Raw genomic sequence first — 115,343 nt, 5'->3', positions numbered from 1 at the left:
TCCATATAAAACCAAAACAAGTTCCAAGGTGTGACTTTTAACACATCAAAGTATAAAAATTAATAGAGATATCAACATGCATAAAAAACGTAGTAATAGTAGGTGGAGTTGCTGAAGAAGCAACAACTGCCGCAAGATTGAGAAGGCTGGATGAAACATCAACGATTGTTTTATTTGAAAAAGGGATACACATTTCATTTGCCAACTGTGGATTGCCTAACTATATTGGGGAAACGATTAAGGGACTGAGCAAGATGTTGGTTCAAACGGTTGAGAGTATGAGTAAAAAGTTTAATTTAGATATTTGAAATCTTAGTGAAGTGTTTAAATTAAATCAAGAAGAGAACAGTAAAATATGTACTGCCACTAGAATTTTAATTAATTTAGGATATAAAGCCCTCAATTTAGATCGTGGTTGGAAAACGTATTCTTCGGTATATAAAAACCCTGTATTGCTACGGGGTTTTTAACTCTTCAACTTTTGACTTACCTACATACTCCTCAACTTTTTTCTGGAACCAATAAATGATAAGTGAAAATGAAATAAATGTTAGAAAGATTTGATGTTGTCTAAACCGAATTAATTTGAATACATTAAGTTTTTGAAACAAGGTGGTAAAAGGATATGAAAATAACCAATCCAAAATAATGTTTGCTCCTAGATACTTAAAAAAATTCCCATATGAATATTTAAATACCCATAACGTTCCTACAAAAAAGGAGCTCAATACAAAGGAAACATTAGTGGTTAGATCAGGTATTAAATTGATTTTCACCTTCCACCATCTTCTAGATTGCGCTATTTCACTCATTAGCGCTAAAAGCAAAGAAACAAAAGTCGCTGATGGTAAAAATCGAAAAAAATGTTTCTTTCCTATTAGTGGTATCGTTAACAATGGGAAAATTAATAACCCCCACATTATGTAAGTATATCTTTTCATTACCATACCTCTTTCTTAAATAATAAAGGGAACAGAATAATTAGTTATCCTCTTCCCTTATTATCCTTCTATATACTTTTATTAATACAACCAATTAAACGATCTTCAATATCTTGTGCAAGCTTCTTCACTTGTCTCATTGTTTACAAATATATGTTATATAGTCTGTTTAACTTTTTAGGAACGAGGAAGAAGTTAGATAAAAAAAATTTTTTGTGGCACTCTTTAGATTTTCGAAGAGTTAATGGTTGTTTTTATTTATAAAAACACACCGCAAAATTGCGTTGGAATATTAAAAAATGGATAACTGTTTATCTCTTTTTATTTCTGCTTTCTTTCTTGCACAAACCTAATCCGTTCAGTTTTAGGTACATTCACCACAATTGCATCTAAAAATGATGATAATTATTGCGTAGTAAGAGTCTACTACGCAATAATAGTGTAAATCTATCGTGAGAGTAACATTAATTACACAAAAATATTCAGTGGTAAGTGTATGTCATTTACTGGTACAATCTTTTTTACTTAATTGTAAAAAGTATGGCAACGGTGGTTAAATACAATGACCATAATCAAAATGATTGCAAACGTTTTTCAGTTCCTTTTACAAATAGTTGTTAAATAATTGTTTAGTTGTTCAAAATAGCCCACATTACTCCAATGTTGAATGTCATTAAACTTGTCCACTCTAGTATTGTCTCAATTTTTTTTGCCATTTGTTCTGGTAAATTATCATTTATCCTATTATTAATGAAAAACTTAATTAAAGTGATTACAAAAAAGATTGCTACTGCAATAATACAGCCATTTGCAATGCGATCAATACTATCTACTAATACTTCTAATTCTTTTGTCATTTAGAAAACCCCTCTCTATCATAAAAGTTTTTTTCATACCTGTTCTTTATATTTCTTTTCAAAAAAACCTTTATTTTAAGAGTGATTAGTCATTTAAAATTCAAAAAAAATGTTCATTGAGGAACCGAAAATTTACATTCCCATTATAATTATAAATCCCTAAAAACAGCCGAAAGCTGTTGAATATAGCCTAAAACAGTCAAACTTAATAAATGTTAATGTAATGCAAATTTGTTCGTTTTCTTTCATTTTCCTTGATAGTAAACATTTAATATTATCCTATTGTATGGATTTTTTTCGTACATTGAATTTATTTTTTTCGTTAATAAATTTTTACTAAATTTTAATTACAAGAAAGCAAAAATTTTTCTTCTAAAAATAAGAAAAGATCAAATAGTTAACAAAACCATTTGATCTTTTGTGTATTATTATTACAATCAAAAAAGAAGTAAACACAAGAAAGCGGCAAAAGAATTAGAGGACATTGTCAGAAGATTCTAAGGGGAATGATTTATCCTGACACTATTTATTTCAACATTTACAGATAATTACCTTCTTTTATATTAAAAATATTATCAGCTATTCCCTCTGTACCCTCTAAAAATAATCATTATTATTGATTCTTATCGGCTAATTTTCATTATTATTTTGTAACTAGCATGACACATTTTTAAACTTTGAAATAGAGACGTTTATTCCCATTCTCGTCTATAAAGACAGTATTATATTTCCTTTCCCTTTTTTCTTTAAGTTCCTTTCTAAAATAATTTAGAGGGATGTACCAACTTAAAGAACCGTACAAATAAACCAAAATTGTAATCCCTCCATATACGGGGCTATTGGTAAACAAGTAAATTAGGAATCCAGCAAATGCTCCTGTTAAGTTAAATATATTAATAGCAATCGTATTCCAAAATTTTTCATTTTGATTTTTTGCTAAGATTACAACATGATCATACATATATAAATAAAATCGGTGAAATAGAACGCCACTACTAATGAATACTGCAGCAAAGGATAAAAAATAGTAGGTTGGGTCAAGTTTTAATGTTAAATAATTAATAGGGTATAGCATAACTGAAGAAATTGAACAAAAAATTATAGACCAAACAAATAGTACAGAAATAATCCTTAAATTAGTATTAATATCCTTTTCGTTTATATTATGCAACTTGGCTCACCTCTCTCTTAATGATGCCAAGACAGAATAGATTACTAAGTTCCAGCAGAATGCCCCCATAAAGAAAAAAAATGGCATAAAAAAAGTAGAAAATACTCTATTCCCTTGAAAGAAAAGTATCACCCCGGACACTAATGAGACAAACAATATGAGCGTAAGCATAATCCAAGAAAATATTGGTGGCATTCCATTATTATTATATTTCTCATTGACCAAGTATTGATATGTTAGAACGTACATTCGCTTATAAATAAATCCACCTATCTGCATAGTCAAGTATGCAATGATAAAATATGCCATAGCACTGTTTTCCCAGAATTGTAAGGTCAAAGGAGCAAACAAAGTTATAACAAACAATCTACATAAGAAATGAAATAAATGAGTATTCAGCCTCGTCTTTTTACTTGGTATAAGTAGTTCTATATCAAACGCCCCCTAATCTTAGAAATTTATTGGTATTCTATTATTATACGTCGATCTAAGAATACAGTCAGGGCCAAATGAATAGTATAAAAAGACACAAACCTTTATATTTTGACATTTGAAAAAGAGCGGGATTATTGCTCCTTTTTCTTAAATGCCATTGCTGGCAAATTTGGAACTAACTTTGCCGAATGGAAACTAATAAACCATATAAAGCCTCCAACAACTGCAAACCATGTAAAATTTAATGTATCCACTATTTTGTGCTGCATTGCAAACCAGTTTCCCAATAAGACTAAAGAACAATTTATTGCAAAAACAGGAAGAATAAATAGATATCGAACAAAGATAGCAAGGAATCCCTTTTCCTTAATTGATTCATGTAATCCGATATATATTTCACTAAAACAAAATGAACCAATTATAGAAAAAATTAAAGCATTCATGTAAGTGAACTGGTCAATTTGAAAAGATATCGGAACAAATGGTATAAGAATAAATATCGTTATCATAAAGAAAAATAAATAAGTAAATCCTTTATGTATATCGTGTTTATACAAGATAATCACTCCTTAATTGGTATTATTTACAAAAAGAAAAAAGAGCAAACGCAATGTCTACTCTTTATATGACTATTTTATATTTTAATTTTTTTATATCGCTTCAACCTTTTTTATAAAATAACAATGAATGATTCCCAATGCATCGCGAACATGCTCATTTGTTTTTAAATCCCCGAATATTTTATGTATGGCAATTTTTATCTCTTTCTTGCTTGCTCTTCCATTCCCTGTAACAGCCTTTTTAATAGAAGCAGGAGCGTAAGTCACTACATTAATTCCTCTCATTGCAGCAATTAAATAGATTATTCCTATAATCCAATTTACTTCCTTACTTCCTCCAGTATAGTTACTTTCCATTAAAATAACTTTAACCTTGTAGTCTTCAATAATTTTGTCTAAATTTATATATACAAAGAGAATCCTTTGATGAATAGGCATATTAGCAGTAGTCTTAATTGTATGGAGCATGACAATTTCTTTGTTGAATTTTGTAATAGCAATACCGGAGGATGTTAATGAGGCGTCTATTGCCATAATTGTAGGGGACTTCACGGCTATTATTGTTTGCATATGCAGCACCTCCTAACATAGACACCAACACATTAAATTATTTAGCTTGTTGGTGCAGGCCCTGTCATTTGTGAGCAAAATTCTATCTAAGTATTACTTCACCTTCATATCTTCTACCTAATGCCTGATCTTTGCTTTTTCAATGAGTTATAAATAAAACCCAATTCCTTAAAATTACAAAAGTACCTTTCATGAATTTCATTTTGATAAGTAAATATTATTTCAACTGGAAAATTTTCAACACTCGGATTTAATTTAACACTCATGATTAACTCATCGTCTAAGCCATCTACAATAATATCGTTAAGTACACAAATAAAAAAGTCAGTCTGAACTGCCTTAAAGTCTCTTTTAGTCAGAGTAAAACAATTCTTTTCACCCTCACTATCAATGATTTCAATGTAAACAAATTTATTTAAATTATGGAACATAACACTTGCCGCATGATTATATAATTCATTAATACTTATTAAATCTTGAACACTATATTCAAACTTATCCATTCTTCTCCTCTCCTTTCCTTACTCTCCATTGGTTTCCCATACTTGCTACTTCTTTCTAGGGCAAGAAAAACCTTTATTATTTTTTTATCCAAATAAATATTTATAGTCATAATTAAAAATAAACAAAAAAAAGAGCAAGGAGACAATCCTTGCTGAGATATCATTCTCCACTTGCTTTTTTATGGAGTGGATCTTCGTTAGGTTCTATAAGTTCCTCACATAACATCGCTATTTGAAATAACTTCTTGTTATCCAGTATATATTCACTCAATACTGGTTCAATAACATTCATGAGATTCTCATATGAAGAAAAGAAATTTTGAAAACATAAAATATTGTATTCACCGACATTAGCTGTGCGGTTGTCTACAAATCTCTTCTGTGAGCGGGTAATATACAAAAAATATATATACTCCTCTTCGCTATGGTGCATCCATCCGTAACGGGGATGCTTGGCAATAATAAAAGTATAATCATCGTGAATTGCCTTCACAAAATCCAATTTCTTTTGTTTTCCCTTGCTAGCCATTATATTCAATCCTTTCTTTTGTAAAGTCTTTACATATATTCATTTACACGCATATACGTTCTAACCTTTATTTTTTTAAAAAAGAATTGTAACTGTATTCGAAACAGATTAATCATAAGCAATGAACCAGCTTAGAACCAATTACATATTTTAGTGAGTTATAAAGGAACAAAAAAGAAGTAAGGAAAAATTTATCCTTACTTGCTCATTAGAGATAATTAAATATTTTTTTCTTGACCCTTTTGTGTTTCTTTCATTTCCCTTTTGTAAATGTTAAAGAGAGTGATTGCAACCTTAAGTTTCATAAAAAAATTTAAATCATTATTCTCTTTCCTAAACAGTGTCCTTTGATGTTTCGTAGGGCTATTTTTAGGAATCACTATGGCATACTTAGTCTGATTTCCCCTTGAAGGTTTAATCTTGATAACTGCAACAAAATTATCATCTTGTTGTGCCACAACCATGTCTTTATTTACTTGTACTATTTCCGTTTCATTTCTTACGTTCATATCTCTACCCTCTTTCGTAAACTTCATTATTGTCATGATGTTCTATATAGAGAGTGTGTTACCTTCTTTTCTTACATAAATAAAACCTAGCTGATATATCAGCTAGGTTTTATTTATTATGTCTTACTTGTTTAACACTTATTTGATTTGTTTCTTTGATTCTAGTCTGTCTTTAATACTTACTATATTATCCTTTAAAGGAACAGACTCTGTTTTAAGATAACCTTCCTCTAATCCAAGCAATTCCTCAACTTCTTCCCTATATAAACTTAGGCCATAATGTTGGGATAGTTTCTGCATAAATTCATCACCAGTAATGTAGTTATTTTCAATAAGTAGTTCTATTGCTTGTTTCATTGATACTGGTTCTCTAATGTCTTTTATATCATCTAGTGGTTCTTTGGTTCTCCAACCTTTTTGACTTATAGACCTTTGCATGTATTGGTACGTTCCTTCTGTAATTGCACCTAATTTATAAGCGCGCATAACCATTGCGCCAATAGATACACACCATTTCTTCTTTAGAAGTTTATAATACATTAAATCGTTCGGATGAATTGAGACGTCTCTCAAGAAACTTTCTTTAGGTAAAAGAAATGCTGCTGCAAAATCATTGGCTTCTTGCTCAATTTGTTTGAACTCATCCTTACTCAAGTCATCTAAATTTAAATAAGGATCATGTAAGACTTTATGCCCCAATTCATGAGCCACATCAAACTGGCGTCTGTAAAAAGAACCTTTATCGTTTCCTAAAACAATTGAATAATATTGTTTTCCATTGACTTCATGTTGCGATCCAAAAGCATCAATTGTTCTCTTATCCAAATTTAAAGAAGAAATGACAAATCCCTTTGTCTCCAATAAAAAGACAATATCCTTAATAGGTTTATCTTCTAAGCCCCATTCTACTCTTAATCGATTCGCAATCTCTTCAACATTCTCAGAATCCCTTTCAGAAAAGTCTGGGACATGCAATTCTGGAAAATCAACATACTCTTCAAGTAATGCTCGAATAATTGTTAAATATTTAACACGGTCGTACTGCATTTCTCTTTCTTTTTTACCAGTTGTTAACAGAGAACGAAAGTAAGTGTTACCAGTTTTGACTTCTATCGAATTCTCATAAAAGTATTCTTTTGGAAATTTTAATAAATTGCTTATTTGTATTAGGGATTCAAAAGTAGGAACTGCTTTGTTATTTTCATACTTTGAAATCATTTGTTTACTTACTTCTAGTTCGTTTGCAAGGTCGGTAATAGTATATCCTCGATATATTCTTCCTTCTCTTAGTCTTGAACCGTTAAATTGGCGTTCTAACACCCTGATACCTCCTTATGAGAACAGGACCATTTAACTGTTTCCTTCCTCTTTTATATTTCTTTTATGCTGCTTTTTACTTGGAATTTCTTTTTCAAAATGATTTTTTCTGTTTTTAACCTCTAGTTTCACCTTAGGAATAATACCAATATTTTCAGTATTGTCAATGGTTTCATCATCTATAACTAGAATGCTTCCGTATTCATCGTCAGGAACGTGCGAAGACCAATCTTGAACATCAATTAACTCAAAATATCGATTAAATAGTTTCGCTTCAACCCCAACTATCTTTCTTTCTTCTTCCTTAGCAACTACAAAAATCACTTGGTTTACTAACGGATATTCTTCCCCTAGTATTTTCTGAGCCTCTCTGATTCTACGCATCTCGTAATCTTCAGGAAAAACAGAAAATAATGACATTTGCTGATTGTCCATATCAACTGGGTCACTATTTAGGGATACAAAGGCTTGGAAGTAATGAATATTTTTCCTTCCGAGTTTTTTAATAACCCCTTCTAAATTCTTGTCTTTTGAAAAGACATATAAAGTGCCAGAATCAAGATTTAGAACACAAATAAATGACCATATTCCTCTTTTTCTAGTTAGAACCAATAATTCATTCTGTAATGCAACTTGTTTGATTCTATTGAACCTAGTATCCCATGATCCTCCATTTTTAAAGTTCCCTGTGTCCCAGCCGTACTCTTGCCTAACTTCATTTACAACTTCATTTGTTGTTCCTGTAAATGCTTTAACGAGATTCCCAATAACCGATTGACCCATGTCTGAACTAATACTCATTTACTATCTCCTCTCATTTTTGGACTATGTATTATTTGATTTAATCTTACTACATTTTTTTATAAAAAGTAAACCATTTATTAATATTTTTTATTTTTAATATACCCAAAAGACGAATCGATATATTTATCAACTAGAAAATATTTTAAATTAAATATGACCATAGATTGAATGCTTATATTTTATAAGTTAGGAAGTGGTAACATAAAAGTACCTTCTTCCCTAAATCCCTCCGTAATGATAGAATCTAATTATTCATCGTAATAACGCCTTAAATAAGTGTTTATTTATTGAAAACATATAGGCTGGTATCATAAAAATACCTCCTACTCAATATCACTCCGGAGTGATACAATCTACTAAACTAATTAAAAAGGGGGATGGTCGAATGCCACAATACAAACACAAGGATAGAAGTAAAAAGGAAGATTTGTTATGGTACTTTGAGTATCAATATAAGGGAATAAGAAGGAAACAAAGTGGGTTTAAAGATAGAGATGATGCTAGAGATGCAGAAACTGCAGATAGAGAAAAACTTAAAAGACAATTAAGTGGGGATTATGAAATTGAAGACAATATGGCTGAACATATACAAGTTTGGCTAAATGGTAGAAGAAACCTATCTGATAACACAAGAAGTGTTTATCAAATGCAACTTGATACCCACATTAAGCCCTTCTTTAACAAAAAAGCCGTTAATCAAATTAAGGCCACTGATGTCCAATTATTTTTAAACAGTTTATATGATAAGAACTTAAGCAGTGCTACGGTAAAAAAAGCATATAACATTGTGAACAAGTATTATAACGACCTATTAAAAAGACAAGAAATCAAGTATAACCCATGTAATGGGGTTGAAAAACCAAAAGAGACGAACAAAAAAATTGAAGTACTTGATGAAAAGGAACTCAAAGAACTTTTAGAGTTTGCTGAGGGCTACACTCGTTATGCTTTTGCATTTAGATTGGCTTCACACACCGGGCTTAGACGTGGGGAATTATTGGCCTTACAGTGGCGTGATATTGATTTAGATAGAAAAACAATAAATGTCAGAAAAAGATTAGTTAGAGCGGCTATGGGTACAGATCGATATATGCAAGAAGGTACCAAGACCTCAATTGGAAGATTTGTTGCCTTCTCGGAACAAATGAAACAAGACATTATTAAACATAAAGAAATGCAAAAGATTGAACAAGAAACGAATAAGTATGAAGACAATGACTTAGTTATTGCTACTCAAAACGGTAAGTTCTTATCTGTTGATAACTTTTCACGTATTTTCCGTCATACACTAAAATCAAGCCCCGTAAATAAAACTTTATCTTTCCATGCAATACGCCATACACATGCTACTCTAATGTTAAAAGCAGGTGTTCAAATGAAAGTAGTTTCAGAAAGGCTTGGTCATAGTTCAATTAAAATAACAATGGACACTTATGCACATTTACTACCTTCAATGGAGACTGAAGCAATTGAGAAATTTGAACGATTATTTGAATAAAGTGAGGGATTAAAAACTCCCCCGCCAAAATCCCACCGTGAAATAAATAATACAGAAAATCGATTAAATGTTATAACATTCTCGACAAATAAAAAGGCACTCTCTAATTTCTTAGAAAGTGCCTTAAACCTATGAGCGATGAGGGATTCGAACCCCCGACCCTCACCCTGTCAAGGTGATGTTCTCCCACTGAACTAATCGCTCGTAATATAAAGGATAGTTTCCCTGTCAAGGATGTATTCTCCCACTGAACTATCGGATCGTATGTATTAAACTGGACACTTAATAATATACAATGAACTTGGCTATCAGTCAATGTCTTTTTCTGGATTCCTCAATAATCCTATTAGATTCTTTAATAATTAAATGCATAGATCTGATTATTTCCATAACTCTTGCTGCCTGTCTTATTTAGCATTCGTAATTAAAGAAGAAGTAACAGACTACAAAACAGCAATGGGCAATTAGGTAAAACAACTACCTATAATTTCTGGTGGCCGTTTATAAACAAAAAAGTTTACGGTCACGATAAGAGGTCATCGTGACCGTAAGAGGTATCCTAATTAACATTAGCACATTTATGCCAATTTATACTTACCCTTATTTTTCGTCATGATTTGGCTGGCCAGTAATAATACAAATAATATCATACCAATTGTATCGCTTAGCCCTTCTGGGTACATGAGCATTAACCCTGCGATTACTGCAATAATCCTTTCAAACCAATACAATTTTCTATACCAGAATCCGATTATCCCTGCACCAATCCCGATCATACCCGTAAAAGCTGTAAATACAACCCAAATTAGATACCATATCGTCGTGTCAATCATTAATAATTCAGGCGATAGAACAAACATATACGGTATGACGAAAGCTGCAATTGCTAGTTTCGAAGCATTTACACCGGTCCTAATCGGTTCTCCTCCTGCTACTCCGGCAGCAGCAAATGCAGCAAGCGCGACTGGAGGGGTAATGTCAGCAACAATCCCGAAGTAGAATACAAAAAGGTGTGCAGAAAGGGCAGGTACACCAAGTAAAATGATGGCTGGAGCCGCGATTGTGGATGTAATAACATAGTTTGCTGTTGTCGGAGATCCCATTCCCAATATTAAGGAAGTGATCATTGTAAAAAACAACGTTAATAATAATTGTTCGTTCGCAAGTCCAACTAATCCATTTGCCAGTTTTAATCCAAGCCCCGTTTTCGTTACGACCCCTACTATAATTCCCGCAGCAGCAGTCGCGGCGGCAACTGATAATGCTGTTCGTGCTCCATCGACTAATGCTTCAATAATTTTCTTTAATCCAATTCGTGTTTCTTTACGAATCGCACTTACTACAATAGTACCCACAATAGACCAAAGAGCAGCCCTCATAACACTTACTCCGCTCATTAAAAGAATAATAACCATTAAGATTGGAATAAGTAAATAAATTTTTGATAAAACCTCTTTACGATTCGGCATTTGTTCTTTTGTAAGTCCTTTAAGCCCGACTCTCTTTGCTTCGAAGTGAGTCATGATCCAAATACCTGTAAAATAAAGAATAGCAGGAATGGCTGCAGCTTTTGCGATATCCCAATAACTAATTCCACCAATAAACTCTACCATCAAAAACGCTGCTGCTCCCATAACCGGAGGCATGATTTGTCCTCCAGTCGATGCCGCTGCTTCTACAGCTCCAGCAAATTCTTTCCGATACCCTAGTCTTTTCATCATTGGGATCGTAAAGGAGCCTGATGTTACAACGTTCGCAACAGAGCTTCCGCTGATTGTTCCTTGTAAAGCACTTGAAAAAATAGCAACTTTTGCCGGACCACCTATTCTTCTGCCGGCAATGGCTAAAGCTAGATCGTTAAAATATTGTCCAACACCTGTCTTAACAAGGAATGCTCCAAATAGCAAAAACAGGAAAATAAACGTAGCAGATACATATAATGGCGTCCCTAAAATTCCTTGCGACGTAAAAAACAAAGTATTTACAAGTCCTTCAAAATTCAACCCACGATGGGCTAAAAATCCAGGCATCGACTGGCCAAAATAGGCATAGGCGATAAATAATGTAGCAATAATTGTAATGGGAAGACCGACAGCTCTTCTAGTTGCTTCTAATGTTAATAAAATTCCTATTGTACCAACAGTTAAATCAAGAGGTGTTAAAACCCCTACCCTGTTTACGATTGTATCTAACATTAATGGCCAATAAGCACCTACTCCAACGGCAAGTATAGAAAGTATGTAATCATACCAGGCAACAGAGTCTTTTTTCCTCGTTTTCCTACTAGCCGGAAATAAAATGAAAATGAGGGATAAAGCAAACCCTAAATGGACTGACAGCAATATTTGTCTAGGTACTGTTTGGGCAATAGATGCGTAAAGTTGGAAAATAGAAAAAGCAAGCAAGCCCACAAAAACGATGATGCCCATCGATCCTTTCAACTTTCTTGTAGCCGATTCCGGATCGTATTTTTCTAAAATTTCTTGCTGTTTTTCCGCTGATAATGTTTCATGTTCATTTACCAACAATATTCACTCCTCTCCATAACTGCAACAACGATAAACGCTTAACTGTTAACTTTACTAATGAACCAGGCTCCACCATTTGAGAAAACTTCATTTTGTGTCCATTTACTGTTAATATATGATCGCCTACTACTTGGGCCACCCTCATATTAATAGATTGAAAATCCCTTTTCATATTGCGAATTACATATTTCCCATCTATCATTTCAAATGTTTCACCTTCCTCCGCATTAGAAGGCATACCAATTGCCGTATCTTCATACATAATTTCAATGAGTCGTATTTTGTCATTCTTTAAAATATTATATGTCTCTTTCACTTCGGATTTATGAATGGAATGAGTATAAAGAATGTGAAAGGTTTTGTTTGATTGTTGTATTGGAAAATAAGCGAGGACCTTCCCAGAGTTTCCTTTTTCTATAATAAATGACTTTTGGAAGGGTATACAAAAAAACAAAAAAATAATACATGGTAAAAGAGCAAGTTTTACGATTTTCACAATGTAGTCTCCAAATTTTCCACTTTTCTTATGATCGTTTTAAAAATTGAAAGTAGAAAGAATAGACCGGATAGTTCAAACGGTCTATTCCTATATTCCACGTATTTATTTTGCTGAAACTCCTTTTTCATCAAAATATTTTTTCGCACCTGGATGGATTTCAATCCCCATCCCATTTAGTGCATTTTCAGTTTTAATCAGCTTACCTTTTGCGTGGCCAATCTTATCTGTATTTTCAAAAATGGCTTTTGTCATATCGTACACGAGATCATCTGTCAAATCGCTTTGGACAACGAGCATAGCTTGAACTGCAACTGTATCAATATCATTTTTAACTGAAGCATAAGTCCCAGTTGGAATTGTTTCCTTTGCATAATAAGGATATTTATCAATCAAAGCATCAATCTTATCAGCATCAAGCGGAACAATAACTACATCTTCCGTTGCAGCTAACCCTTCTACCGCACCAGTCGGAGTTCCAGCTGTTATGAATGCGGCATCAATTGTTCCATCTTGGATCCCTGTAGTGGAATCATCAAAAGAAAGGTTACGTGCTTTTACATCATCTACTGTCATTCCATACATCTCTAAAATTTGTTCGGCGTTTGCTCTCGTTCCAGAACCTGCTTCGCCGACTGAAACCGATTTTCCTTTTAAATCTTCAACTGATTTAATTCCGCTCTTAGAAGTAGTAACGATTTGAATGGTTTCAGGGTACAATGTCCCAAGCCCTCTTACATTATCAACTTTTTCACCATTGAACATCATCGTTCCTTCACTAGCGTAAGTAGCTATATCTGTTTGTGTAAAAGCAACTTCTACCTCTTTTTTCTTAATAAGTGCCATATTTTCCGCGGATGCGTTAGATGTTACCGCATTCGATTCGATGCCTGTAGCATCCTGGATCATGCTGGCGAAATTTCCACCAAGTGGATAATACGTTCCTCCTGTACCGCCAGTCGCAATACTTAAGAATTTAATTCCATAATCTTTTTTTCCGTTATCTGCATTTTCTGTTCCTTTATTACCATTTTTATTTTCGCTTTCCTTATTACTGCCTCCACAAGCGGTTAAAAAGATGGACAACATGATGATAAGTGCCGCACCTAAAAAAAGACTTTTTCTTTTCACGTATTTTCCTCCTTTTAGGATAATTATGTCACAATTCTATCATATATTTCTTATAAAAGAACAATGAAAAGCTATTTATAGACTTTATACCTATATGGAGAACGTTCTATGCATTTGATACAATATTTATAAGATTTCTGTGGTAAAATATTCTCCAATAAGTTTTAGGGAGGACTGACAATGCCATTCCCGCAAGGAACCATAACGGATATTGATTTTAAAAGTAAGGAGCTTGGTGAAACGTTATCGTTGTTGGTATATGTACCTGCAACATTTTCACCACTTTATAAATATTCTTTATTGATTGTCCAAGATGGAAAGGATTATTTTCAAATGGGTCGTTTGGCCCGTTATGCAGATGAACTAATTGATCAAAACGAAATTGAAAATATTATCATTGTTGGGGCACATTATAAAAATGTCACTGACCGAAGAAATAAGTACCATCCAGAAGGAGATCAAAACGAAGCGTATATTCGTTTTCTTGCCCATGAGCTTGTACCTTGGATTGATAAGGAGTATCCTACTACCGGAATGGGTAAAGGTAGAACACTAATGGGAGATAGTTTAGCAGGGACAGTATCCCTGATGACAGCATTAAAATATCCTAACACATTTGGCCAGGTGATCTTACATTCACCGTATGTAGATGACTCAGTTCTTGAAACTGTTAAAAACCATCAAAATTCATCTCTTGTTGACGTTTATCATGTTATCGGAAAAGAAGAGACAGTTGTAAAAGTATCTAATAATCGCGATTTCCTAACTCCAAACAGAAAACTTCATCAACTATTCTTAGAAAAAGGCTTTAATACATTTTATGATGAGTTTGAAGGGGGACATTCGTGGAAGTATTGGCAATCCGATGTAAAGAGAGCTTTGCAGAAAATGTTTTCTTAATCAGTTTTTTCGTCAAAATAAGCTACATCATTCCTATATAAAGTATTTTAAATATTTGATATAGTAATATTGAATGTTATAATTGCCAAAACATAACATTAGTTTATTTAGAAGGAGGAAAAGAAAATGAAATACGGCATCGTTATTTTTCCATCCAAGAAATTACAAGATTTAGCAAACTCCTATAGGAAGCGGTATGATCCTCACTATGCCCTGATCCCTCCGCATTTAACTTTAAAAGATGCTTTTAATACTGATTTAGAACCTGAAAAATTGACAGAAAAGCTCGAGGAAATTGCCCAAAAGTATGAACCTTTCAACTTAAAAATCAATAAAGTAAGCTCATTCCAGCCTATAACAAATACGATTTATTTTAAAGCAGAGAGTAATGATGAATTAAAAGGATTGCACGATGATTGTTACAATCAACTTCCTGGCGGAGAACCTCAACATCCTTTTGTTCCCCACGTAACAATTGGTCAAAAGTTATCCAATGATGAGCATTCTGATGTGTACGGTTCTTTACGTATGCTTGGAATCGAACACGAGGAAATGATTGACCGTTTTCATCTAGTGTATCAATTAGAAAACAACTCTTGGACAGTTTACGAAACATTTCGATTAGGAAGGGATCCTCAGTAAATGAAAGTAGTTAATGCAAAGACTGAAGCTCAGCTTCAAGAAGCTTTCTATATTAGAAAGACAGTATTTGTTGAAGAACAAAAAGTACCATATGAACTTGAAATCGATGAATTCGAAAACGTTTCTGACCATTTTGTTCTATACTCTGGAAGTACCCCAATAGGTGCCGGCAGATTTAGACTATTGGATGGAAAAGGAAAAATAGAGCGCATATGTGTTTTATTGGCTAATCGGGGCTCCGGTTCAGGTAAAATCTTAATGGATGCTATAGAGAATCATGCGAAAGAAAAAGGGATTGGCATTCTAAAACTCAATGCTCAAACATATGCCATTCCATTTTATGAGAAATTAGGTTATAGTGTCGTATCCGATGAATTTTTAGATGCAGGTATTCCACATAAAACAATGGAAAAGAATATTACTTAAAATAGAGCCTTGGTCATTAAATTAAGAAGACCGAGGCTCTATAATTTTAGTATTTTGTAACCATAGCTTGTAGTCTTTAATTGAAATAGAAACAAGCCCTTTTTCTATCAGTGTTGAGATATACGAAGTAAAGGAAGTCCTATACAATAGCCATGAACCGATGTTGGCAGGGCTTAACTCATATTGTTGGAAAAATATAGTTTGTAAATCCTCCATGTACACACCATTTTCTTCCTTTTCAATACTGGAAAGTAAAAAGGCAAGGATATTTTCGTGGCATTTTTTATTCGCTTGTATTGTTGATTTAAATTTAGCTTCAAAATCACCATGACCAGGTAAAGCTCCCAGACAATCTAGATCATTTATTTTTTCTAGTGTTTCTATCGTTGCTTTCGCATCGACGATAAAGGGCACTTTATGTTTATTTAAAACATCGACTCCGAAATATGAATCTGCCGCAAATAATACGTCATCAATCAGTATCCCTATTTGACCATAACTATGGCCAGGAAAAGGCATTACTTCAAATGTAAAAGGTCCTATCTTTTGAATCCCTTCATTTAAAAAACCAAATATATCCGTTTCTTCCCCTTCCAAAAATTTATTCCGTAATTCTTTAATAGGCATAGCCCCATTCCATAAATAGATCGGTTCAAGGACTGGGTTCTGTACAAATGACGACTCAATTTTTGTTGAAAAAAATTCTATCTCCATTTCGTTTTTCAAATATTTAGCTCCACCATAATGGTCTACATGTCCATGTGTTATGATGCAGTAGTGAAGAGGAAGCTGATTTTCTTTTAATATTTTTATTATTCTTTTGGCAGCTCCTTTATCCAAACCGCTGTCGATTAATAAACCCTTTCCGTTTTTTGTAATGTATCCAATGTTTACATGACCTTTCATATAGAAACAAGAATCGGTTATTTGCGTTAACATAAAAAAGACATCCCTTCGAATATGCTTTTATACATATTCGCTGAAATGTCTCCCTTTTCCTGTTATTTTTTCTATTGTCAATGGATTGTTTTTTATACCGAGACTATTGTAGTCATGATTTGAGTTTAAGCTTATTTTTTGGACAGAATTAATTGGATAGGGGTCTAATTTCTTCCCTTTTGCTCTTACTCTCTCATGATATTGCATATATTGGTATTGTGTGATTGGTGCAATATAGCCCATTTTTCTCACCCCAAAAAAGTTTTTTCATTTCTCTCTACCCATTTTAATTAATTGTAAACATTTTTTATAAAAAAATAACTGCCCATTGTATGAGCAGCTATTTTTTCAAATTATTTTTTATTCATCATTTGGCTGATGGCACCTAAATCAAGTTTACTTCCATCTTGGATGATTGTTTGGACCATTTTGTCTTCCAGCTCTTTTGGTACTGGTTTATTAGCCAATTCAGATACTCTTTTAATGATTCCGCGTACTGTTTTTTCATCTTTAAAATTAGCGTTTTGCAACGAATTAGCTAATTCAAAGATATCATTCATATTTACTCCAGTCTTCTTTTCAATGTTTTTAAAAAATTGATTTTCCATTACTTGCCGCTCCCTCCCTTTCATCTGTATATGATATGAAGGTACATATTAATAAGTGAAATGAGAGGAAAAAAAGGACGGAATACCCAGATAAGATGTACTCCGTCCCTTACGTTTTAGAAGCAAAAGCTGGCTCCTACAATGATTAGCAAGATGAACAATACAACAATCAAAACAAACGCATTCCCGCCATAGAAGCCTCCACCGTAGCCACCATAACCGCAGCAGCCACCGAAACCTCCGAAACCGCCATATCCTCCATAACCAAACATAGACTTTCACCTCACTTATGTTATATCCCTAATAAATTATGTGAGGTAATTGAAATCTGTATGGGCATTTACATTGTAATGCAAAACTTTCCCAACTTTATCCTTTCGGCTTAAATAAAAGAGCTCCGATAAAACCGAAAACGATTGCGGCAGATATTCCAGAAGAAGTAACTTCAAACATTCCTGTCATAACTCCTACTATCCCATGTTTTTCAGCTTCCACCATCGCTCCATTAACAAGGGAGTTTCCAAAACTTGTGATGGGAATTGTTGCCCCTGCTCCAGCAAAATCAATAAGGGGTTCATAGAGGCCGAGCCCTGCCAAAATAGCCCCTGCACTTACTAAAATGCTTAAAGTATGAGCTGGCGTTAATTTAGCTGCATCAAACATTAATTGACCAATCACACAGATTAAACCACCAATCACAAATGCCCAAAAGAACATAGCAAGCATATTCTTCACTCCTTCTTTATATATGTCTAATTAAACTCAATCGCTACTGCGTGAGCTATACATGGTATAGTTTCTTTTTGCTGGAAAGATAATGGCGACAGTAGTGCTCCCGTTGCTACTACTAAAATTCGTTTGTATACACCTTTTGCCATTTGGTTAAGTAAGTGTCCGTACATGACGGTTGCGGAGCATCCTGGACCGCTCGCACCGGCAAAAACTTCTTGCTCGGGGGTGTAAAGAAGTAATCCACAATCTTGGAATTTTTGTTCCTGAATAGCTACACCTTTTTCTCTAAACAGCTCCAAAGCTGTATTTCTTCCAATTTCTGCAAGATCTCCAGTGATGATTAAATCATAATAAGAAGGATCCACTTTTAAATCAAATAAATGACGCTGAATGGTATCAACTGCCGCTGGTGCCATTGCTCCACCCATATTAAAAGGGTCCGACAATCCTAAATCAATCACTTTCCCGATAGTCGCTGCAATAATCCTTGGATGAGGATTTTCCAGATTTTCATCTGTTCCTACTAGACCAACACCAGCACCTGTTGCTGTCCACTGTGCGGTTGGAGGTTTTTGACCTCCGTATTCAGTAGGATAACGAAATTGCTTTTCAGCTGAAGCATTATGACTTGCCGCTCCAGTAAGAATGCGCTTAGCTCCCCCATTATTTATGATCATGGCTGCAAGGGCAAGTCCTTGCGTGGACACAGCACATGCGCTGAATAAACCTAAATGTGGAATTTGATTTGTTCTTGCTGCAAAACTAGTAGGAGTGATCTGATTGATTAAATCCCCTGCAAGAAAAAATTGAATTGCATCTTCCTTAAACGCTTTTTTTCTTAATGCAATCTGTACGGCGTCCTCCAATAAAACTCGTTGGGCTTTTTCATATGAGTCTTGTCCCATCCACAAATCATCATGGAATTTATCGAAATCACTTGCAAGTCGGCTATCCTTTTCAAAAGGGCCGCCTACAACTCCTGTAGAGAGGATGACTGGCTTGTTTTGAAATATCCATGTTTGTGAACCGGTTAGCATTAGAATCCCCCCCACTGGGAAATGAAGGTTTTAATGAGAGCTACTACGAATGCGGAAAAAACACCAAAAACAATAACGGAACCAGCAAGTTTAAAAATATTTCCTCCCACACCGAGGACAAATCCTTCTGTACGATGTTCAATCGCTGAAGAAATTACTGCATTTCCGAATCCTGTAACTGGTACAGCACTTCCTGCTCCTCCAAATTGTCCGAGCCTATCGTATAAACCGAATCCTGTCAAAAGCATTGCAATAAAAACCATTGTAGCAACAGTCGGATTACCCGCTGTCTTTTCTGTAAAATCAAAGTAATAAATATAGAAATAAGTAATGGCTTGGCCAATTAAACAAATTGTCCCGCCAACAAAAAAAGCACGAATACAATTTTTTAATATTGGTCTCTTAAGCTCATGCTTTTTTTGCATTTGATCATATTTAATTTGTTCAGGAGTTTTTGTTTTATTTTTTTTAGCCATTTTTATGTCATTTCCTTCTTTAATTTAATAATTTTATTCAAACGCTTTTTTGCTTCTTTATTTGATAAATTATCGTATTCTAATTCTTCTTTTAATCGAATAGCTTCAAGAAAAATTTTATAGTCACTAGACACGATGAATGAATGATCAGGAAATTTCTTTTTTAATGACTTTGTTAAATCTTTTTCGATTTTTTTCATTCGAAATCGTTGAAGATGTTTTACTTTGTAGCTTACAAGGATATTATGATCCCCTTCTAAAACGGCAACATCGTAAATTGAATCCTTCTTTTTGACTTCTTCTCTTACTTGGAACGCTATGGAATCATCCTTCCGCTTATAGTTGATTTCAATCGGTGCAGGCTGTGTTTTCTTTATTAATGATAATTTGCTTTTTTGTTCATCAGGTTGATTAGAACATGCGCCAGTGAAAAAAATAGCACATATAATAGTGGAAATCATTATTTTTTTGATCATGGACTCCTCCCAGTTTATAAGCCTAAGGAGTGTACAGATCACACTCCAGTGCAAAAAATAAAGTAAGGTTATCAATATTTTTCACTACATTTGATAAATTATGAATGATTATGTTAAGAAAAGCGCAAGCACCACCTTGCCCATCGACGTACAGGCCCACAGAATGTGGGTCCGTCGACGTTGCCACAGGAAGTGGCGGTTTTAGTCGACGTTCCTATTAGGGCCTTCGACTGAATAAAGGAAACACGGCGAGGTTGGGAAAGCGTAGGGCGCTCGAATAAAGAAGGAAGGCTAATTACGCACCATCCTGTTGCAACACCTTCCTGACCCGCATCCTACGTGCCTCCGACAAGCAAATGCTCTGAGGCAAAAAAGTCTGATCTTTGACTTTTATTGACTCAGGTTATTTGATCTCGAGGGCCTGGCGCCTGATGCTAGACAAGACGAGCCGATGTTGACTTACGCAAAAGAGAAGGACAAGAAGTTTGCTAGTCGATAGGTGCTGGAGCTAGACACTAATAGTCTTACCTAAAAATATAGACCTATAAAAAAGTTATATTTTTTTACTGTTTAAAAAGAATAAGGATGACTCTATAGAGTCAATCCTTATTCCATTCATATTCACTTAATAACCTCTAGGCTTTTTTATCGGTTTTCCGCATCCACAACCGGATTTTCTTGGACGGGTTGGTCCTATTGGTCTTGGCCTTCTAGGTGGTCTTTGCATGTAAATCACTTCCTGAATTTTTTTAAATCCAACCTTCTACATTTTATGAAATGTTTGGCGCATGTGTTTTTAAAAAGGGCTAAATTAATCTTTTATGAGAATTTGGATAATCGATTCAAATATTGCTGCCATTCCTGCTAGAGCAAAAATTATGAGGATTGGATCCACAATGAATGAAAAAAACCATTGAAAAATGAACACTGCTGTTGCTACCCATATTCCTGTACACCAATAGCAGCTAATCAGCTTTCCGATCCAACCACGCAATCCCTTTTCACGTGGCACCAAATACGTTTCTTTTTCACCTAAAAGATTAGTTTCTTCATATTCCATTAAAAATGGGGCTCTAATGAAAGCTGTTATTTTGTCAAACACAATTAGTCTCGTAACCCGAAATATAGCTAGACTCATTAATACAAATTTGATCCATGAAATATCCATTTTCTCAGCTCCTAACCTGCCTATTTTCCCAAAATGGGGCGTCTGTCCGTAACTCATTTGGCTACTACCTAATATGTTAGTAGTGTAAATGAATCATTTTAAAGATAAGGAGGATATAATCCATGAGTTTTGAAGAGATGGAATCAAGTGAAGTGCTTGAAACCAGTTCCAATTCGGGGTGCGGATGCCGGCTTAACTGTGTGTGTCAAGTAGTCCGTGCCATTAAGGATATTCAAGATGAAGCAGTGGAAGAAGAGTGCCTTCCTTGCACATCCAACTGTTTTGTTGAACCTCTAGGTGAATTAGCACTTCCAGCCCGCCAACGTTCTGATACTCGTGTTTTTACTTTAACTAATAAAAACGGAGAATTATTTAAAGCATTATTTAAAGGTACCGCTGGAAAATGTGTATCAGTATTTTTTAGAGTCGAAGACATTTTCGATAATTGCTGCGCCACATTACGCGTGTTAATTCCTTTAAATGGCCAAACAGTTGTAAATTTATTTCCTAATGGAACACTTAGCTACGAAGCACTTTGTTCAGTAAATAACTGGGCTTCAAGCAATAGCTGTATAACAGTTGATCTACATTGCTTCTGTGCAGTTCAATGTATTTCCGATGTTAATCTTGGCATTTGTGAGGTCTAATAAGAAATGGGGCAAAATATGCCCCATTTCTTATTACGTTTTATATAAAATTTTTATTGTTTGTAGTTCTTTTACATCAATCTCGTCCATGTCACCTTGTAGGTTTTTAATAAATATTCGATTATTTTCATACTTACTTAATGTACCTTTATATTGTTGTTTTTCCGTAATGAATTCACATGGGAAGGGTTGCTGACTGCTTGGAAATCCTGATAAGTATTCTAGTTTTTCCTTAATTGACATATCTCTAAAGGGTGTTACCAAGTTCAAATTCCAAGTCTTTCTTGAAGGCGTATTTCTACGAAAATAGTCTGCAGCATTTATAGGTTTTTTAATTTCTTCTTGCTTTTCTTTGGGTATATCTTGCACTACTTCTATTTCCTTTTCACTGTCTATAGGAGGAAGAGTAAAACTTTGCTTTTTTTCCACCTCCTTTGGAAATATTTTTTCCAAGTCTATTGTATCCGTTATCTCCTCTGATAAAAAAGAGTCTTGCATCTTTCTTTCAGGCTGTTTGAATTTTGGCTGATGGATGTATAATAAAGGCTCCTCTTTAGTTCCTTCCTTATTATTCTCCATGAAGGAGCACCTCCGTTCTTCTTACTTCGTTTTATATGTATGCATAAAAGAGCCTAAGGTTTCCAAAAAAGGAACAAAAGCGCAAGCGCCTGTTCAGCTACGTACAGGCGCACAGGAAGTGGGTCCGTCGATCCGTCGATGTTGACTTATAGTAGAAAGAAACCTAAATTGGCTAGTCGCTGGCTACTTGCTAGGCTGGAACTATCTTCTTAATTTTTCCACAAGTCCCCAATTTTTCAATTTCCTAAAGCATAAGAAAAGCAGCTGACACTCATTCGTGACAGCTGCTTACATTTTATATAGCTAAAATGTGGAACCCTGAATCTACATGTATACTCTCACCCGTAATACCGCGTGATAGATCACTAAATAAGAATAACGCCGTGTCACCAACTTCTTCAGGTGTTGTCGTTCTACGAAGCGGTGCCCTTTCCTCAATGTCTTTTAATATGCTATTGAAGTCACTGATTCCTTTTGCAGATAGCGTTCTAATTGGACCTGCAGAAATGGAATTGACTCTTATTCCGTGTTTTCCAAGATCACTCGCTAAATACATGACACTTGCATCAAGGGAAGCTTTTGCTACACCCATTACGTTATAGTTCGTAACAACTCGCTCCCCACCTAGATACGTTAATGTTACAATACTGCCGCCATCAGGCATAATATCAAGATTTTGCACTGCTTTCGCTACGGCAGTTAGTGAATATGCGCTAATATTTTGAGCTAATAAGAATCCATCTCTCGTTACATTTAAATAATCTCCACTTAACTCTTCCTTATTTGCAAATGCGATACAGTGTGCGATACCGTGGATAGGACCGACAGCTTCTTTTATTTGAGTGAAGCATTGTTCGATATCTTCATCTTTAGTAATATCACAAGGAAGTACAAGTGATTTTTCTCCTTCTAATGAATCAGCAAGTTCACGGACACTTTTTTCAAGACGCTCGCCTGCATATGTAAATATTAACTTCGCACCGGCATTATGAAGCGAACGAGCAATCCCCCAAGCAATGCTGCGTTTATTGGCTACTCCCATTACGACAAACGTTTTTCCATTTAAAGAAAGATTCATTTAATCATCCCCTTATTATCAGTCTAAAAAGTTTTTACAAGTTATTAGTACCTAGTCCTAATCATACATGATAACTTTCAAAATTGTAAAGTATGATTGATAAAGGATTACCTCTCTAAATGTTATACTGGAGTTCTTTCATTAAATGATCCACATATTCTTTTGATCCAGTCACAATTAATCGATCTTCCATTTGCAATTCGGTATCTCCGTGAGGAACTAAAGAATCATTTCCCCTAAATATTCTTACGACTATGACATCACCCATAAACGGAAATTCTCTTAATGTCATATGTGCATAATGACTATTCAGCATCATTATTTCATATAATGCTGTTTCACCATTCGTCATGATTTGTGCCACTTTTGGCGATTCTATTAATGCTTTTAGTAAAGCTGTGGTAGACAAAATAGTTGAAAATACTTCGATTTCATATTCCTTTAACTGCTTTGCCAATTCAGGGCTTTCGATTCTCGCAATCACTCTTTCAATCCCACTTTTCTTTGCTTCAATAGCTAAAGCTGCATTTTGCTTTTCATCGCCAGTTGACATAAACATAATATCTGAATCAAATACACCTGCTTTTTTTAACTCGAGGTTTTCATAATCTTGGATGTACACAATATTAAAGATTGAGTCTGAACTTTGCGTTTCTACCTTCTCCAATTTTTTATGATAAACGGTTGAGTCAAATTGTGTATCATTTAGTTCTTTAGATACTGGTAGAGTCAATTGATTTGCTCCTATTAAAGCTAATTTAAGTTTTCGTTCATACCCATTTTCTTTCGGAAACCATTTTTTAAAGAAAATCGGAGTAATGATACATGAGATTACTGCAACTAATATAAATGTTCCACTCATTTCAGGTGTAATTACATCGATCCGCTCTGCAATTTTCGCTGCAGCAATGACAAGGGACAATGTAGACGTAAGCAAGAAAGCGGAGGCTACAACCGTTTTTGTATCATACCATTTTCTTAATATGAATACTGGAAAGATTTTTGAAGCTAGAAGTGCTACTAATAATAACGGAATTAAAAGCAATAAATTTTTATCACTTAAAAGTGACCATAAATCAAGTTCAACACCAACCATTACAAAGAAAATGGGAATTAAAAATCCATACCCAAATGAATCGAGCTGCTGCACCAATTCTTGTCTCGGATTTAATAAAGACACTAATGTTCCGGCCAAAAAAGCGCCTAAAATATTTTCAGCACCTACAGATTCTGATAACGCCACGAGGACGATAATTAATGTAAAAATAGCTCTCGTTCCTATTTGCACGGTTCCAGTTGATAATCTCTCAATAATTGGACGATTTTTAAGTCGACTGCCAATCACATATAGTATCAGCCCTGTTGCAAATAAAATAAGTAATAGCCACATATTCCCTTCACTTTCGCTGGAAACAGATACAAAAATGGCAAGTAATATCATCGTGACAAGATCCGCAATAACAGCAACGAGTAAAATAATTTGGCCAATTCCCGTTTTTAACACATTTGCTTCCTTCAAAGTAGGAACAACGACACCTAATGATATAGTTGAGATAATTAAGGTCATTAAGAAAACATTTTCAATCAATCCAATTTTTACAAATAAAAAAGACAATCCAATTGATAAGATAAAAATACCGAAGAAAATAATCAATGAAACAGCTAATCGATTAGGTTCCAATTTTCCACTTGGCAGTACTTTTTTCTTTTTATTCGTTTTAAAAGCGGAGAAGTCAATTTCCAACCCGCTTAAAAACATTAAAAAGATAAATCCTAGAGTCGAGAGCGTATTTAACCATGAACCGTCGTGTACTAAATTCAGTCCACTTTTACCAATAATTAAGCCCATAATGATTTCAGCAATGACAACTGGCAAAAATGTAAGACGGAATCGGTGCAATAAGAATGGAGTTATAAATGCCACAACTAATACAATAACGAGTGATAGCAGAGAAGAATCCTGTTCCATAAGGTGTACCAACTTTCAATAAGGTTGTTTCAGTTTACTAGTGAATTAAATAATTCATAAACATCGTTGCCAAACCAAAATATATGAGAATGGAAGTCATATCATTCATCGTCGTAATGAATGGACCCGAAGCGACGGCGGGATCAATTTTAAATTTATGCATCGCCAATGGAACTAGTGAACCCGCTAAAGTAGCTACAAACAAAGATGCAAGTATAGCGATCCCTACAAGAAAGCCTAGTAATAGTTCCCCTTTCCATACGTATACAATAACAGATACTAAAACTCCGCAAATCGTTCCTGTGATTAATCCTGTACCTGATTCTCTCATAATGAGTTTAAATTTACTTGCTTCTTCCAGTTCTCCAGTTGCAATTCCCCGGACTGCAACGGCCAATGCCTGTGTCCCTGTATTCCCCGCCATACCAGCAATAAGAGGAATAAAGACTGCCACAATGGGTACTTTACTTAAAGTATCTTCAAATTTTCCGATAAGACTTGCAGTGAACATCCCTAAAAAAAGCAAAATGATTAGCCATGGAAGTCTCTTTTTTGCAGCAGCAAAGGGATTTTTATCAATAGTGTCCATGTCGGAAACACCGGCAAGTTTAGAATAGTCATCCGATGCTTCCTCATCAATAACGTCGATAATATCATCGACTGTAATGATTCCAAGTAAATGATTTTGAAAATCAACTACTGGTAGAGCAAGTAAATCATAGTCTCTCATCTGTTTAGCGGCTTCTTCCTGGTCAGCACTTACAGAAATGGAGACAATCCGATCAAACATTATGTCTGAAATCATCGTATCATCACTGCTAATAATTAAATCGCGCAGAGAAATGACTCCGACAAGCCTGCCATCCTCATCTATTACATAAACATAGTAAATGGTTTCAGCTTTAGGTGCTTCCTTTTTTAAAATATACATAGCTGAACGGACCGTTTGATTTGCTGAAATAGCAATAAATTCCGTCGTCATAATACTTCCTGCTGTATATTCCTCATAATGAAGCAAGCCTTTTATTTCTTGAGCTGCCGTATGGTCCATGATAGATAAATAACTGGCAGTTTGATCCTTATCCAAGTTATTTAAAACGTCAACGGCATTATCGGTGAACATATTTGCAAGCATATCTGCCGCATATTTTGGATCCATTTCCGCTAAAATATCTTTATATTCATGATCCTCTATTTCGAGCATTTCGAAAAAGTCGGCAAGCTCTTTTGGAGATAAAAAATTATAAATTTTTATTCGATCATCTGGGGATAATTTGAAAAAAAATTGTGCTTGGTCATATGGGTGAAGAGTCAGGAACTCCTCTCGAAATCCAAGAATATCATCTTTATTTATTGTGGTATTAAGAAGTTCTTCATTGATTTGGCTATTTATATCGTATTTGTTATCCAATTTGACTCCTCCTCCCCTTTTGTCTACACTATCCTAACAAATCTATATACTTTTGTCGCTACAAAATTGAAAGAAAATATACATCATTCGATATTATTTTTATATTGTGAGGTGAATGGTTTGAATATCGATATTATTGGAGATGTACATGGATGCTATGATGAGTTTGTCACGCTTACAAAAAAGATGGATTACTCGTGGGCAAGCGGTATTCCTACCCATGCAAAGCGGAGAAAAATAGCTTTTGTTGGTGATATAACAGATCGTGGACCCGATTCTTTAAAAATGATTAAAGTCGTTTGGGAACTATGGAAATACCATGGGGCCTATTACGTTCCTGGGAACCATTGCAATAAATTATATCGCTATTTTCTTGGAAGGAACATACAGATCACACATGGATTAGAAACAACTGTTGCAGAACTTAATGCACAATCACAAAAAGAATGGAATCATTATAGGAAAATGTTTACAGATCTTTATGAAGCCTCTCCACTTTATTATGTCCTTGACGATGAAAAACTCGTTATTGCACACGCTGGGATTAGAGCAGATTATATCGGTAAAAACAATAAAAGTGTAAAATCATTTGTTTTATATGGAGATGTGACGGGAGAAACCCTTCCTAATGGAATGCCTGTTCGCCGTGACTGGGCAAAACATTACAAAGGGAAGCCCTTCATCGTATATGGACACACTCCAGTACGCGAGCCCAGACTTATAGGAAAAACGATAAATATAGATACTGGAGCCGTCTTTGGTGGAAAACTGACAGCTTTCAGATATCCCGAAATGAAAACAATCTCTGTTCCTTCAAGTATGCCGATTGTCCCTGAAAAATTCACAAATTTCCCTTCGTAAGAAGTGTTTCCATATCCATTGGAAGCGGGGAGGAAAAAGAAAGTTTTAATTGTTTTATAGGTTGTATAAAATGTAATTCTTTGCAGTGCAAGGCTTGGCGATTAATGAAGGCTTGATTGCCGCCGTATAAATCATCGCCAAGCAAAGGATGCCCGATATAAGCCATATGCACTCTTATTTGATGTGTCCTGCCCGTTTCAAGTTCTAATCTTATATGGGAAAATTGAGGATAATTCTGAACTACTTTATAATGAGTAACTGCCCTTTGCCCGTCCATCCTTACTTCCCTTTCAATTATACTGGATGGATTTCTTCCAATCGGAGCATTGATACAGCCTTCCTGTTTATGAAATCCATTTTCCGCAAATGCCTCATAATATCTTTTAATCTTTCCTTTTTGCTGCTGTAAACTTAGTAAATGATGGGCATGGCGATGTTTTGCAATAAGCACTAAACCAGATGTATTGCGGTCCAATCTTGTTACAATATGTACTGCTGAAACATTACCTGTTCGTTCATAATGATGTACAAGTGCATTGGCGATACTTCCTGACGGATGATCTCGGGATGGAATTGTACTCATAAAAGCTGGCTTTTCTAAGACAATAATATCTTCGTCTTCATAACAGATTGAAAGAGGAATGTCTTCCCCTCTCATCTTTTCATTTAAATCTTCTGTTGGAAATTCGACAACCAATTCATCGGATTCTTTAAGAAGATGAAGAACATTTTGTTCTTGCCCATTTACTTTTATCGAACCGCCAGAAAATTTAATGTCAGTTAATGCCCGCTTCGATATGCCTTTAGATTTCAAAAATTCTTTGATGATTTGACCAGCACCACTTTTATCAATGGTCCATTTTAATGAATACGGACTCATATATTAATCTCCATCTGAAATAAATGAGTCATGAACCCTTTTCCAAAATGGGAAAGGACGGAATCTCGCAAATCGTATTTTTTCTTCTGCCACTCGAAATTGAATAGACTTTACGTCACGGTGCATAACGGTTAAATGATCGACGGTTACATGAAAATCAAATGTTTTAACCGGTTTTAAAACAAGAGTATGATGTTCTGGTAATATAAGCGGTGAGCCAACTGTCCGGAATACTTTATTATTAATAGATGCCATTTCTGCAAGCTGTATGGAATGAAGAGATGGATGAATAATTGCACCACCTAATGCTTTATTATATGCTGTACTTCCTGATGGAGTAGAGACACATAATCCATCGCCTCGAAAACGTTCAAAATGATCACCACGAATTTCCACGTCCATAACAAGTGTTCCAACAAGACTTTTAACTGTAGATTCATTTAATCCTAAATATCGTGTTTCTTTCCCGCCATGACGATAACGAATCAAAACTTCTAGCAGTGGGTATTCAACGATTTGATATGGAGTTTTCGCAATCGCTATTACAAGTTTTTCAATCTCGCTAGGCACCCAATCGGCATAAAAGCCAAGATGACCAGTATGTACACCAACAAAAGCTGTTTTATCCAGTCTTGAACTATAACGGTGAAACGCATAAAGTAACGTACCATCCCCACCAACGGAAATAACGATATCCGGTTGATCTTCGTCATAGACCATCTCAAAATCCTGCAAATACGTTCTCATCTTATGCATTAACGCATTGGATGTTGGATTTCCTTTCGATGTGATCGCAAATTTCACTGTTCTCATCCTTTCTTACTAAGTTAGTGATTATCAGTTTTTTTCCTCCAACTTTTTAACGGCTTCTTTATTTTTCGTAAAATAAACTTGCGCTTCTTGAATTTCCTCTTTAATTTGCGACATTTCCTCATCTAGACGAAAGGCTGCCTCCGCCGCGCTTTGCAGCCTTTTATTAATCTCTTCAGGGAATTGACCTTTATATTTATAGTTAAGCGAGTGCTCAATTGTAGCCCAAAAGTTCATCGCAAGTGTCCGGATTTGAATTTCCGCCAATATTTTCTTCTCGCCGCGTATTGTTTGGACAGGATATTCTATCACAACGTGGTAAGAACGATATCCACTTTGTTTTTTATTAGAGATATAATTGCGTTCCTCTACAATTCGGAAATCATTTCGCTGTCTGAGCAACTTAACAACTGTTTCAATATCGTCCACAAATTGACACATCATTCTTAGACCTGCTATATCCTGCATTTCAGACTCTATTTTATCAAGTGGTATATTTTTTTGTTGTGCCTTATCCAATATGCTTGCAATTGGCTTTACCCGCCCAGTTACAAATTCAATCGGCGAATGTATATGTTCAAGCTCAAATTGGCTTCTCATTCCTTTTAATTTAATTTTCAATTCGTCTATCGCTTGTTTATATGGAGCTAAAAATTGATCCCAGTGGTTCACCAAAAAGTCACCTCAATTAGAAAGAATTACCTCTTTTATTTTAGCATAAACAATTATTTCTTAAAGATTGACTATCAACAATTATTGAAATCAATCCTAATTACGGTAATAATAAGATTAGACATATGTGGAAGGATGGCTAAAATTGTCTAGAAATATTGAAATCGAATTTAAAAATATAGTTACGGAGGCAGAATTCCAGCTTCTGTTGAAAGCCTTTCATATTTCAAAAGAAATGTTTTTCTCTCAGACAAATCACTATTTTGATACAAAGGATTTTGCTTTAAAGAAATTAAATGCGGCTTTACGTATACGATCCTTGCCTGAAAAATATGAGATAACATTAAAAAAGCCCTTAGAGGATGGACTTTTGGAAATCAATGACTATATTACTGAAGCAGAAGCAAAAGCATTTATAAACGATGCTCTTCTGCCAAACGGGGAAGTTAAAGACGAAATACAAAAAATGAATATTCCTATAGATAAATTTATACTTTTTGGGACACTCCGGACAGATCGTTCGGAAGTGGAATACGAAAAAGGTCTTCTCGTATTTGACCACAGCTTCTATCTTGGCAAAGAAGACTTCGAAATAGAATATGAAACTCAAAATCGCGAAAAAGGCGAGAAGATATTTTATCATTTACTAAAAAAATTTAACATTGAGATTCGAAATGCCGATAATAAAATAAGCAGGCTATATCATGCATTATAAGAAAAGCGCAAGCGCATTGCTCATCGACGTACAGTCCCACAGGATGTGGGTCCGTCGACGTTCATTTTCGACCTTCGACTGAGATAAAGGAAACACGATGAGTCCACGAAAAGCGAATGGCGCCTGTATAATGAAGGAAGGCTAAGGGCGCAACGTCCTGTTGCAACGCCTTCCTGACCCGCGTCCTGCTGGCCTCCGACAAGCAAATGTTCTGAGGCAAAAAAGTCGCTCTTTGACTTTTTATGACTCAGGTTATTTGACCTCGAGGGGCTGGCGCGAGTAGCTGGACAAATAGGACGAATCGATGTTGACTTACGTAAAAGAGAAGGACAAGAAGTTTGCTAGTCGATAGACGCTGGAGCTGGACAGCAAAAATCTAAATTCAAAAAGACTATAAAAAACTTATACTTTCTTAGCTTACCGAGAAAGAAGGATGTTATGACATGAATACACTTGGCCAATTAAAAACGATACTTGATATTCAGCTAATAAAAGGATTTTCGGGTGCAAGATCTAATTCACTACTTAATGAAGAAAGTAATTCTTTTGCAGAATTGTTACAGCAAACCGTGATGAACTCTGTTAACGCTCCTGCTTCGCAAACTTTCAATACGAATACGTTGGGTGCCGTTTATCAAATGCAAATAGGCAGTCTTCCCGTGTTTGCTAATTCAAGTGCTTTTCCAATTTCGTCAGGCTCAAATGCAACTAATACTACTATCCCAGAAAATTTAGAGGCAATCATCCAGAAAGCATCTGAGGTGTATAATCTCCCTGCTAAGCTCATAAAATCTATCGTTAAGCATGAATCAAATTTCAACTCTGCAGCTGTTAGCCACGCTGGAGCATCAGGATTAATGCAGCTCATGCCACAAACAGCAAAAGGTCTTGGCGTTAATGATATCTTTGATCCATTGGAAAATATTATGGGCGGAAGTAAGTATTTACGGAATATGCTCGACAAATATGACGGGAACCTTGTCCTAGCACTTGCGGCCTATAATGCTGGACCAGGAAATGTTGATAAATATGGAGGCATTCCTCCATTTAAAGAAACACAAAACTACGTTAGGAAAGTTACCGAAACATTTTATAGCTAAATAATATACACACTGCCCAGTAATATTGGGCAGTTTTTTATTTTACTTCTACATTCAGTGCTATTTGTTTGAGTTATTCTGTACTGGTTGCTACAATAAATATACAATTTTAGATAAAGGAGCGATTCATATGGTTGAGAAACGTATGAAGCCGTATGACGCATTTGGTGCTAATAAAATACTAAATACTAAAGTCCTAGCTAAAAGAGACCATGACATACTACCTGTAACAAAAGGTGAATGGTCTTGAATAAACAACGGTCAGCAAATAAACAAACGCATTACATGGACAATAAGCCTATGGAAATTTATTTGTTTATCGACCCTTTTTGTGCGGAATGCTGGTCACTTTCTCCAATCATCAACAAGCTTCAAATTGAATACGGAGATTATTTCACACTTAAGTACGTTTTATGTGGAAATCTAGCAGTATGGAATAAAAGAAGTGGAAATCTGGGGAAAAAGAATAATACGTACCAATCCCAAAACGAACAGCGCTCCTATACACCTCATTTAGCAGCCATAAGCATTAAAGCGGCTGAACTACAAGGAAAAAAAGCTGGGATTCGATTTATTCGAAGACTGCAAGAGTTGCTCTTTGTAGAAAATGCCGATATTACAGATATAAATGTCATTCAACAGTGTGCCAAACATGTCGGGTTAGATTTAGAAGAATTCATACGTGATGTGTACTCACAAAGTTCAGCAAAAGCATTTCAATGTGACTTGAAAATTTCCTCAGAGATGGAAGTAAATGAAATGCCTGCTATGGTTTTTTTCAACGAGAATATTGAAGATGAAGGGTTAAAAATTACTGGCCTTTATTCATACGATATTTATGTTCAACTTTTAACTGAAATGCTGGAGAGATTTCCAAAACCCGCTGAGAAACCTCCGCTTGAATTGTTCTTAACCAATCATCCTATAATGGCATCAAAGGATCTCGCCTTAATCTATGATGTACCAGTACAGCAAATAGAAAAGCAAATGAAGAAATTACAATTGCAACAAAAGGTACAAAAAATCCATGCGAAAAACGGAAGCTTTTGGAAGTACAACATGAATTGTCTTTAATTATATCGATACCAGGTTATTCAGCCTGGTATCTTTTTATTTGACCGTGCATTGAAAATTCAGTATTACCGAATATTTTTAGGCATATAAATTATTAAATACTATAAGAAAGGAGACGGAGACCTGCGAAAAGTAGTCATTTGTTTGATGGTCGCTTTTATCTTTGTCTGCTTTTTCATTAATATCCTTGGTTTGATGAATTTAATTCCGATTTATATTACATCTCCCCTACTTTTTATTGCGTTGCTTATCTTATTGACTTTCATTAACAGCAGAAATAAGTTTCGCGGCTTTCATAAGTAAAAGCTGCTCCCTAAAAAAGAGAGCAGCTTAATATTTGTATTTTATTCTCCTAATAATTGCTCCATTTCGGCAAGCTTTTCTTCAAATACTTTGCAAGCTGCTTCAATTGGTGCAGCAGTCGTCATATCGACTCCTGCTTTTTTCAATACTTCAATAGGGTAATCAGAGCTTCCAGCTTTTAAGAACTCGATATAACGAGTAACCGCAGATTCCCCTTCTTCAAGAATTTGGCTTGATAATGCAGCAGCAGCACTGAAGCCTGTTGCATATTGATAAACGTAGTAATTATAGTAGAAATGAGGGATTCTTGACCATTCCAATCCAATTTCTTCATCAATATGAATATCATCTTCGCCAAAATATTTCTTATTTAATTCATAATATTCCCTTGTCAACATATCTGCTGTCAAAGCTTCTCCATTTTGAGCTTTTTGGTGGATAATATGTTCAAATTCTGCAAACATTGTTTGACGGAAAACAGTTCCACGGAATCCTTCTAAATAATGGTTAAGCAAATAAAGTTGCTCTTTCTTGTCGTTAGTACGTTTTAACATAAAGTCACCTAGCAGTGCCTCATTACATGTAGAAGCAACTTCCGCAACAAAGATGGAATAATCCCCATATGGATAAGGCTGTGACTTTCTTGTATAGTAACTATGGACACTGTGGCCAAACTCATGTGCAAGCGTAAATAAATTGTTTACATTGTCCTGCCAGTTCATAAGAATATAAGGATTTGTCCCATAGGCACCAGATGAATATGCTCCACTCCGCTTGCCTTTATTTTCAAATACGTCAACCCAGCGATTTTCAAATCCTTCTTTAAGAATATTTGTATATTCTTCTCCAAGTGGAGCCAGACCTTCAATAACTAAATTTTTGGCTTCCTCATAAGGGATGTTCATTTTCACATCTTTTACTAAAGGCGTATAGAGATCGTACATATGCAATTGATCAACACCGAGTACTTTTTTACGAAGCTTTACATAGCGATGCAATAAATGCAGGTTCTTATTAATTGTCTCAACTAAATTGTCGTATACACTTTCTGGTATATTATTTGCAGAAAGTGCAGCTTGTCTTGCAGACTTATAATTTCTAGCTTTTGCATAGAAATTATCCTTCTTAACAGCTCCACTCAATGTACTGGAAAATGTATTACTGAACTTGCCATACGTTTCATACACTTTCTTAAAAGCTTCCTCACGTACTCTTCGATCAGAGCTTTCTAAAAAACGAATATAATTACCGTGAGAGATTTGAACATCTTTCCCATCCTCATCTTTTATAACAGGAAACTCTAAGTCCGCGTTGTTCAACATTCCGAAGGTTGTACTGGATGCACCTAAAACTTCAGATGCTTGTGCAAGAAGGGCCTCTTGTTCAGCTGATAACACATGGCCTCTTTGCAAATTAATTTCTTCCAATGCCTTTTTATATAACTGAAGATCTTTATTTTCCTCTAAGAACTGAGAAATCCTGCTTTCTTCCATATCCAAAACTTCAGGTACAATATAAGAAAACTCACTCGCTAAAATAGAATATAAGCTTTCAGCTCGCGCATTGAAACCTTGGTAGTGAGAATTCCCTGTATCTTGATCGTAACGCATATGTGCATATGTATAAAGCCTTCCCATTCGCTCTGATACTTTTGATTGGAAATCAAGGGCTTCAAATAAATTATCCGCACTTTCATTTAGTTTTCCTTTAAATTGACCTGCATCTTTTAACTGTTCTTTTATATCATCATATTCTTTTTCCCAAGCTTCATCTGATGAAAAAATATCTTCTAGTCTCCACGTCATATCCTCCGCTATTTCGGAACGTGAAGGAAGTGTTTTTACTTCTGTTTCGTCGGCCATTGCCATCCTCCATTCATTATCACTCTATCTCTTTCGTCAATCGAAAGGTATTAGCACTTATTACATATTCTACCTAATTTTACTGAATCCTGCCACTGAACCGAAAAAGAAACAATATTCATCTATTTTTGAACCATTCCGAGATCTTCCATTGTCTAATTTTCGGAAGATTTCTTCCTCCCATTTCATAGCTTCATCTATTGAGTTTGGAACTTTTATTTCTTTCACCATCTCAAATAAGTCTTCGCCTATTTTCTTGAAATATTCCCTTTCTGTTAAAAGAGAGCAATAATTTTCCACAGCATTTTTCCAAGTCAACTTATGTGCCAAAGGAAAATATCTAGGTGATATGAATCCTGATTTAATTAAGCTTTGAACTTTTTGAATAACATATTTCATAGATATCCGCTTACCAACTTGTATTTTACTTAAACACTCTTGGTAAATGAAAAACTGCCATTCAATTGGATGGGAATAGAAACATTCCATATATGGTACGGGAAGCCCACATATAGGTGGTAATAAAAATGGATTGTGACCAGAAGAATAGATAGATTTTAGAAAGTAATCGTGTACAAGATTACCATATAGTACTTTATTTTGAAGCCATTTTCTTTTGCTTTGCAGCCATAATGGATAATTTATTTCATTTTTTTCATCTTGTTTGAAACGTAATGGGAGTGTCGCTGTACTAAATGAGGTTGATAACAAGCTGGAGGAAACTTTTCTGGAGGATATTGGGGTAATGTTTGAAAGAAGAAAAAATCTTAAACTTTCTGAATCGAAACTTAATAAATATTGTCCTATCCCTTCCTTATGCCTAATCATTGACCAATGAAAATCAGATAATGTAAAGAATCCTTTTTGATATTTTTGGTAAGGCTTTCCGCCAATAATCCAAATTGGGGTAATACCGCCACTATTATACCCTTCCGTTCGCTTTTCCAATATACTTCTAACTATCGGCGAACATTGATATTCGATGGCAAAAGTACGAGAGGGAGTTTGGACCAACAAATCAGCACGCTGTTTAATATCTGGCAAATAATGCTCTAAAGAAACATTTAATCCTTGGTTAAGGAAAAAATCAAACAAAACTTTTTTTCCTTTAAGATGTTGGGGACTTTCGGGCTCCGTTTCAAATATGGAGCAAGCAGTGTTTCGCTTATGCGAAAAATGGGGAATGCGGATATTTCCCGCTTTAAGAATAAGAGACTCCTGGCATACTGGACAAAAATAAACATCGCTGCGTAATCTTTCTATTAAATCTTTTCTCTTAATAGATTGAACAAGGGTAATTAGTTTTCCGTCTTGATTTAATGCTGTTAACAATACACCACATCCTTTCATCTACAATATTTCTACATCTCCTGCTAAAATCCCTTTATTCATAGAATAAACGTATGGTACCCACTTATCGGATAAAAGCAAATAAGACACCAAAAATCTGTTTTCCCAACTTTTAGTCACGGGTTTCTGACCTTGAGCCGATCGCACTTCAAGTTAGAAAATAAACACTTTTGAATAAATTTCAATTTTTAACAATTTTTTTACATTCTTAGCTACAAAAAAAGACCGATCTCAACTAAATGAAATCGGTCATTTTATTGAAAATATTGTCGAAGCGTACCAAAAACATCATGATCAATAATGTTTTTGCCATACTCAGCAATACGATAAATGGTATAATTACTTTCAGTACTATATTCAAGGAGAACACTCAGTGCATCTTCAATCTGGTCTTCATCAAAAAGCTCTTCATCGAACTTAACATATAAATAATATTTGTTTTCATAAGAAAATAGTTTCGTTTCTATTTCGGATGTATCCTGCACTTTGGAAAGTGCCAATAAGTCCTCAAAATCTTTAAACAATAAAACAAATTCTAGTTCAGTATCTTCTTCAACTTTTTCGTCATAATGTTTTATCTGAAAATGCTGATCTAAAAATTCTTCTATTTTTTCGTCGACGTGCACGTTGCCCTTATCTGTTGGAATGGGTAGTTCTAATTTCTGTCCATCTTTTGATAATTGGGCTTTTGTTACGATGACCTCTAGTCCTTTATCCAATGCTTGTATTTGGATCCAAAGAGGACCGTCTGGAACAAAATCATCTTCTTGATGAATTTCGTCCATCATTTCCCAAAATAACTCTTCGCCTCTTTCGCGATTGTACCAAATTTCTTCCCGATCGAAGCCTCGCTCTTCTATGTCAACATATGAAATGTAAAACTTTACTGTGTGTTCGTTTATACGTTCGATTTCCATGCGTTAACTCTCCCTTCTATAATTGGGTGGTGAAGGGATCATCATCCCGTACTCAAAGTACTTAGTGCTTTTCTCCTTGTACTTACATTTTATGATAAGTGACGCAAAATTGGAAACAAAAGATATTCCCAATTATAAAATAGTTAAAAGCCCAAATTGCTTTTACTTATGTTTCGATTATTTTAACTAACAAACACAGTAAAATCAAGCCAATTTTCTAAATTTTTATTAGAAAAGCGTAGGTGCCTCGCCCATCGACGTACAAACTTCAGTGCCTTCGACTGAGATAAAGGAAACACGATGAGTCCGGAAGGACGAATCGATGTTGACTTATCGTAGGGAGAAGGACAAGAAGTTTGATAGTCGATAGGCACCGGAGCTAGACAAAGAAAAGCGTAGGTGCCTCGCCCATCGACGAACGGGCCCACAGGAAGTGGCGTTTTTAGTCGACGTTCTTTTTCGGCCTTCGACTGAGATAAAGGAAACACGAAGCAGAGGGTGCCTTATAAGCACCAACAAGCAATGTTCAGAGTCAAAAAATTCGCTCTATTACTTTACTCACTCAGGTTATTTGACCGCGAAGTGCTCGCGCCTGCAGCTGCATAGAATCGATGTTGACTTATCATAGGGAGAAGGACTAGAAATTTGATAATCGATAGGCGCTAGAGTTGGACATTAATAAAGCAGTTAGTAATAAAACTCTATAAAGAAAGAGGCCTGCCCCTTATCGGCTTATAGGAACAGCCCCCTTTACCATATTTCTTAATTTACCATTTTCTGTGCTTCACGCAACTGATATGTTCTTACCTTCCTAGGAAGGAAGCGTCTGATTTCATCCTCGTTATATCCGACTTGGAGTCGTTTTTCATCCAATATGATAGGTCTTCTTAATAATCCAGGATTTTTTTGGATTAGATCATACAATTGTTGAAGTGGCAACGAATCTAAATCTATGTTAAGCTTTTGAAAAATCTTTGAACGTGTTGAGATGATTTCGTCTGTTCCATCTTCAGTCATCCTTAAGATTTCCTTTATTTCTTCCAAGCTAAGTGGTTCAGAGAAAATATTTCTTTCTTTATATGGAATGCTTTGTTCCTCAAGCCAAAGTCTTGCTTTTCTACATGATGTGCAACTTGGTGATGTGTACAATGTTACCATAATACAAATCACACTCCTTTTTTAAGAATTAAATTCTTTATAAAGTGTCCTTATATAACAGAATTTAGAATTAATGTTTCAATATTTAACGATTTTTGTCGGTTATATTCAAAAAAATTGCTTAATATAGAAACACCCCTCTTAACGTATTATACACTATTCCACGTTGAATGAATAGGTTTTTTAAGGATTTTAATAATCTGTTACTATGAAATATGTAATGCTGTTATAGTCCTATCACATTGTATTTTTGTTTACCACCACCGAACTTATTTTAAACAAATAATATGAATTTTTTATTACCATTTCTTTAAATTATCGTTTCCAATTAAAGAAAAAAAAACCGAAAATCATTTCGGCACTATTTTTTTTCCATTGTATAATCAACGTTCGGCGAGTATTTATTCCCAGCATTCCAAAGTAAATATTCGTTAATACCTTCGTCATGAAGAGCTTTTATCTGAGACTCTACCTGCTCTTTACCGTATACTTGATAATTGCCTGCACCTAAATAGGATGCTGTAAAATCTTGAAGCCAAGGACGAGAAATAGGAGGATTTTTCAATTCGTTTAGCTTAGACTTCTCCAATTTTGCATATTCCCTTACTAAGTTATAAGGTTCTAAATCTGGTTTGGCAATACCAAAATATGATGTCCAATGACTCGGATAGATCATGGATGAAATAACATCAACATGTTCAGAGATTTTGGAAAAGTTTTGTCCAATTCCGGGAGCTTCTGGCAAGGTGGCGGTGTACCCAAAAATATCAACAGATACTTTTACCCCATACTGTTCAAGCCTTTCTTTAGCATATGCCACAAAGTCTGTAACGGCATGAACCCTTTTTTGAACATTGTCTTCCTTTGAATCTTTATAGTCTCCATGTCCATATTTCAATTGATTATCTCTCTTTTCAAACCCTTCTGGAAAACGGACGTAATCGAATTGAATTTCTTGGAACCCTAACTTTGCAGCTTCAATAGCGATATCGACATTGTAATCCCACACTTCTTTTAAAAAGGGGTTGACAAACGATTCGCCTCTACCGTTTACCCATATTTTTTTCCCATCCATAAACGAAAGGTCAGGTCTTGTTTTAGGTAATGTTGAATCCTTAAATACTACTATTCTAGCGATTGGATAGATTTGCTTTTCTTCCAAAACGTCGAGCATTTTTTTCGGATCATTAATATAATTTTGTGCTAAATGAGCAAATGGAGAATCCTTTGGAAGTTTATATGTAATTTGTCCCCAGTCATCCTTCACATCAATGACCATAGCATTCAGTTCTGTATTATCTACTAATTTGACTAAATCATTAAATCGGCTTCCTCCGGCTGAATGGCCTGTTACATATATCCCTCTAACTGCATCGGGATATTCAAAATGGCGTCCCGAATTAAATACAAACCGAGGAAGATCGTCGTGTAATATCTTATTCTGTACAGATAGCTTTCTAATTTCATGAGTTTTTACCTTTACAACTTCTTCGGCCTTAGTAGCTGTAATTGGAATTTGCCATAATAACGAAGCTGCAAGTCCAGCAACTGTTATTACCTTTAAGTATTTCAACGAATCTCTCTCCCTTTTGCGGTTCTTGTCATTATATATGATTTTTTGTCCTATTCCATTTTAACAAGGATTATAATGAATTGATATTGTTTTAATGGCTGATTATAGATAAATTATGAAGTTGATTCTTTTGGCCTGGCTTGATTGTCATATTTGGTGGGGGTATAATAAATTCATGGATTTTTCGTATTAATTATGCTAAGAATCAGCATTCATCCTATTTAAGGACGGATGGTTTTTTATATCAAGGAGGCTTTTATTTATGAAAACGATATTTTCGGGTATCCAGCCAAGTGGTGTCATCACTCTTGGAAACTATATAGGTGCCATTAAGCAGTTTATTGAACTGCAGCATGATTATGATTGTTATTTCTGTGTTGTTGACCAACATGCGATAACAGTTCCACAAGATCGTCTTGAATTAAGAAAAAATATTAAGAGATTATCTGCCCTTTATGTAGCTGCTGGGTTAGATCCTGAAAAAGCCACTCTATTTGTTCAATCAGAAGTTCCTGCACACTCTCAAGCTGCTTGGATGCTTCAATGTATTGCATATATTGGAGAATTAGAAAGAATGACACAGTTTAAAGATAAATCTTCTGGAAAAGATGCTGTGTCTGCTGGACTTCTAACTTATCCGCCATTGATGGCTGCTGATATCTTGTTATACGGAGCTGACCTCGTTCCTGTTGGAGAAGATCAAAAACAACATTTGGAGCTAACGAGGGATTTGGCAGAACGTTTTAACAATCGTTATAACGATATTTTCACTATTCCTGAGGTGAGAATTCCAAAAGTTGGAGCAAGGATCATGTCGTTGCAGGAACCAACGAAAAAAATGAGCAAATCTGATGCAAATCAAAGAGCTTTTATTACATTATTGGACGAACCTAACCAAATTGAGAAGAAGATTAAAAGTGCTGTGACGGATTCTGACGGTATTGTAAAATACGATAAAGAAAATAAACCTGGAGTATCAAATTTGCTTTCAATTTATTCTATTTTAGAAAATAAACCGATCTCTGAGATTGAACAAAATTATGAAGGAAAAGGCTATGGGGAATTTAAAGCAGATCTAGCAAATGTTGTTATAAATGCACTCGCACCTATCCAGGAACGCTATAAGGAATTACTTGATTCAAAGGAACTTGATGACATTCTTGACGCTGGTGCTGAAAAAGCAGCCAAAAAAGCAAATAAGATGTTAAAGAAAATGGAAAATGCAATGGGTTTAGGAAGAAAAAGAAGGTAAAGTACAAAAGCGTAAGCGCCTGTTTATCGAAGTAAAGGCCCACAGGATGTGGATCCGTCGACGTCGCCACAGGACGTGGCGATTTTAGTCGACGTTCCTCCTTTGGCCTTCGACTGAGATAAACTAAACACGGTGAGCCACGAAAAGCGGAAGGCGCCTGTAGCTAGACAATTGGCGAGCCGATGTTGACTTACGCAAAAGAGAAGGACAAGAAGTTTGCTAGTCGATAGGCGCTGGAGCTGAACGGAACTATTTCCTAGAAAGATAACCACAAAGTTTTCAATTTATAATTTCCTTAAAAATAACGTAAAAGAGCCTATCTCAAAGGGAGTTGGCTCTTTTCTTTTTCCAAAACTAGTTCACTTTTGAATCACATTCCATATCCCAGAGCTTTTCAAAGAATGGTTGACCTTTTATAAGGTTTTCACAAAGCATTAGGTGTTTTTCGGACCAACCTACTTTCATTTCTTCATAAAGACAATTCCAAACCTCATCAAAATCCATCGATTGGATTTCATTGTATTTATTAGGAGCCCATTCAGTATACCAATAACGAATTTCTGGGGTATTTTTAGAAGAATAGAGTTGATCTAACGCCATAAACAATAAGTGCTTCAATTGTCGTTCCTTCCGTGTTAAACCATACATCAATTCTGGCTCAGGTGATAAAATATGGTGTTCCTTGTTACTAATTTCTTTATTAAATTTATAAGGAAACGGTTCATTCTTCATCGTCATTTCATATACAAGCTGTTCTTGACGAGGAATCAATCTACTTTTACGGAGTGGAATCGAATAACCAATCGTATCCACTGCCAATATTCCTTTTCCATCTGTGACGACAAAACAATATTCTAGTTGAATGCGTTCATGATTTTTTCTTAAATATGCTTTTTTATAAACATCATTTAATAATGTTTGAGGCAATTCCGCCATGTTATTTTCTATGTAGTAGAAGAGGACCGGCTCTATCAACAATAATGGTACTTGATCAAGGAGTTCGATGACATCTTCTCCCCTGCGCCATTCATGAAAATGGCAAACATTATAGCCGTTTTCCTCCCCTTCAAACCAATTTACCCAAACATCATGAAGATATAGCATCCTTATCCCTCACTTCATAACCTTTTGTCAATCAGTATAGGCAGGGTGAAGTTAAATTATTCCTCTTAAATCTGGTCATTGCTTTTTTTCTCATCGCTATAAAATATGGAACTGGTAATCATTATGATCCCGATAGGCAATAAATAACACTCTGGCCTCTTGGCAATAAAAACGAGATAGTCAATTAAGGTGTTGCCCATCGTAATTAAATTTAAATAGCCAATTAGGCTGACACCACCCGATACAGCAAAGCCAAAGCCTATTAACAACATTAATCCTCGAAACAACATAGCTTTGCACATCCTTATTATTCCATGGCCATCTTATTTTGAATATATGTACAACCCTAATTGGACATGCAAGAAAAAGAAAAGCCCTCCTCGTTAGGAAGGCTATTAGCTGGGGGATTCATAAAATTCATTATTGGTTAGGACCTTTTTAGAAGGAATCATAAATGTATCATGAATAGTAATTTTGTTTCGCCTCACGTAGCCTTTAGCCAATTCAAACCCAACCGCGTAACCTAGCATTAATGGGATGCCTCTTCTTCCAAATAATAGTTCATCATGTTCAGGATCTTTTCGGGTTATATAAAAATTTGGTTTGTACATATGTTCCAAATCATTTTTAAGTCTTGCTTTTGTATATAGTTTCGTCCATGGCGCCAAATATTGGGTCCCACAACTGTTTAGAACTGCTAATTCTGCAAATCCTTCAAATAAAATTGAATCCAATAACGTATACTCGCTACTTCTCTTATTTAGCCTGCTCAACCTCGCGGAATGATGATACTCATGAACAAAGAGAGCTTCTAGCTCTTTTTCATCAAGTCCATCAGAAATGAATAAAAATAATTTATCATGAAAAGCCAGTCCGGAACGACCGTTATTGCGCCTTCGAAATAATGAAGTTTGCTGATTGATGGGGAAAATATAAATATCTACAGCAGGGCCATTCCATTTTTTACGATACTTCAAGTATATTTTATTAATTTTCTCCCATACATTTTCTTCTTTTAATTTATTTAAAATATAAAATGCATTACGTGATGGTCTGTACATGCCAAACTTTGTTAAGTATTCATAAAAATCTTCAGCATCCTTGACATCTGGTTTAGCTAGCCTTCCCATTTCCCAAGGCTGATTAAAGTAATCCTCAAGCCATTTATCAGTTTCGATTACTCCCATGTTACCATCGCCTCCTTTTGTTATGTTATTAAACAATTAAGAGGGAGGTACATGGTTTTAGCTAAGTAGATGCAAAAAAACACGACCATTTTGATCGTGTTTTTTCGTTAGGACATTTATTAATTGGAAACTTTTCAATTCTTTTTGGATAAGTTCCTGCGCTTTAGTTGCTTATTCATATTTTTTAAAGGCAATGGTTGCGTTATGTCCGCCAAATCCTAGTGAATTACTTATGACTGCTTTAACCTCAGCTTTTCTTGCCTCATTTGTAACATAATCGAGGTCACATTCTGGATCTGGTGTTTCATAATTCATCGTTGGTGGTAGAATGCCTTCTTTTATAGCCAACACTGAGAAAATGGCTTCAACACCACCCGCTGCTCCTAGAAGGTGTCCTGTCATCGATTTTGTTGAACTCACCGCTAGTTTATATGCATGCTCACCAAAAACTTCTTTTATCGCCATCGTTTCGTATTTATCGTTATACTCAGTGCTAGTACCATGGGCATTGATGTAATCAATATCCTCAGGTGTAAGACCACCATCTTGGAGAGCTATCCTCATTGCGCGTACTCCACCTTCTCCACCTGGAGCTGGTGCTGTAATATGATGAGCATCTCCTGTTGAACCGTAACCAACGATTTCTGCATAAATCGTGGCGCCGCGACTTAATGCATGTTCCAATTCTTCTAGAACAACAATTCCAGCTCCTTCACCAATTACAAAACCGTCACGGTTCAAATCGAATGGTCTGCTTGCTGTTTGAGGATCAGGATTTGTTGATAATGCCGTATTTGCACAAAATCCAGCTACAGACATTTGGGTAATCGGTGCTTCAGCTCCTCCAGCAATCATGGCAACAGCGTCACCACGTTGGATAACTTTAAAAGCATCACCAATTGAATTTGTACCTGTTGCACAAGCCGTAACCGTACAAGAGTTGACTCCTTTTGCTCCAAGATAGATGGAAACTTGCCCTGTAGCCATATCCGGTATCATCATTGGTACAAAGAATGGACTTACACGACGATATCCTCTTTTCTGGAATGTTTCAAATTGGTTTTCAAATGTTTCCATTCCACCAATTCCGGACCCAATCCAAACTCCTATGCGATCAGCATTACTCTCATCAATTGTTAAGTTAGCATCCTCAACAGCCATAAGTGCAGCCGCTAACGCATAATGGGTAAAACGGTCCATTTTGCGGGCTTCTTTTCTTTCAACATACTTTTCAATATCAAAATCTTTTACTTCTGCTGCAACTTTTGCAGAAAATTGTTCAGGATCTAATCTTGTTAATGGACCAATTCCAGACTTTCCTGCGATAACATTATGCCATGATGACATTGCATCATTTCCTACAGGTGAAACTGCTCCTATTCCTGTTACGACAACTCTTTTCTTCATCCTTTATCAGCTCCTATAAATAAACAAAGAAGATTTTAATAAATTTAACGTCCCCATTTTATGGCAACTGCGCCCCATGTTAGACCGCCGCCAAAACCGACCATCACAATTATATCATCATCTTTAATTTTTCCTGCTTCCAACTCATCCGCAAGCGCCATCGGAATGGATGCGGAGGAAGTGTTACCGTATTTATGAATTGTTTTGGACATTTTTTCTTCCGGAAGATCTAATCGCTGTCTTGCAGCTTCCATAATTCTAATATTAGCTTGATGCGGAATTAAAAAGTCCACATCATCTTTTGATAGACCAGCTTTCTCAATAACATTTACGGATGATTCTCCCATTTGCCTTACCGCAAACTTAAAAACTTCTCTGCCATTCATCATAATAAATTCTTCTTGATAGAGGTAATTTCCGCCTGTACCATCTGCTCCCAATTCAAACGATAGAACTCCTCTACCATCTGAAACTGGCCCCATTACAACCGCGCCGGCACCATCTCCAAACAAAACAGCAGTGTTGCGATCATTCCAATCCGTTATTTTTGAAAGTTTTTCAGCACCAATGATTAATATATGTTTAAACGCACCATTTTCGATAAACTGTTTTGCTGTAGCGATACCGTACATAAAGCCTGCACAAGCAGCGCTAAGATCCATTGCCGAAGCCTTCGCACACCCCAATTTCGCTTGCAGCATACACGAAACGGTAGGAAATGGCCGATCAGGCGTGACTGTTGCAACTAAAATCATGTCAATATCTTCAGGAGATAATCCGGCATTTTTTATTGCTTCTTGCGCAGCTATATAAGCCATATCAGATGTATCTATATCATCGGTGGCGATTCTTCTTTCTTCGATGCCTGTTCTTGTCCTGATCCATTCGTCTGAAGTATCCACCATCTTTTCCAAGTCAGTATTCGTTAAGACCTTTTCAGGAACATATTTTCCAATCCCGATTATCCCAGCATTCATGTAGCTGATCCCTACCTTCATTAAACATAAAATTAATATCATATATTAAGACTTGGTACTAATTATATCATCGGAGATAATTCTTGTAAATCAGGTCGGGTTCATATTTATTAGGTTGATTCTCATTTTATGTATTAGTGCAACACTTGTCCAATGATCAATCCTTTCTTATTTTCACTTACATTCTTAGCGTACCACTTTATGACTGAAAAGAATAATAACTATAACGATTATTTTTTTGTATATATGCTGTTTTCTACATGACAAATGATTTCATTTGCGATTGAAGATGTTAAATCCAATGTGCTCCATTTTTCATTCAATTTAGATGTAAATAAAAGAAAAGTATCTTGTTCGTCTACAGGGACATAATATTCCATAACCATAGTTCCTCTCTCGTGTATTTCCGATTTAACCTTTTCTATTTCATTATAAAAATATGAATTTCTATAATGAATCGCTGATGGTTGTATAATAATGAAATTTGATTGAGAAATTGCTTCATCTTTAGTGATGTTTTTTAATAAATCGATGAATTGTTTTTGAATTTGTGGAAAATCTCTAGAGTAAAAATCAGGAAGCGGAATAAACACATAGTCAATATACTTATTTTGTTTAGCACTTAATAAATCATCCAATTGATTATATTGTAGATTGGCATTTCTACCAATAAAAAGCCATTTTTCTTCATGATCCTCATTTTGCCACTCCATAAAATCTTCAGCAAAAACTGTATATCCTTTCTCAAGTAATTGAACGCAAAATTCATATCCAAGAAGTTGTCTAGCAGAAAATACCACCGCGGACTTCATACGATCCATCTCCTTTCAAATTACCCTTATTTACATCCTATGCAAGTGGATGGGAGGATTACCTAGATCACAGAATTATCACTTTTACATTACTGTTATGTATGGTATGATTTTATAGGTATATCCATGAAGTAAAAATAACTTTTACATATATGCTATGTTGAATTGGGGTGAATCTTATGAAATATCTTTGGGGTTTTATATGGACTTTTATTCTTGTCCATATGTTAACTTACGTAGCAGGATCAATGTTATCCGCTGAGTATGATTTTAAAATGGCATCCATATATGGAATTGGTGCTTATATATTAGTACTTATTATTTCATCCATTCTTCCAGCTCCTGCATCTGCAGAGGAACATTAAAAATGGGAAAGGAGTATATTACTCCTTCCCCATTTTTTATTTTTGAACATTCACTGTAAGTACTTCATTTTCTACATCAATTATTATCGAATCATACGGACGGACATGTCCAGCAATAATTTCCTTTGCCAGCCTTGTTTCGATTTGGCTTTGTAGATACCTCTTTAATGGACGTGCACCATATACTGGGTCGTATGCTGCATGAGCGACAAACTCTTTTGCTCTTTCGGATATTTTTAATTGAATACTTTGTTCACGTAAACGAAGTTGCAATTCCTCTGCTAACTTTCCTACAATACCTTTGATGTTTTCCAGAGTAAGTGGCTTAAACAGAATAATATCATCCACTCTATTTAGAAACTCCGGTTTAAAGGCAGCTCTCAGCTGGCTCATGACGAGGTCTTTCGTATGTTCGTCGATATGCTCCTCATTTTTTTCACGCTCTAATAAAAAGGCTGAGCCAATATTCGATGTCATAATAATGACTGTGTTTTTAAAATCAATTCGTCTTCCTTGGGAATCTGTTATTCGGCCATCATCAAGCACTTGCAGCAAAATATTAAATACTTCAGGGTGGGCCTTTTCTATTTCATCAAGCAAAATAACAGAATACGGTTTTCTTCTGACAGCTTCGGTAAGCTGCCCTCCTTCTTCATATCCTACATATCCGGGAGGAGCCCCAATTAGCCTCGATACAGCGTGTTTTTCCATATACTCAGACATATCTATTCGAATCATATGTTCTTCACTATCAAATAGTGTTTCAGCTAGTGCTTTTGCAAGTTCAGTTTTCCCGACACCCGTTGGTCCTAGGAAAATAAATGAACCGATTGGACGGTTAGGATCTTTAATCCCCGCTCTTGCACGAAGTACCGCATTGCTCACAAGTTCAACTGCTTCGTCTTGTCCAATTACCCGTTTATGCAAAATACTTTCAAGTCTTAGAAGCTTTTCTCTTTCGCCTTCCACAAGCTTTGAAACAGGAATGCCTGTCCAGCGTGAAACGATATCTGCAATTTCATCTTCTGTCACTTCTTCTTTTACTAAACGGTGTTCGTCTTCTTGATGCTTTTGTAAATTCTCCTCTAAAGCCTTCAATTCTTTTTCTACGGAAGGAATTTTTCCGTGGCGAAGTTCAGCTGCACGATTTAAGTCATAATCATTTTCCGCATCTTCCAAGTCCCTACGCAGCTTTTCTAGTTCTTCACGCTTCTCTTTTATTTGTAAAATTTCATCTTTCTCTGACTGCCATCTTGCTCTCATTTCATTCGCTTTTTCTTTTAAATCAGCCAATTCTTTTTGTAGAATTTCTAGCCTTGCCTTGCTTGCTTCATCTTCTTCTTTCCTGAGTGCAGCTTCTTCAATTTCAAGCTGCATGACTCTTCTTGTTATTTCATCAAGTTCACTTGGCATCGAATCAATTTCAACGCGAATATTAGCGCAAGCTTCATCAACAAGATCTATTGCCTTATCAGGTAAAAAGCGATCAGTAATATAACGATCTGACAAAGTAGCTGCTGCAACAATTGCTCTGTCATGAATATTTACACCGTGGTGAATTTCAAAGCGTTCCTTTAATCCACGCAAAATCGAAATCGTATCCTCAACTGTAGGCTCAGGAACTAAAACCTTTTGAAAGCGTCTTTCAAGTGCCGGATCCTTTTCTATATATAACCGATATTCATCGAGTGTAGTAGCTCCTATACAATGCAGTTCTCCTCTAGCAAGCATCGGCTTTAGCATATTTCCGGCATCCATCGATCCTTCTGCTTTACCTGCACCAACAATCGTATGGATTTCATCAATAAACAGTAGGATTTTTCCTTCACTCTTCTTGATTTCTTGTAAAACAGCTTTTAATCTTTCTTCGAATTCCCCTCGAAATTTTGCACCTGCAATAAGTGCACCCATATCTAACGCAAAAATCGTTTTATCTTTTAACCCTTCAGGTACATCCTTCCTAACAATTCGTTGTGCCAGACCTTCAACTATAGCCGTTTTTCCGACACCTGGTTCACCAATTAACACTGGATTGTTTTTTGTTTTTCTAGAAAGGATGCGAATCACGTTTCTAATTTCATTATCACGGCCAATAACTGGATCTAGCTTTCCGGATTTTACTTCCGCTACTAAATCCCTCCCGTATTTTTTCAACGCTTCATATGTTGCTTCTGGATTTTGAGATACCACCCGCTGTCCCCCTCTCACTTTTTCAATTTCTGTACGTAAATTTTGTTTCGTAATTCCTTGTTGAACAAGAAATACTGTAACCTCATTTCTTTTCTGATCCATTAAGGCGAGTGCAAAATGTTCAATAGATAAATAATCGTCTTTAAAGGATTCCCTTTCCTTCTCCGCATTGTTGATAAGACCTTGTACTTCGGAGCTTAAGTATTGCCCACCTTTTACTCCCTCTCCCGTTACTTGTGGCTTTTTATCAATGAGTTGATTGATTTCATGTTGAAGAGCACTTTTCCCAACTCCTAAGTGCTCATATAAATTATTAAGGAGACTATCATTTCTATCTGATAAAGCTTTCCATAAATGGGCAATATCAATCTCTGGATGATTTAATCTTATGGCAGTTTGCTGCGCTTCTGCAAAAGCTTCTTGCATTGTCGTAGTCATTTTACTTAAGTCCATAAATTACATCTCCTTACAACTATAAATTAAAAATAGCGGAAAGCTTCTTAATCTCAAGGAGCATTCCGCTATATACTTTCCCAAAACTATACTCTAATAACGGCGTTCCTTCATCATGTTACGCCAAGTGCAATTTTCGCATATCGTGACATTTTATCTTTTGTCCAAGGTGGATTCCAAACAATGTCTACCTCTGTTTGTTTTACTTCCGGAATATCTGCAAGTGCTGCTTGTACTTGATCTACAATAATTGGCGCTAGTGGACATCCCATCGAAGTAAGGGTCATAGTAACTTTGGCCACTCCTTCGTCATTAAGGTCAACATCATATACAAGCCCAAGATTTACTATGTCAATACCCAATTCAGGGTCAATAACTTGCTCAAGAGCGCCATAAATATTTTCTTTCAAAGCCTCATCCATTTCAGCACACTCCTTTTCGAAATAAAATGCTTCTCTTACTATCATACCAAACATAATAGAAAAACAAACAAAAATGAACTTAAACGATTGATGAATTTTGGTTGGTGTTTACAACTGTATATGAAGTAACTTATTTAGTCGAAAATTAAGCAGCAATTTCGCGACTAAACATAGAATTTTTCCATTTAATTCGTGAATTAAGTGGTATTTCGAGAACAAATCTAAACTTTTTTCATTTTTCTCGTGAATAAAATAGTAATTCGCGAAGAAACTTAAACTTTTTATTATTTATTCTTGAAAAAAATTTATCTTACTACTTAAAATTTTCCGTTTCATAAAAATAGTGCTTCGATTAAGCTTGTAATAACTCATTGTTGCCTTTAAGCCTCACAATCCAGCATACAATGAAACATTTCTGCCCTTGTTTGAACGAAGCAAGTAATTTTCAAACCAAGCCACTGTTTCCAATAAACCTTCTCTGCTCACTTTATGGTCGGCATCTTCATCAATGATAAATTTTAATTTGGAAGGATTCTTTTCATAATCCTTCTTAATGTTTTGATAAAAGCTATATGTAGGCTGAAAAGGAACAACCGGATCTTTTTTCCCATGCCAAAACATAAGTGGTCTTTCTTTAAGTTTTTCTGGCTGATGACTTATATCATATTTTTCCAAACCGGAATATAATTCCTCTATTTCCTCATCTGGAAAAGAAAAGCTTGAATCAGCTTTTTGAAGGTGATTTATTTGAGCACGGGCAAATGCTACATAATGCGGACTTCCCATTAGCGAAACTGCTGTGTTCACCCATTCAAATTGAGTTAGTGCTCCTAATGTAATAATCCCGCCCATCGAAGTTCCTGCCAAACCAATCTTTTCAGAATCAACTAAACCTCTGTTAAAAAAATGATTCTTTATCACTTCTAATTCTGCAATCGTGTTGATTACAATATCCCAAAAATGAAACATTAATTTTTCATTACTTTGTCCATTGCTTCTTTCACCGTGGTATAAGGCTTCTGGAAGTAAAACACGAAAGCCTTTTTCCGCTAAAAGATAGGCGTAATGAAGATTATGTTCTTTAGCAGAAGTAAATCCGTGGACAAAAAAAATAAGCGGTAGCATCTTATCTTCATTTCCGTTTTTCACAACATGCAATAACGGAATATCATTTACTTTTTCTTTTCTAATTTCGATCATGATGCCATCCCCTTTTTTTCGTAATATATATATATTAGCACTCATTTCTTGCACATTCCAAAATAAACTACCATTTCTTTCTCGTGTTTTTCGCAAACTTTTGACAAACAATAATTTAGAACGTAAACGTACGTTCATTTCCAATTCTCTATAGGGGTGAATACGTGTGGGTAAAAAAAGTAAGTCGAAACGTTTTATCATACATGGTAAAAATTCGATTGAAAAACATGCGGAACGTTTTCCATATCGTTCAACCTTGGCAGAAGCGGAAAATAAGAGAAATGAGGAATCTCTGGGAGGGATTTAGAAGTGGGAAACAGGTTATTCCAGGAAGCTAGGGAATTCGTTGAACACGCAGAAGAACTCTTCCTTACAGGAGATTCCACTGAAGAGAAAGAATATGCCTTACAAGTAGCGAAGAACGCCCTTTCCTCTGCTTATGCCAATTCGACGTTCGCCGAGCAAGAGCAGCTTCGTGAATATCAAAAGGTACTCGATCGCTTAAAATAAATTACAGAACGGGAGAGTAATCTCCCGTTTTTTCATTGCTAGGAAATATCCAATTGGGACTTTCTGAATAAATTCGTAAAGGTAGTTGCATCTAGCTCCAGCTAATAGCAAACTTTTTGTTGCTTCCTACGATAAGTTAACATCAGCTCGCCTTATAAGCTGTACCGTGCGTTCCTTTATCTTGTCAGAACCCAACAGAGAAACGTCGATAGACCCACATACTGTGTGCCTGTATGTCTCTAAACCGCCGCTTGCACTTTTTTTCTTAATCTTTTCTAAAAAAGCCGAATACAGCTGTCGTTTGAACGATATTCGTGAATGCTTTTGGATCGACGTTTTTAACAATCAATTCGAGCTCATACAATTCATAACGCGTAATGACAATCATCATCATTTCCTTTTGTTCATTTGAAAAAGCTCCCTTAGCTGGGACAACAGTAATTCCCCTTACCATCCGTGCATGGATGGCATCTTTTAACTCTTCCGATTTCTTCGTCACAATCATCGCAGTCAGTTTCTGATGTCGAGTATGGATTGCATCAATGACTCTTGTTGAAGCATATAAAGAAACGAGTGTATAAAGTGCTTTATCCCAGCCATATATGGCACCCGCTGTTGCGATAATAATAGCGTTAATGATAAAAAAGTAAATCCCCACAGGCTTATCCTTCATCCTTGAAAGCACCATCGCAATAATATCTAATCCTCCAGTTGAAGCACCAACCCTTAACGTTATTCCAATCCCCACGGCGGCAATCACTCCACCAAATACAGAGTAGAGCAATATATCGTTTGTTTTTGCGATGACAGGAAGTATTTCAAGAAACAAACTCATCAATAAAACAGAAATAAAACTATACATTGTAAAAGATCTTCCAACTTTTAGCCACCCTAAAATCACTACCGGAAGATTGAATAGTAAAATAAGAATTCCTGTCGATATATGTATAAGAGTAAAATCCGATAAAATATTGGATACAAGCTGCGCTGCTCCAGTTATCCCACTCGCGTAAACCCCTGCTGGAATTAAAAAATAATTTAATGCTACGGCATTTAAAAAAGCCCCAACTAACACAGTAACGAAAATTTTTGTATGAGTCCAAATAGAAAACTGTTTTTTCACTACCATCCTCTCCCTCTTTTATCCCATAAAAATGTATATGGGATTGTACTTTTCTCCTAAAGTCGGTACACTAAAAATATGGAATAATTTTCTGAATAATTTATAGACGCAGTAACTTTTCATTATTTTTCCACAAGAGGTGATTTTTTATGTCAATTAAACTTTTTGCAGATAGTGCATCAGACTTGCCGTTATCTTTTTTTCAAGAAAATAACGTTCAATTAATACCGTTACAAGTACATATAGTTGACGATGAGTATAAAGATTTGCTGACCATCCAGCCAAAAAAAGTATACGAGGAAATACGTGCTGGCAAAATGCCGAAAACATCACAGGCGTCTCCTCAGCAATTTGAAGAATTATTTACGGATTTAGCTAAATCAGGTGACTCAGGTCTCTACATAGCTTTTTCATCTGAGCTTTCAGGAACATATCAAACGGCTGTTATGATTCGTGAGCAGGTACTAGAAGAATACCCAGATTTAGATTTAACAATCATCGATTCAAAATGTGCATCTCTCGGTTATGGACTAACTGTCTTATCAGCAGCTGAACAGATTAAAAAAGGTGTTTCAAAGGAAGACTTAGTTCAGAATATAACATTCCAATGCCAACATATGGAACATTTATTTACAGTGGAGGATTTAGATTTCCTTGCAAGAGGTGGCAGACTTTCAAAAGCTTCTGCTTTTCTTGGAGGTTTGCTTAACATCAAGCCCCTTCTGCATGTGGAAGAAGGTAAGCTCGTTCCGATTGAAAAAATTCGTGGAAAGAAAAAACTCATTAAAAGAATTCTCGATGTAATCGAAGATCGAGGAGTTGATCTTAGCAACCAAACTATTGGGATCAGCCATGGAGACGATGAGGAGACAGCTCTCGAAGTAAAAAAGATGATAGAAGAACGTTTTGGCACAAAGAATTTTTATATTAATATTATTGGCTCCGTTATTGCTGCACATGCTGGTCCGGGAACATTAGCCATTTTTTTCTTAAATGAAAAACAAGCTTAATAATTTTTCCACTAAGCGGGAGATACTATCTAGTAAATCCAGTTTAGAAAGGAGACATTATGATGCGCTATAATACATCCGACAATGATAAGAAACCGAGAGACAAGCAAGCTGCTCGAGAGGATAAGAACCTTTTAAGGGAGAAAAATCTTCAAGCAGGAAAATACAAATATTCGAAAAAAACGGATCATCTATAGTAAACAGCCGTCTTTCATGACCTTGTTGGAACGTTGCAAATCAACTATAATAAGGGGAAATGATGCAACGGAGGTAGAAAATGTCTAAGGAAAATTCATTCGATATTGTTTCTAAGGTTGATCTATCAGAAGTAAATAATGCAATACAAATTGCTCTGAAAGAAATACAAAATCGTTATGATTTTAAAGGCAGTAAAAGTGACATTAAACTTGAAAATGAAGAAGTTGTCCTCATTTCGGATGACGAGTTTAAAATGTCTCAACTAAAAGATGTGTTTGTCGGAAAATTAATAAGACGCGAAGTCCCTGTTAAAAACCTCGATTACGGTAAAATGGAAAATGCATTTGGTGGTACTGTCCGTCAACGGGCTAAGATTGTTCAAGGCATCGATAAAGAAAATGCTAAAAAAATCAATACGCTTATTAAAAATAGTGGATTGAAAGTAAAAAGCCAAGTCCAAGACGACCAAATTAGAGTCACTGGCAAAAATCGAGATGATTTGCAGCAGATTATTAGTGCTATCCGATCCGCTAATCTTCCGATAGATGTTCAATTTGTAAATTATAGATAACGAATAACAAAAGTGAAAGCGCTTGTTCAGCGACGTACAGGCCCACAGGATGTGGCTCCGTCGACGTTGCCACAGGAGGTGGCCGCTCTAGTCGACGTTCCTCTTTAGGGTTCTGACGAGATAAAGGAAACACGGTGAGCCTTAAATGCGAACCGATGTTGACTTATCGTAGGAAGAAACCGAAAGTTTGCTAGGCGCAAGGCGCTGGAGCTAGACGGTAACATTCTCCAAGAAGGTTATCTACTAAGTTTCCGTTTTATCATCTCTTATAGAATAAAAAAACAACGAACGGGTATATCAAATATATCTGTTCGTTTTTTATTTCTTCTTAGGAGTGATTATTTTGAGCAATCAAGAGAAACAAACGATGCCAAAGCAAAAGCAAGTGCAGCAGCCCGGCTTAGAATCCTTAATGAACCCAGAACCTGAATCGATAAAAACCTCCTATAAGGGTAGCGGAAAGTTAGATGGGAAAGTTGCGATTGTAACTGGAGGAGATAGCGGTATTGGTAAATCAGTCGCCCTTCATTTTGCAATAGAAGGAGCAAATGTTGCTATTTGTTACCTCGAAGAAGATCAAGACGCTGAAAATACGAAACAACTTGTTGAAAATGAAGGTAGAAAATGTATAGCCATACGAGGGGATCTCGGACAAGAACAACATTGTATCGATGTTGTTAAGCAAGTAATGGACAGTTTTGGAAAAATAGATATCCTTGTCAATAATGCTGCCGAACAACATCCTCAAAAAAGTCTTTTAGACATTACTGAGGAACAACTTGAGAAAACATTCCGAACGAATATATATGCTTATTTCTTTTTGACAAAAGCAGTGCTCCCCCACTTGAAAGTAGGGAGTTCAATCATTAACACTGCCTCAATTACAGCTTATGCAGGAAGCCCTGAGTTATTGGATTATTCAGCAACTAAGGGTGCGATTGTGTCTTTTACAAGATCCTTATCCAAATCATTAGCAGCTCAACGAATTCGAGTCAATGGAGTTGCTCCTGGACCTATTTGGACTCCACTCATTCCTTCTACGTTTGATGCAGAAAAAGTAAGTAAATTTGGAGGAACACAGCCTTTAGGACGGCCTGGACAACCTTCAGAATTAGGACCTGGTTATGTTTATCTAGCATCTGATGATTCAAGCTATGTCTCAGGACAAATGCTACACATTAATGGCGGCGAAGTAATAAATGGCTAAAAAAATAAAAGTGGTATCTTATTAAAACAGAATATATCTTCAAAGCTTATTACACTGCTTAAAAGAGAGCACTTGGATTGTAATTCAACAAACAGAGAAAAAAGATGGCCAAAGTAAAGTGGTGCTGCCTAATCCGTCCCTAAAATAAACAAAAGAGTGTCTTTCATCTCCACTAATAAGCACATAATTGATTTTGGCACAGCGGAAGGTGTGAGACTCCTGCGGGAATACGGGGCAGGGGAGATCCCGCAGATTAGAAAAGCGGAGGCGACTGTTCAGCGTCGTACGAACGGGAGACTTCCCCGCACTGAGATAAAGGAAACACGGCGAGGAACGAGCCGATGTTGACTTATCGTAGGGGAGGGAAGGGCTCGTTCGTTAGACGCTAGGAGCCGGAACTAGACAAGGTGCTGAAGCACCGAGGAAGCTCCCCGTACCGCCCGCGGAAAGCGAACACTTGCAGCGGAAATCAAAGTCCAGGTTAACGGAGTCAATCAAATAACAAGAAGGACTGTCAAAAAAGTCGATAACTACGACTTTTTTGACAGCCCCATTTTTTTATTTTTGAGGATTTATTTTCTTACCACGTTTCCATGTTATATACATAAAAAGAATGAACAAAGCAAATACGGCGAAAATCGATAAAATAAATGGTAAATTATATCCACTTTTTTCAGTAACTTTATATATTTCTGCAGTTTCTCTTTCCAAAACGATATGGTAATTACCATTTTGATCCACTCGAACAAGATCTGTACCTAACAAGCTGCGAAGCTCTTTATCTTTTTCAATCTTCTCTTCTGGTATTACAGCTCTTTGATCTGCACTTGTATTATTGATGGCCACCACGACTATTTCAGCATCATGTTGACGCTTAAAAACGGTCATTCCATTATTTTCATACAATAGTTCCATGGTACCACTCATCAATGCTTTTTGATGGCTTCTTACTCTTCCTAAATTAGAAATGTAATCAATAATTTCTTTATCTGTTCTAAAATTCATCATTGGAGTGTTTTCCGGTGAATTCCCGCCATTTACGGCAATTTCTGTCGCATAATAAACAACTGGGATTTCGGGTTGCGTATACAAATAAGTAAGTGCCAGCTTCCATCTTGTAACGGGATATGTATTATTATTAACCATCTCTCGCGTGAATCTATCAGTATTCTGATTGTCAAAAAACGCTGTTCTTAGCCAATGGGTAGTCTTTTGTTCAAATAAATCAAACAAAGGTCCAGAAGATACATCCGGTTTTGAAAATGCATTCCGGAGTGGCTCAACTAAAGAAACATCAGAAATACTTGTAAACCCTGCTTGACTATACTTATCTACTTCATCATTACTAAGATTTGGAGCTTCTCCAGTTAAATAAAAATCATCTTTCAATTTAATGATGTCAGAAGTGACAGCTTGCCAAAATTCTATTGGTTTATTATTAATATCGGTCAACTTGAACCCGTCAATATTGGTTTCTTCAATCCACCATTTCACAATATTAATAATTTCTTGCCCTTCCATTTCTTTCTTAATAGGAAGTTCCAAAATAATGCGCATGTCTTTCTTATGAATATGATCAACTAGTTCTTTAAATTCATTGAGTGTACCAAAATGTTTATCAGTTTTATAGTAGTCTTTAATCCATTGGCCATGATATCCGCCGACTTCATTTTCAAATATAGGAGAAAGCTGAATAGCTGTAAAACCCATTTCCTGTAAATAATCCAATCTATCTCTTATCCCTTTAAAATCTCCGCCTTGAAACTGAAGCGGATCTTGCATATTCACATCATAATCATTATGATTATCACCATTATTAAAACGATCTACCATTAAAGAATATATAATTTCATTTTGCCATGCTCTTTCTTCTTTTCCAGCGGCTTGAACTGTAAAAGTGGAAAATAGAAAAAGGGAAATAAATGATAAGCATAATGCTTTTTTAAACAATGCTGTTCCTCCTGACAATTGCTTTTCATCACTAATTAAGCTTTGACAACAAATTTGAATTATAATACCACTCTGCAAATTTATTTGCCTGCATTGGTTTTTCTACTAAGTATCCTTGAATATAATCACATTTTAGCTGTTTCAATAATTTTAATTGTTCTTTTGTTTCAACACCTTCAGCTACTACGTTCAATCCCAAGCCATGCCCCATCGTCATAATAGCATTCACTATCGCATATTCTGGAGAATCCGTCTTAAAGTGATTAATAAAAGAGCGATCTATTTTCAATCTGTGAATTGGCAATTGTTTTAAATAGCTTAATGAAGAATATCCTGTTCCGAAATCATCAATGGAGATGTTAACACCTAATTCATTCAACATATGCATTGTATTAATTGCTTCCATCGTATGATTTAGCATAGCACTTTCCGTTAATTCCAAGTGAAGATATTTTGCTTCAAGCCCTGAATAATCTAGTGCTTCCTTCACTTCTTCAGTAAAATGTCTATTCTGGAATTGATAGGCGGAAACATTAACGGAAACACTTAAATGCTTTAATCCATTTTCTTGCCAACTTTTCGTTTGCTTACAAGCATTCTTCAAAACCCAGTTTCCAATCGGATGAATCAATCCAATTTCCTCTGCAATGGGTATAAATTGCATCGGCGGAATTAATCCATACTCGGGATGATCCCATCTAAGTAATGCTTCACAAGTTGACAGATTACCAGTTTTGGCATCGATAATAGGTTGGTAGGCAATATAAAACTCATCATTTTCAAGTGCCTTTCGCAAACTTCGCTCAATTTCTATTCTTTGCCATGTCTCCTTATTCATTTCACCAGCGAAAAACACAATCGTACTCCCGCCCTGCTGTTTCGCTCTGTTTAGAGCCGCATCTGCATTCTTCAATAATTCAACATTATCACTGCCATCAGAAGGATAAGAACTGATTCCAATACTTGCAGACACGTATAATTCTTGGCTTTCAAAATGCAATGGCATTTGAATCGTTTGCAGGATTTCATGCCCAATCCTCAATGCCTCTTCGGACTGTGTTCCTTCCGGTAAAATAATTGAAAACTTATCCCCGCTAAACCTTCCTAAATAAGCTGTTTTGGGAATAATGGAAGAAATTCTTTTAGCAAGTACTTTTAATACTTTATCTCCCGACTTATGACCGAGCATATCATTAACCGTTTTAAATCTATCTAAATCTAAAAACATGATTAAAAATTCATAATCGCCTTTTTTAGCCCTTTTAATTCTCGTTAAGAGTACTTCATCAAATTTCATACGATTAGGAAGCCCAGTATCAGCGTCGTAATATGCTATTCTCTCCATCTTTTTTTCTATTTTACGTTCTTTCGTAATATTGCGGCCTATTACAAACACTTCAACCGTATTATTCTGAACAATGATAGGAATCAAATGCATGATAAAAGTTGCTAATTCACCTGTTTTTTCTTTAAGATTCAACTCAAATTGAACAGGGATTCCACGAATGGCCTTAATAAAGTATCTTTTGATTGGTACATTTTTTGATAAAACGTACGACAAAGCGGATTTCCCTTTTAATTCATCTATTCCGAGAGCAAATGTTTTCTTAAAAGCTGCATTAACACTCGTAAAGCATCCATTTAAATCAGTTGTGAAGATAATATCCGGAATAGATTCAACAACTGAAAAAAAGTATTCTTTTATCTCATCATATTTTTTTGATAGATTTAAATATTTATTGGTTGCAATGTTTAACAAATCTGCCATTGCAAAGTCATTCTCTAAATGATTGATTTTTTCGTATTGGATGGTCTCTGCCAATGCTCCATAATGATTAAATGTCAAAAAAGCCTCTTCCTTATTAGAAGTATTAACAATGATAAAAACAGAACTCGGCAAAAAATTCAGTAAAAACTTTTTCAATTGGCTGACTTCTATACTTTCCCAATTTGGTAAATATGCTTTAATAACGAATAATTCATTACTAGAAAAATTATGCATATTCATAAAGTTAAGCAAGTCGTTTTTATCTTTATATGTATAGGTATATGATCTAATCAAATTGCCTCTCACCACCGCTATCATTTTCGACATAATACAATCATTTTCTTATACCTTATTTTAATGAAGATTTGTCTGAAAGTCATTAATAAAATGTAATCCCTTGCGCATTGATACATTGGCCGACAAGATATTATTGTCGATTTTTAGCCGACGCTCCTTATTTTTCTTAAGCCAATAAAGGAAACACGATATGCCGAAAGTCTACAGTTTGCAAGTTGCAATGTGTATATTATCCAAAAAGAAAAATGTAAAAACCAACGCTATGGTTTTTACATTTACTCTTTTTGAAATTTATTTAGGCAAACCAATTCCAGCCTAGCGGAAGTTTTGCACCAATATAGAATGTAATAATGAAAGATATAATCAAAATCACCCAAAACATTCCGGTTTTTTTATCAAGCTTTAATCGGACTAAAATCATTTCCATCATTGCGATGACAATCAAACCGAAAAGAAACTTTATACCATATAAAGCTGGATCATAGCTACTATGTTTTGAAAATAAAATTACCCCGGTTGCAATAATAAGTAAATAAAAAACACGTAAAATCATTTGGACTATAGTTGCTGCTTTTTTATTGCCTGTTTTGCGCAAAAAGACAGCTACTGCAAATAAAATGATGGCAATTGTCCATGTTGTAATATGTGCATGAGTGTTATCAAACATGTAATTTCCTCCTTAATCCGTTCAAATTGCAATATTTCTCTCATCTTACCATATATTTCTTGTTGTCCACAGCAAGGTACCTCTATTTCACAATATTGTTCAATTTACCAATACCCTCGATTTCAATCTCGATTTCATCCCCTTGTTTTAAAAAGCGCGGCGGTTTAAAGCCTTTCCCTACCCCAGCAGGCGTTCCGGTTGCAATAATATCACCAGGCTCAAGCGTCATACCTTGAGAAAGGACGGAAATAACTTCTTCAACAGGGAAAATGAAATGTTCTGTATTGGAATCTTGACGAATTTCCCCATTTACTTTCGTTGTAATATGTAAATCATTTGGATTGCTGATTTCGTTTTTATGGACAATCCACGGACCCATTGGGCATGATGCATCGAGACTTTTTCCAATGAAAAATTGTTTATGGCGTTGTTGTATGTCTCTAGCTGTCACATCATTTAAAATGGAATAACCGAAAACATAGTCAAGTGCGTCTTGTTGTGAAATTTTCTTTCCCATTTTGCCAATGATGACCGCTAATTCACCTTCATAATCTAGTTGATCTGTAATATCTTCGTGACTATCAATGTAATCATTATGTCCAATAACCGTAGTGGGAGACTTTGTAAAAACCATGACATGATCCGGAATATCAGCTTCGCTTCCCATCTCAATCGCATGTTCCCGATAATTTTTCCCAACACACATAATGTTTTTTGTCGGCCTAGGAATCGGAGCTAACCATGTTATGTCCGATAAAGGAATTAAATATGATTCGCTTCCCTTTTCTGTCCCCCATTCCACTAATTCGGAGACTTTTTTTATAAACTCTTCTCCTTCCATAATGCCATTTAATAAAGTTAATGGGCATGATATACCGCTATCTTCGGAAATAGAAATAAGATCCCAAACACGCGACTTTTCAGTATCGACTACTCCAAACCTTTCTTGACCTTTCATTTTAAATGTTATGAATTTCATGATCACCACTCCGTTCGTTCTTTTGTCTTCCATAAGTTAAAAACCGCCAAAATTTCTCCACAGGTCCATACTTAAATTTTGATAACCAGATTTCTGCAATGATCACTTGTATAACATATATGGCGATGGCAAGCAATGTACCTTTGGCCATCGATACTTGACCATATAATCCCAGTCCATAATTGTAAAAGATAAGCGTCCCTATAATAGACTGGGTTAAGTAGATCGTAATGGACATTCTTCCCGCAGAGGCAAGTGGCTTTAACACTTTTACGACGGGACCATACGACATAAGGAGCACAATTATTGCAATATAAGCTATTCCTAATAATGGCCCTCCTATCATATCTTGTATATATTGAATGCTTATGGAAGGCATTATTAAAAAAGGTAGTAATTTTACAGCTACTGCAATTGGAAAACATATGGATAAAATGATAATCCATTTTTTCCTCTGACTGTTTGCCTTTTGCAGCCATCTTAATTTAGCTGCACCAGCTCCAATCATCATTAAAGGTAAAATCATAAATAGATATAGAAAAAATTCTCCTGGTCCATTATTCAATGACCAATCCGCAATTCGCTGCATAGTAATTTCCCAAAACGACCCGTTTGCATATATTTCAGATGATTGTTGCAGCCCAACAATATCAATGTAATCAGCAAGTGATTCAGAATCGAATAAAGTGGCTAGCATGATTAGACCGCCAAAAAAAAGTTGAGGCAATAAATAAAGGATTGCTCCAAGTCCCATGAGCAATGGACCCGATAGTCTTAAAAATAATAGTAAAATGAGTCCCATTGTCGCATATGTTATTAAAATATCACCGTACCAAATGAGAAATGCATGAATGATTCCAAATACTAATAAAACGATTAATCTCCGTACGCTTATTTTATAGAAGGAAAAACCCTTTTCGTTCAGGCGATCTTGCATGATGACCATTCCGTAGCCAAACATCATGGCAAAAATGGGATAGAAGCTTGCCTGGACGAATATATCCAGCCACATATATACAGTGGCATCGTCGTATTGCCACCATTCATACGGATTATAATAACTAAAAGGTGAATGAAAGCTAATCATGTTTATTAGTAGAATTCCAAGCAATGAAAAACCTCTTAGTACATCAAGCGAGTGAATCCGCTCCTCTAGGCGGATCGGCTCTAGTGTTTGTTTCATATTTCGATTCTCCCCACGTCCCTTATGTATCCTAATTCACTGGATTCCTTCGTTTTACATCTTCAAGCGTGGCGCTTCCGCATTTCTTATTTTAACTGCTGGGCTATTTAATCACAAATCCTTTAGCTTCTCATAAGATAATGTGATGATTTATACGTATAGGCGACTCAATAATATTCTTATATACAAAGGATGTGAACGGCGATGCCAGCTTTTGTAGGAGCCGTTCAAGTTGTTAATATCTCTGCTTCAGGTGTTTTTAACATAGGAGACGTATTCCAAATTCAACCTATATCATCCACAAAGGTTTTTGCGGGAGCGGGATCATTTAATACGGCCGATCAAGTAAAAGTTATAAATGAATTATCATCTACTAATACGTTTGATGCAGATGTAATCGATCAAGGAATAGGATTTACTTTATAAGAATTTTAGACCTAACAATAGGAAGTAAGGTATTATGCTAGACTAAGATTCTTCCAATGGGAGGGACCAACACTGATTATCAATGTTCAACAATCGATTCATATCAACATGTTAAAAATTGGAGGAATAACTAACTCCTCTGTCTTACAAATAGGAACAACTGGGATTATTACAGAAGCCTCCAATTTATTTAATACGGGTGGTTTTACAGGTGCTGCCCCATCTACAATAGCAGGAGTAAAAACGGAAGCGCTTGGTGAAGCAATTGAGCACCCGATCCTAGTACCACTATAAATTAATAAGGCGGAGATGACATGGATTTAAAATTATATCTTAAACAATTAAATGATTATGTCGTTTGGCAGCAACAAGAAATCAATAGGCTGCAAGCAACCATGGATCAATTATCCGCAGACGTTCAAACATTAAAAGAAAAACCTTCAATAACAGTAGAGAGGCTTGAATACAAATTCGATCAATTAAAAGTGGAAACATTGGAAGGTACATTAAATATCGGGCTAAATCCAGCAGATTTAAATAATATTGATGATTTTTCCGCTGTGCCAAGTATGAGGAATGAAAAATCGTCAGAAGAAGATCAGCAAATGAAAACAGAACTCCTTGAAAAATTGAATCAATATGTTGATCAGCAGCTAGATACGATTATTCACAATTCAGAAAGCCAAATTGGTATTCAGTTGGAGGAATCTTACTTCAATTTAATTAAAGAAGATATACGTAAACAATTGCCAACACGTGCCGAACATTATCTTCATTTTTTTAGTACTAGAACAAATGAAGAAATAACGAAAGAACAGCTTTTTGAAAAAATGTACCAAACCATCGTTGCAGATATTAATAATGGTGTTCATACCTTCATTGCACAAATGCCTCGAAATAGAAAGGAAGGATAATAATCATCATGGAACTCAATGTCATAAATCGGGAATTAAACGTAGGCGAAATACATGTAATCGGGATAACGACTTCCTCTTTACTATTAGTCGGGGATGCGAACACAATTCAACTTGCTTCTACATTTGATACACCTGCTGAATCTTTAATCATCGGACCATTCGTCCCGCTATCTACAGGGGGCAGATAAATGTGGGGACGAAATTCCGTTGTTCAGCATATACTTGTTTATAGCATTCTTTCCAACGGAGTATTGGAAATAGGTGATACTGTTCAATTACGTCCATCAGCGCAGGCTCTTGCAGTCCAACGACAACAGGAAATATACTTTGGTAAGGAAGCAAACTACTATCCCCGAATTTTTTCAGAGCCTATTCCCATCCCAACATTTACAATTCCTCGGCCTTATATTAGAAAATATCACGAAAAGCCAAATATATGTGTAGGAAGGATCTGGATAAAAGGGATATCCTCGTCAGGAATGGTGCATATCGGAAATACAGAAAACGTCCATGCAGAATCAAGGATAGACCATATACGGCAGCTATCGGGTCAAGCGATCCGTCCTAGAACAAAAGTAGAGGTGCGAAGGGACTGATTTTATGCCGGCTGTAATAGGAGCAAGTCAAATTCTTAATGTTACCGGAGGGGTTGTTCATTTTGGAGATGTTGCTGTCATTTCTCCGAAAAGTGCTTCCAAGACAACTGAAGGATCTGGTTCGGGTAATGTCGGTGGGTTTATCGTTACGCTTAACGGTGCTAGCGTAAATCCAACTATTGATTCAAACTTAATTGATCAACCAACGATTGGTAATAATTAAAGGCTGGACCACTTTCTGGTCCAGCCTTTTTCTAAATTTAAAAAAGTATAAGTTTTTTATAGTCTTTTTGAATTTAGAATTTTGTTGTCCAGCTCCGGCGCCTATCGACTAGCAAACTTCTTGTCCTACTCTTTTGCGTAAGTCAACATCGATTCGTCCTATCGGACTCATCGTGTTTCCTTTATCTCAGTCGAAGGCCCTGAAGTTTGTACGTCGATGAGCAAGGCGCTTGCGCTTTTCTTATTATAACTTCAAAAATTCTCCACCATCAAAGAAATATAAGTATTTACCGATAACAGGCTTTTCCCATATTTCGGTAATGGCTCGCTCGTAAAAATTCAGTTGTGTTTCATAGCGTCTAGCAAGAATATTTTTTGCCTGTGAAAATCCGTTAGGAAATCTACCTTGGATCGTATCTGTTTTATAATCTAGTAAAATAACCCCATCATTTTCTTCAATTATACAGTCAATGATTCCTTGGACTAGCACATTTTCATCAAACCCATCCCAGTCTGAATAAACTTCCCGTGCTGGTATTCCCATTGTAAACGGAACTTCACGATGAACTTTCTTGGCTGAAATTGTTCTTATTCCAATATCACTTTGAAAAAACTCTACTATTTGTTCGCTTGAAACTACTTCAGCTTGTTCGTTTGTAATAATTTCTTTTAGGATTAATTCCTCAAGCAACAGTTCTATCGACAAGATTGTCGGCTGCTCATCAAGTGGAATATGCTGCATAACTGTATGCATGGCTGTTCCACGTTCTGCAGGGGAGAGGACTCCTTTTTCACTCATAAATTTTGGTCGGTCATAATGAAGCTTGCTATCTCTTTTGATTAATTGTGTAGAACTTGCTTCATCCCTTGTTTCAAACATCCTTTTTATCTCTGAAACAGATTGTTTTGACATTCTTTTTGTCGATAAAGGAAAAGCATATTCCCACGAAAGTCGTGAATATACTTCTTCCTTGTATGTTGACTCGATCTCAATTGCTTGCCCTTTTTTGACCGATTCCTGCCAAGTAAGATCCGCGTTTTGGTGGTTCCCGATCTCTTCATCAAATTGGTTTTTAGAGAAAACTTCAATTTTCCAACGTGATGGATGCTCAAAAATTTCATTTTCACACTTTCCACCGCTTGCTAAACGAACATTCTCCCCGTCTTGATGTCTTACAAGTGCCATCCCAATCCAGTCGAGATAACATTTCGCTTGGGCTCGATCTTGGTCGGATAACAGCCAGTCTGATTGTTTCATGGCCTTCATCCATTTTTTCATTTTTTTTTCGACGTTTTTTACAGTAGCAACCAAAAAGAGCTGTTCCTTCGCCCTTGTCAACGCAACATATAGGACGCGCATTTCTTCAGATAGAAGCTCCATTTTTTTCTTCCTTTTAAAAGCGAGCTGGGGTAATGAAGAATACGAAATACGCTTTTCGGGATTGACATATTTGCAAGCAAAACCAAATTCCTTATCAAATAGATTGCTGCTATATAAATCTCTCATATTGAATTGTCTTGCAGTTCCTGCTACAAAAACAACAGGAAATTCTAAACCTTTGCTTGAGTGAATCGTCATAATTCGAACGACATCTTCCTGCTCTCCAAGAGCTCTCGCTGCCCCTAAATCGTTTCCTCTGTCACGCATTCTTTCAATAAACCTTAAGAAACGAAATAACCCTCGGAAAGAAGTACTTTCATATTGTCGGGCTCGATCATAAAAGGCCCGCAAATTCGCTTGTCTCTGTTTTCCACCAGGAAGTCCCCCGACGAATTCATAAAATCCAGTGTCACGATAAAGTTGCCAAATCAGCTCTGATAATGCCCCACCTCGAGCGATATTTCTCCATTCATGAAGCTGATTGAAAAACTGAGAAACTTGCTCCCAAGCTTGTCCAAAATCATGATCAGGAATTTTCGATATAAACATTTTACAAGCTTCGTAATAACTTCCTTTCCTTGTATGAAGGCGAATATGAGCTAATTCCTCTTCCGATAAACCGATAATCGGAGATCTGAGAACTGCGGCAAGAGGGATATCTTGATCAGGATTATCAATGATTTTAAGTAAAGACATCATAATTGATACTTCAGTCGCTTCAAAATAACCGGTAGACAAATTAACGTGTACTGGGATGCCGTAATGCTTGAATTCTTCCATAATCTCTGGCGCCCAACTAAGAGAACGGACGAGAATCACAATATCTTTATATCTAGTTGGCCGTACACTCTTTGTTTTTAACTCATAAATAGGATTTTCCTCATCAATCATCTTTCTGATTTTTCCTGCCATATAACGAGCTTCAAGCTTCGTTTGCACTAATTCATTATGATCTAAATGATTCTCGAACTCTTCTTGATCATCTACTTCTTCATCTGATTGGTCGATGATGGCTACTTCAATCGGAAAAGAATCGTCATCTGGATATCCAGAGCCTTTAATGAGCTCAGCATCATGATTATATTCAATTTCTCCAACATTTGTGCCCATAATTTGCTTAAAAATATAGTTTACCCCGTCTAATACCTCTGCTCGACTTCGGAAGTTACGGGAAAGGTCTATACGAAGGCCAGTATTTTCTCCTTCTCTTGTAAAACGCAAGTACTTTCCAAGAAATAAATTAGGTTCAGCAAGACGAAAACGGTAAATGGATTGCTTAACATCTCCAACCATAAAAAGATTCCCATTAAACTCGCTATCAGTTGATACTAATTTGATGATGGTTTCTTGCACCATATTCGTATCTTGATATTCGTCCACTAGTACTTCTTTAAACTGCTTTTGATAACTAATCGCGATTTCAGAGGGAATAATCCCTTTTTCCTCTTCATTTGGTTCCAACAAAATTTCAAGACATAAATGTTCAAGGTCTGAAAAGTCGACTAACCCTCTATCCGCTTTTTCTTTCTCAAACAATTGTGAAAACTGCTTTACAACCTCAACCAAAGTGGCAAGAACTTGTTTCATATCTTGCATATCCTTTAAAAACTTTTCAGGAGTTTTAGAGAATAATTCTTTTGCGAGTTTGTCCAACATTCCTCGGGCAGCTTTTCTTAAATCATCTGCTTCTTTTACAATATCTGGGTCATATTCATCACCTTTGCATGACTTCGATCTTGAAAAACTCCAGTCATTCATCGTCTCATATAGTGATTTCCACCCTTTGGCTGCTGCATTTTCCATCCTCTCTACTATAAAAAGATCATCTAAGTAATTTTCAGCCCTTGGAGCTGGTCCTCCAGGATACTTTGACAATTCCAAAGCTTGTTCAAGTAATTCTCTAGCTCCAGATATTTGAAGTTGAATATCAAATTTTAATATATCAATAAAAGGGAGTTGTTCTATATTAGTATTTTCCGTAACATCATACATTTCCACTATTTGATTGAGCCACATAAACGGATCAGGATGAGAACGGGAAAAGTCATACAGTTTAAGAACAAGATCTTGGACAGCACTATCATTTCGATCATTTGAAAATGTATCTACAAGCCGATAAAAGGATTCATTCTCTGATTTTCCGTATTCCCTTTCGAATAGTTCATCGAGTACTTCGTCACGGAGAAGGTCAGCCTCCGTTTGATCTGCAATTCGAAAGCCAGGATCTATGTCAATCATATAATAATACTTTCGAACAACATCGAGACAAAAGGAATGCAAGGTTGAAATTGAAGCACTGTTCAAAAGGCCGAGCTGCCTCCTTAAATGGGATGATAAAGGGTCTTCATTGATCGCCTTTTCAAGTGCCTCGCCAATTCGATGTCTCATCTCTGCTGCAGACGCATTAGTAAACGTAACAACGAGCAATTCGTCAATATTTATTGGATCTTCACTTGCTAGTATTTTTTGAATAATACGTTCAACGAGAACTGCCGTTTTTCCCGAACCCGCAGCAGCTGCAACTAAAATATCTTGATCTTTCGCCATAATTGCTTTCCATTGATCATTCGTCCAAGTAACGTGTTCGGGCTTATTTGGAATGACTGTCTTCATAAGTAACGACCTCCTCTCGAATCCTAGCAAGAACATCATGTGAGTCTTGCTGAGGAATGATACGAAAACGATTATTATTTAGAGATTGATCAAACTGGCAAACTGATTTATATGAACAGAATTGACAAGGAGTTCTGTCCCCTAATTTATACGGGGCAATATGAACGTCCCCTGAAATAATTCTGTTTCCAGATTCTTGATAGAGATTACGCATGTAAAGTCTTAATGTTTTAAAATCTTCTTCAGTAGCAGAACTTTTTTGTGAGCTTGCTGACAAACTTCCATCTTTATTAATGCTTGCAGATATGATGTTTGAAGCTCCTGTTTCCAAGGAATTGTCCATAAGGCGAATAACATTTGAATCGCCGAGTAACAGACCTTTCATCTTAAATTCCTTCAAAATGGCATTTTCGATATCCTCCAAGGTCACAACCTTATCACTATTGAGCATTGGATTGTGGACATGAAAATATAAAACTCCGGCAGGCCTTGCTTCCGTTCCGACCAACTTACTTGAGTGAGTGATAATAATATCTAAATAAGTAAGCATTTGTAATGCAATTCCATGATAAACTTCATTTAAATCCAAGTCTCTCGAACTGGATTTATAGTCGATGATCCGCAAATATACACCATTTTCATCTTCCGCTTTATCGACGCGGTCGATTCGACCTTGAAGCTGCATTTTTGTTCCGCTTTTCAACGTAAATGCGAGCGGGGGTAATTGCTTAAAAGGCCCAAAATCTAGCTCCAGCCCTACTGGCGTAAAACCACTTACTTTTGCGTGACTGCTTAAAACATAAGAAGCTCTTCCGATGATTTGCTCCAGTTTCCTCTTAATATAAAAATACCGATTTGAACTTAGTAGAATTTGATTTTGAAGTCTTGGAGCAAATTGTTCCACAGCCATTTTAGCAAGCCATTCACATTGTTGTTTCGTTAAGCTTGACCATGTAAGTCCCTTTTTAACTACTTCTTCGGAAATCCACTTTAGTGCAGCATGAAATAAATCTCCAATATGCGGTGCGTCTAGCCTATAAATCTCTCTTTCACGCAAACGTAGGCCATGGGATGAAAAGTGTGAAAACGGACAGCCGTGAAAAAGCTCCATCCTTGAGACACTGGCAAGCATTTCATCCCCATACAATTCTTTACTCGTTTTTTCAGAAAGTGTTTCCGCTCCATTTTGATAAAATAAGCTTGAAAGAATTCTATTCGCTTTATTTTTGTGACTAGGTTGATTCATATAAAAATTATAAACATCCCACCAAAAGTCAGCGATAGGATACCCTCGGGTCGTCAACTGTAATTGTGCGGTTAAATAGGCAATTGCCGTTCCAGGGTGCGAAACATAGGCAAATTGCTCGTCCATTAAAAGCTCACTTGGTTCATTGACTTCACTGATTTCCTTTATTTCCGGGAAAATTTCCTTCATTCTTTTTATATATGGTGAAGGCAGCAAACCTTTTCCCTCGTCATTTGCAAGTGGATAAGATAAATAAAGACGCTCTTCTTGAACTGTAAAAGCTCGATAGGCAACAAAATCTTCATCAAGCAGTTTTTTCTTCCCACCTGGTGCTAGCTGCATTCCAATCGCATCTAGTTCATTGCGATCTTCATCTGACAATGTACCTTCATCCATTTGTTTTGCAGGAAGGACACCATCATTTAAGCCAATGACGAAAGAAGCTTTAATATTTGAAAGTCGAGATAATTCTAAGTTTGCAACAAAAACTTGATCGATTGCAGGTGGAATTAATGAAAATTTCGCTGCCTCCAAACCAGAATCAAGAATATCGATGAACGTTTCTATGGAAATTTGTTCATTTCCCATAATTTCAACTAATTGATCAAGTAAATCGACAGCTGCATCCCATGCTTGGTCATGTTCCCTTGAAACGACAAGCTGTCCTTTTTCTTCAGCAATATTACTTTTTTCTGCTAACTTCGCTGGGATATCCAATTCTTCCAACGCTAAATAAACTGCTTCACATAGTTCGCGAGCATTTTTAGCTTTTTTAATTCTTCTAGATAATCGAAAAAGTGGTAATACGACAAGATCACGAGACTTATTTAATTCAGACTCTAATTCTTTTTCAGCATCCGTTTGGGGAGAACCTTCATGTTCTAGTCCGAAGAACCTTTTATAGCGCCATGGTTTCTTATCGATCCATTTATCACCTTTTATTCCATGGGCTAATACATAATTTTCAAGCCTGTCCATTTGTTCTCTCAACTTCTCCAAATCAGACCCTAAAGGAAATAGTAAATCTGTTTTAATTGCACGAAATACCGGCTCATATCTCCAATGGCTATTAATGATATCTAACGCACTTCGAATAAGTTCAATTAAGGGATGATTTAACATCGGCCGCTTTTGATCAAGGAAAAATGGAATCTCATAGTCATGAAAAACTGTTTCCAATGTCTCTTGATATTCATGTCCATTTCTAATTAATACCGCTATATCATTGTAACGGTAGCCTTCTTCTCTAACGAGCCTGCGAATTTCTCTAGCAGTTCCTTCCACCTCAGCACGTCTATTTGCTGCTATTCTTATTTCAATGGCGGGCTTATGATCAAATGATTTTACCGGACGTTTTTCAAAACGAGCTTGCAAATACTGTAAACCTTCATCCTGAAACCTCGGTGCATCAGCAAGAAAAACATCCTCTTCTAATAAGATGCCGCCCTCTGAAGCCATTTCATATAAATCTGAATACGTTTCTCCAGTTAATCTGAATAAATCAAGTTCTTCGGGCTTGGCACCATTTTTATATGGTCGATCAAGTACAAGAGCAATGGATACCCTTTTACAATGCTTCATTAGTTGTTCAATAACTCTTTTTTCTTGCGGTGTAAAATTATGAAATCCATCTATATAAATTTCTGCATCCTTTAAATAACTTGAATTTTTTATGGAATCAGCCAGCAAATTTAAATAGTCATTGGAATTTGTGTACTTTCCAATGAGTGATTGTTCAAATTTATGATAGATTAGTTCCAGATCATGCATCTTGTCTGCGAGCGCTCTTGTGGATGCTTTAAAAGAAAGCTCTTTTTGTGAAATATGAAGATCTTCAGGGGTAATACAGTAATGCTTAAATTCCGTCAGCATTTTTTCCACATGCTCAATAAAGCCTTTTTTGTCAGCTGCCTTTTTAAACAGTTTTAAATCATCTTTATGATCCTCAATGATTTTTCGAATTAACATATTTAATCCAACACTGGAAAGATGGTTTCTGCCAGCTCCTCCAGTTTCCTGGAAGATTCTCCAAGCTAAACGGGTAAAACTATATACTTGTGTTCGGATCATTCCAGATAATCCAGGTGTATTAATTAAACGATATTCCGATAAAAACGTCATTTGCTCTGGGACAATATATAGAACTGGGTACCCATCAGGCTGTTTCATCAGTTTATCTTTTATTTCATCTAGGAACCAAGTTGTCTTCCCTGTTCCAGATCGTCCAATGACGAAACGAAGCGACAAATTTCCCATCCCCTTTTACGTAAATATGACATGAAATTATTATACCACAACGAACATACATTCCCAAAAACAAAGCCTAAGCACCTGTTTATGGACGTACATGCCCACTGGATGTGGGGCTTTTAGTCGATGTTCGTCTTTCTCTATTGCGCCTTCCGGACCGTATTCTGTTAGTCTTCTTAAAGGAAATGTTCTGAGTTAAAAAGTCTACTCTTTGACATTTATGGACTCAGGTTTTTAGTAAAATAAAAAAGCTGTCATAAAGACAACTTTTTATCCTCGAGTATGTGCCCTGTTCTTCATTCTGTTCTCAATATGCTTTCCGGCGTACCAAAGAATGAAAATAATAACGAGAACAATCCCTGTTCGAATTGGCTGTTTAATCAAAGAAACGATGTCATAGCCAATAAAGCTTAAAGTAAAAATCATAACGGCTTTTCCACAAATAACGGCAAGTATATATTGGTATACATTTATTTTAGAAAGTCCTGCAACTATATTTACAATGGCCGACGGTGTAAAAGGAAAACATAATAATAAAAACAGTGGACCAAAGCCTCGTCTTTCTATCCATGCCGTTAAGTTCTGCACATTCTTATTCCTATGTAAAAAGCGCAATACACGGGATTCCCCGTACCTTCGTATAAGCAAAAAAACGAGTAGTGATCCTAGCGAAGCTCCTAACCAAGATAAAAAGAATCCCCAACCTAAGCCAAATGCATTTGCATTAGCCATAACAAAAAGAAATAAAGGTAAGAATGGTAGGAAAGCTTCCAATAAAGGTAATAAAATTCCCGGAAGAGGTCCAAACGATCGGTATTTATCAATTAAATCTACTACATTGTCAAGTGTAAACCATTCTTTGATTGAATAGAAATCCATGAACATTCCTCAATTCACGCTATCAGGATAAAGATTAAGCTTTCTATAAATAATGTAAATTATATCATAATATAAAGGTAAAATTCTTCATCCTTTGTTACAGAATACCCAATTGTGTTTTGTGCTAATCCAATTCAAAAAGAAAAACAATCCTAAGCGATAACTTGGATTGTCTCTACTTCATTAATCTCTGTAAGTTTTAACAAGCTCATCTACGATCATTTTAAAAAGCTTTAAATCTTCTTTAAAATCCTCTGGAGTTGTTTTAGGTGTCTTACCTTTTGCTATAACATCATACAAATACTCTAATTCCTCCGTATAGGCATCTTTAAATGTTGGTCTAATCGTTCTTTCTTCCAGCTCTTCTCCAATTGTTTCTTTAATAGATAGAGTTGTAGGCAATTGACGAATATATGGTGTGTTGTATTGTATTTTTATTTGTTTTGCATCTGAAAAGACCTCCAAATGAGCATCAAATCTCCTAAGATTATCTACACCTGTCTCAAAAGTCGTGCAAAAACCATCATATTCAAAAATGGAACTTATAAAGCTGCCTCCATTCCATTGAGTAGCCGACACGACACGATTAGGAAAACCGATTAACTCCCTCATGGCTGATAAATCATGGCTGCTTAATCCACATAAAAGGCGATAAGCGTTTTGGATTTCACTCGGAACGTTTCCTATTGCAGTCTGAACCATTGCTCTAGCTCTTGCTGACCGATCTGCCTTCGCCTCTTCACCAATATCATTAAAGCGAAGGACATTGTGTGATTGTTCTATAAATAAATGATTATGACCAATAATATCTCGTACTCTCGCATAATTAATTTTCTCTATTTTTTTTACTTCTTCCACACCTTGAATGAAAGCTGGAGCAAAACGTCGCATATAACCTACCATCACTTGAACACCATTTGCATCACGCGCTTCAATTATTTTATCAGCATCTTCCATCGTTAAACACATCGGCTTTTCAACGAATACATGCTTCTTATTTTCTGCAGCTGACACGACACATTCCGTGTGGTATTCATCACTGTTGAGGACGAATACTATATCAAGATCCTCTTGCTTTGTTAGCTCCATTGCATCTGTATATCGATTCTTAACTTGATACTTTTCTCCCATCGTTTCTAGCAATCTTTCAGATATATCGCAAATAGCATTGATTTCATATTTGTTTTTAAGAGATTCTAATATAGGCAAATGAATCGTTTGCGCTACTTCCCCTAAACCTATAATCCCAACTTTTAAAATTTGCATGATCCAATCCCCTCATTTTCTTATGAAATGAAAGGCAGCTAAAATACTGCCTTAATTTATGACAAAACCGTATTGATTTCTAAAGGAAGCCATTCGAGAACTCTTTTAATATTTGTGTCCCAATATTGCCAATCATGACCTCTTGAACCTTCCTCATATGTTAGTTCCAGCCTAATTCCGCTGCATATTTTTTATATCCCTCTATAGATTTCTACTTTTCTATTTTTTCTTTTCTATATTTTACAGTACGGTTATCATTAATTACTCCTTGCCAATTAAGTCCGTAAGCAAAGTCATATGTGTTTCCTTCAGAGTCTATATAACATTCCATATCATGTGGAACATCTTCGAATTGTTCTTCAACCGTTTTCATATTTGCTGGCATTTGCATAGGAAGAAGTCCCGATGGTTCACTGTTCCCACTGATGATGTCGAGCAGCGCTTGATCTTGAACTCCAAAGTTTGCAATGATTGCCTCTACCTCTTTTTCAAATTCTTCTACAACAGCAGGTTTTGAAAGTAAAAGTGAGACTATAACCGGTTTTCCTTTCATTACTTTTTTTGTTTCCATTATTAAATCAAGGTCAGTCGTATTTGGTGGAGTGAACAACTTATTTCGATAGTTTCGATCAAGTACCTCTCTCGGATCACCTGCAATACTTTTTTCCCGAGCATATTCTGCCTTATAAGGCTTGTACTGCAGGCTGATTGGAACATACCCAGTTCCTCCTGCCTCAACATCTTCCCGGCTATAACCAGATCCTTCCGGGTTTGTGATAGCGACAATGGCAAAGTCAGCTTCGTCCGGATTATCTGTCACATTATAATAATTTTTCACGATATCTAGATTAATCGGATATTCCAGTCTTTCAGGTATAACATGTCCAAACCAACTTCTGCCTTCTGCAATATAGCGTTTCGGTATATAAACCGTCTTTCCTTTTTGTATTGGCAACACGTCTTCCTGATTTTTTAATAAAACAAGTGATTTTAATTGGGCTTCATACCCTTTTTTCATAAAATCAGCATTTCCAACAAGCTCAGCACTCTGATCCGGAACTAAATAAGGATTTTCAAAAAGTCCTAATCTAAAAATATTTAACAGAAGTCGAACAGCGGATTGTTCAAAACGCTGCCTCATAAACTCCTCGCCATGTTCCTTTACACCCATTCCATATGCCTCAATAATGGGACCCGCTTCGTTATTTCCACCAAACTGATCGACTCCAGCCATCAATACATTATAATGGCGTTCAGCGACAGTTAGGTGTTCCACACCCCAGGACTTTCCAGCAAAAATATCAACCGACTCAGGTTCATCTCCCGTAATCATCCAATCCGTACAAACGACACCATCATAGCCGTATTTTTCACGAAGAAGCGTTTGAATGATGTATTTATTATACGAATTCCCAACATTTTCTTTTGTTTCTTCATCTTGATCATATGAAATCGTATAATAAGGCATGACCGCAGATGCCATCTTCGTTTTTCCAGATAAGTTGAAGGCGCCTTCCGTAAAGGGAATGAGGTGTCCTTCGAAATTATCACCAGGATATACTGCGTATTTACCGAACCCCCAGTGTGCGTCTCTCCCACCTTCTCCAGATCCCCCGCCTGGCCAATGTTTAACCATTGCGTTTACACTCTCAAATCCCCAACCATCCGTAATTTCATTTTCACCATCCGATGTTTGGAATCCGTCAATATAAGCACGTGCCAGGTCAGTTGTTAACTTTGGATCCTCCCCGAACGTTCCATTGAATCTCATCCATCTAGGATCTGTCGCTAGATCAATTTGGGGAGATAATGCTGTTGAAATTCCAAGAGCTCGATATTCTTTCGAAGCAACTTCCCCAAACTCCTTTACTAGGTTTGGATCAAAGGTTGCTGCAAGTCCGAGTGTTTCAGGCCACATTGAAATGGCCCCGCCAGCACCGGCATTAAATTCAGCGCTTGCTATGGAAGCATGGCGCGGATCAGAACTGTTATTAATCGGTATTCCTAATCCGATCCCTTCTACAAGAGCTTGTGCTTTATTACTCCATTCTGCTGCAATCTTAGGACTTTCCACAGTCGTAATTAATACATGACGTAAATCATCATTGATAAGAAAATCCTTTTGTTGATCAGATAAATCGGAAGGTTTGGCATTACTTTCATCGAAAGGTTTCCCGTCAAATGTTCCAGGAAAAAAACCTTTTGATGCAGGAATCGCTTGATGGCTGCTGTAAAGCATCAAACCAGCGATTTGGTCAATCGACATTTTAGAAGCGAGATCTTTAGCCCTTTCTTCAGGTGAAAGACGCCAATCTTCATATTTATCAAGTTTGCCATCTTTGTTTAAATCTTTAAAAAACTTACCATCTACTTCCAGTATCCCGACCCCGGATTCAGTTGAATATCCAAGAGTAGGTCCTCCTTCATTTTTCACATATTTTATCGGCATAGTCATTCTCCATTCTTATGATTCTATTAATCCCATTTTCATAAGATTGTCATAGCTTATTTTCAAGCTTTCAAATGGATCTCTATCGCTTTCATCCTGCTCAACGATTAACCATTTCGTACCGATTTCCTCTGCTGTATTAGCGATTTCCTTAAAATCAAGGATCCCTTCACCAATTTCTGCAAATGGTTCTTTGACACCTTGTGCAAAAAGTTCTCTCAGATCTAAGAAACCTTCTCCAAACCCATTCGAAATATCTTCTCCTCCAGCTTTCATATCCTTAATATGAAGAAGCGGGGCTCGATTTTTTACTTTGCGAAGATACTCGACGGGATCTTCTCCACCTCTTCTGATCCAATATGTATCCAGTTCTGTTTGCACGAACTCAGGGTCTGTTTCATGTAGTAAAATATCCAGTACATATTCTCCATCTACTTTAAAAAATTCCCAATGGTGATTATGGTATAAGAACGTCACACCTCTCTTGCGGAACTGTTCGCCTACTTCATTCATTTTTTTTGCTTTTTCCAAAACATCTTCTCTGGATTTAAAAATCATCGATACCGTTACAAACTTTTCAGCATCCATTTCTTCAAGATAATCTGCAATTTTATCTACTTCAAAATCCAAAGAATCAAATCCCGCATGTGTCCCGACAACCTTGAGTCCCAATCCATCTAAAAGTGATTTTTGCTCTTGAATGGTCATGCCTTCTGGAGGAAGACCAAGTTCTATCCCTTTGTACCCAATTTCAGCTACTTTTTTTATTGAACCTACATAATCTTTACTCATCGCTTCACGAATCGTGTAAGGCTGAACGCCAATAGGAAACTTTTTCATATATTTATCATCCTCGCAAATTATTAATCTAAAACATTATCTTGTAGGCCGAGCGGCAATGCTGCTGGACGGTCTATCATTGATTGAATATGGATGTGTTTTTCACTCTCTGATGATTCGAAAATTCCTAATGAAATATCTAATATATGTCTTGCTAATTGACCACTTGCTCGATGTTTTCTCCCTGATTGAATAGCATATGCCATATCAGCAACCCCAATTCCCCTACTATCTTCACTGAAACTATGGGTAAGAGGAATCGTTTTCGTTTCAAAATTCGGATATTGAATTGTAACATCGCCAATGAATCCTGGGATAGGTCCAAAGAAGTTCGGATCCGGAACGATCAAATTACCTTTCGTTCCAAAAATTTCAAGTCTTGGGCGATAGCCAAAGCTTTCCTTAGTTGCTTGAAGATTGGCCACTGCTCCACTATGAAAATCTAAAGTCGCTGCTACGTTTGTTGGTGCATCTACTGGGAAGGTTTCACCGAAACGCGGGGACTTTTCATTCGTAATGGTAACTTCTTCATATAGTTTTTGTGCAGAACCAGTTACTCTTTTTACAGGACCTAACATGGCAACTAATGCCGTCAAATAGTACGGTCCCATATCCATAAGCGGATCTCCGCCGAGCTTTAAGAAATTTTGAAAATTAGGATGCATCCCATCGGCAGCACTTCCCATAATAATAGAAGCATTTGCTGCATACGGTTGCCCAATCTCTCCATCTTCAATTAATTTAATACAAGTTTGAATGCTTGCTCCTAAGAAAGTATCAGGCGCACATCCAACAAGTAAACCTTTTGATTCTGCTAAATTCAGCACCTCATCAGCATCTTCGCGATTAAGAGCAAAAGGTTTCTCGGTATACACGTGCTTCCCTGCATTAAGCGCTCGCAAATTAATGGCAGCGTGAACGACAGGAGCAGTTAAATTGATAACGATTTCAATATTGGGATTATCTAGCAATTCTTCAACAGAACAAGAAATAGGAACATTAAACTCCTCTGCACGCTTCGCTGCTAACTCTGGAACTAAATCTGCCACCGCCACTACTTCTAAAACATTGTTAAAAACTTGAGTACAGTTTTTAAGATAAATTGCACTAATCATCCCGCAGCCGATAACACCGACTTTTACTTTTCTCATCCTTTTACCTCCAACTTAAATCAAAATAAAAATCTCCATATTATATTAATTTTCTACAAATCTAATTTCTTTCCTTTAAAATTATTAAAGTTTCTATAGTTGTTTAAAAAACAGTAAGTAGGTTCAAGTCCTGATAATCGGATTCATATTAATAAACATTACATATTAGATTCCAACATTTCCGCTATTAATACCTGCTACATTTTGCTCCAAAGGTAGCCAATCTATTACTTTTTTAATATATCGATTCCAGAAATCCCAATCATGAGCACCATGTCCCTCTTCATATGTAACCTCTATGCCTAGTCCATATAGATAATTTCTAAAATCCTGATTTAGCCCAAGAAGGGAATCGTTATCCCCACAAGTCATGTAGATTTTTGGTATATTCGCATTTTCCTCTACTAGCTTGTTGGCTAGCCATTTTGGATTTTTATCACTTTCAGAAACTTTGGTAAGGTCTCCAAAACACCATTCTGCATAATCACGACTTTCTAGAAAAAATGACACGTCATTCGTTCTATTTTCAATCCCGTCAGTAATAAGGGCTGAAGACAGACCAGCTACATAGCCAAATGTATCGTGGTATTTTAAACCATTTCTAATCGCCCCATAGCCCCCCATCGAAAGACCTGCGATATACGTATCATCTCTATTATGGGAAAGTGGGAACATTTTTCTTGTTATCTCAACCAGTTCCTTGCCGATAAACTCTCCATAAAAGTTGTTAACTCCTGGATTGTCCACATAAAACATATTATCACCAGAGGGCATGACAACAACAAGGTCCTTTTCCTCTGCCCATCTTTGAATATTTGTTCCAGTGACCCAATCTGTATAATTGCCAAATACACCATGGAGCAAATACAATGTTTTGTACGGCTTATCCTCCCTTACTTGCGTTCCTGGAAACGTCATTTTATCTACAGGTAGTATGACATTCATTGGAACCGTTCTTGCTAGCGATTTTGACATAAAGTTTACTTGTAATAAAGCCATCTTTTAGACCCCTTTGTGTTATTTCATTTATTCTTATCAATCATATACTAGTACTTTCTTTAGTCATTTTCCTCCTTGAGCTGCTCTGTCAGAAAGGTAAATTTCCTTAATCTTTCTTCCTTATCCCGCCCATTGCAAGCGCTTTATATTTGATTTTATAGAATTATCTATCCTATTACTATAGAAATATTAAAGAAAAATCATATTCAAATTAAACAACCACTACTATGGAAAGCTTTCAGGAAGTATAGATTACTAAAAAAAGTAACCATACCCCATATTGGTAGGTTACTTACTTATAATCTTATCTAGATGGTATCTACCATTAGAATTATCAATTAAAAGATTAATAAACAAAACGATATTTTCCAGATCCGGCCAATACTTTCACTTCATCGTTATCACTAACTACCGAAAGTCCGTTAGATTGATCTAAAGGAAGCTCACTTTCAAATATTTGTTTCCCAGAAGCATTAGGAAGAATAATTTCAGCTGTTGTATTAGCCGGAATTGTTACTTCCACCTCCATCCTTCCGTCCACATGCTTTGTCCAACTCGAGGAAATCGTACCATACATTGTTTCTAGTTTTCCTTTGGCAAACGACAGTCCTTCTCCTGGAAGCGGCTTGATGATGCTCTTCTTGTAAGCTGGTGTTTGTTCATCCATATCAATTCCTGCCACTTTACGATATAACCAATCGCCAATTGCACCATAAGCATAATGGTTAAAGGAGTTCATATCGGCGCTCCAAAAGCTTCCATCTTCTTTTATGCCATCCCAATGCTCCCAAATGGTAGTGGCACCTTTTGTGACTTGATATAACCAAGATGGATAATCCTTTTGAAACAACAGTTTATAGGCCGCATCATTTTGACCATTTTCGCTTAATACATGGTTTAAGTAAGGCGTTCCTACAAACCCCGTTGTTAAATGGAAATCACTCTCTTTCAGTAATTCCATTAATTTTCCCACTGCTCTTTTCTTTGCTTTTCCTTCTACTAATTCAAACATTAAAGCAAGTAATTGGGCTGTTTGCGTTGACACTGATAGGCGGCCAGCAGGCGTTACAAATTCTTCGTTAAATGCTTTAATTATATTAGCGTGAAGCTCAGCATATTGCTCCGCATCCTGAGATTTCCCTAGTATCTCAGCTGTTTTTTGAAGCAAGGAAGTGGAATATGCATAAAACGCTGTTGCAATATAATCTCGGTCAGTAGCTCCGACATAGCTATCTGGCTTTGAATCAAGGGCAAGCCAATCTCCAAAATGGAAGCCCGTATTCCACAAAAATTCATTGTCTCCTTGGCTGCGAATATATTCAACCCAAGCCTTCATACTATCGTACTGCTCTTCTAGTAATCTCTTGTCTCCATAAACGAGATAAATGGTCCACGGACAAATGACTGCCGCATCTCCCCAGGCAGCAGAACTAAAGGGCGGCGGAAATTCTTTTGATCCTTTCTTTCCAAGAACATTTGGCACAACAAAAGGAACCCCACCATCTTCTGCTTGATCACTTTCTAAGTCTCTTGACCACTTCGTAAAAAATGGTGCTACATTCATTAAAAAAGTAGACGTTCGGATAAACATTTGGGCATCCCCTGTCCACCCTAGCCTTTCGTCTCGCTGTGGACAATCCGTTGGCACATCAAGGAAATTCCCTTTTAATCCCCACAAAATATTATGCTGCAGCTGATTAATCATTGGGTCGGAACATTCAAAGCTGCCAGTAGGCTCCATATCGGAATGAAGCACAACACCCGTGAAATTATCTAAGTGAAGTTGATCCTCTGTAAATCCAATCAACTGAACATAACGGAATCCTTGAAACGTAAAATGCGGTTCAAATGTTTCTTTTTGATCGCCTTTAAAAATATAACGATTCGTTTGTTTTGCTGTACGAATATTATCCATATAGAAATTTCCGTCTTTATCCAGTACTTCAGCATGAATCAATTGCACCTCTTGACCAGCTTTCCCTTGGATCGAAAAACGGACCCAGCCAACCATATTTTGTCCCATATCAAGGACAACTTCGCCTTTTGGGGTCGTAATCAATGCAATTGGAGCGACCTCCTCAATTTTACGAACGTGATCGTTTTCTTGCGCAACAAGAATATTTTTTGTATAGGAAATGACATCAACTTGTTTCCAAGTCTTTTCTTTCTGTTCTAATCGGGCATCATAGGTTTCACCATGATATATTTCTGACATTAGTATCGGACTTGCAGCGGCTTCCCATTGATCGTCTGAATGAATAACTATTTCTGTACCATCTTTTAGTGAAATGTGCATTTGAAATAGAAGCGCAAGACGGTTTCCATAATGTGAATTTGCTCCAGACCATGCAAGTTCACCTTTATACCAACCATTGCCAAACATAGCTTCAATGTCATTGTTTCCGGATTGAAGCAGGGTAGTTACATCATATGTTTGATACTGCAGCCTTTCCTGATAATTCGTCCAACCAGGAGTGAAATAAGCATCCCCAACCTTTTGACCATTTAGTTGCAGATTATAAATTCCCAAAGCGGTTGCATAAATACGTGCGGATGTTACAGGAGCATTTAGACTAAAGCTTCTGCGCAAAACTGGGCTTTGAGAGTCATCAAATAATTCCAAATCACTTGGAGCACTAATCCATTCAGCCATCCATTCATCCTTATTAAGCAACCCGGTTTCCCAAAACGAAATTTCCGACCATCCTGTTCTTTCCCCGTACTGATTCCAAGCTTGGACACGATAGTAGTAACGTGTTCGTGCATTCAACTGTATATCCTTTAATTCAATATGGATGCTCTTATCAGACTCCACTTCTCCAGAATCCCAAAGTTTGTTTTCAAAATTTTGATCCTCTGCAACCTGAATTTGATAGGATCTTTGAACAATTCCCCTCTGATCCGATTCCAACTTCCAACTAATTCTTGGTTTCTTAACATCAATTCCTATTGGATTTTTCTTGTACTCAGTTCGAACATCTGAAATGGTAAACATAGCATTCTTCCCTCCCTTTATAGATAGAGCTTTTTTATTATTCTGATATTAATGTACCATTTTTTGTTTGTTTTTGTATATGTATTTTTGTTTTTGTTTTATTTTTTTTGAAATAAAAAAATGGCTTAAGAAGTGTTTGTCACTTCTTAAGCCATTCATCTTATTATAAATATTTTACAAACCAATCTCTAATATACTCAAGTCGATTGATTCTTAATGTTGGTTTTCCACTCCTTGAAAGTTCGTGATTGGATTCAGGGAAGCGTACGAATTTTGTTTCTTTTTTACGATGTTTTAAAGCGATGAACAATTGCTCAGCCTGTTCAATTGGACAGCGATAGTCCTTTTCACCGTGTAAAATGAGCAGCGGAGTCTCTACGTTGTTTACATATTTAAGCGGTGAATGGTTCCATAGCTTTTCGATGTCGTCTAGTCCCGCGAGAATTTGCCAATCGGTAAAGTAATAGCCAATATCACTTACGCCGTAAAAGCTAATCCAGTTACAAATAGAACGTTGGGTAACAGCTGCTTTAAAGCGATTTGTATGTCCGACGATCCAATTTGTCATGAAGCCGCCATAGCTTCCACCTGTTACACCAAGACGATCTTGATCAATAAAATCATACTTTTCTAATGCATAATCGACAGCGGCCATTAAATCATTATAATCATTGCCGCCATAATCGCCGCGAACCGCATCAACAAAATTCTGACCATATCCGTGGCTTCCTCGAGGATTCGTGTAAAGAACCGCAAAACCTTGAGCAGCAAGAATTTGGAATTCGTTAAAATACGTGTTTGCATACATGGCGTGTGGGCCACCATGAATTTCAAGTATAAGCGGATATTTTTTTCCTTCTTCATATCCAACTGGTTTCATGATCCAGCCGCTTACTTTCCAGCCATCTGCTCCTTCAAATTCAATCGCTTCTGGAACAGATAATTCTCTCGTTTTTAAAAATTCTTCATTTACGTTTGTAAGTTGTTCTTTTTCACCAGTATTTAAATTTACACAAAATAAATCCCCTGGATTTGTCGTCGTACTAATAGCGACAACCGCTTTATCGTTTTTCTGATTGAGTGAAAAACCATATACGTATTGATCATCATTAATTGCTGGATATAACTCACCGGAGAGATTGCCAAAATAAATGGATGTATTTCCGTGATCTGTTACTTGGAAATAGAAACTTTCACTATCTTCTAACCATTGAACTCGAGGTGCAGCGACACCTTGAAGGAAATCCGCGGCAACAAAATCACCGACAGGCGCATCGAAATCACTCGTTACACATGTTTTATTGTCATTTTCCAAATCATAGATCCATAGCTTAGCATGCGTTGCATTTTCAAATTCTCTTTCACTTCCGACATACGCAATATAGCGGCTGTTTGGAGACCAAGACGTTTGATAAAACATTCCCGAACCTTCCGTAAGCTTGCGGGTATCTTTCGTTTCTAAATCTAATAAATATATATCACTCATAAATGAAAAATCTAGATCTTCTGTTAAGTCTGCAGTATAAGCAAGATATTTTCCATCTGGAGACCATGTACCAAGCTGATAATTATGTTTTCCTTCCACAACAAGCTCCACATCTCCAGATTCTAGATTAACCGTCGCAATTTGTGAAAATTGCTCCATATCAATAAATCCAGCTGCATCTGATTTATGCTTCATTTTTTCAATTTCAAGCGGTTTTAGTTCTTTGTCTTCCTTCTGATCTTTTTCAGGTTTATCGTTAACAGTCTCGTCTTTTCCTAATCTTACCGAAAAAGCAATTTTCTTTCCACAAGGTGACCAGACTGGCGATGTTGCACCGTTTTTGCAATCCGTCACTTGTTTCGCTTCTCCTCCTGCTTTTGGAAGAACAAAAATTTGCGGTTTTCCATTTCTCGTTGATACAAATGCTAGTTTACTGCCATCTGGCGACCAAACAGCTGAGTTCGTTTTATGTTCTCCAAATGTCCATTGCTGAGGAATTTTATCATTCAAGTTTATGTAAAATAAATTAGAAACATAGTCTTTTTTCTTTTCGTCAATATGTGTTTCAACATATACTACTTCTGTTCCGTCTGGTGATAGTTGTGGGTCTGCCACTGATTTTAATTGATATAAATCTTCAGGTTTAATCCCTTGTTTAGATGTCATGATTTATCGCCCTTTCTTGTCAATTCTATTCCATTGTACAATATTTCGACACCCTAAGTATTTTTCCTGCTCGTAAAGGAGAAAATTTTTTTGAGCCCATTTTAGTGATGGCAGCATTTACATCTTGCTATACACATTTTTTCTTAGTATCATATAAGGGAACGTACGTTCTATTTTGGAGGTGCATTACAAATGACAAGAATCCCAACCGGGGACCGAGATATCATTGAGCAGGCCATTTATTTGCCTATGTTGCTCACCGTATTGAACCGGGATTTAATTGTAGTAAATACAAGCTCCTTTAAATTGAAAAAACCATATCTGGAATTAATTGAAGAAACAATGAAAGCAATTCAGAAAGATTTAGCTGAAGTAAAAAGGTATTTGCATAAAAATAACATTAAGGTAGAGCGTCTTAAATCAGATGATGCGTTTACAATGTATATGTTCGTTTATAAAGGTTACGAAGAAGAACATAATTACTTTAATCCTAGGCTTAGAAATAGAACAGAAGAATTGCTCCGTTATTACTTATTTGAGAGGTATAAAAACACACACTTGGAAAAAAAAGCGTAGCTGCTTCGCAACAAATACGAAGAGCTACGATGGTTAATCTATAATTGATTGTGGGATAAGTGGTTGTGCACCCATTTGAGTAACAACATAAGCGGCAACTTTCGTGGCAAACTCTATCGAACTTCGAAGCGAATCACCCCTGCAAATTCCTACTGCCAATGCTCCATTAAAAGCATCTCCCGCTCCAGTTGTATCTACCGCATCAACACGTAGCGATTGAACCCAGCCACTTTCTTCACGATTCATATAAAAAGAACCTTTAGATCCAAGTGTAACGACTACAGTTCCGACCCCTTTATCCAATAATAAGCTGCATGCTGACCGAATATTTTCTTCCGTTGTCGTTTCAATACCTGTCAACTGTGCAAGCTCGGTTTCATTGGGAGTTAAAAACGTAATATTTTTTAACAAAGAATCTGGCAAGTTTTGCGAAGGTGCAGGATTAAGGATAACGATTTTCCCATGCTGAGCTGCAATTTCTACAGCCTTTTTGACTGTATCCAATGGAACCTCGAGCTGGAGAAGGAGTGCCTTGCTAGCTGAAATGAGATCAGCTTCCTGTTCAATTTGATTTGGAGTCACTAAAAAATTTGCGCCGGGGAACAAAACAATCGCATTATCCCCTGCATCTGTCACTTGTATAATCGCTTGCCCAGTAGCTCCTTCTTTTTGGACAGAATCAATGTATACGCCTTTATCTTTTAAATTATTTAGAGCTTGTATACCAAAATCATCTTCGCCAACTTTTCCAATAAAATGAACATTTGCTCCTAGCTGGCTTGCCACCACAGCTTGGTTAGCCCCTTTCCCGCCGCAGTGGATACTATGGGACGTGCTATGAAGTGTTTCTCCATTATTTACAACATAAGGAACACGATAAACAAGATCTATATTAATACTCCCGACTAATGAAATATCCATGCCCTTTATCGTCCTCTCGTAAGATCTCTTTTCTTTAATACGGATAATAATTGGCCTTTTGTCAAAATACCTTTTTCCAAGCCCAATAAGGTCGCCATTTTCGCAACTGCTGGTGGTTTCAGCATACTTTCTTCTAAAATTGCATGATTGTAAAAGATATGCTCCGAATTATCGTCCGCAATAATCTTTCGATTTGCCATGACAACAATTCGAGAAAAATAGTCTGTTACAAATTCCATATCGTGCGTAATGGTAATAACCGTCTTTCCTTTTTTCTCCAGCTCATTGAGGAGGTTACTTAAGAGATCCAATCCAACCCGATCCTGGCCGGCAGTTGGCTCGTCCAAAATAATAACATCTGAATCCATCGCTAAAACGGAAGCAATCGTAACAAATTTACGAACGGAGTATGGCAAATTATAAGGATTTTCATGAGAAACATGACTAATTCCGCATAACTCCATCGCCCATTCTGTCAACGCCGTTATACGCTCTTGTTCAAAACCCATATTTTTAGGGCCAAACTGGACTTCAGATTCCACATCATTGTGAAAGATTTGATCATCCGGATTTTGAAAGACATAACCAACTTTTCGAGATACTTGAGCTGTAGTGTAGTCTTTTGTATTCCAATCCCCTACAAAAACATCTCCTTCCGTTGGTTTTAAAAGTCCATTCATTAATTTTACAGCAGTCGTTTTTCCGGCCCCATTTTGCCCAATAATAGCTAGACGTTGGCCACTTGGAACAGTTAGGGTCAAGTTTTCTAGCGCTTTTGTTCCATCAGGATAAGCGAAACTAACATTTTTCAATTTAATTTCAGTCATGAGCACCCTCCCCTATATTTGTCCAACCAATGCTCTCAGGTAATTCTTCATCGCGAATTGGAACATAATTTAATGTAACACCGTTTTGCTGTAGATGGAGAGCAACTTCTGTTACATGTGGATATTGAATGTTATATTCTCCAAATTGGGGATCTGCAAATACTTCTCGGGTCGGCCCTTGTAAAACAATCTCACCATCGTGAAGGACAATCAAATTATCCGCGTATTCAGCAATCAAGTCCATTTTATGTTCTACTAGGATAATGGTTTTTCCCTGTTCTTTCATGAGCCTAATAATATCAAATACATGCTCTGTTCCAATTGGATCTAATTGGGATGTTGGTTCATCAATAACAAGAATATCAGGATTCATCACGATGATTGATGCTAGGGCGACACGTTGACGTTGTCCGCCTGAAAGCCCCATTGGATGTTTATCACGTAAATGCTCGATTTTCACGAGTTTTAAAATTTCATTTACACGGTCTATAATTTCATTTTCTTCTACCCCTAAATTCTCAAGCCCATATGCTACTTCATCAAAAACCGTATCTTTTACTCCTGATACTTGGATAAAAGGGTTTTGAAAGACATACCCAATTTTTTCGCCTAACTGTCCTAATTGGTAGTCGACAATATTTTTTCCGTCGACAATGACATCCCCTTCAAGCTCTCCTTTGTAAAAATGTGGAATGAATCCACGGATAATATTACAAAGTGTCGTTTTACCTGATCCATTATTTCCGATCACGGCGGTAAATTTTCCTTTTTCAATGGAAAAAGAAGCATTTTTAATAATCTTATCATCGCTGACTGGATAACGATATGAGACGTTTTTCATTTCAATGATAGAATTCATGCGAGTATCCTCCATAACACCATTCCTACTAAAATAATAATGTAGACAAACGGTAGAATTCGATCCGCTGCACTTTTTGTCAGCTTATGCAAACTTGTTTTCTTAGTTGGAGCGGAAAACGCTCTTGATTCTAGAGTAATTGCTCGTTCTTCTGTACTTGAGATGGATGATAAAATGAGAGGAGTTAAGGTTGGGATAAATGCTTTTGCTCTAATCAACATTGATCCTTCTGTTTCTACTCCACGTGTTTTTTGAGCATCCATAATTGTATTCGCCTGGCGACGCATTTCTGGAATAATTTGCAATGTAGATAATACAACATATGCTCCCATAGGAGGCAGACCAGCATCTTCAAGTGATTTTACAAAGTCGCGAACTTCCGTCAAGCGGAAAAATAAAATGAATGCAGACCCCATTGCAAGAATGCGAGAAGTAAGCGTTAATCCGTAATTCAAACCTTCCTCAGTCCATTTGAATATTCCCCACTGTCCAATTACATGATCACCTGGATAGAAAAAGAGCTGCATAAGGAAAATAATGATTAGCAAAAATACCAAAGTTTTCAATACAGTTCCAAAAAATTCTTTTATTACACCTGCCGCTGCTGCAACTACAAGTAAAACGGCAAAGCTTATAAATGAGAATAAATAACCTGGTATAATAAGAACGGCAACAGATACAAACAAAGCAAAAAAGAATTTAGTCATCGGATGCAGCTGTTGGATAAAATTTTTCTGCACTATGAATCCTCCTCAGAAAAAGTATCTCTTTCCGCTCCTAAGAACGGAAAGAGTAGATAGAAAATTTATTTGCCGCCGCGTTTCATATAAAGAAGTCCGTAATTCATTTTTGATAGATAGCGGTCTGACATTTTTTTTACAATAAAGTATACGATAAGAGCAGAAACAATTTTGTCGGCAATTTCAAAGACAAAGGATGAAGCAAATACCGCGCTCCAAATTTGTTGTCCAGAAGCAAGAAGTGTTGCTGTAAGAAGAGATGATGTATTTCCAGTAGCTCCCCCAAAGACAAGCACTGTAATCGGAGCGGATACTATAACCGCAATTAATGTAATAATAATACCGGAAACAATCGTTTTAGGAATATTTTTAAACATTCCCCCTTTAGACAAGAACCCTACTCCAACACCAATCGCCATCGATGTAATAGCATAGGGAAAATAAACAGGGTTGAATATACCGTTGATCAGATTTGTGATTAATCCAGCAAGTAATGCTACCCAAGGACCAGCAACGACACCGATTAAAATGGTTCCAATCGTATCAAGAAATATAGGAAGCCTTAAAACGTTTGCAATTTGGAAACCAACAATGTTTACTGCGACGCCAATTGGAATGAGAAGCATCGACATCATATTAAAATCATCTTTAAAACTACGTTTCATCTTGTTTCCCACCTTTTTTAAATTATTGACCGATGTGACGGCCCATTTTTTTAATCGCTTCCATAAATTGATTTACAAAAGCGTCACGGTCTACTGAGTGCAATACTTTAACATTATGAGGTTTTCCTGAACGATGAGCGTAGTCCACAACTGTCGCTCCTGCAGTATGGCGTCCTTCTGTTTCTACAGCTACGTAGCAATCCTCTCCTTCAAAAAATTCCGGAGTGACTACATAAGAAACAGCGCATAGATCATGCAAACGAATGCCATTTTCGAAATCTGTTTCTTGGAAATCATTGTTTTTTGCAGCGTGTATATAGAAACGAAGCATTGAACCAATTTTCTCCGATAAATCTGTACCCATACTTTCAATTTGGCTTAACTCATCCATATTGACATATGCCTTATGAGTGACATCAAGCCCGCTCATGATAATTGGAATTCCTGAACGAAAAACGATGTCGGCTGCATGTGGATCTACATATACATTAAATTCTGCAAAAGGACTCATATTGCCTGCGACAGCAGCACCACCCATATATGAAATATAGCTGATTTTTTCTTTTACTTCAGGATGAGCAAGCAATAGTGCACCAATATTCGTAAGTGGACCAGTTGCGATTAGAACGACTGGTTCCTCGCTTTCTGTTAAAACAGCATTTAATGCATTAATGGCTGTTCTTTTACTTTCAACCAAACTTGGCTCAGGAAAAATGACTTCTCCTAATCCACTTTCTCCATGAACCTCATCCGCAACCTCTAGTTCACGGAAAAAAGGCTCATTTAACCCTCTTGCAATTTCAATATCTTGTTTCATGTAGCTTGTAAAAGCCCTAGCATTATAGATCGTCTTGTCTTGAGTTTGATTCCCTGGTTCAGTTGTAATTAATTTAATATCCAACTCATCTCGAGAAAAAGCTAGTAATAGTGCCATAACATCATCAATTCCAGGATCGCAGTCAATAATTACAGGTATTTTTTTCATCGAATTCACTCCTCGAGTTCATCTATATTCATGCTGTCTATTATGAAAAATTCCAATTATACATTAGGTGGTGTACTACTTTCACGAACTACTAACGTCGGATTAAATAGAACGGATGTCGTTTCGATATTGTCGAGTTTTTGGATTAATAGTTTTACAGCCTCTCTACCCATTTGGTAAGTATCCTGCCTAATAGTAGTTAGTTTTGGTATTAAAGCAGATATTAACGGTATATCGTCAAAACCTACAATCGACAAATCTGTTGGAATACGAATCCCAAGTTCGTGAGCCATACGATAAACACCACAGGCCATCATATCATTGCATGCAAAAATAGCTGTGACTTCTTTTTTCATAAGAAGGTCTTTGGATTTATGGTATGCCATTTCCATCTGAAAATTCCCTTCGATAATATGAGAGGGCAGCAGTTCTACACCTGATTCACGCAAAGCTCTTTGGAAACCTTCGAGACGATCATTGGACAATGCAATGGACCTTGGTCCTATGATGCATGCGATATTTCTATGACCTAATTCTATTAAGTGTTTTCCTGCTAGATATCCACCTTTATCATTATCCAAAAATACTCCGGAATGTTTTTTCTCCTCTTTCCCTCTATCTATAAGAACAAAAGGAATTTTTGCACGTGATAATTGCTCTTCATCTGAAGGATCTAAATAATCTTTTGCTGAAAAAATAATCCCATCTACCTGTTGTTCTTCTAAAAGTCGCAAATATCGCTTTTCCTTATCTGTTTGATCGTCAGAATTACAGATGATAAGACTATATTCACTTTCATTCGCTTCATCTTCTACCCCACGGCAAAGTTCAGGGAAATATGGATTAGATATATTGGGAACAATTAAACCAAATGTTTTTGATCGCTTCGTTACGAGACCTCGAGCAAATTGATTAGGCTGGAAGTCCACCTCCTCCATTACTTTGAGTACCTTTTCACGTGTCTTTTGGGACATTCCCTCCTCTTTTTGATTCAACACTCGCGAAACAGTGGTAATAGAAACTCCCGCTTTTTCCGCTATGTCTTTAATGGTCAATCTTTTCATGCAATCTTCCCCTATAATAGGTTTACTGTTAAAGAAAGCGTTTTACGAAAACCTTTTACGAAAACGTTTTCTGATAAAATCATATTGCGATTCTATTTAAATGTCAATATATTTTTTTTGATATGTTTGTTAGTAGAGTTTGCTTAAGAGCACTCTTCCTGGATTGGAAATATTCTATTACTTTTAAGAGATTTAAAAGAAAAAAGCTTGTTAAGAAATTAGCAATTTCCTAACAAGCTCCAACTTTTACATTATTTTTCTCTTATAATACTATATGTTTTTTTATATTCAGCTGCTTTCATATTAAAGGATCTTGAAGGAAGTGAAGAATACATCTCCATTCTTTCGATATTTTGTTGGAAACTAATTCGTAGTTGCGCAGTCCTGGATAGCTGATTTCCAAACGAACTGAAAGAAATAGGAATTTCGAAGCATTGCTTATTACGAAATTGGATAATCGTATTATTATTACTTCCTTTTTGATGAGAAGTGATATGATCATGGGAAAGCCATATACACTCTGTTCTAGTCGGTGATGTGGTTGGAATAAAATATATTGAGGTATAGGGGTCAATAATGATGGGCGCTTTGTGGGTAACCATTATAAGTGTCTTCGTTCCATCTCTCCTCCCGTTAAAAGAGCTGCCAAAGTATTCACAACCTCTTTTTACGATATCCAATGGTTTTTCTGGAACTAGGAATTGATCCTCCAGTTCAAAAATTTCTGAGTACACTTCATTGTCCTTTATGTACGGTTTGATCATCATAGTGTACGGATTAATTTCATACTCTTCCATCAACAAACTTTCTTTTAACATTTTTTTACTCCTTTCACTAAAATATTACAAATTAACCATATCATAATATAGGTCTAATGTCACTATTTTTTAAAAAAATCAGATAATAGTATAAAAATCAATTATTTATTTTCGAACTCGATTTACTCATCAGAAAATTTACACTGTTCTGTTGATTTTTCCGCCCAATCCGGGTATAATTAAAAAAAGTTTCAGAGGTGATCATCGATGGAAAAGAGGAAATCTTATCAGGAACTGCTTAAAGAGTATACGATGACCCAGAATAAAAATGAAACAAATGCTATGGAATGGTACGCAGATTTTTTCCTAAACGGTCTGCTTTTGCAAAGACGTGAGAAACAGCTTCGCGAGGATATTGACCGTGCGCTTGATCTACATGATAAAGAAACTTTTACAAAGCTCTCGAAAGAATTAATTGATCTTTTGGGTCAATAGACATGTTAAATCCCCCTTTTTGAAGGGGGATTTTTTTATTTATCTTCACTTTTCGCATCTTGCAGCGGGTAGTCTTCAATCATTTTTATTCTTTCTAGCATCGTTGGATGCCCATATCGGAAAATTTTAACTAATACTGGAGGTTTTACTTGACTTAACCCTGATTTTGTCAGGCTTTGAAAAGTTCGGATTCCAGCTTCTTTATCATGGGTCATTTTTATAGCATACGTGTCTGCCCTCGTTTCTTGGTATCGTGAAACCCAGTTAGTAAGAGGGCTTGCCAAAAATAGGAGGATGGATGTAATCAGTAGGAATGCTGGGAGTGAACTAATATTTGTAATTTTATCAACTTTCCAGTCTTTCCCTCTTCGCGAAATCCATTTCTCCATTATTTTTGCCGTCAACCATAGTCCAACAAAAGTGAGGAGCAAATATCCAGCAATCCCAAAATAAATGTGTTTCTCAACGTAATGTCCCATTTCATGAGCCATAATAAATAGGATTTCTTCATCGGTCAGTCTATCTAAGGTCGTATCCCATAATACAATTCGAGAATTGGAGCCAACCCCTGTTACATATGCATTTAGAGCATTCGTTTTCGTTGACATATCTACTTCATACACATGATTTGCAGGTATATTGGCTTCTTTTGCAATGGCTAAAATCTTCGCTTCAAGTTGTTTGTCTTTTAAAGGATAAAAATCATTGTATAAAGGATCAATGACGACTGGTTGGATAAACATCATAAAAATCGAAAATGGAATTGATACGACCCAAGCCGCAAGCCACCAGCGCTTTTTATATTTCCTCATCAATGCATATAAAACAGTTATGATAATAAACATAGTTGCATACTGGACCCAAAAATCGATAAACTTATCCTTCATCCATCCCGAGAAAAGCTGGGTAGAGATATTATATGATTTGGAAATAGTATACGATAAATAGCTAAGCGGAAACATGACTACAAATGATGCAAGTGAAAGCCAAAATAAGTAAATGGCATTTCTTACTAAGAAAAATTTAGATATTTGCTTCGCCGAATTCTCAAAAATAGCTGAAAGTCCAAATATTAAAATTAAATAATAAAATAGCCATTCATAAGGCGTTGCTATAAAAAACATAAAATTACGGATTCGTGAATATTCTTCGCTAAGTTGTAATTCCCTGCCATTTAGGAAAGTTGCTGGATCAGCACTCGTTCCTTTAAGAGCATGGGGAATTGATGTATCGGCCCAATAAAATAAATACAAGAATATAGCTACTCCAAATATTAGATAAGCTATAATTGCCCGCATCGCCCATTTCCTAATCAATGAAATATCCCCCCTTGTCCATCTCTTATTATATGTAGAATAAAAAACTTTAATTAGAACTAGAGTATTAATATTTTATGTATTAAACAAAAACATGATAAAAATGAAATTTAATAACACCACTTGACCAATCAAGTGGCGTTATTTCTATAGATTTTTTAAATTAGAAAAACCAAGAATATGCACTAAGGATGGCGATAGATCCAAGAACAACTAAGATGACATTGGCTCCTATAATTGCGATGAGAAATGCTGCCGCCATTCCAACAACACCAAAAAGAATATTCCCTTCCTGAATAAAAAATACAGCAGGAAATATTAAAGCACCAAGAGTTGCGTACGGAACATTTTTTAAAACTCCTTGGATAAAGGGTGGCAACTCCTTCCCCTGAAACATGACAAAAGGGATCATCCTCGGAATATATGTAACTAAGCCCATTCCAATGATCGTTAAAACGATGATCGAACTGCTCATACCTCTTTCCGCCCCCTTCTTTTCATTGTTTCTACTATTTCTACTAAAATAGCAGATAGGAGAGTTGCCACTACAATGGCCCATCCTTTACTAATGATTTCAGAAAAAACGAAAATACTGTTAAACACCGCAGCTAGCAGCGCAAGACAGGCGACTTTCGCACTTTTTTTCAATGAAGGAACTAATAAGCCGATAAACATGGCGTAAAGAGCGATAGCCATGCTTTCTTGTAAGACTTGAGGAAGTCCTGAACCTATCCCGAAGCCTACACCAGAGAAAACAACCCAGCTCATATACGCGATTAAATTTAGGCCAAATAAATATCCCGTCGAAACCGTTTCAGTTTTAGTGGCGGCAACAGAAAATGTTTCATCCGTCACACCAAACGCATATATCGCTTTTTTCCAAGGAACTTCTTCTTCAACTTTTTCATTGAGTGAAGCGGACATAAGGAAATGTCTTATGTTAACAATAAATGTTGTTAAGATCATTTCGGCAGCACCCGTTCCAAGCGCAAACATGTTAAGCGCAATATATTGAGATGCTCCCGCATATAAAACCAAACTCATTAAAACCGATTCGAACAATGTTAGCCCAGTTGTTTTTGCGAGCAGGCCATACGTCAATGCAATTGGAGCGTAACCAATTGCAATGCTCATCCCTTCTTGAAGCCCCCGGCGAAATTCTGTATATTTCACTTTTGGCACCGAAGCTTCCATCCTCTAAATCCCCCTTAATACCTATCATTATTTTTACAATTATAAGCTCGATTCTCACTTTCGGCAAGAAAAGGGGGGATTTACCTGGAACTAATATATTTTTGCGTTGTGTTCATGAGGATGTCTGAACGGAGATCAATTAGGATTGGGCATGTAGAGGATGCTTATGATATCCGAAGGGAGCTTTCATTGCCAGAGAGTGATAAAATCGCAAATACTATTCGATTGAAGAGTCTTTGTAAACTACTGTTTTTTTAAGATTAGAGAGGCATCGCGAACGCACTCTCATCGTGACCGTGAACCGATGATTTCTTTGATGAAGGTCACGATGAAACGATCATCGTGACCACAAAGTGTGAATTTCTTTGATAAAAGGCACTTTGAAACCCTCATCGTGACTGCAAAGCGCTTATTACTTAGATGAAGGCACGATGCTCCGCACATTCTAATAAATAGAAAAGATAGATCTTAACTTTGATCTATTTCCCTTTAAAAATCGGTTTTCTCTTTTCCGAAAAAGCTCTTAATGCTTCCATTCTATCTTCCGTAGGAATGGTCTTTTCATAAGCTTGCCGTTCAATTTCAAGTCCTGATAATAAATCTGTATTCATTCCCAATTTGATTGCATATTTTGCTTGTTGAACAGCGACTGGGCCGTTTTCTAAAATTCTGTTTGCAAAAGCTAGCACTTCTTCCATTAATTTATTATGTAGGATCGTTTTTAATACGAGTCCATATGCTTCTGCTTCCAAAGCCGTCAATCTTTTAGCGGTTAAGATTAATTCTAATGCCCTCGTCATACCAACTATTCGCGGCAGTCGCTGTGTACCTCCCGCTCCTGGAATAATGGCGAGACTGGTTTCAGTTAACCCGAGCATGGCACGGCTACTAGCAAATCGAAAATCACATGCCAATGCTAGCTCCAATCCACCTCCGAATGCGTAGCCATTTATTGCGGCAATAGTTGGTTGTGGTAAGTTTTCAATGGCTAAAAACACTTCACCTATTTTTCTTAGATTGCGGCGAACTTCTTGTTCTGTAAGAGTTTTACGTTCCTTTAAATCAGCTCCCACACTAAACGCTTTTTCTCCTTCTCCTCGAAAAATAACTACTTTAGCTTCAGAAGAACTTTTTAATAAATCAACTGTATTTGATAATTCTTCTAGCATGTCATAATTAAAAGCATTTAATGATTCGGGACGATGTAATGTTACAAAAGCTATATTTTGTTTAATATCTAGCTTTAAAGTATTCAAATCTTCTCCTCACTTCAAAGTTAATTTTTTAAAAATATACGCTTTACGAACAATAGGAATGCTAAAAAAAAGGATGAAGTTGTCCAACAATTGACAGCTTCAACCTTTAACTAAATTAGTAAATCAAATTAATAATGTCTTCTTTCTCAACGTTTCCAAAGTAATGCTTAATGTCAACATCCTCTAAAGTGTTTAGGATTTCTGATCTTTCGTAGCGTACGCCAGTCAGACGGTCTTCAATGTCTTTTACATCGCCAACGCCGAAGAAGTCTCCAAAAATTTTACATTCTTGAATTTGTCCCTTGTTCACATCAAGTCGGAATTCAATAAGTCCAACCGGGAAACGATGGGAATGCTGAATGTTGAAATGAGGCGATTTTCCGTAATTCCAATCCCAATTTGCGTAATGAACTTTTGAGATTTCATGAATTTGTTTCCAATCTTCTTCCGTTAGTCTATATTCAGGAATAGGAGTTTCACCTTCAAATATAGATTGCAGCAATTCTTCCTTAAATTGTTCGATCGTCATTTTCTCATCTAAAAACTCAGAAATATTGGCTACTCGGCTGCGGATGGATTTTATCCCCTTAGACTCAATCTTGTCTTTCCTTACTTTTAATGCTGAAACAACATTTTCAATTTCAGAATCAAACATTAAAGTACCGTGGCTAAACATTCTTCCCCTAGTAGAGAATTGAGCGTTTCCGGAAATTTTTCTTTCTCCAACAAGGATATCATTACGCCCCTTTAATTCTGCATTGACACCTAAATTATTTAATGCTTTTACAACCGGCTCAGTAAACTTTTTAAAATTTAAGAAACTATCTCCTTCGTCTTTTGTAATGAAGCTAAAGTTCAAATTTCCTAGATCATGATAAACCGCACCGCCACCAGACAGTCTACGTACAACATGAATTCCATTTTTTTCTACATATTCTGTATTGATCTCTTCAATCGTATTTTGGTTTTTACCAATAATAATTGATGGCTCATTTATATAAAACAAAAGATACGACTCATTCACATCTAAATTCTTCAACGCATGCTCTTCAATCGCCAAATTAATTCGCGGATCTGTTATTCCTTGATTATCAATAAACTTCATGATTTTTCCTCCTAATATATCTTCATAAACCTGTCCCCTTTGGAGCTGTCCCCATGGGGACGGTACTAAAGGGACAGGTTCAATCCTTTAGATGCTAGTATGATTTCCTGTTCAAATTGTTCAGCTGCTTCGGCTTTCAATTGGTTTAGGTCGCCAAAATGGGGTAAATGGGTAAGAACTAAGGTATTTACATTTGCTTTTTGGGCAAGTTTTCCTGCGTCCTCGCTTGTCATATGTCCCGCTGATGCCCCGTCCATACCTTTGTAAAAATTGGATTCCGCAAGCAATACATCCGCATTTTTCGAAAACTCCACTAATTCCTCAAAATAAGATGTATCTGCAGTATAGACTAGCACTTTTCCTTCACATGTTATTCTCATCGCGTAACATGGTACAGGATGTTTTGTTTGTAAAAATTCAATCTGAAATGGTCCAATATGTAGACAATCATTCTTACCATAAGCAATACCTGTGGTAATATCTTTGTACGTTAAAGTAGAGAAACCCTCTTGATCGTTTGTATGGCCATAAATAGGCAAGTTACCGTCATATCCACTTACATATTTACTGATTAACAGTGCATGATGAAGAACACCAATATCTGCTATATGGTCTGCATGGTAGTGTGAAAGAATAACAGCATCTATTTCTTCAGGCTTTATGTACATCTGCAGCTGTGATAGTACAGCACTTCCACAGTCAATGAGAAGTTTAAATCCTTTGTGCGTCAACAAATATCCTGAACTGGCTTCACCCGCTTTTGGATAACCACCCCAATGGCCGATCACCGTTAACTCCATATACACAACTCCTTTAATCAAACTAATATTACTATACTTTATTTTTTTATGTTTAACAAAAGGATTGACATTTTCCCAACTGTTATAATACAATAAATCAATACAAAGTTCAGTACTGCAACAAAACACAAAGGGAGAGTGGAAAGCATGCTAGAAAATGTCATAGATTTTTTTAAAAACCTTCCCGCCAAAAAATGTACAGAATGTGGAGAAAAAATCGCAGAGCAACATGAATGCTATGGTACAAAGTGTGACCAATGCAGTGAAATTAAATAGAAGAGCAATAAGCCCCTTTGAATAGAATTCAAAAGGGGCTAGTTTCATATATTATGCTTTTATCACATTATTTAGATAAAAATCGTAAATTATGTGTTTTCCTTAAATAATTTCACAATCAACTCAACATATCATTTGAATTAAATTCAATCAACCAGCAATCTCGATATTCACCCTCATGAAGCTCATGCTTTGGCAAAAGCTTAACCTTCTTAAAACCACTTTTTTCATAGCAACGAATCGCCCTTTCATTCCACGTTTGCGGATCCATCACAATCTTTTCTGCCTGTTTCTCTTTAATTAAAAACTGTACCATGGATTGAACAAGAAGCTGGCCAATCCCCTGATTCCAATAATACGGCTCTCCAATAAATTGATCCATACCATAAATCGGGTTTGTATCAAAATAACCATAGTCTTTTTTATCTTCATCATCTAATGGATAAAATTGAATATAGCCTATTGAAATTCTTTCGTACTCTACGATACAGCGGTAAGTTCCATCATTTCGATTGTAAAACTTCTTTAAAACCTTTTCCTCACTAAAAGGATTATCGCGGCCTTCGTAGAATTCAAGGACGACAGGATCTGAGAGCCATTTTGCCAAAAAAAGATGGTCTTCTAATGTTAATGTCCTAACTACTAATTTATCATTCTGAAATAACATTATGAACGCCTCACTTTAAAGCTTTTTTCCAAGCATTCAAAAATTCTTCCACAGAACCGAACCTCTTGCTTCTATCCTTTTCAACCGCTCGTAAAGCTACATGATAAAGCTCCAGACTTGCGTCCCATTTTTCAAAAGAACGATCCAGTTCTCCACCTAGTAAACAAAATGCCACTGCTCCCATATTAAAAACATTCGTTCTCTCATCAATCTCCGCACCTAATTCAAATTCTTCCGGCGACATAAATCTAGATGAGCCCCACAGTCGCCCCATATTATTGATATAAGGGTTTTTCTCGTATAAATCTATATCACAAATTTTTATCTCATTTACGCTAAAATCGTACATGATGCTCCCGTCATAAAAATCAACAGCAACATAATTTTTCTTTTCAATATGTACATGAAATTCAAATATTTTTTGTAAAGTAGTTAGTCTTAATTCCAGAGGAAGTTGTTTGAAACGATAAAAAGGTGAATCCGGATGTTCATACTTGGCGGGAGGCGGAAACGACCAATGTGAATGGAGACATTCTCCTGCAAACCATTCAAAGACTAAGACATACCCTTGCTCAACGGGAAAATGATTCTCCAATTTAACTAAATATGGATGGCTTAGTTGTTCATAAAGCTCCACCGATTTTTTCAAACTATATATAGCATCGTTTGGTTCACCTGAATATTCCATCGTTCTTGCTCCAGCATATTTTACAAACCTTTTCTGACCATCTTTTTCAATCCCAAAACAGAGATTACCTGAATCTTGCTGATCAAAAACCGCAAATACCTCACCAAGTTCCTGCAGCCAAGGAAAATCATGTTTTTCCTTTAATTGAAATGAAACTTTTCCTATGTAAATCGTAATAGGAGTCAGCTTTTCCACTATTTAGTCCCCTAACTTTTTTGACATCATAATCATTCTTGGATTGACATAAAATCCATTTTTTAAATAAAATGCTTCCGCCTGTCCTCCGCTTCCAGTCAACAAATATATACGGTTGATTCCACTCTCTTTACAGTAATTTTCCAGGGCAAACAATAAGTTTGAACCAATCCCTTTTCCTTGTTTCTCCGTTTTCACACACATTTCTACGACTTGAAAATGTTTGCCATCCCACCATGTTTCAGCATACCCCAAGATAAATCCAAGAAGGTGCTCTTCGTGATCAAATAGTCCAAATCCATAAAATTGTGGATGATGAATAATATCCCGTAAACGCTTGCTAGCACTTTCCAGTGTCCATTCATCGAACCAAGGGGATTGATTAAATACATATGTATAAAGGTCTGAGCATGCTTCCAGTTCGTTAATAGTTATATTCCTTTTTAAATATTCCATATTCCCCACCACGCTAAATGAAAAATTCCATATGACCTTTATCTTGCCTATAATAATTCAATCGATCTTCTACTGTTCCTGTATGAAATTCAAACTTATGCCCATCCGGATCAGTGAAATAGATTGATTTTTTATCTTTTTCATCTCTTTCCCGGCCTTCAAGAATATTTACATTTAACAGTTTCAATTTTTCATATACGGAATCGAAATCTGACTCTTCTATAGAAAAAGCTATATGAGTGTAAGAATGCTTTATTTCACTACGAGGAATATCTTTTTCTTCATTAAGAGCCAGCCAAATCCCATTCAAATCAAAATAAGCCGTGCTTCTTCCCTTAACGAGAAGCTTTGCATCAAACACTTTTTCGTAGAATTTAATGGATGCCTCTATATTTGATACTGAGAAAAGTAAATGATTTAGCCCTTTAATAATCATACTTAACGCCCCATCATTGATTTGGATATGTCTCTTGTAAAAATTTTACTGATTGCTTAATTAATGTTTGTAAAACCTCAATATTAATATCCGCAAGCTTATTTATATACACACAAGCCTTTCCTGACGTATGTTTTCCAAAATCCTTTAATAAACCCTCCCTTCGTGGGTCGCCAGTCGCAAAATATAAACTGATTTTCGCTTTTCGAGGGGAAAAACCGACTAATGGTGCATCCCCCTCATGTCCAGATTCATATTTATAATGATACGAGCCAAACCCAATAATACTCGGCCCCCACATTTTTGCTTTATATCCAGTCGTTTCAGTAAAAATGTCCAATAACTGATAAGCGTCTTCACGTTTTTTCGGATTATCTACATTTTCTATAAATTCAATAACACTGTTATCATTTTCCTTTGTTTTTAACTCATACATTAAGCTCAATTCCTTTCTTAATTATTACTAGAAGCAGCCGCTGCAGCTGCAACCGATCCCGCCATTGCGGCCTGTTGAGCCTGCAATATCGTTTCAATTGTTGTATAGAGACTTGTTTCTGCCAAATTCGGTTGTTTCAATTTGTCTTTTACAAAGAAGCTTACAGCAAGAATTAGATTAATATCCTTTTGCCATTTAAAATGTTTTTCTTGATTAAACCGCTCGTAAACATCCTTTATGTCTTCCATATTTAATTCTTCTTCAGGCAATAATGCGAGCATCCCCATCACTGGATAATACGTTGCTTTTTGTTTTAACCCCTTTTCTTTAAAGGAATCAAAAACATGAATCGTCCTGCTTAATAAAGCCCCTTCTACTTCTTCATTGTTCAAAGACAGAATGTGGCTTAAAAATTGCAGATTATTCCCCTTATAAAATCCGTTCTGATTGAGTTGCTCATAATAATATTCAGTACGCTGAGTGACATCATCGCTAAATTCAGAAGCAAGCAACACAGCTAGTGGATAATCTTCAGCTGAAGTTAAAAATGGATGCTCTTTCTTCATGGCATTATAAATCTCTTTAGCTTTTACAATAAGCGAATGATAATCACGATCTCCAGCTATTTTTAATAAAACGGAAGCCGCTACATATGAAAAAATCCCTCTGTTAAATTTTTCTTTAATCATGTTCTCATAAAGCTCAAATAAAGAAGAAACTTTACTTTCAGGGTCTCCATAATTTACATCTAAAATCGCTGCAGCTGTATATCTTGATTCAGATCTCATATATGAAAAATACCCTGCACGCTTCTTAATTTCATCTGCTATCTTAAAAAAATGTTCATATTGAAAGTCCTTTTTGTTCATCGAATATAGAGAAGCAATCATCATTAAAATTTTTTTGTCTGATACTTTCCATTTCATTTCATTATGTAGTTGTTCAAATATTTGAATATAGTTATCTATCATACCGTTCATGATGGAATCACCCTTTCAGCTTTATGTAATGAATTACGTTCGGGTCAATGTAAAGTTTCAATGAATTTTTTTAGACAATTTTGGTTGTATTAGCATGATTCCTTTTTCAATGGAAGTTTCAATATATCCAACGATTTGATCAAAGGTAAAGACATTTAACTTTTCATCAAGAACACTCTCATCATAGACCATGTCTTCGGCTATGAAAGGCATTAAATCTTGTACATCTTGTTTCGTTACTTCATCAATCTCAACAATTGAATGACCTATCTTTATATCATTCAATATGTCACTTCCAATACCGTAATAGTCTAATAATTTACCATTTAGTAATCTAAAATCATTGTGGTAGTTATTAACCATATTTTCATCATGTTCGATTCTATTATTTAACCATGATAGAAAAAAACCTTTGAGCCATAAATCGTCTGCAATTAAATGACTATAATACCCCAATATATATGAAGACTCCTTAGACGAGCTATATTTTTCTATAAATGTTTCATAATCGATGTTTCTAGAAAAGTCCTTAACATCTCCGGTAAAGAAATGGGATAACTCTTTTGGGGATACAGCATCGGGAGCAATACCCCCTAGCAAAAAGGAACCCTTATCCTCTATAGGAAGTTTTTTAGCTATTTCATTCGCAATGATGAGATGCATAACTCTGGAACCCAAAATATTTTACTCCTTCCTTTCAATTCTAGACTTTCTTTAACCGCAAAATAATGGCAGGTGGAATTTCATCCCATTCAAATTGATTCGCTTCTTTTTCTTTTTGGAAACTTGGTTCTTCAATGCTCTCAAGGACAAAATGCTGCTTAAATGCAACATTTAAATAATACGATAAAGGCCTATGAAACATATAATGTGGAGTGGGCTGTCCATTAATACCAATTGCTTTATACGGTTGCGGAGTGAGATAGTTGAAAATCTGAATACTATTCTTTGATTGTAAGCTACCATTCATATCTTCTACTTCATGTACTTTTCGCATATTAGGAGACTGAAAGCAAGGATGAGTAATTGAGAAAATAAAGATTCCATTGTCTTTGAGTAAAAATGACAAGGCTTGCATTAAAGGACGTATATCAGCTATATCCATCAAAGCCATATTCGCTACCGCACTATCAAATCTTTCGTTTCCAAGAGCAATTAGTGAATCAAAGTTTGTTGCATCAATAACCTTATAATCAATATGATGTAGCCCAGACCGCAATTTTGCTCGTTCAATCATTTTAGAACTATAATCAATCGCAACTACATTTGCCCCTAATTCAACTAGCCTTCTTGAAAAATTGCCGTTCCCACAGGCAATATCTAGAATCGTTTGACCGGCTTTTACATCCAATAATTTTTCCGTACGCGGCCTAATGATTTCACGGTGAAACTGATTGCTTTCGTTCCCCATATAATCATCCCAAAATCCCGCGTTTTCATTCCATCTTGATTTTGATTCTTCGTTCAACTCTTTCCATTCACTCAACAGTGCAGCCTCCTTTTGTCTTAATGACAGATAAATGCACCAATTGGTTTCGAAATTTTTAAATTTCCACCTGCTAATCTTAACGCTTCTCTAGTAAACTTATAAAAGGTGGGTTTTATTAAATTTCTGATCACAGGTTTAATATCTTTATCATTAAACGGTCCCTGGTATAATTGTGTCGCCATATAATATTGCAAAACTGGTTCAGGATCATCCACGATAAAGCCAGCATCAAAAACATGTTTGTCTACTTTATCAAAAAAGCTTCTTAATATTTCCTCACCATTTTCCATAGAGAACGTTAAATGATTTTTGCTATGTTCAAAACCAATTCCTAATTCATTCATCGTTTGTAAGTGTAAAGAAAAAAATTCAGGCATCCCTGTTTCACTATTTGTAGTGGCAAGGAATGTTCCTCCGCCTTTCATTACCCTCTGCATTTCCTCTAATCCACGAGTAATGTTTCCAACATGATAAAGCATATGGTTTGCCATTACTATGTCAAATTCTTTGGATAAAAACGGAAGATCTTCAGCGTCTATTTTCAAATGAACCATTGGTAAACCCTCTTTAGTTGCCACTAAATATGACTCATTCAAAACACCTGTTGATAAATCCCCCGCTATCATTAACCCGCCATTATTTTTCAGTTTACTTGCTATAGGAATTGAAAATCTGCCATTTCCTGCTCCAACGTCCAATACTTTTACATTACCAGTTAAATTCAATTTTTCGATTACCCATTCTTCAAAAGATTGCTCATGAATGGCATATTCCTTTATCACAATATACTTTGCTTCTAGATTTTTCCCAGTTTTATAAATCGAGCGAATGCTTTCTTTATCTGTTGAATTCTCATAATAATCTTTTGATTGCACCATTTCATCGCCCCTATAAAAACAACATATATATTTCCTTTTCAGGAAACCACTCGAATCCAATAGATTGATACAAAGATTGGGCATTGTTATTATTTGTGCCTGTATTTAGCTGTAAGCGGTTTGCGCCTTTTTCTTTAGCTAAAAGAATAGCTTCTTCAATTAGCATTCTAGCAATTCCTTTTCTTCTAAAATTCGGCATAACAAAAAGGTCTTGTACAATCAAAATGGGTTTGCCTTTAGTAGTCGAAAATCCCCAGTTAAGGGCTATGAAAGCAGCCGGAGTATCACTACTCTTTGCCAATAAAAAATGAGCGTTTTGGAACTCCAATAATTTTATAAGATTTTGTAAGCATTCCTTCTGACTTTTTTCGCTCCATTGATTTGGGTACATATAATGAGCGAGCAGATAACTTGCCTCATAAAGCGATTCATTGGAAAGACGAATAATGTTTATTTTTGATTGACTGATTTTCATCACCTACTTTAAAAACCTATAATTAACATTCCATTATTGATATGAAAAAACCTTCTTTTCTATTTATTCAATACCTCAATCAATAGAAAAAAGAGCCATCCAACTGACAGCTCGCACAATGTCATTAAAAGATCCAATTTATTTTAATAAAGTAGTTAAAGGATTCCCAAACAATGGGATTAAGATGAATACAGTGACTAAAAAACCTACAATAAAAATAAGTAAGTTCTTCTTTTTAATCTCCTTCCCCCCTAAACAAACAGAGTGTTTCCAAACGTAATTTTTTTAGATTTTAATAGCATCCACAATTATCGACGGAGACACGAAATTATCACCCTTATTCCTCGGATCATGATACTTAGATCGAAAAATAAAACCTTTTTTCTCGTCCCATTGATTATAATGAAAGTTCCCTTCTTCGTCGTGGTATTCCAATAGTTTCACTTCAAAACCAGCAGTGCGGAACATGTCGGATAGTGATTTATAGTTATATACGATTTTATGACTTGCAGCAGGATGATCTTTAGGACCTGGCCCTCCAACCTTCACTACATTTTGATAAGTTTCATCCGGGAAAAAACCATCGGGCACCGCACAACGAATATATCCAGATGACTTTAAGTATGTATAACAAATATTAGCTGCCTCTATTCCTTCTTCATAAGTAAGATGTTCCCAAACATGTTCGGCCACAATAGCGGTAACGGAATTTTTTTCGTATCTTTTTTCCCAAGTTGAATTATCCAATAAATTTAGTTCATTTTCCTGTGTATGGATCCAACCCGGATTGTTATTATATTCCCCCGCTCCAACGACTATCTTTATATCCATTATTATTTCTCTCCTTACTGATAAACGACCTTAAATTGTTCAAAAACAACAGGCATATCCCACGTAAATTCTTGATTAACAGCCTTACATACTTGTGTATAGTATCTTATATGCCCTTCTCGCCATGTTTCCAAATTGTCATCTTCGCCTTCTAATCTTGCTAATTCGAACGTTACATCCTTAAATGCAAGAATTTGAACAGATGTCGTTTGAATAATGCATTTCGGTTCACCTGCCCAATTCGTGATGACGCTATAATCTCCCACTTTTGGAAGAGGCTCATGTTCAAAATCATGAATGGAAGGTGCTGTTGCTCTCTTCTTTCCATTTAAAACAAGTTCCAATAATTCATTTGCTAATCTTTCATTTAATTCAAAATGCCATGATGTATAAGGTTGGTTCGGAGTATTTTTCTCTGCTAAAAATTTCTCCCAATAAGCTTCTACTTGATTCATAGGTTTAATTCCCCTTTTTTCTCCCTAAAAATAATAATCCCTAAAATGAGGACAAACACGAAGATAATACAAGCGATAACTGTAGACAATGGCAGCTGGCTCTTAAACTCCCCTTCTCTAATTGCTTTTATATATGTACCATCTGATGTTTGAACGGCAATTGCCTCATTTGTACTTATATCGGTTATTGAATAGTATTTAGTTCCTTTTTTAAAAGTATTAGAGAAGTTGCCCCAATACGTTCCCTCTTTATCGGAGTATTTCGTCACATGCCCAATTTCTTTATCAATGTTTTCTACGGACTCATCACTTACAACATAAACATATCCATCCCATACTACAAATGAATATGCCCAGCTCGCCTTTGAATTTGGTGCTATTAGGAAGGATAAGATGAATACAATGATAAAGCTTCGCAAAATATTAGCCTTCATTCCAATCCCCTTCTAATCTCCCGGTTAATTGATACGGTTCGACTTCCCACGTTTCATAGGGAATGAAGTTCTTTACATTCATTGCATCAATCGTACGACTTCTCATATGTGGACGGGTTATGTACTCTTCGATATTCGATTCTTTTACCTTAATGAACCTGGCTTCTCGTATTTCCTCAGGCTGTATTTTAATCTTACCACTTACATACGCTGCCTTAAAAACTACGGATAAAATATAACTAGTCGTATTATAATAGATTCCTGTAATCCCAATTGGACGAATTACAATGCCTGTTTCCTCTAATACTTCTCTACAAACTACTTCGTCCAATGGTTCTCCCATTTCTACTTGTCCGCCTGGACACTCCCATGTATCAGAACGTGAATGTGTTTTAACTAATAAAAGTTCTCCGTTCTCATTTGTGACATATGCAGAAACGGCGATAATATGTTTTGGATGTTCATTTTTCAAATTATAACCCCCTCATTTTACAAAAGCTTGCCTCCTAATAAGACGGCAAGCTTATTCCCAGAATCATATAACCATTTCTATAATTCTTTTACATTCTTCCTCGTTTTCCTCTTTTTGGACGAGGTTGCACAACAGCTTATTGATTCTTAAAAATTCTGGAACCATACTTACCGCTGTTTTCATCATTTCATTGGAATCCCTGCTGCAGTCCCAACTTTCTAATAGCGATAATTGCCATTTATGCAAATGACTCCTCTTTCCTTCTAACTTTGACCAAACTCCATATGGACTATCAAGATGAACTCCCATTTCCATATACCATCCGGAAACAATTAGCCAGCGGAGGCGATCTAAATTGCATAGTGCATAATACTTTTCTTCTCGCATAACCGCACGATACATTTCATGCAAAAAAGCAAAGAATTTTCCCTGCCAAAAATCTACTTCTTCCGTGGTTATTTCATATTTTATAGACGTTGATTCGTTGATTAATGTTTCAATTAGTCGGTGTGGATCAAAATGTGCTTTTATTCCGTGAAGCCAAACAGTTGGAACTAATTCATCCGGTTCCTTATACCATGAGTCTATTTTTACAAAACTATCGAAATGAGTGACGATAACAGGAGCTGTTGGTGACCAATCTTCATAAAACAAAACGTTTCCCCAATTACCCACTCTTTTACGTTTCGCCTTAATAAACTCGTCTTTCGTTTCCTGCTTTACAACGATATGAAGATCAATATCTGAATAGAGATCAAAATTTCCTTTTGCCAGAGAACCACTTTCGTAAATGGCTAAAATATTAGGGTCACTTGTCAAATCTTTCAAAGCATTTTTCAAATGTTGATTTCTGTACTTTTCTAATTCCGAATCTCTTACAGCATGTCTAGATACAAATCCCACACATTTTTTACCAACTCCTTAATCTTCGTGTAATCTTTATCATTCGCGATTTACACATATATTCCTTCTTAAAAAAATGAAGTGCAACTTATCTTTTCTTTAAACGTCGAATATGTTAAACAGACAGGAGGGCATTTTGTGAAAAAGGGGTTTTTGCTTTTATTATTGGCCAGTCTTTTCATGACCGCATGCAGTTCAAAAAATTCAAGTGAAGGCAAAAGTAGTGGCGGTAGCTATGAGTCTTCTTTAGCTACAGATCAAATGGATTTATCTAAAGAAAGATTATCAAATGAAGTAGCAATGGAAATGCCGCGAGAAGATGGTGAAAATGCAGACAAGGCGATGGAAGCTAAAAATACAGACATAAAAACAGATAGAATGATCATTCATCAAGCACTATTGCAAGTTAAGGTTAAAAAATTTGAGAGCGCACAACTGAACATCGAAAAGAAAGTAAAAGAGTATGGAGGATATATCGTTGAATCAAATATTTATCGCGAAACCGATGAAACAGTGAGCGGAACGATTATCGTTCGTATTCCCGAAAAACATTTTCAAACGTTTTTAAATGACACCGAAAAACAAGCGGCAGAAATTTTAGGACGAAACGTAACGGGGCAAGATGTAACCGAAGAATATGTAGATTTAGAATCGCGACTTACATCGAAAAGAGCGGTTGAAAAAAGACTGCTTGACTTTATGGCTGATGCAAAAAAGACGGAGGATTTATTAAAAATCTCATCGGATTTAGCAAAAGTGCAAGAAGAAATTGAAGTCTTAGTAGGCAGGATGAAATACTTAGAAAATCAAACTTCCTTTTCAACTGTTGAGATTCATATGACAGAAACTCGTGTTGTCATTCCGGGAATAGACAGTAAAGATTTAAATACTTGGGAGAAAACGAAGAAACAATTTGTCGATAGCATGAATTTTATTTTAGCGGCTTGTTCAGCTCTCGTTGTCTTTTTTGTAGGGAATTTACCTGTAATTGTTTTACTTTTACTGATTGCGGGAGCCGTCTTCTTCGTGTTTAAAAGAAGGAGACGAAAAGATCTATAAACAAGTAAATGGAAAGCTAGATAAAATGCCTTTTGTTATCTAGCTTTCCATTCATGTTCGAGAATGCTATATAAGTAAGAATCACGCCATCCATCTTTTATTAATAAATCTTCACGCATCCTTCCTTCTAAGGTCATTCCTATTTTTTCCAGAACCTTTGCAGAACCGATATTTCTTGTATCACATGTGGCAAAAATTCGATGCAGATTAAATGTTTCAAATCCGAATTCAATCATATGCGTGGCAGCCTAAGTTGCGTAGCCCTTTCCCCAATAATCAGGATGAATAATATAGGCAACTTCTCCTGTTCGATTCGGGAAGTCACGGATGTTTAGTTCGCATGAACCCAACATGTTATTATCTACTTTTTCAATGATTGCATAAACATAACGTGTTCTTGGTCGGACTTTTGAGTCATTAAGAATTTGATTCACAAAAGCTTTCGTATCTTCTTCTGTATTTGGTCCCCATGGTTGAAAACGTGATACTTCAGGTAGGGAAGCATAAGTATGGATATCATGCCAATCTTTTCCCACAATTTCACGGAGTATAATCCTATCACCATTAAACACTTTCATTAAAAAACCTTCCTTTTTAGTTGCTCAGCCATTGTAATATTATCCTTTAAATAAGGCGGCGAGTTCGGATGTTCCATAATTTCATCATATGTTAGCCACAATACTTCATCAACTTCATCCGGACTTTTTGGAAATGCTTCACCACTTTCATATTCAGCTAGGAAAACGACATCCACAACATGGTTACCTTTATCCGTAACAAATGATGTACTGTGGACATAGTGCAGCTGATCTTTTACCTTAACCCCTACCTCTTCAAAAATCTCGCGTTTCACAGTTCGTTCTAATATATCAGAGGAGTTTCCTTCTTGATCCACTTTCCCACCGATAAGCGATAACATTCCGCCTGCATGTTCTTCCTTTTTGCTTCTTTCAATAATGAGCCATTTGCCATTATTAAAAATGGCCGCTTCTGTATTAACGATGAACATCTTTCTGTTTTTCCTCCTTTTGTAAGTTTTCTAACGTGCTTATATTCGTTTCAAATACGCTCATTCCCTCTCTTAAAATTTCCCGTTATTTTCGCCAGTATAAGCTGTAGCTCTTTTTCGTTCGCTGCTGATCTTATTTTAATCAAGATTTTTTCAGCTTCTTTACCTTTTAGTGTTTTCACTAATTTTCCCTTAAAATCAATAAAAACAGTATCATTTTTACTTACTCTATAAGTAAAAGGAGACTCATCTAATCTATTTCTTTTATCGATATTAGTCATTTCCTTGCCCCCTAAATATTTCTGTCTAATAATGTTCTATAACACTAGGAGTTTTTCCTTTTTTTAATAAAAACAGGGACAGGTTCAAATGAACCCGTCCCCTTTGAACCTGTCCCCGGTAAGAATTATTTTACTGGAATCCATATTTCTGAATAACAATCTGGGCTGTATGGATTGTCATCTGTATAAACTTCTAAGTCAGGAGTTCCTGCATGTACATAGCCGCTCGAGGGAAACCATTCAGAGTGGATTTTTTTCCACGCGTTTTGCATGGCATCTGGCATAGCACCATGGACTTCGAATACTGACCATTTTGATGCAGGAATTGTTAAGTTCTCAAAACCATTTGGGACATCACTTTCAGAAGCGGCTGCAACCCAATAATTTATTTTCCCATTCGATAATGGGGCATGACAAACACCTAATATCCCTTTGAGTGAAGCATCATTAACTTTAACAAGTGTGTCAACTATTCCTTCCTGATGTACTTTTTCCCACATTTTTGGAATGCCGATTAAGTTTTCTCCGTTTTCCCACGAAAAACTTTCCTTAACTCCCACAACTTGAAAACTTTCTTTTTCTACAATTTTGTATTGCATTGGCTCTGCCCCTTTCAGGCTCACTTGGATCACCAAGCGGTTATATGATTTCAGCTTTCCCATATTTTTTCGTGCATCAGTTGGGGTGATACCATGTTGTCTTCGAAAAGCCTTCGAGAAAGCCTCGGGAGAGTCATAGCCATATTTTAGGGCTAAATCAATGATTTTCTCATTTGTTCTTATTAAATCTTGTGCAGCTAATGTCAGCCTTCGCCGCCTTACATATTCGCCAACAGTTATATCCGTTAATATTGAAAATGTTCGTTGGAAATGAAATTGCGATGAGTTTGCTTGTTGTGCAATTTTCTCCATTGTCATGTCTTCCAGCAAATGATCTTCCATAAAATCAATTGCTTTTTGCAAAGATTCAACCCATGCCATACAGCAAGCCCCCTTCCCTTGAATAAATCATATCAATACCAGAGCTCTCTATCCTGTCTCTTTCTGCTTTGTTTTGTCATTGTTTACTAGGGAGCATTAATTTTCGTTCATTATTCAGTTATAATAATAGGTCCTTCCTTTGTTACAATAACCGTATGTTCGATTTGAGCGACATAACTTTTATTTACCGTAATAAAAGTCCAGCCATCTCCTTTTTCGTATACTTCTTCATCGTTAGAAGAAATAAACGGTTCGAAAGCAAGCACCATTCCATCCTTTAAAAGATCGTTATCCCACGGCTCATAGTAATTCATAATATGTTTCGGGGATTCATGCAATGATTTACCAACTCCGTGGCCAGTCAAGTTTTTAATAACCGTAAAACCATTTTGTTTCGCTGTATTATATACGGCTTTTCCGATCCCATTTAATTTTGCTCCAACTTTTATTTTTGCAAGGCCAGCATCAAATGCTTTTTTAGCTACATCACATAGAGAATATAGTAATGGATCACCTTTTCCTGCAACAAACGAAAGACCGGTATCAGCAAAATAACCATTTTTCGATCCCGAAACATCGATATTTACTAAATCACCTTCGTTAATCACACGTTTTCCAGGGATTCCGTGGGCCACTTCCTCATTTATGCTAATACAAGTAAAACCCGGAAAATCATATTCACCTTTAGGACCAGAAATGGCACCATATTTTTCAAAAAGTTCACCAGCAAAATCATCTAACTCTTTTGTTGTGACTCCTGGTTCTGCTTTTTTAATCATTTCGTCACGAATAATGGCTACTATTTTTCCAATCTCTTTAAGACCTTGTAGATCTTCCTCAGTTTGAACAATCACAGACTTTCCTTCTTTCTATAGTTAATTCTTAGCTTTATAAATTGTACAATAATGATTTTACCATAATCCATTCAAATTCAATGTAATTGGTTATGTCACAGGATTAATTATTGCTTTCTTTATATATTGTAACTATAGAACACACTTCCTTTTATTGTCCGGAACCCTCGATTCTACTGCAAGTTATTTCGGTAATACGCCCAACTGATTACTGATCATCACACATTAAAACTGCGATCGTTTTAAACAAGACTTTCCCAACATATTTCGCCCCAAACTGTAGCATAATATTTTTCAAATGAAAAAAGGAGGGCATAGAATTGAAAAAACAAAACTTGCAAAGTAAAAATAATAGTAATGATGATTTAAAAAATGAACGCCAGCAATCAGTGGATGATTATTTTGACCAAGAGACTGGTAAACCGATACCTCAACCAAAAGACTATGAGGAAATCGAGTATTAAGGCATCTACATTTTAGGAAGAGGCGCGTCAACAATAGCGCCTTCTTTTATATAGGTTATTATTTTTCGTGACTCTTCCATTACCCTCTTTCTGCCGTGCACGTTTAAAAACCAGTTGTCGATTTTCGTACTTTGGTCTTCTGCTGGGCAAAGAGAAAATTCAATCCAACTTGGCATGTACGTCTTTAAAGTCAAATACGTCCTCCGCATGTGGTAACTGGCTGTTACGATCAATAGTCTCTTTACTTTGTGTAAATCAAAATGTCTATCTAACACTAATAACGATGCCAGTATATTTTCCTTCGTATTCGTGGAAATGGTTTCAACCAAAATATCTTCTTCTGGAATTCCTAAATCCAGTGCTTTATTTTTCAATACTATTGCTTCTGGAAAAGAATTTCCATTCCACGCGACCCCTCCAGAAAATAACAGTTTATTCGCCCTTCCTTCATGGTATAGCTGCAAAGCTTTCGGCAAACGATATTGCACAGCTTTACTACTGCCAAAAACCATGATGCAATCACCTTTTTCAAGGTCGTCATTTATATCGCTATAAAGTAGTTTGCTCATTAATTCATCTGTTAGGTCATTGAATTTTATTTCGGAAATATTCATTCATTATTCCCCTCCAACATCGAGAAACCAACTACAAATTTTTTTCAAGAATAATTTTGATCTCGCCATTTTTATCAGTATATGTATCCATAATATTAAATCCATTTTTCAAGTTTAAAATCAGCATTTGCCTCCATCTGTTTTTCGTTTTTGTTTGAACAATTTTATATCCGTGTTTTCTTAAATATTCATGCTGCTTTTCCATTAACTTAGTGGCAATCCCTAAATTTCTATAGTTTTGATCTACACCGCCAAGCCAACTGTAAAATTTTTCATTCGAAAGCTCGTATCCCATTTTGTATGCAACTACTCTCGAATCTTTGATGGCAACTACAATGAGAATTTTTGACTTGTTTACCATTTTCCTAATCAATGCAGAAGAATCATGAAAAATATCTTCATGTATTTGCAATATTCCAACCATCACTTCTTTTTCAGGAATTTGTTTGTAAAAAGAAAAGTTCATAAGGCTCCTCCTTTCAAAGGTCAACAAATATGAAAAAATCAAGTGAAATTCGATTGTATAATTAGAATCTCACTTGACTTAAATTGGTTTTGAAAATCAATGTGTAGTCAAAAAATGATTATATGAGTAAGGTTTTTAAACAGTTTGTCGTGAATTACCATGGGATTATCGACCAAATTGGATTTTCCATGAATTTCATCGAGAATTAACACGGAATTCTCAATCAAATTGGTTTTTCCATGAATTTCATCGAGAATTAACACGAAATTCTCGATCAAATTGGTTTTTCCATGAATTTCATCGAGAATTAACACGAAATTCTCGATCAAATTGGATTTTCAGTAAACTTCATCGAGAATTAACACGAAATTACCGATCAATTTGGTTTTTCCATGAATTTCATCGATAATTATCACGCAATAATCGACCAAATTGTTTTTCCATGATTTTCATCGAGAATTAACACGGAATTCTCGACCAAATTGTTTTTTCCATAATTTTCATCGAGAATTAACACGGAATTCTCGACCAAATTGTTTTTTCCATAATTTTCATCGA

At 36.1% G+C, this 115,343-nt stretch carries 122 protein-coding genes, 1 tRNA gene and 2 pseudogenes; 29 read left to right on the top strand and 96 right to left on the bottom strand.

The window, feature by feature from the left end; translation table 11 throughout:
• Window positions 1–80: 80 nt before the first annotated feature.
• A pseudogene (locus tag KHA97_RS23800) lies at window positions 81–305 on the top strand (CoA-disulfide reductase); the annotation flags it as partial.
• Between the two features lie 150 nt (window positions 306–455).
• On the opposite strand, the gene KHA97_RS01235 reads toward KHA97_RS23800, so the two are convergent.
• From KHA97_RS01235 to KHA97_RS01190, 10 genes are all read right to left on the bottom strand, one after another.
• Entirely contained in the window at window positions 456–941 is a 486-nt protein-coding gene (locus tag KHA97_RS01235) for a hypothetical protein (protein WP_066294805.1), read from the bottom strand.
• 629 nt (window positions 942–1,570) lie between these two features.
• Window positions 1,571–1,798 carry a hypothetical protein gene (locus tag KHA97_RS01230; protein WP_066294807.1) on the bottom strand — a complete coding sequence of 76 codons (228 nt, stop codon included), beginning with the start codon at window positions 1,796–1,798 and terminating at the stop codon, window positions 1,571–1,573.
• Between the two features lie 670 nt (window positions 1,799–2,468).
• Complete coding sequence (locus KHA97_RS01225; RefSeq protein ID WP_066294821.1) at window positions 2,469–2,969, bottom strand: hypothetical protein; 501 nt, start codon at window positions 2,967–2,969, stop codon at window positions 2,469–2,471.
• A 566-nt stretch (window positions 2,970–3,535) separates the two neighbouring features.
• The gene (locus tag KHA97_RS01220; protein WP_066294823.1) at window positions 3,536–3,961 is read right to left on the bottom strand and encodes a hypothetical protein; all 426 of its coding nucleotides are present in this window, start codon (window positions 3,959–3,961) and stop codon (window positions 3,536–3,538) included.
• 93 nt (window positions 3,962–4,054) lie between these two features.
• Window positions 4,055–4,534, bottom strand: coding sequence for a crossover junction endodeoxyribonuclease RuvC (locus tag KHA97_RS01215; RefSeq protein ID WP_066294824.1), 480 nt, complete (start codon window positions 4,532–4,534; stop codon window positions 4,055–4,057).
• Between the two features lie 113 nt (window positions 4,535–4,647).
• The gene (locus KHA97_RS01210; protein WP_066294829.1) at window positions 4,648–5,037 is read right to left on the bottom strand and encodes a hypothetical protein; all 390 of its coding nucleotides are present in this window, start codon (window positions 5,035–5,037) and stop codon (window positions 4,648–4,650) included.
• A 160-nt stretch (window positions 5,038–5,197) separates the two neighbouring features.
• Window positions 5,198–5,566: a hypothetical protein gene (locus KHA97_RS01205; RefSeq protein ID WP_066294831.1), complete on the bottom strand. Its 369-nt coding sequence runs from the start codon at window positions 5,564–5,566 to the stop codon at window positions 5,198–5,200.
• Between the two features lie 218 nt (window positions 5,567–5,784).
• Window positions 5,785–6,075 carry a hypothetical protein gene (locus tag KHA97_RS01200; protein WP_066294833.1) on the bottom strand — a complete coding sequence of 97 codons (291 nt, stop codon included), beginning with the start codon at window positions 6,073–6,075 and terminating at the stop codon, window positions 5,785–5,787.
• Window positions 6,076–6,213: 138 nt separating this feature from the next.
• Window positions 6,214–7,395 carry a helix-turn-helix domain-containing protein gene (locus KHA97_RS01195; protein ID WP_066294835.1) on the bottom strand — a complete coding sequence of 394 codons (1,182 nt, stop codon included), beginning with the start codon at window positions 7,393–7,395 and terminating at the stop codon, window positions 6,214–6,216.
• Between the two features lie 30 nt (window positions 7,396–7,425).
• Window positions 7,426–8,193 carry a DUF5986 family protein gene (locus tag KHA97_RS01190; protein WP_066294836.1) on the bottom strand — a complete coding sequence of 256 codons (768 nt, stop codon included), beginning with the start codon at window positions 8,191–8,193 and terminating at the stop codon, window positions 7,426–7,428.
• Window positions 8,194–8,581: 388 nt separating this feature from the next.
• Between KHA97_RS01190 and KHA97_RS01185 the strand changes: the two genes are divergently transcribed.
• Window positions 8,582–9,694, top strand: a complete 1,113-nt coding sequence (locus KHA97_RS01185) for a tyrosine-type recombinase/integrase (protein WP_066294838.1) — start codon at window positions 8,582–8,584, stop codon at window positions 9,692–9,694.
• Window positions 9,695–9,826: 132 nt separating this feature from the next.
• On the opposite strand, the gene KHA97_RS01180 is transcribed toward KHA97_RS01185, so the two are convergent.
• The 4 genes from KHA97_RS01180 to KHA97_RS01165 all read right to left on the bottom strand — a co-directional run bounded on the left by KHA97_RS01180 (window position 9,827) and on the right by KHA97_RS01165 (window position 13,849).
• Window positions 9,827–9,898: transfer RNA gene (locus tag KHA97_RS01180), tRNA-Val, on the bottom strand.
• Between the two features lie 374 nt (window positions 9,899–10,272).
• Window positions 10,273–12,219, bottom strand: a complete 1,947-nt coding sequence (locus tag KHA97_RS01175; RefSeq protein WP_213122973.1) for a TRAP transporter permease — start codon at window positions 12,217–12,219, stop codon at window positions 10,273–10,275.
• On the bottom strand, window positions 12,209–12,718 hold the full coding sequence (locus KHA97_RS01170) for a DUF1850 domain-containing protein (protein WP_213122972.1): 510 nt from the start codon (window positions 12,716–12,718) through the stop codon (window positions 12,209–12,211). Before KHA97_RS01170 ends, KHA97_RS01175 begins: the two co-directional genes overlap by 11 nt.
• A 105-nt stretch (window positions 12,719–12,823) precedes the next feature.
• Entirely contained in the window at window positions 12,824–13,849 is a 1,026-nt protein-coding gene (locus tag KHA97_RS01165) for a TAXI family TRAP transporter solute-binding subunit (protein ID WP_213122971.1), read from the bottom strand.
• A gap of 180 nt (window positions 13,850–14,029) precedes the next feature.
• Between KHA97_RS01165 and KHA97_RS01160 the strand changes: the two genes are divergently transcribed.
• The 3 genes from KHA97_RS01160 (at window position 14,030) to KHA97_RS01150 (ending at window position 15,817) form a co-directional block, all read left to right on the top strand.
• A complete protein-coding gene (locus tag KHA97_RS01160) occupies window positions 14,030–14,749 on the top strand; it encodes an alpha/beta hydrolase (RefSeq protein ID WP_213122970.1) in 720 nt (239 codons plus the stop codon).
• A gap of 126 nt (window positions 14,750–14,875) precedes the next feature.
• Window positions 14,876–15,391, top strand: a complete 516-nt coding sequence (locus KHA97_RS01155) for a YjcG family protein (protein WP_213122969.1) — start codon at window positions 14,876–14,878, stop codon at window positions 15,389–15,391.
• Entirely contained in the window at window positions 15,392–15,817 is a 426-nt protein-coding gene (locus KHA97_RS01150; RefSeq protein ID WP_213122968.1) for a GNAT family N-acetyltransferase, read from the top strand.
• 21 nt (window positions 15,818–15,838) lie between these two features.
• On the opposite strand, the gene KHA97_RS01145 is transcribed toward KHA97_RS01150, so the two are convergent.
• The 9 genes from KHA97_RS01145 to KHA97_RS01105 all read right to left on the bottom strand — a co-directional run bounded on the left by KHA97_RS01145 (window position 15,839) and on the right by KHA97_RS01105 (window position 21,253).
• Window positions 15,839–16,756 (bottom strand): MBL fold metallo-hydrolase, encoded by a 918-nt coding sequence (locus KHA97_RS01145; protein ID WP_213122967.1) that lies wholly within the window; start codon window positions 16,754–16,756, stop codon window positions 15,839–15,841.
• A gap of 27 nt (window positions 16,757–16,783) precedes the next feature.
• On the bottom strand, window positions 16,784–16,999 hold the full coding sequence (locus KHA97_RS01140) for a hypothetical protein (protein ID WP_213122966.1): 216 nt from the start codon (window positions 16,997–16,999) through the stop codon (window positions 16,784–16,786).
• Window positions 17,000–17,109: 110 nt separating this feature from the next.
• A complete protein-coding gene (locus KHA97_RS01135) occupies window positions 17,110–17,364 on the bottom strand; it encodes a stage VI sporulation protein F (protein ID WP_213122965.1) in 255 nt (84 codons plus the stop codon).
• 116 nt (window positions 17,365–17,480) lie between these two features.
• Window positions 17,481–17,636: a YjcZ family sporulation protein gene (locus KHA97_RS01130; protein WP_213122964.1), complete on the bottom strand. Its 156-nt coding sequence runs from the start codon at window positions 17,634–17,636 to the stop codon at window positions 17,481–17,483.
• Window positions 17,637–17,733: 97 nt separating this feature from the next.
• Window positions 17,734–18,090, bottom strand: coding sequence for a stage V sporulation protein AE (gene spoVAE / locus KHA97_RS01125; RefSeq protein WP_213122963.1), 357 nt, complete (start codon window positions 18,088–18,090; stop codon window positions 17,734–17,736).
• A gap of 26 nt (window positions 18,091–18,116) precedes the next feature.
• Window positions 18,117–19,133 (bottom strand): stage V sporulation protein AD, encoded by a 1,017-nt coding sequence (gene spoVAD / locus KHA97_RS01120; RefSeq protein WP_213122962.1) that lies wholly within the window; start codon window positions 19,131–19,133, stop codon window positions 18,117–18,119.
• Window positions 19,133–19,609 (bottom strand): stage V sporulation protein AC, encoded by a 477-nt coding sequence (gene spoVAC / locus KHA97_RS01115; RefSeq protein ID WP_213122961.1) that lies wholly within the window; start codon window positions 19,607–19,609, stop codon window positions 19,133–19,135. Before spoVAC ends, spoVAD begins: the two co-directional genes overlap by 1 nt.
• 2 nt (window positions 19,610–19,611) lie before the next feature.
• Window positions 19,612–20,085: a sporulation protein gene (locus tag KHA97_RS01110; RefSeq protein ID WP_233713271.1), complete on the bottom strand. Its 474-nt coding sequence runs from the start codon at window positions 20,083–20,085 to the stop codon at window positions 19,612–19,614.
• 811 nt (window positions 20,086–20,896) lie between these two features.
• On the bottom strand, window positions 20,897–21,253 hold the full coding sequence (locus KHA97_RS01105; RefSeq protein ID WP_213122960.1) for a DUF1360 domain-containing protein: 357 nt from the start codon (window positions 21,251–21,253) through the stop codon (window positions 20,897–20,899).
• A gap of 122 nt (window positions 21,254–21,375) precedes the next feature.
• On the opposite strand from KHA97_RS01105, the gene KHA97_RS01100 reads away from it, so the two are divergent.
• Window positions 21,376–21,900, top strand: a complete 525-nt coding sequence (locus KHA97_RS01100; RefSeq protein ID WP_213122959.1) for a CotY/CotZ family spore coat protein — start codon at window positions 21,376–21,378, stop codon at window positions 21,898–21,900.
• A gap of 33 nt (window positions 21,901–21,933) precedes the next feature.
• Here the strand turns inward: KHA97_RS01100 and KHA97_RS01095 are convergent, their stop codons facing one another.
• The 4 genes from KHA97_RS01095 to mgtE all read right to left on the bottom strand — a co-directional run bounded on the left by KHA97_RS01095 (window position 21,934) and on the right by mgtE (window position 26,919).
• Window positions 21,934–22,479 (bottom strand): CotO family spore coat protein, encoded by a 546-nt coding sequence (locus KHA97_RS01095; RefSeq protein ID WP_213122958.1) that lies wholly within the window; start codon window positions 22,477–22,479, stop codon window positions 21,934–21,936.
• Window positions 22,480–22,774: 295 nt separating this feature from the next.
• Window positions 22,775–23,557, bottom strand: a complete 783-nt coding sequence (fabI, locus tag KHA97_RS01090) for an enoyl-ACP reductase FabI (protein ID WP_213122957.1) — start codon at window positions 23,555–23,557, stop codon at window positions 22,775–22,777.
• A 115-nt stretch (window positions 23,558–23,672) separates the two neighbouring features.
• The gene (locus tag KHA97_RS01085) at window positions 23,673–25,526 is read right to left on the bottom strand and encodes a monovalent cation:proton antiporter family protein (protein ID WP_213122956.1); all 1,854 of its coding nucleotides are present in this window, start codon (window positions 25,524–25,526) and stop codon (window positions 23,673–23,675) included.
• A 37-nt stretch (window positions 25,527–25,563) separates the two neighbouring features.
• Complete coding sequence (mgtE, locus tag KHA97_RS01080; protein WP_407657999.1) at window positions 25,564–26,919, bottom strand: magnesium transporter; 1,356 nt, start codon at window positions 26,917–26,919, stop codon at window positions 25,564–25,566.
• Between the two features lie 138 nt (window positions 26,920–27,057).
• On the opposite strand from mgtE, the gene prpE reads away from it, so the two are divergent.
• Window positions 27,058–27,798 carry a bis(5'-nucleosyl)-tetraphosphatase PrpE gene (prpE, locus tag KHA97_RS01075; protein WP_213122954.1) on the top strand — a complete coding sequence of 247 codons (741 nt, stop codon included), beginning with the start codon at window positions 27,058–27,060 and terminating at the stop codon, window positions 27,796–27,798.
• Here prpE and KHA97_RS01070 read toward each other — a convergent pair.
• Genes KHA97_RS01070 through KHA97_RS01060 form a run of 3 tightly spaced genes read right to left on the bottom strand, consistent with a single transcriptional unit; the run spans window position 27,779 to window position 30,160 of the window.
• The gene (locus tag KHA97_RS01070) at window positions 27,779–28,678 is read right to left on the bottom strand and encodes an RluA family pseudouridine synthase (protein WP_213122953.1); all 900 of its coding nucleotides are present in this window, start codon (window positions 28,676–28,678) and stop codon (window positions 27,779–27,781) included. The two genes, prpE and KHA97_RS01070, sit on opposite strands and share 20 nt — an antisense overlap.
• Before the next feature lie 3 nt (window positions 28,679–28,681).
• Complete coding sequence (locus KHA97_RS01065; RefSeq protein WP_213122952.1) at window positions 28,682–29,482, bottom strand: NAD kinase; 801 nt, start codon at window positions 29,480–29,482, stop codon at window positions 28,682–28,684.
• Window positions 29,483–29,515: 33 nt separating this feature from the next.
• Window positions 29,516–30,160 (bottom strand): GTP pyrophosphokinase, encoded by a 645-nt coding sequence (locus KHA97_RS01060; RefSeq protein WP_213122951.1) that lies wholly within the window; start codon window positions 30,158–30,160, stop codon window positions 29,516–29,518.
• 145 nt (window positions 30,161–30,305) lie between these two features.
• On the opposite strand from KHA97_RS01060, the gene KHA97_RS01055 reads away from it, so the two are divergent.
• From KHA97_RS01055 to KHA97_RS01045, 3 genes are all read left to right on the top strand, one after another.
• Window positions 30,306–30,875: a CYTH domain-containing protein gene (locus KHA97_RS01055; protein ID WP_213122950.1), complete on the top strand. Its 570-nt coding sequence runs from the start codon at window positions 30,306–30,308 to the stop codon at window positions 30,873–30,875.
• Between the two features lie 443 nt (window positions 30,876–31,318).
• Entirely contained in the window at window positions 31,319–31,975 is a 657-nt protein-coding gene (locus tag KHA97_RS01050) for a lytic transglycosylase domain-containing protein (protein WP_213122949.1), read from the top strand.
• A 246-nt stretch (window positions 31,976–32,221) separates the two neighbouring features.
• A complete protein-coding gene (locus KHA97_RS01045; RefSeq protein WP_407657968.1) occupies window positions 32,222–33,049 on the top strand; it encodes a ClpXP adapter SpxH family protein in 828 nt (275 codons plus the stop codon).
• 344 nt (window positions 33,050–33,393) lie between these two features.
• On the opposite strand, the gene pepF is transcribed toward KHA97_RS01045, so the two are convergent.
• The 5 genes from pepF to KHA97_RS01020 form a co-directional block, all read right to left on the bottom strand.
• Window positions 33,394–35,214, bottom strand: a complete 1,821-nt coding sequence (gene pepF / locus KHA97_RS01040) for an oligoendopeptidase F (RefSeq protein WP_213122947.1) — start codon at window positions 35,212–35,214, stop codon at window positions 33,394–33,396.
• A gap of 69 nt (window positions 35,215–35,283) precedes the next feature.
• Window positions 35,284–36,546 carry a competence protein CoiA gene (locus KHA97_RS01035; protein WP_213122946.1) on the bottom strand — a complete coding sequence of 421 codons (1,263 nt, stop codon included), beginning with the start codon at window positions 36,544–36,546 and terminating at the stop codon, window positions 35,284–35,286.
• Between the two features lie 272 nt (window positions 36,547–36,818).
• Window positions 36,819–37,481 carry an adaptor protein MecA gene (mecA, locus tag KHA97_RS01030; RefSeq protein WP_213122945.1) on the bottom strand — a complete coding sequence of 221 codons (663 nt, stop codon included), beginning with the start codon at window positions 37,479–37,481 and terminating at the stop codon, window positions 36,819–36,821.
• Window positions 37,482–38,243: 762 nt separating this feature from the next.
• Window positions 38,244–38,639 (bottom strand): transcriptional regulator SpxA, encoded by a 396-nt coding sequence (gene spxA, locus KHA97_RS01025; protein WP_213122944.1) that lies wholly within the window; start codon window positions 38,637–38,639, stop codon window positions 38,244–38,246.
• A 361-nt stretch (window positions 38,640–39,000) separates the two neighbouring features.
• On the bottom strand, window positions 39,001–40,212 hold the full coding sequence (locus KHA97_RS01020) for a putative glycoside hydrolase (RefSeq protein ID WP_233713269.1): 1,212 nt from the start codon (window positions 40,210–40,212) through the stop codon (window positions 39,001–39,003).
• A gap of 262 nt (window positions 40,213–40,474) precedes the next feature.
• Between KHA97_RS01020 and trpS the strand changes: the two genes are divergently transcribed.
• The gene (gene trpS / locus KHA97_RS01015; RefSeq protein WP_213122943.1) at window positions 40,475–41,464 is read left to right on the top strand and encodes a tryptophan--tRNA ligase; all 990 of its coding nucleotides are present in this window, start codon (window positions 40,475–40,477) and stop codon (window positions 41,462–41,464) included.
• Window positions 41,465–41,818: 354 nt separating this feature from the next.
• Here the strand turns inward: trpS and KHA97_RS01010 are convergent, their stop codons facing one another.
• From KHA97_RS01010 to KHA97_RS00985, 6 genes are all read right to left on the bottom strand, one after another.
• A complete protein-coding gene (locus KHA97_RS01010) occupies window positions 41,819–42,568 on the bottom strand; it encodes a YjbA family protein (RefSeq protein WP_213122942.1) in 750 nt (249 codons plus the stop codon).
• A gap of 65 nt (window positions 42,569–42,633) precedes the next feature.
• Window positions 42,634–42,858, bottom strand: a complete 225-nt coding sequence (locus KHA97_RS01005) for a hypothetical protein (protein WP_213122941.1) — start codon at window positions 42,856–42,858, stop codon at window positions 42,634–42,636.
• Window positions 42,859–42,963: 105 nt separating this feature from the next.
• A complete protein-coding gene (locus KHA97_RS01000) occupies window positions 42,964–43,755 on the bottom strand; it encodes a DUF2268 domain-containing protein (RefSeq protein WP_213122940.1) in 792 nt (263 codons plus the stop codon).
• A 171-nt stretch (window positions 43,756–43,926) separates the two neighbouring features.
• A complete protein-coding gene (fabF, locus tag KHA97_RS00995; RefSeq protein ID WP_213122939.1) occupies window positions 43,927–45,162 on the bottom strand; it encodes a beta-ketoacyl-ACP synthase II in 1,236 nt (411 codons plus the stop codon).
• 44 nt (window positions 45,163–45,206) lie between these two features.
• Window positions 45,207–46,139: a beta-ketoacyl-ACP synthase III gene (locus KHA97_RS00990; RefSeq protein ID WP_213122938.1), complete on the bottom strand. Its 933-nt coding sequence runs from the start codon at window positions 46,137–46,139 to the stop codon at window positions 45,207–45,209.
• Window positions 46,140–46,369: 230 nt separating this feature from the next.
• A complete protein-coding gene (locus tag KHA97_RS00985; RefSeq protein WP_213122937.1) occupies window positions 46,370–46,951 on the bottom strand; it encodes a hypothetical protein in 582 nt (193 codons plus the stop codon).
• A gap of 179 nt (window positions 46,952–47,130) precedes the next feature.
• Here KHA97_RS00985 and KHA97_RS00980 point away from each other — a divergent pair, with 179 nt between their 5' ends.
• The gene (locus KHA97_RS00980; protein WP_213122936.1) at window positions 47,131–47,316 is read left to right on the top strand and encodes a YjzD family protein; all 186 of its coding nucleotides are present in this window, start codon (window positions 47,131–47,133) and stop codon (window positions 47,314–47,316) included.
• Window positions 47,317–47,352: 36 nt separating this feature from the next.
• Here KHA97_RS00980 and clpB read toward each other — a convergent pair whose 3' ends face one another.
• From clpB to yjfP, 3 genes are all read right to left on the bottom strand, one after another.
• Window positions 47,353–49,959, bottom strand: coding sequence for an ATP-dependent chaperone ClpB (gene clpB / locus KHA97_RS00975; protein ID WP_213122935.1), 2,607 nt, complete (start codon window positions 49,957–49,959; stop codon window positions 47,353–47,355).
• 113 nt (window positions 49,960–50,072) lie between these two features.
• The gene (locus KHA97_RS00970; protein ID WP_213122934.1) at window positions 50,073–50,381 is read right to left on the bottom strand and encodes a metal-sulfur cluster assembly factor; all 309 of its coding nucleotides are present in this window, start codon (window positions 50,379–50,381) and stop codon (window positions 50,073–50,075) included.
• Between the two features lie 387 nt (window positions 50,382–50,768).
• Entirely contained in the window at window positions 50,769–51,581 is an 813-nt protein-coding gene (gene yjfP / locus KHA97_RS00965) for an esterase (RefSeq protein WP_213124264.1), read from the bottom strand.
• A gap of 166 nt (window positions 51,582–51,747) precedes the next feature.
• Between yjfP and KHA97_RS00960 the strand changes: the two genes are divergently transcribed.
• Both KHA97_RS00960 and KHA97_RS00955 read left to right on the top strand, forming a co-directional pair.
• A complete protein-coding gene (locus KHA97_RS00960) occupies window positions 51,748–51,888 on the top strand; it encodes a competence protein (protein ID WP_213122933.1) in 141 nt (46 codons plus the stop codon).
• A 2-nt stretch (window positions 51,889–51,890) separates the two neighbouring features.
• Window positions 51,891–52,091, top strand: a complete 201-nt coding sequence (locus KHA97_RS00955; RefSeq protein ID WP_213122932.1) for a DUF3813 domain-containing protein — start codon at window positions 51,891–51,893, stop codon at window positions 52,089–52,091.
• 265 nt (window positions 52,092–52,356) lie between these two features.
• On the opposite strand, the gene KHA97_RS00950 is transcribed toward KHA97_RS00955, so the two are convergent.
• Window positions 52,357–53,214: a YitT family protein gene (locus KHA97_RS00950; protein WP_325167393.1), complete on the bottom strand. Its 858-nt coding sequence runs from the start codon at window positions 53,212–53,214 to the stop codon at window positions 52,357–52,359.
• 149 nt (window positions 53,215–53,363) lie between these two features.
• On the opposite strand from KHA97_RS00950, the gene KHA97_RS00945 reads away from it, so the two are divergent.
• From KHA97_RS00945 to KHA97_RS00930, 4 genes are all read left to right on the top strand, one after another.
• Window positions 53,364–54,224: a DegV family protein gene (locus tag KHA97_RS00945; RefSeq protein WP_213122930.1), complete on the top strand. Its 861-nt coding sequence runs from the start codon at window positions 53,364–53,366 to the stop codon at window positions 54,222–54,224.
• Between the two features lie 62 nt (window positions 54,225–54,286).
• Window positions 54,287–54,421 carry a DUF3941 domain-containing protein gene (locus KHA97_RS00940; protein ID WP_213122929.1) on the top strand — a complete coding sequence of 45 codons (135 nt, stop codon included), beginning with the start codon at window positions 54,287–54,289 and terminating at the stop codon, window positions 54,419–54,421.
• An 80-nt stretch (window positions 54,422–54,501) separates the two neighbouring features.
• Complete coding sequence (locus KHA97_RS00935; protein ID WP_213122928.1) at window positions 54,502–54,993, top strand: YajQ family cyclic di-GMP-binding protein; 492 nt, start codon at window positions 54,502–54,504, stop codon at window positions 54,991–54,993.
• Window positions 54,994–55,336: 343 nt separating this feature from the next.
• Complete coding sequence (locus tag KHA97_RS00930) at window positions 55,337–56,200, top strand: SDR family oxidoreductase (RefSeq protein ID WP_213122927.1); 864 nt, start codon at window positions 55,337–55,339, stop codon at window positions 56,198–56,200.
• 558 nt (window positions 56,201–56,758) lie between these two features.
• Here the strand turns inward: KHA97_RS00930 and KHA97_RS00925 are convergent.
• The 5 genes from KHA97_RS00925 to KHA97_RS00905 form a co-directional block, all read right to left on the bottom strand.
• Window positions 56,759–58,150, bottom strand: a complete 1,392-nt coding sequence (locus KHA97_RS00925) for an alpha-amylase family glycosyl hydrolase (protein ID WP_233713268.1) — start codon at window positions 58,148–58,150, stop codon at window positions 56,759–56,761.
• Between the two features lie 31 nt (window positions 58,151–58,181).
• Complete coding sequence (locus KHA97_RS00920) at window positions 58,182–60,212, bottom strand: sensor domain-containing protein (protein WP_213122926.1); 2,031 nt, start codon at window positions 60,210–60,212, stop codon at window positions 58,182–58,184.
• A 298-nt stretch (window positions 60,213–60,510) separates the two neighbouring features.
• Complete coding sequence (locus KHA97_RS00915) at window positions 60,511–60,882, bottom strand: YisL family protein (protein ID WP_213122925.1); 372 nt, start codon at window positions 60,880–60,882, stop codon at window positions 60,511–60,513.
• Window positions 60,883–60,964: 82 nt separating this feature from the next.
• A complete protein-coding gene (locus KHA97_RS00910; protein ID WP_213122924.1) occupies window positions 60,965–61,861 on the bottom strand; it encodes a fumarylacetoacetate hydrolase family protein in 897 nt (298 codons plus the stop codon).
• The gene (locus tag KHA97_RS00905) at window positions 61,842–63,044 is read right to left on the bottom strand and encodes a DUF418 domain-containing protein (RefSeq protein ID WP_213122923.1); all 1,203 of its coding nucleotides are present in this window, start codon (window positions 63,042–63,044) and stop codon (window positions 61,842–61,844) included. The genes KHA97_RS00910 and KHA97_RS00905 overlap by 20 nt, the downstream gene beginning before the upstream one ends.
• Window positions 63,045–63,248: 204 nt before the next feature.
• Between KHA97_RS00905 and KHA97_RS00900 the strand changes: the two genes are divergently transcribed.
• The 6 genes from KHA97_RS00900 (at window position 63,249) to KHA97_RS00875 (ending at window position 65,206) form a co-directional block, all read left to right on the top strand.
• The gene (locus KHA97_RS00900) at window positions 63,249–63,470 is read left to right on the top strand and encodes a spore germination protein (protein WP_213122922.1); all 222 of its coding nucleotides are present in this window, start codon (window positions 63,249–63,251) and stop codon (window positions 63,468–63,470) included.
• A gap of 72 nt (window positions 63,471–63,542) precedes the next feature.
• Complete coding sequence (locus KHA97_RS00895; RefSeq protein WP_213124262.1) at window positions 63,543–63,764, top strand: spore germination protein GerPB; 222 nt, start codon at window positions 63,543–63,545, stop codon at window positions 63,762–63,764.
• A 20-nt stretch (window positions 63,765–63,784) separates the two neighbouring features.
• Complete coding sequence (gene gerPC, locus KHA97_RS00890; protein ID WP_213122921.1) at window positions 63,785–64,384, top strand: spore germination protein GerPC; 600 nt, start codon at window positions 63,785–63,787, stop codon at window positions 64,382–64,384.
• A gap of 8 nt (window positions 64,385–64,392) precedes the next feature.
• Window positions 64,393–64,575: a spore gernimation protein GerPD gene (locus KHA97_RS00885; protein ID WP_213122920.1), complete on the top strand. Its 183-nt coding sequence runs from the start codon at window positions 64,393–64,395 to the stop codon at window positions 64,573–64,575.
• Window positions 64,576–64,983 carry a spore germination protein GerPE gene (locus KHA97_RS00880; protein ID WP_213122919.1) on the top strand — a complete coding sequence of 136 codons (408 nt, stop codon included), beginning with the start codon at window positions 64,576–64,578 and terminating at the stop codon, window positions 64,981–64,983.
• Between the two features lie 4 nt (window positions 64,984–64,987).
• Complete coding sequence (locus KHA97_RS00875) at window positions 64,988–65,206, top strand: spore germination protein (RefSeq protein ID WP_213122918.1); 219 nt, start codon at window positions 64,988–64,990, stop codon at window positions 65,204–65,206.
• A 243-nt stretch (window positions 65,207–65,449) separates the two neighbouring features.
• Here KHA97_RS00875 and addA read toward each other — a convergent pair whose 3' ends face one another.
• From addA to KHA97_RS00825, 10 genes are all read right to left on the bottom strand, one after another.
• Complete coding sequence (addA, locus tag KHA97_RS00870; protein WP_213122917.1) at window positions 65,450–69,199, bottom strand: helicase-exonuclease AddAB subunit AddA; 3,750 nt, start codon at window positions 69,197–69,199, stop codon at window positions 65,450–65,452.
• Complete coding sequence (addB, locus tag KHA97_RS00865) at window positions 69,177–72,692, bottom strand: helicase-exonuclease AddAB subunit AddB (RefSeq protein ID WP_213122916.1); 3,516 nt, start codon at window positions 72,690–72,692, stop codon at window positions 69,177–69,179. The genes addA and addB overlap by 23 nt, the downstream gene beginning before the upstream one ends.
• 273 nt (window positions 72,693–72,965) lie before the next feature.
• Window positions 72,966–73,574: a TVP38/TMEM64 family protein gene (locus tag KHA97_RS00860; RefSeq protein WP_213122915.1), complete on the bottom strand. Its 609-nt coding sequence runs from the start codon at window positions 73,572–73,574 to the stop codon at window positions 72,966–72,968.
• A 183-nt stretch (window positions 73,575–73,757) separates the two neighbouring features.
• Complete coding sequence (locus KHA97_RS00855; protein WP_233713267.1) at window positions 73,758–74,840, bottom strand: Gfo/Idh/MocA family protein; 1,083 nt, start codon at window positions 74,838–74,840, stop codon at window positions 73,758–73,760.
• Window positions 74,841–75,051: 211 nt separating this feature from the next.
• The gene (locus tag KHA97_RS00850; protein WP_233713266.1) at window positions 75,052–77,289 is read right to left on the bottom strand and encodes a glycoside hydrolase family 3 protein; all 2,238 of its coding nucleotides are present in this window, start codon (window positions 77,287–77,289) and stop codon (window positions 75,052–75,054) included.
• A gap of 15 nt (window positions 77,290–77,304) precedes the next feature.
• The gene (locus KHA97_RS00845) at window positions 77,305–78,129 is read right to left on the bottom strand and encodes a sugar phosphate isomerase/epimerase family protein (RefSeq protein ID WP_213122913.1); all 825 of its coding nucleotides are present in this window, start codon (window positions 78,127–78,129) and stop codon (window positions 77,305–77,307) included.
• Between the two features lie 23 nt (window positions 78,130–78,152).
• Window positions 78,153–79,280, bottom strand: coding sequence for a Gfo/Idh/MocA family protein (locus tag KHA97_RS00840; RefSeq protein ID WP_213122912.1), 1,128 nt, complete (start codon window positions 79,278–79,280; stop codon window positions 78,153–78,155).
• Window positions 79,281–79,445: 165 nt separating this feature from the next.
• A complete protein-coding gene (locus KHA97_RS00835; protein WP_213122911.1) occupies window positions 79,446–80,279 on the bottom strand; it encodes an alpha/beta hydrolase in 834 nt (277 codons plus the stop codon).
• A 346-nt stretch (window positions 80,280–80,625) separates the two neighbouring features.
• Window positions 80,626–83,274: an alpha-L-rhamnosidase gene (locus KHA97_RS00830; RefSeq protein ID WP_213122910.1), complete on the bottom strand. Its 2,649-nt coding sequence runs from the start codon at window positions 83,272–83,274 to the stop codon at window positions 80,626–80,628.
• Between the two features lie 163 nt (window positions 83,275–83,437).
• A complete protein-coding gene (locus KHA97_RS00825; protein WP_213122909.1) occupies window positions 83,438–85,426 on the bottom strand; it encodes a S9 family peptidase in 1,989 nt (662 codons plus the stop codon).
• Between the two features lie 192 nt (window positions 85,427–85,618).
• Between KHA97_RS00825 and KHA97_RS00820 the strand changes: the two genes are divergently transcribed.
• The gene (locus KHA97_RS00820) at window positions 85,619–86,002 is read left to right on the top strand and encodes a hypothetical protein (protein WP_213122908.1); all 384 of its coding nucleotides are present in this window, start codon (window positions 85,619–85,621) and stop codon (window positions 86,000–86,002) included.
• A 33-nt stretch (window positions 86,003–86,035) separates the two neighbouring features.
• Here the strand turns inward: KHA97_RS00820 and rbsK are convergent, their stop codons facing one another.
• The 8 genes from rbsK to KHA97_RS00780 all read right to left on the bottom strand — a co-directional run bounded on the left by rbsK (window position 86,036) and on the right by KHA97_RS00780 (window position 92,881).
• Window positions 86,036–86,923 carry a ribokinase gene (gene rbsK / locus KHA97_RS00815; protein WP_213122907.1) on the bottom strand — a complete coding sequence of 296 codons (888 nt, stop codon included), beginning with the start codon at window positions 86,921–86,923 and terminating at the stop codon, window positions 86,036–86,038.
• A 5-nt stretch (window positions 86,924–86,928) separates the two neighbouring features.
• The gene (locus KHA97_RS00810; RefSeq protein WP_213122906.1) at window positions 86,929–87,750 is read right to left on the bottom strand and encodes an energy-coupling factor ABC transporter ATP-binding protein; all 822 of its coding nucleotides are present in this window, start codon (window positions 87,748–87,750) and stop codon (window positions 86,929–86,931) included.
• The gene (locus tag KHA97_RS00805) at window positions 87,743–88,609 is read right to left on the bottom strand and encodes an energy-coupling factor ABC transporter ATP-binding protein (RefSeq protein WP_213122905.1); all 867 of its coding nucleotides are present in this window, start codon (window positions 88,607–88,609) and stop codon (window positions 87,743–87,745) included. The genes KHA97_RS00810 and KHA97_RS00805 overlap by 8 nt, the downstream gene beginning before the upstream one ends.
• On the bottom strand, window positions 88,606–89,349 hold the full coding sequence (locus KHA97_RS00800) for an energy-coupling factor transporter transmembrane component T family protein (protein ID WP_325167392.1): 744 nt from the start codon (window positions 89,347–89,349) through the stop codon (window positions 88,606–88,608). Before KHA97_RS00800 ends, KHA97_RS00805 begins: the two co-directional genes overlap by 4 nt.
• Before the next feature lie 65 nt (window positions 89,350–89,414).
• On the bottom strand, window positions 89,415–90,014 hold the full coding sequence (locus KHA97_RS00795) for an ECF transporter S component (protein WP_213122904.1): 600 nt from the start codon (window positions 90,012–90,014) through the stop codon (window positions 89,415–89,417).
• Window positions 90,015–90,036: 22 nt separating this feature from the next.
• Window positions 90,037–90,999 (bottom strand): nucleoside hydrolase, encoded by a 963-nt coding sequence (locus tag KHA97_RS00790; RefSeq protein ID WP_213122903.1) that lies wholly within the window; start codon window positions 90,997–90,999, stop codon window positions 90,037–90,039.
• A gap of 56 nt (window positions 91,000–91,055) precedes the next feature.
• On the bottom strand, window positions 91,056–92,063 hold the full coding sequence (locus tag KHA97_RS00785; protein WP_213122902.1) for a LacI family DNA-binding transcriptional regulator: 1,008 nt from the start codon (window positions 92,061–92,063) through the stop codon (window positions 91,056–91,058).
• A 251-nt stretch (window positions 92,064–92,314) separates the two neighbouring features.
• A complete protein-coding gene (locus KHA97_RS00780) occupies window positions 92,315–92,881 on the bottom strand; it encodes a competence protein ComK (RefSeq protein ID WP_213122901.1) in 567 nt (188 codons plus the stop codon).
• A 207-nt stretch (window positions 92,882–93,088) separates the two neighbouring features.
• Here KHA97_RS00780 and KHA97_RS00775 point away from each other — a divergent pair, with 207 nt between their 5' ends.
• A complete protein-coding gene (locus tag KHA97_RS00775; protein WP_213122900.1) occupies window positions 93,089–93,316 on the top strand; it encodes an IDEAL domain-containing protein in 228 nt (75 codons plus the stop codon).
• A gap of 35 nt (window positions 93,317–93,351) precedes the next feature.
• On the opposite strand, the gene KHA97_RS00770 is transcribed toward KHA97_RS00775, so the two are convergent.
• The 6 genes from KHA97_RS00770 to KHA97_RS00745 form a co-directional block, all read right to left on the bottom strand.
• Window positions 93,352–94,632 (bottom strand): M48 family metallopeptidase, encoded by a 1,281-nt coding sequence (locus KHA97_RS00770; protein WP_213122899.1) that lies wholly within the window; start codon window positions 94,630–94,632, stop codon window positions 93,352–93,354.
• A 163-nt stretch (window positions 94,633–94,795) separates the two neighbouring features.
• Window positions 94,796–95,107 carry an AzlD domain-containing protein gene (locus tag KHA97_RS00765; RefSeq protein WP_213122898.1) on the bottom strand — a complete coding sequence of 104 codons (312 nt, stop codon included), beginning with the start codon at window positions 95,105–95,107 and terminating at the stop codon, window positions 94,796–94,798.
• Window positions 95,104–95,826, bottom strand: a complete 723-nt coding sequence (locus tag KHA97_RS00760) for an AzlC family ABC transporter permease (protein WP_213122897.1) — start codon at window positions 95,824–95,826, stop codon at window positions 95,104–95,106. Before KHA97_RS00760 ends, KHA97_RS00765 begins: the two co-directional genes overlap by 4 nt.
• 479 nt (window positions 95,827–96,305) lie before the next feature.
• Entirely contained in the window at window positions 96,306–97,082 is a 777-nt protein-coding gene (locus tag KHA97_RS00755; protein ID WP_213122896.1) for an enoyl-CoA hydratase-related protein, read from the bottom strand.
• 115 nt (window positions 97,083–97,197) lie between these two features.
• A complete protein-coding gene (locus KHA97_RS00750) occupies window positions 97,198–98,187 on the bottom strand; it encodes a lipoate--protein ligase (protein WP_213122895.1) in 990 nt (329 codons plus the stop codon).
• A gap of 65 nt (window positions 98,188–98,252) precedes the next feature.
• Window positions 98,253–98,987: an MBL fold metallo-hydrolase gene (locus tag KHA97_RS00745; RefSeq protein WP_213122894.1), complete on the bottom strand. Its 735-nt coding sequence runs from the start codon at window positions 98,985–98,987 to the stop codon at window positions 98,253–98,255.
• Window positions 98,988–99,134: 147 nt separating this feature from the next.
• Between KHA97_RS00745 and yhfH the strand changes: the two genes are divergently transcribed.
• Entirely contained in the window at window positions 99,135–99,263 is a 129-nt protein-coding gene (yhfH, locus tag KHA97_RS00740; RefSeq protein ID WP_213122893.1) for a protein YhfH, read from the top strand.
• 118 nt (window positions 99,264–99,381) lie between these two features.
• On the opposite strand, the gene KHA97_RS00735 is transcribed toward yhfH, so the two are convergent.
• From KHA97_RS00735 to KHA97_RS00665, 15 genes are all read right to left on the bottom strand, one after another.
• Window positions 99,382–99,930, bottom strand: a complete 549-nt coding sequence (locus KHA97_RS00735) for a GNAT family N-acetyltransferase (RefSeq protein ID WP_213122892.1) — start codon at window positions 99,928–99,930, stop codon at window positions 99,382–99,384.
• 10 nt (window positions 99,931–99,940) lie between these two features.
• Entirely contained in the window at window positions 99,941–100,804 is an 864-nt protein-coding gene (locus tag KHA97_RS00730) for a serine/threonine-protein kinase (RefSeq protein ID WP_213124259.1), read from the bottom strand.
• A gap of 12 nt (window positions 100,805–100,816) precedes the next feature.
• Complete coding sequence (locus KHA97_RS00725) at window positions 100,817–101,269, bottom strand: GNAT family N-acetyltransferase (protein WP_213122891.1); 453 nt, start codon at window positions 101,267–101,269, stop codon at window positions 100,817–100,819.
• 13 nt (window positions 101,270–101,282) lie between these two features.
• Window positions 101,283–101,702 carry a FosM family fosfomycin resistance protein gene (fosM, locus tag KHA97_RS00720; protein ID WP_407657998.1) on the bottom strand — a complete coding sequence of 140 codons (420 nt, stop codon included), beginning with the start codon at window positions 101,700–101,702 and terminating at the stop codon, window positions 101,283–101,285.
• Between the two features lie 16 nt (window positions 101,703–101,718).
• On the bottom strand, window positions 101,719–102,141 hold the full coding sequence (locus KHA97_RS00715; protein WP_213122889.1) for a DUF1801 domain-containing protein: 423 nt from the start codon (window positions 102,139–102,141) through the stop codon (window positions 101,719–101,721).
• Window positions 102,142–102,158: 17 nt separating this feature from the next.
• Complete coding sequence (locus tag KHA97_RS00710) at window positions 102,159–103,121, bottom strand: DUF4003 family protein (protein WP_213122888.1); 963 nt, start codon at window positions 103,119–103,121, stop codon at window positions 102,159–102,161.
• A 57-nt stretch (window positions 103,122–103,178) separates the two neighbouring features.
• The gene (locus KHA97_RS00705) at window positions 103,179–103,799 is read right to left on the bottom strand and encodes a zinc dependent phospholipase C family protein (RefSeq protein WP_213122887.1); all 621 of its coding nucleotides are present in this window, start codon (window positions 103,797–103,799) and stop codon (window positions 103,179–103,181) included.
• Between the two features lie 25 nt (window positions 103,800–103,824).
• Window positions 103,825–104,607 carry a class I SAM-dependent methyltransferase gene (locus KHA97_RS00700; RefSeq protein WP_213122886.1) on the bottom strand — a complete coding sequence of 261 codons (783 nt, stop codon included), beginning with the start codon at window positions 104,605–104,607 and terminating at the stop codon, window positions 103,825–103,827.
• A gap of 20 nt (window positions 104,608–104,627) precedes the next feature.
• A complete protein-coding gene (locus tag KHA97_RS00695; RefSeq protein WP_213122885.1) occupies window positions 104,628–105,488 on the bottom strand; it encodes a class I SAM-dependent methyltransferase in 861 nt (286 codons plus the stop codon).
• Between the two features lie 10 nt (window positions 105,489–105,498).
• Window positions 105,499–105,963 (bottom strand): GNAT family N-acetyltransferase, encoded by a 465-nt coding sequence (locus KHA97_RS00690; protein ID WP_233713348.1) that lies wholly within the window; start codon window positions 105,961–105,963, stop codon window positions 105,499–105,501.
• A gap of 285 nt (window positions 105,964–106,248) precedes the next feature.
• Window positions 106,249–106,794, bottom strand: a complete 546-nt coding sequence (locus tag KHA97_RS00685) for a class I SAM-dependent methyltransferase (RefSeq protein ID WP_213122883.1) — start codon at window positions 106,792–106,794, stop codon at window positions 106,249–106,251.
• Window positions 106,795–106,808: 14 nt separating this feature from the next.
• Window positions 106,809–107,249, bottom strand: coding sequence for an ASCH domain-containing protein (locus tag KHA97_RS00680; RefSeq protein ID WP_213122882.1), 441 nt, complete (start codon window positions 107,247–107,249; stop codon window positions 106,809–106,811).
• On the bottom strand, window positions 107,246–107,683 hold the full coding sequence (locus tag KHA97_RS00675) for a hypothetical protein (RefSeq protein ID WP_213122881.1): 438 nt from the start codon (window positions 107,681–107,683) through the stop codon (window positions 107,246–107,248). The genes KHA97_RS00680 and KHA97_RS00675 overlap by 4 nt, the downstream gene beginning before the upstream one ends.
• A complete protein-coding gene (locus KHA97_RS00670; RefSeq protein WP_213122880.1) occupies window positions 107,673–108,155 on the bottom strand; it encodes an NUDIX hydrolase in 483 nt (160 codons plus the stop codon). Before KHA97_RS00670 ends, KHA97_RS00675 begins: the two co-directional genes overlap by 11 nt.
• Before the next feature lie 63 nt (window positions 108,156–108,218).
• Window positions 108,219–109,058, bottom strand: a complete 840-nt coding sequence (locus KHA97_RS00665; protein ID WP_213122879.1) for a nucleotidyltransferase domain-containing protein — start codon at window positions 109,056–109,058, stop codon at window positions 108,219–108,221.
• A gap of 138 nt (window positions 109,059–109,196) precedes the next feature.
• Between KHA97_RS00665 and KHA97_RS00660 the strand changes: the two genes are divergently transcribed.
• Window positions 109,197–110,117: a DUF4349 domain-containing protein gene (locus tag KHA97_RS00660; protein ID WP_325167391.1), complete on the top strand. Its 921-nt coding sequence runs from the start codon at window positions 109,197–109,199 to the stop codon at window positions 110,115–110,117.
• A gap of 35 nt (window positions 110,118–110,152) precedes the next feature.
• Here the strand turns inward: KHA97_RS00660 and KHA97_RS00655 are convergent.
• The 5 genes and pseudogenes from KHA97_RS00655 to map all read right to left on the bottom strand — a co-directional run bounded on the left by KHA97_RS00655 (window position 110,153) and on the right by map (window position 113,241).
• Window positions 110,153–110,695 (bottom strand): annotated as a pseudogene (locus tag KHA97_RS00655) (GNAT family N-acetyltransferase).
• Window positions 110,695–111,126, bottom strand: a complete 432-nt coding sequence (locus tag KHA97_RS00650) for an NUDIX hydrolase (RefSeq protein ID WP_213122878.1) — start codon at window positions 111,124–111,126, stop codon at window positions 110,695–110,697. The pseudogene KHA97_RS00655 and the gene KHA97_RS00650 overlap by 1 nt, the downstream one beginning before the upstream one ends.
• A 50-nt stretch (window positions 111,127–111,176) precedes the next feature.
• A complete protein-coding gene (locus KHA97_RS00645) occupies window positions 111,177–111,407 on the bottom strand; it encodes a hypothetical protein (RefSeq protein ID WP_213122877.1) in 231 nt (76 codons plus the stop codon).
• Between the two features lie 125 nt (window positions 111,408–111,532).
• Entirely contained in the window at window positions 111,533–112,387 is an 855-nt protein-coding gene (locus tag KHA97_RS00640; protein ID WP_213122876.1) for an AraC family transcriptional regulator, read from the bottom strand.
• A gap of 110 nt (window positions 112,388–112,497) precedes the next feature.
• Window positions 112,498–113,241, bottom strand: coding sequence for a type I methionyl aminopeptidase (gene map, locus KHA97_RS00635; RefSeq protein ID WP_213122875.1), 744 nt, complete (start codon window positions 113,239–113,241; stop codon window positions 112,498–112,500).
• 320 nt (window positions 113,242–113,561) lie between these two features.
• On the opposite strand from map, the gene KHA97_RS00630 reads away from it, so the two are divergent.
• On the top strand, window positions 113,562–113,705 hold the full coding sequence (locus tag KHA97_RS00630) for a hypothetical protein (protein WP_213122874.1): 144 nt from the start codon (window positions 113,562–113,564) through the stop codon (window positions 113,703–113,705).
• 5 nt (window positions 113,706–113,710) lie between these two features.
• Here KHA97_RS00630 and KHA97_RS00625 read toward each other — a convergent pair whose 3' ends face one another.
• Entirely contained in the window at window positions 113,711–114,319 is a 609-nt protein-coding gene (locus tag KHA97_RS00625; protein ID WP_213122873.1) for a YdcF family protein, read from the bottom strand.
• A gap of 31 nt (window positions 114,320–114,350) precedes the next feature.
• On the bottom strand, window positions 114,351–114,785 hold the full coding sequence (locus KHA97_RS00620) for a GNAT family N-acetyltransferase (protein ID WP_213122872.1): 435 nt from the start codon (window positions 114,783–114,785) through the stop codon (window positions 114,351–114,353).
• Window positions 114,786–115,343 lie beyond the last annotated feature (558 nt).

Origin of the sequence: Lederbergia citri (genome assembly GCF_018343625.1) — a bacterium.
Classification (GTDB): domain Bacteria; phylum Bacillota; class Bacilli; order Bacillales; family Bacillaceae_C; genus Lederbergia; species Lederbergia citri.
Note: the sequence above shows the minus strand (reverse complement) of the source record. Positions and strands in the feature narration are given on the sequence as shown.

What these genes read in the sequence shown, in the direction of transcription:
- KHA97_RS01110 (WP_233713271.1), bottom strand. Translation starts at nt 20,085, where the DNA reads ATGATCAAAAAAATAATGATTTCCACTATTATATGTGCTATTTTTTTC.
- KHA97_RS01085 (WP_213122956.1), bottom strand. Translation starts at nt 25,526, where the DNA reads ATGGAACAGGATTCTTCTCTGCTATCACTCGTTATTGTATTAGTTGTG.
- KHA97_RS01145 (WP_213122967.1), bottom strand. Translation starts at nt 16,756, where the DNA reads ATGTTAACGCAAATAACCGATTCTTGTTTCTATATGAAAGGTCATGTA.
- KHA97_RS00735 (WP_213122892.1), bottom strand. Translation starts at nt 99,930, where the DNA reads ATGTTATTTCAGAATGATAAATTAGTAGTTAGGACATTAACATTAGAA.
- KHA97_RS00875 (WP_213122918.1), top strand. Translation starts at nt 64,988, where the DNA reads ATGCCGGCTGTAATAGGAGCAAGTCAAATTCTTAATGTTACCGGAGGG.
- KHA97_RS00980 (WP_213122936.1), top strand. Translation starts at nt 47,131, where the DNA reads ATGAAATATCTTTGGGGTTTTATATGGACTTTTATTCTTGTCCATATG.
- pepF (WP_213122947.1), bottom strand. Translation starts at nt 35,214, where the DNA reads ATGGCCGACGAAACAGAAGTAAAAACACTTCCTTCACGTTCCGAAATA.
- KHA97_RS00860 (WP_213122915.1), bottom strand. Translation starts at nt 73,574, where the DNA reads ATGGATTTCTATTCAATCAAAGAATGGTTTACACTTGACAATGTAGTA.
- KHA97_RS00790 (WP_213122903.1), bottom strand. Translation starts at nt 90,999, where the DNA reads ATGAAAAAAATACCTGTAATTATTGACTGCGATCCTGGAATTGATGAT.
- KHA97_RS00620 (WP_213122872.1), bottom strand. Translation starts at nt 114,785, where the DNA reads ATGAACTTTTCTTTTTACAAACAAATTCCTGAAAAAGAAGTGATGGTT.
- KHA97_RS00880 (WP_213122919.1), top strand. Translation starts at nt 64,576, where the DNA reads ATGTGGGGACGAAATTCCGTTGTTCAGCATATACTTGTTTATAGCATT.
- KHA97_RS01185 (WP_066294838.1), top strand. Translation starts at nt 8,582, where the DNA reads ATGCCACAATACAAACACAAGGATAGAAGTAAAAAGGAAGATTTGTTA.
- fabF (WP_213122939.1), bottom strand. Translation starts at nt 45,162, where the DNA reads ATGAAGAAAAGAGTTGTCGTAACAGGAATAGGAGCAGTTTCACCTGTA.
- KHA97_RS00840 (WP_213122912.1), bottom strand. Translation starts at nt 79,280, where the DNA reads ATGAGAAAAGTAAAAGTCGGTGTTATCGGCTGCGGGATGATTAGTGCA.
- KHA97_RS01135 (WP_213122965.1), bottom strand. Translation starts at nt 17,364, where the DNA reads ATGGAAAATCAATTTTTTAAAAACATTGAAAAGAAGACTGGAGTAAAT.
- KHA97_RS00625 (WP_213122873.1), bottom strand. Translation starts at nt 114,319, where the DNA reads ATGAATATTTCCGAAATAAAATTCAATGACCTAACAGATGAATTAATG.
- KHA97_RS00990 (WP_213122938.1), bottom strand. Translation starts at nt 46,139, where the DNA reads ATGAATGCTGGGATAATCGGGATTGGAAAATATGTTCCTGAAAAGGTC.
- KHA97_RS00855 (WP_233713267.1), bottom strand. Translation starts at nt 74,840, where the DNA reads ATGCAAATTTTAAAAGTTGGGATTATAGGTTTAGGGGAAGTAGCGCAA.
- spoVAC (WP_213122961.1), bottom strand. Translation starts at nt 19,609, where the DNA reads ATGGCTAAAAAAAATAAAACAAAAACTCCTGAACAAATTAAATATGAT.
- KHA97_RS01190 (WP_066294836.1), bottom strand. Translation starts at nt 8,193, where the DNA reads ATGAGTATTAGTTCAGACATGGGTCAATCGGTTATTGGGAATCTCGTT.
- KHA97_RS00690 (WP_233713348.1), bottom strand. Translation starts at nt 105,963, where the DNA reads ATGAAAATCAGTCAATCAAAAATAAACATTATTCGTCTTTCCAATGAA.
- KHA97_RS01150 (WP_213122968.1), top strand. Translation starts at nt 15,392, where the DNA reads ATGAAAGTAGTTAATGCAAAGACTGAAGCTCAGCTTCAAGAAGCTTTC.
- KHA97_RS00935 (WP_213122928.1), top strand. Translation starts at nt 54,502, where the DNA reads ATGTCTAAGGAAAATTCATTCGATATTGTTTCTAAGGTTGATCTATCA.
- KHA97_RS00645 (WP_213122877.1), bottom strand. Translation starts at nt 111,407, where the DNA reads ATGACTAATATCGATAAAAGAAATAGATTAGATGAGTCTCCTTTTACT.
- KHA97_RS00810 (WP_213122906.1), bottom strand. Translation starts at nt 87,750, where the DNA reads ATGACTGAAATTAAATTGAAAAATGTTAGTTTCGCTTATCCTGATGGA.
- KHA97_RS01000 (WP_213122940.1), bottom strand. Translation starts at nt 43,755, where the DNA reads ATGGGAGTAATCGAAACTGATAAATGGCTTGAGGATTACTTTAATCAG.
- KHA97_RS00745 (WP_213122894.1), bottom strand. Translation starts at nt 98,987, where the DNA reads ATGGAGTTAACGGTGATCGGCCATTGGGGTGGTTATCCAAAAGCGGGT.
- KHA97_RS01005 (WP_213122941.1), bottom strand. Translation starts at nt 42,858, where the DNA reads ATGTTGTTTCGAGGATTAATGTTGTTAATAGGCTTTGGCTTTGCTGTA.
- KHA97_RS01155 (WP_213122969.1), top strand. Translation starts at nt 14,876, where the DNA reads ATGAAATACGGCATCGTTATTTTTCCATCCAAGAAATTACAAGATTTA.
- trpS (WP_213122943.1), top strand. Translation starts at nt 40,475, where the DNA reads ATGAAAACGATATTTTCGGGTATCCAGCCAAGTGGTGTCATCACTCTT.
- KHA97_RS00685 (WP_213122883.1), bottom strand. Translation starts at nt 106,794, where the DNA reads ATGGATATAAAGATAGTCGTTGGAGCGGGGGAATATAATAACAATCCG.
- KHA97_RS00905 (WP_213122923.1), bottom strand. Translation starts at nt 63,044, where the DNA reads ATGAAACAAACACTAGAGCCGATCCGCCTAGAGGAGCGGATTCACTCG.
- KHA97_RS00785 (WP_213122902.1), bottom strand. Translation starts at nt 92,063, where the DNA reads ATGAAAAGATTGACCATTAAAGACATAGCGGAAAAAGCGGGAGTTTCT.
- KHA97_RS01130 (WP_213122964.1), bottom strand. Translation starts at nt 17,636, where the DNA reads ATGTTTGGTTATGGAGGATATGGCGGTTTCGGAGGTTTCGGTGGCTGC.
- KHA97_RS00750 (WP_213122895.1), bottom strand. Translation starts at nt 98,187, where the DNA reads ATGAAGTTTATTGATAATCAAGGAATAACAGATCCGCGAATTAATTTG.
- KHA97_RS00650 (WP_213122878.1), bottom strand. Translation starts at nt 111,126, where the DNA reads ATGTTCATCGTTAATACAGAAGCGGCCATTTTTAATAATGGCAAATGG.
- KHA97_RS01235 (WP_066294805.1), bottom strand. Translation starts at nt 941, where the DNA reads ATGAAAAGATATACTTACATAATGTGGGGGTTATTAATTTTCCCATTG.
- KHA97_RS01210 (WP_066294829.1), bottom strand. Translation starts at nt 5,037, where the DNA reads ATGGATAAGTTTGAATATAGTGTTCAAGATTTAATAAGTATTAATGAA.
- KHA97_RS01140 (WP_213122966.1), bottom strand. Translation starts at nt 16,999, where the DNA reads ATGGGCTATATTGCACCAATCACACAATACCAATATATGCAATATCAT.
- mecA (WP_213122945.1), bottom strand. Translation starts at nt 37,481, where the DNA reads ATGGAAATCGAACGTATAAACGAACACACAGTAAAGTTTTACATTTCA.
- KHA97_RS00985 (WP_213122937.1), bottom strand. Translation starts at nt 46,951, where the DNA reads ATGAAGTCCGCGGTGGTATTTTCTGCTAGACAACTTCTTGGATATGAA.
- clpB (WP_213122935.1), bottom strand. Translation starts at nt 49,959, where the DNA reads ATGGACTTAAGTAAAATGACTACGACAATGCAAGAAGCTTTTGCAGAA.
- KHA97_RS00945 (WP_213122930.1), top strand. Translation starts at nt 53,364, where the DNA reads ATGTCAATTAAACTTTTTGCAGATAGTGCATCAGACTTGCCGTTATCT.
- KHA97_RS00695 (WP_213122885.1), bottom strand. Translation starts at nt 105,488, where the DNA reads ATGGTGCAATCAAAAGATTATTATGAGAATTCAACAGATAAAGAAAGC.
- KHA97_RS01200 (WP_066294833.1), bottom strand. Translation starts at nt 6,075, where the DNA reads ATGAACGTAAGAAATGAAACGGAAATAGTACAAGTAAATAAAGACATG.
- KHA97_RS01160 (WP_213122970.1), top strand. Translation starts at nt 14,030, where the DNA reads ATGCCATTCCCGCAAGGAACCATAACGGATATTGATTTTAAAAGTAAG.
- KHA97_RS01205 (WP_066294831.1), bottom strand. Translation starts at nt 5,566, where the DNA reads ATGGCTAGCAAGGGAAAACAAAAGAAATTGGATTTTGTGAAGGCAATT.
- KHA97_RS00845 (WP_213122913.1), bottom strand. Translation starts at nt 78,129, where the DNA reads ATGAAAAAGTTTCCTATTGGCGTTCAGCCTTACACGATTCGTGAAGCG.
- spoVAD (WP_213122962.1), bottom strand. Translation starts at nt 19,133, where the DNA reads ATGCTAACCGGTTCACAAACATGGATATTTCAAAACAAGCCAGTCATC.
- KHA97_RS00940 (WP_213122929.1), top strand. Translation starts at nt 54,287, where the DNA reads ATGCGCTATAATACATCCGACAATGATAAGAAACCGAGAGACAAGCAA.
- KHA97_RS00680 (WP_213122882.1), bottom strand. Translation starts at nt 107,249, where the DNA reads ATGAATCAAGTAGAAGCTTATTGGGAGAAATTTTTAGCAGAGAAAAAT.
- KHA97_RS01230 (WP_066294807.1), bottom strand. Translation starts at nt 1,798, where the DNA reads ATGACAAAAGAATTAGAAGTATTAGTAGATAGTATTGATCGCATTGCA.
- KHA97_RS00675 (WP_213122881.1), bottom strand. Translation starts at nt 107,683, where the DNA reads ATGAAGGCTAATATTTTGCGAAGCTTTATCATTGTATTCATCTTATCC.
- gerPC (WP_213122921.1), top strand. Translation starts at nt 63,785, where the DNA reads ATGGATTTAAAATTATATCTTAAACAATTAAATGATTATGTCGTTTGG.
- KHA97_RS00725 (WP_213122891.1), bottom strand. Translation starts at nt 101,269, where the DNA reads ATGGAATATTTAAAAAGGAATATAACTATTAACGAACTGGAAGCATGC.
- KHA97_RS00710 (WP_213122888.1), bottom strand. Translation starts at nt 103,121, where the DNA reads ATGAACGGTATGATAGATAACTATATTCAAATATTTGAACAACTACAT.
- KHA97_RS01215 (WP_066294824.1), bottom strand. Translation starts at nt 4,534, where the DNA reads ATGCAAACAATAATAGCCGTGAAGTCCCCTACAATTATGGCAATAGAC.
- KHA97_RS01100 (WP_213122959.1), top strand. Translation starts at nt 21,376, where the DNA reads ATGAGTTTTGAAGAGATGGAATCAAGTGAAGTGCTTGAAACCAGTTCC.
- KHA97_RS00850 (WP_233713266.1), bottom strand. Translation starts at nt 77,289, where the DNA reads ATGCCGATAAAATATGTGAAAAATGAAGGAGGACCTACTCTTGGATAT.
- KHA97_RS00775 (WP_213122900.1), top strand. Translation starts at nt 93,089, where the DNA reads ATGGAAAAGAGGAAATCTTATCAGGAACTGCTTAAAGAGTATACGATG.
- KHA97_RS00970 (WP_213122934.1), bottom strand. Translation starts at nt 50,381, where the DNA reads ATGGATGAGGCTTTGAAAGAAAATATTTATGGCGCTCTTGAGCAAGTT.
- KHA97_RS01050 (WP_213122949.1), top strand. Translation starts at nt 31,319, where the DNA reads ATGAATACACTTGGCCAATTAAAAACGATACTTGATATTCAGCTAATA.
- KHA97_RS00780 (WP_213122901.1), bottom strand. Translation starts at nt 92,881, where the DNA reads ATGTTAAAAGAAAGTTTGTTGATGGAAGAGTATGAAATTAATCCGTAC.
- yhfH (WP_213122893.1), top strand. Translation starts at nt 99,135, where the DNA reads ATGCTAGAAAATGTCATAGATTTTTTTAAAAACCTTCCCGCCAAAAAA.
- yjfP (WP_213124264.1), bottom strand. Translation starts at nt 51,581, where the DNA reads ATGATCGAAATTAGAAAAGAAAAAGTAAATGATATTCCGTTATTGCAT.
- KHA97_RS00795 (WP_213122904.1), bottom strand. Translation starts at nt 90,014, where the DNA reads ATGAAACGTAGTTTTAAAGATGATTTTAATATGATGTCGATGCTTCTC.
- KHA97_RS00760 (WP_213122897.1), bottom strand. Translation starts at nt 95,826, where the DNA reads ATGGAAGCTTCGGTGCCAAAAGTGAAATATACAGAATTTCGCCGGGGG.
- KHA97_RS00640 (WP_213122876.1), bottom strand. Translation starts at nt 112,387, where the DNA reads ATGGCATGGGTTGAATCTTTGCAAAAAGCAATTGATTTTATGGAAGAT.
- KHA97_RS01105 (WP_213122960.1), bottom strand. Translation starts at nt 21,253, where the DNA reads ATGGATATTTCATGGATCAAATTTGTATTAATGAGTCTAGCTATATTT.
- spoVAE (WP_213122963.1), bottom strand. Translation starts at nt 18,090, where the DNA reads ATGCTTGCTATGTTCTTTTGGGCATTTGTGATTGGTGGTTTAATCTGT.
- KHA97_RS00805 (WP_213122905.1), bottom strand. Translation starts at nt 88,609, where the DNA reads ATGAATTCTATCATTGAAATGAAAAACGTCTCATATCGTTATCCAGTC.
- KHA97_RS00910 (WP_213122924.1), bottom strand. Translation starts at nt 61,861, where the DNA reads ATGAAATTCATAACATTTAAAATGAAAGGTCAAGAAAGGTTTGGAGTA.
- addA (WP_213122917.1), bottom strand. Translation starts at nt 69,199, where the DNA reads ATGAAGACAGTCATTCCAAATAAGCCCGAACACGTTACTTGGACGAAT.
- KHA97_RS00820 (WP_213122908.1), top strand. Translation starts at nt 85,619, where the DNA reads ATGACAAGAATCCCAACCGGGGACCGAGATATCATTGAGCAGGCCATT.
- KHA97_RS00835 (WP_213122911.1), bottom strand. Translation starts at nt 80,279, where the DNA reads ATGGCTTTATTACAAGTAAACTTTATGTCAAAATCGCTAGCAAGAACG.
- KHA97_RS00830 (WP_213122910.1), bottom strand. Translation starts at nt 83,274, where the DNA reads ATGTTTACCATTTCAGATGTTCGAACTGAGTACAAGAAAAATCCAATA.
- KHA97_RS00900 (WP_213122922.1), top strand. Translation starts at nt 63,249, where the DNA reads ATGCCAGCTTTTGTAGGAGCCGTTCAAGTTGTTAATATCTCTGCTTCA.
- KHA97_RS00915 (WP_213122925.1), bottom strand. Translation starts at nt 60,882, where the DNA reads ATGTTTGATAACACTCATGCACATATTACAACATGGACAATTGCCATC.
- KHA97_RS00885 (WP_213122920.1), top strand. Translation starts at nt 64,393, where the DNA reads ATGGAACTCAATGTCATAAATCGGGAATTAAACGTAGGCGAAATACAT.
- spxA (WP_213122944.1), bottom strand. Translation starts at nt 38,639, where the DNA reads ATGGTAACATTGTACACATCACCAAGTTGCACATCATGTAGAAAAGCA.
- KHA97_RS00825 (WP_213122909.1), bottom strand. Translation starts at nt 85,426, where the DNA reads ATGACATCTAAACAAGGGATTAAACCTGAAGATTTATATCAATTAAAA.
- KHA97_RS00765 (WP_213122898.1), bottom strand. Translation starts at nt 95,107, where the DNA reads ATGAGCAGTTCGATCATCGTTTTAACGATCATTGGAATGGGCTTAGTT.
- KHA97_RS01095 (WP_213122958.1), bottom strand. Translation starts at nt 22,479, where the DNA reads ATGGAGAATAATAAGGAAGGAACTAAAGAGGAGCCTTTATTATACATC.
- KHA97_RS01070 (WP_213122953.1), bottom strand. Translation starts at nt 28,678, where the DNA reads ATGAGTCCGTATTCATTAAAATGGACCATTGATAAAAGTGGTGCTGGT.
- KHA97_RS00715 (WP_213122889.1), bottom strand. Translation starts at nt 102,141, where the DNA reads ATGTATGAGTTAAAAACAAAGGAAAATGATAACAGTGTTATTGAATTT.
- fabI (WP_213122957.1), bottom strand. Translation starts at nt 23,557, where the DNA reads ATGAATCTTTCTTTAAATGGAAAAACGTTTGTCGTAATGGGAGTAGCC.
- KHA97_RS01010 (WP_213122942.1), bottom strand. Translation starts at nt 42,568, where the DNA reads ATGCTATATCTTCATGATGTTTGGGTAAATTGGTTTGAAGGGGAGGAA.
- rbsK (WP_213122907.1), bottom strand. Translation starts at nt 86,923, where the DNA reads ATGGATATTTCATTAGTCGGGAGTATTAATATAGATCTTGTTTATCGT.